This is a genomic window from Modestobacter sp. SYSU DS0511, assembly GCF_054050755.1.
In genome coordinates this window covers 114167-227340 of the sequence record NZ_JBJGZY010000001.1, presented here as the reverse complement: position 1 = coordinate 227340, position 113174 = coordinate 114167, and the positions used below count along the sequence as shown (strand labels likewise).

Annotated in this window: 106 protein-coding genes, 1 pseudogene and 1 riboswitch (2 of these 108 running past the window's edge); of the genes and pseudogenes, 50 read left to right on the top strand and 57 right to left on the bottom strand. The window is 74.4% G+C overall.

Annotation, left to right across the window (positions count from 1 at the left end; all coding sequences use genetic code 11):
* On the bottom strand, positions 1–709 hold the 5' portion of the coding sequence (locus ACI783_RS01065) for a pirin family protein (protein ID WP_457138721.1). 236 nt of this gene lie to the left of the window's left edge; the window shows 709 of its 945 coding nt (coding positions 1–709); the start codon lies at positions 707–709; its stop codon lies beyond the left edge, outside the window.
* Between the two features lie 222 nt (positions 710–931).
* Between ACI783_RS01065 and glsA the strand changes: the two genes are divergently transcribed.
* The 3 genes and pseudogenes from glsA to ACI783_RS01050 all read left to right on the top strand — a co-directional run bounded on the left by glsA (position 932) and on the right by ACI783_RS01050 (position 2217).
* Positions 932–1735, top strand: coding sequence for a glutaminase A (gene glsA / locus ACI783_RS01060; RefSeq protein ID WP_457138720.1), 804 nt, complete (start codon positions 932–934; stop codon positions 1733–1735).
* Positions 1735–1791 (top strand): annotated as a pseudogene (locus ACI783_RS01055) (hypothetical protein); the annotation flags it as partial. The gene glsA and the pseudogene ACI783_RS01055, both read left to right, overlap by 1 nt.
* Before the next feature lie 135 nt (positions 1792–1926).
* Entirely contained in the window at positions 1927–2217 is a 291-nt protein-coding gene (locus ACI783_RS01050) for an STAS domain-containing protein (RefSeq protein WP_457138761.1), read from the top strand.
* Between the two features lie 44 nt (positions 2218–2261).
* Here ACI783_RS01050 and ACI783_RS01045 read toward each other — a convergent pair whose 3' ends face one another.
* Complete coding sequence (locus ACI783_RS01045; RefSeq protein ID WP_457138719.1) at positions 2262–2570, bottom strand: hypothetical protein; 309 nt, start codon at positions 2568–2570, stop codon at positions 2262–2264.
* A gap of 205 nt (positions 2571–2775) precedes the next feature.
* Between ACI783_RS01045 and ACI783_RS01040 the strand changes: the two genes are divergently transcribed.
* Genes ACI783_RS01040 through ACI783_RS01030 form a run of 3 tightly spaced genes read left to right on the top strand, consistent with a single transcriptional unit; the run spans position 2776 to position 4965 of the window.
* Positions 2776–3447 carry an NADPH-dependent F420 reductase gene (locus ACI783_RS01040; protein ID WP_457138718.1) on the top strand — a complete coding sequence of 224 codons (672 nt, stop codon included), beginning with the start codon at positions 2776–2778 and terminating at the stop codon, positions 3445–3447.
* Positions 3448–3502: 55 nt separating this feature from the next.
* Complete coding sequence (locus ACI783_RS01035; protein WP_457138717.1) at positions 3503–4792, top strand: glycerophosphodiester phosphodiesterase; 1290 nt, start codon at positions 3503–3505, stop codon at positions 4790–4792.
* Positions 4789–4965, top strand: a complete 177-nt coding sequence (locus ACI783_RS01030) for a hypothetical protein (protein WP_457082931.1) — start codon at positions 4789–4791, stop codon at positions 4963–4965. The genes ACI783_RS01035 and ACI783_RS01030 overlap by 4 nt, the downstream gene beginning before the upstream one ends.
* A gap of 38 nt (positions 4966–5003) precedes the next feature.
* On the opposite strand, the gene ACI783_RS01025 is transcribed toward ACI783_RS01030, so the two are convergent.
* Complete coding sequence (locus tag ACI783_RS01025) at positions 5004–5207, bottom strand: hypothetical protein (protein WP_457138716.1); 204 nt, start codon at positions 5205–5207, stop codon at positions 5004–5006.
* A gap of 167 nt (positions 5208–5374) precedes the next feature.
* Between ACI783_RS01025 and ACI783_RS01020 the strand changes: the two genes are divergently transcribed.
* Positions 5375–5872, top strand: a complete 498-nt coding sequence (locus ACI783_RS01020; protein ID WP_457138715.1) for a hypothetical protein — start codon at positions 5375–5377, stop codon at positions 5870–5872.
* Between the two features lie 21 nt (positions 5873–5893).
* Positions 5894–6115, top strand: a complete 222-nt coding sequence (locus tag ACI783_RS01015; RefSeq protein ID WP_457138714.1) for a hypothetical protein — start codon at positions 5894–5896, stop codon at positions 6113–6115.
* A 152-nt stretch (positions 6116–6267) separates the two neighbouring features.
* On the opposite strand, the gene ACI783_RS01010 is transcribed toward ACI783_RS01015, so the two are convergent.
* The 6 genes from ACI783_RS01010 to ACI783_RS00985 form a co-directional block, all read right to left on the bottom strand.
* Positions 6268–6534 carry an MGMT family protein gene (locus tag ACI783_RS01010; RefSeq protein ID WP_457138713.1) on the bottom strand — a complete coding sequence of 89 codons (267 nt, stop codon included), beginning with the start codon at positions 6532–6534 and terminating at the stop codon, positions 6268–6270.
* 5 nt (positions 6535–6539) lie between these two features.
* The gene (locus ACI783_RS01005) at positions 6540–7664 is read right to left on the bottom strand and encodes a hypothetical protein (protein WP_457138712.1); all 1125 of its coding nucleotides are present in this window, start codon (positions 7662–7664) and stop codon (positions 6540–6542) included.
* 47 nt (positions 7665–7711) lie between these two features.
* Positions 7712–8497, bottom strand: a complete 786-nt coding sequence (locus ACI783_RS01000) for an SDR family oxidoreductase (RefSeq protein WP_457138711.1) — start codon at positions 8495–8497, stop codon at positions 7712–7714.
* Between the two features lie 137 nt (positions 8498–8634).
* Positions 8635–9285: a trimeric intracellular cation channel family protein gene (locus ACI783_RS00995; protein ID WP_457138710.1), complete on the bottom strand. Its 651-nt coding sequence runs from the start codon at positions 9283–9285 to the stop codon at positions 8635–8637.
* 104 nt (positions 9286–9389) lie between these two features.
* Positions 9390–9722 carry an alpha/beta fold hydrolase gene (locus ACI783_RS00990; RefSeq protein WP_457138709.1) on the bottom strand — a complete coding sequence of 111 codons (333 nt, stop codon included), beginning with the start codon at positions 9720–9722 and terminating at the stop codon, positions 9390–9392.
* Positions 9719–10138, bottom strand: a complete 420-nt coding sequence (locus tag ACI783_RS00985; RefSeq protein WP_457138708.1) for an alpha/beta fold hydrolase — start codon at positions 10136–10138, stop codon at positions 9719–9721. Before ACI783_RS00985 ends, ACI783_RS00990 begins: the two co-directional genes overlap by 4 nt.
* A 217-nt stretch (positions 10139–10355) precedes the next feature.
* Here ACI783_RS00985 and ACI783_RS00980 point away from each other — a divergent pair, with 217 nt between their 5' ends.
* Positions 10356–11036 (top strand): GntR family transcriptional regulator, encoded by a 681-nt coding sequence (locus tag ACI783_RS00980; RefSeq protein WP_457138707.1) that lies wholly within the window; start codon positions 10356–10358, stop codon positions 11034–11036.
* A gap of 87 nt (positions 11037–11123) precedes the next feature.
* Here the strand turns inward: ACI783_RS00980 and ACI783_RS00975 are convergent, their stop codons facing one another.
* The 3 genes from ACI783_RS00975 to ACI783_RS00965 all read right to left on the bottom strand — a co-directional run bounded on the left by ACI783_RS00975 (position 11124) and on the right by ACI783_RS00965 (position 14120).
* Positions 11124–12209, bottom strand: a complete 1086-nt coding sequence (locus ACI783_RS00975; protein WP_457138706.1) for a sensor histidine kinase — start codon at positions 12207–12209, stop codon at positions 11124–11126.
* Positions 12206–12907 (bottom strand): response regulator transcription factor, encoded by a 702-nt coding sequence (locus ACI783_RS00970; RefSeq protein WP_457138705.1) that lies wholly within the window; start codon positions 12905–12907, stop codon positions 12206–12208. Before ACI783_RS00970 ends, ACI783_RS00975 begins: the two co-directional genes overlap by 4 nt.
* Positions 12908–13058: 151 nt before the next feature.
* Positions 13059–14120, bottom strand: coding sequence for a VanZ family protein (locus tag ACI783_RS00965; RefSeq protein ID WP_457138704.1), 1062 nt, complete (start codon positions 14118–14120; stop codon positions 13059–13061).
* A gap of 235 nt (positions 14121–14355) precedes the next feature.
* Here ACI783_RS00965 and ACI783_RS00960 point away from each other — a divergent pair, with 235 nt between their 5' ends.
* The 4 genes from ACI783_RS00960 to ACI783_RS00945 all read left to right on the top strand — a co-directional run bounded on the left by ACI783_RS00960 (position 14356) and on the right by ACI783_RS00945 (position 17991).
* Complete coding sequence (locus tag ACI783_RS00960; RefSeq protein ID WP_457138703.1) at positions 14356–14862, top strand: hypothetical protein; 507 nt, start codon at positions 14356–14358, stop codon at positions 14860–14862.
* A 56-nt stretch (positions 14863–14918) separates the two neighbouring features.
* On the top strand, positions 14919–16061 hold the full coding sequence (locus ACI783_RS00955) for a peptidoglycan-binding domain-containing protein (RefSeq protein ID WP_457138702.1): 1143 nt from the start codon (positions 14919–14921) through the stop codon (positions 16059–16061).
* Positions 16058–16771 carry an ABC transporter ATP-binding protein gene (locus ACI783_RS00950; RefSeq protein WP_457138701.1) on the top strand — a complete coding sequence of 238 codons (714 nt, stop codon included), beginning with the start codon at positions 16058–16060 and terminating at the stop codon, positions 16769–16771. Before ACI783_RS00955 ends, ACI783_RS00950 begins: the two co-directional genes overlap by 4 nt.
* 62 nt (positions 16772–16833) lie before the next feature.
* Positions 16834–17991, top strand: coding sequence for an ABC transporter permease (locus ACI783_RS00945; protein ID WP_457138700.1), 1158 nt, complete (start codon positions 16834–16836; stop codon positions 17989–17991).
* 47 nt (positions 17992–18038) lie between these two features.
* Here the strand turns inward: ACI783_RS00945 and ACI783_RS00940 are convergent, their stop codons facing one another.
* A complete protein-coding gene (locus tag ACI783_RS00940; RefSeq protein WP_457138699.1) occupies positions 18039–20786 on the bottom strand; it encodes an ATP-binding protein in 2748 nt (915 codons plus the stop codon).
* Between the two features lie 249 nt (positions 20787–21035).
* Positions 21036–21224 carry a hypothetical protein gene (locus ACI783_RS00935; protein WP_457138698.1) on the bottom strand — a complete coding sequence of 63 codons (189 nt, stop codon included), beginning with the start codon at positions 21222–21224 and terminating at the stop codon, positions 21036–21038.
* Positions 21225–21518: 294 nt separating this feature from the next.
* Here ACI783_RS00935 and ACI783_RS00930 point away from each other — a divergent pair, with 294 nt between their 5' ends.
* Positions 21519–22343 (top strand): alpha/beta fold hydrolase, encoded by an 825-nt coding sequence (locus ACI783_RS00930; RefSeq protein WP_457138697.1) that lies wholly within the window; start codon positions 21519–21521, stop codon positions 22341–22343.
* A gap of 557 nt (positions 22344–22900) precedes the next feature.
* On the opposite strand, the gene ACI783_RS00925 is transcribed toward ACI783_RS00930, so the two are convergent.
* A complete protein-coding gene (locus ACI783_RS00925; protein WP_457138696.1) occupies positions 22901–23254 on the bottom strand; it encodes a nuclear transport factor 2 family protein in 354 nt (117 codons plus the stop codon).
* A 78-nt stretch (positions 23255–23332) separates the two neighbouring features.
* On the opposite strand from ACI783_RS00925, the gene ACI783_RS00920 reads away from it, so the two are divergent.
* On the top strand, positions 23333–24130 hold the full coding sequence (locus ACI783_RS00920) for a MerR family transcriptional regulator (protein WP_457138695.1): 798 nt from the start codon (positions 23333–23335) through the stop codon (positions 24128–24130).
* 88 nt (positions 24131–24218) lie between these two features.
* On the top strand, positions 24219–26786 hold the full coding sequence (locus ACI783_RS00915) for an ATP-binding protein (protein WP_457138694.1): 2568 nt from the start codon (positions 24219–24221) through the stop codon (positions 26784–26786).
* A gap of 65 nt (positions 26787–26851) precedes the next feature.
* On the opposite strand, the gene ACI783_RS00910 is transcribed toward ACI783_RS00915, so the two are convergent.
* The 5 genes from ACI783_RS00910 to ehuB all read right to left on the bottom strand — a co-directional run bounded on the left by ACI783_RS00910 (position 26852) and on the right by ehuB (position 31135).
* Positions 26852–27583 (bottom strand): hemerythrin domain-containing protein, encoded by a 732-nt coding sequence (locus ACI783_RS00910; protein WP_457138693.1) that lies wholly within the window; start codon positions 27581–27583, stop codon positions 26852–26854.
* Positions 27584–28101: 518 nt separating this feature from the next.
* Positions 28102–28866, bottom strand: coding sequence for an ectoine/hydroxyectoine ABC transporter ATP-binding protein EhuA (gene ehuA / locus ACI783_RS00905; protein WP_457138692.1), 765 nt, complete (start codon positions 28864–28866; stop codon positions 28102–28104).
* A 40-nt stretch (positions 28867–28906) separates the two neighbouring features.
* Positions 28907–29572: an ectoine/hydroxyectoine ABC transporter permease subunit EhuD gene (gene ehuD / locus ACI783_RS00900; RefSeq protein ID WP_457138691.1), complete on the bottom strand. Its 666-nt coding sequence runs from the start codon at positions 29570–29572 to the stop codon at positions 28907–28909.
* Entirely contained in the window at positions 29569–30270 is a 702-nt protein-coding gene (gene ehuC, locus ACI783_RS00895) for an ectoine/hydroxyectoine ABC transporter permease subunit EhuC (protein ID WP_457138690.1), read from the bottom strand. The genes ehuD and ehuC overlap by 4 nt, the downstream gene beginning before the upstream one ends.
* A gap of 4 nt (positions 30271–30274) precedes the next feature.
* Positions 30275–31135 (bottom strand): ectoine/hydroxyectoine ABC transporter substrate-binding protein EhuB, encoded by an 861-nt coding sequence (gene ehuB, locus ACI783_RS00890; RefSeq protein ID WP_457138689.1) that lies wholly within the window; start codon positions 31133–31135, stop codon positions 30275–30277.
* Between the two features lie 482 nt (positions 31136–31617).
* Between ehuB and ACI783_RS00885 the strand changes: the two genes are divergently transcribed.
* Positions 31618–32232, top strand: a complete 615-nt coding sequence (locus ACI783_RS00885) for a hypothetical protein (RefSeq protein ID WP_457138688.1) — start codon at positions 31618–31620, stop codon at positions 32230–32232.
* A 382-nt stretch (positions 32233–32614) separates the two neighbouring features.
* Here the strand turns inward: ACI783_RS00885 and ACI783_RS00880 are convergent, their stop codons facing one another.
* Complete coding sequence (locus ACI783_RS00880) at positions 32615–33406, bottom strand: hypothetical protein (protein WP_457138687.1); 792 nt, start codon at positions 33404–33406, stop codon at positions 32615–32617.
* A 735-nt stretch (positions 33407–34141) separates the two neighbouring features.
* Positions 34142–34996 (bottom strand): LysM peptidoglycan-binding domain-containing protein, encoded by an 855-nt coding sequence (locus tag ACI783_RS00875; protein WP_457138686.1) that lies wholly within the window; start codon positions 34994–34996, stop codon positions 34142–34144.
* 62 nt (positions 34997–35058) lie between these two features.
* A riboswitch (cyclic di-AMP (ydaO/yuaA leader) is annotated at positions 35059–35215 on the bottom strand.
* A gap of 685 nt (positions 35216–35900) precedes the next feature.
* Here ACI783_RS00875 and ACI783_RS00870 point away from each other — a divergent pair.
* Complete coding sequence (locus tag ACI783_RS00870; protein ID WP_457138685.1) at positions 35901–36275, top strand: ester cyclase; 375 nt, start codon at positions 35901–35903, stop codon at positions 36273–36275.
* Between the two features lie 42 nt (positions 36276–36317).
* On the opposite strand, the gene ACI783_RS00865 is transcribed toward ACI783_RS00870, so the two are convergent.
* Together ACI783_RS00865 and ACI783_RS00860 are read right to left on the bottom strand one after the other, a co-directional pair.
* Entirely contained in the window at positions 36318–37616 is a 1299-nt protein-coding gene (locus ACI783_RS00865) for an MFS transporter (RefSeq protein ID WP_457138684.1), read from the bottom strand.
* 298 nt (positions 37617–37914) lie between these two features.
* Positions 37915–39354: a sodium/glutamate symporter gene (locus ACI783_RS00860; protein WP_457138683.1), complete on the bottom strand. Its 1440-nt coding sequence runs from the start codon at positions 39352–39354 to the stop codon at positions 37915–37917.
* A 309-nt stretch (positions 39355–39663) separates the two neighbouring features.
* On the opposite strand from ACI783_RS00860, the gene ACI783_RS00855 reads away from it, so the two are divergent.
* Positions 39664–40383: a hypothetical protein gene (locus ACI783_RS00855; RefSeq protein WP_457138682.1), complete on the top strand. Its 720-nt coding sequence runs from the start codon at positions 39664–39666 to the stop codon at positions 40381–40383.
* 46 nt (positions 40384–40429) lie between these two features.
* Here ACI783_RS00855 and ACI783_RS00850 read toward each other — a convergent pair whose 3' ends face one another.
* Positions 40430–41350, bottom strand: a complete 921-nt coding sequence (locus ACI783_RS00850; protein ID WP_457138681.1) for a LysR family transcriptional regulator — start codon at positions 41348–41350, stop codon at positions 40430–40432.
* Between the two features lie 267 nt (positions 41351–41617).
* On the opposite strand from ACI783_RS00850, the gene ACI783_RS00845 reads away from it, so the two are divergent.
* From ACI783_RS00845 to ACI783_RS00795, 11 genes are all read left to right on the top strand, one after another.
* A complete protein-coding gene (locus ACI783_RS00845) occupies positions 41618–42607 on the top strand; it encodes a fumarylacetoacetate hydrolase family protein (protein ID WP_457138680.1) in 990 nt (329 codons plus the stop codon).
* 48 nt (positions 42608–42655) lie between these two features.
* The gene (locus tag ACI783_RS00840) at positions 42656–43594 is read left to right on the top strand and encodes a VOC family protein (RefSeq protein WP_457138679.1); all 939 of its coding nucleotides are present in this window, start codon (positions 42656–42658) and stop codon (positions 43592–43594) included.
* Positions 43595–43610: 16 nt separating this feature from the next.
* Positions 43611–44756: an FAD-dependent monooxygenase gene (locus ACI783_RS00835; RefSeq protein ID WP_457138678.1), complete on the top strand. Its 1146-nt coding sequence runs from the start codon at positions 43611–43613 to the stop codon at positions 44754–44756.
* Positions 44757–44790: 34 nt separating this feature from the next.
* Positions 44791–45828 carry an amidohydrolase family protein gene (locus ACI783_RS00830; RefSeq protein ID WP_457138677.1) on the top strand — a complete coding sequence of 346 codons (1038 nt, stop codon included), beginning with the start codon at positions 44791–44793 and terminating at the stop codon, positions 45826–45828.
* The gene (locus ACI783_RS00825) at positions 45825–46766 is read left to right on the top strand and encodes a fumarylacetoacetate hydrolase family protein (protein WP_457138676.1); all 942 of its coding nucleotides are present in this window, start codon (positions 45825–45827) and stop codon (positions 46764–46766) included. The genes ACI783_RS00830 and ACI783_RS00825 overlap by 4 nt, the downstream gene beginning before the upstream one ends.
* Positions 46763–47713, top strand: a complete 951-nt coding sequence (locus ACI783_RS00820) for an MBL fold metallo-hydrolase (protein WP_457138675.1) — start codon at positions 46763–46765, stop codon at positions 47711–47713. Before ACI783_RS00825 ends, ACI783_RS00820 begins: the two co-directional genes overlap by 4 nt.
* A 244-nt stretch (positions 47714–47957) precedes the next feature.
* On the top strand, positions 47958–49592 hold the full coding sequence (locus ACI783_RS00815) for a sugar ABC transporter ATP-binding protein (RefSeq protein WP_457138674.1): 1635 nt from the start codon (positions 47958–47960) through the stop codon (positions 49590–49592).
* Complete coding sequence (locus ACI783_RS00810) at positions 49589–50665, top strand: ABC transporter permease (RefSeq protein WP_457138673.1); 1077 nt, start codon at positions 49589–49591, stop codon at positions 50663–50665. The genes ACI783_RS00815 and ACI783_RS00810 overlap by 4 nt, the downstream gene beginning before the upstream one ends.
* Positions 50666–50710: 45 nt before the next feature.
* On the top strand, positions 50711–51892 hold the full coding sequence (locus tag ACI783_RS00805) for a sugar ABC transporter substrate-binding protein (protein ID WP_457138672.1): 1182 nt from the start codon (positions 50711–50713) through the stop codon (positions 51890–51892).
* Positions 51877–52902: a 2Fe-2S iron-sulfur cluster-binding protein gene (locus tag ACI783_RS00800; RefSeq protein ID WP_457138671.1), complete on the top strand. Its 1026-nt coding sequence runs from the start codon at positions 51877–51879 to the stop codon at positions 52900–52902. Before ACI783_RS00805 ends, ACI783_RS00800 begins: the two co-directional genes overlap by 16 nt.
* Before the next feature lie 123 nt (positions 52903–53025).
* Positions 53026–53814 (top strand): CmcJ/NvfI family oxidoreductase, encoded by a 789-nt coding sequence (locus ACI783_RS00795; protein WP_457138670.1) that lies wholly within the window; start codon positions 53026–53028, stop codon positions 53812–53814.
* A 19-nt stretch (positions 53815–53833) separates the two neighbouring features.
* Here the strand turns inward: ACI783_RS00795 and ACI783_RS00790 are convergent, their stop codons facing one another.
* Positions 53834–55306 (bottom strand): FAD-dependent oxidoreductase, encoded by a 1473-nt coding sequence (locus ACI783_RS00790; protein WP_457138669.1) that lies wholly within the window; start codon positions 55304–55306, stop codon positions 53834–53836.
* 248 nt (positions 55307–55554) lie between these two features.
* On the opposite strand from ACI783_RS00790, the gene ACI783_RS00785 reads away from it, so the two are divergent.
* Entirely contained in the window at positions 55555–56271 is a 717-nt protein-coding gene (locus ACI783_RS00785; RefSeq protein ID WP_457138668.1) for a spermidine synthase, read from the top strand.
* A 72-nt stretch (positions 56272–56343) separates the two neighbouring features.
* Here the strand turns inward: ACI783_RS00785 and ACI783_RS00780 are convergent, their stop codons facing one another.
* The 3 genes from ACI783_RS00780 to ACI783_RS00770 form a co-directional block, all read right to left on the bottom strand.
* Positions 56344–57930, bottom strand: coding sequence for a sodium:solute symporter family transporter (locus tag ACI783_RS00780; protein ID WP_457138667.1), 1587 nt, complete (start codon positions 57928–57930; stop codon positions 56344–56346).
* Between the two features lie 156 nt (positions 57931–58086).
* Positions 58087–59934, bottom strand: a complete 1848-nt coding sequence (gene ggt / locus ACI783_RS00775) for a gamma-glutamyltransferase (RefSeq protein ID WP_457138666.1) — start codon at positions 59932–59934, stop codon at positions 58087–58089.
* Positions 59935–60082: 148 nt separating this feature from the next.
* On the bottom strand, positions 60083–61642 hold the full coding sequence (locus ACI783_RS00770) for a phospholipase D-like domain-containing protein (RefSeq protein ID WP_457138665.1): 1560 nt from the start codon (positions 61640–61642) through the stop codon (positions 60083–60085).
* A gap of 219 nt (positions 61643–61861) precedes the next feature.
* Here ACI783_RS00770 and ACI783_RS00765 point away from each other — a divergent pair, with 219 nt between their 5' ends.
* Positions 61862–62476 carry a nitroreductase family protein gene (locus tag ACI783_RS00765; RefSeq protein ID WP_457138664.1) on the top strand — a complete coding sequence of 205 codons (615 nt, stop codon included), beginning with the start codon at positions 61862–61864 and terminating at the stop codon, positions 62474–62476.
* 1117 nt (positions 62477–63593) lie between these two features.
* Positions 63594–63797 (top strand): cold-shock protein, encoded by a 204-nt coding sequence (locus ACI783_RS00760; RefSeq protein ID WP_457076956.1) that lies wholly within the window; start codon positions 63594–63596, stop codon positions 63795–63797.
* A gap of 429 nt (positions 63798–64226) precedes the next feature.
* Here ACI783_RS00760 and ACI783_RS00755 read toward each other — a convergent pair whose 3' ends face one another.
* On the bottom strand, positions 64227–66320 hold the full coding sequence (locus ACI783_RS00755; RefSeq protein WP_457138663.1) for a DEAD/DEAH box helicase: 2094 nt from the start codon (positions 66318–66320) through the stop codon (positions 64227–64229).
* Between the two features lie 460 nt (positions 66321–66780).
* Positions 66781–67950 carry a Na/Pi symporter gene (locus tag ACI783_RS00750; RefSeq protein WP_457138662.1) on the bottom strand — a complete coding sequence of 390 codons (1170 nt, stop codon included), beginning with the start codon at positions 67948–67950 and terminating at the stop codon, positions 66781–66783.
* 177 nt (positions 67951–68127) lie between these two features.
* Here ACI783_RS00750 and ACI783_RS00745 point away from each other — a divergent pair, with 177 nt between their 5' ends.
* The 5 genes from ACI783_RS00745 to ligM all read left to right on the top strand — a co-directional run bounded on the left by ACI783_RS00745 (position 68128) and on the right by ligM (position 73358).
* Positions 68128–68835, top strand: coding sequence for a class I SAM-dependent methyltransferase (locus ACI783_RS00745; protein ID WP_457138661.1), 708 nt, complete (start codon positions 68128–68130; stop codon positions 68833–68835).
* Positions 68836–69029: 194 nt separating this feature from the next.
* Complete coding sequence (gene purU / locus ACI783_RS00740) at positions 69030–69938, top strand: formyltetrahydrofolate deformylase (RefSeq protein ID WP_457138660.1); 909 nt, start codon at positions 69030–69032, stop codon at positions 69936–69938.
* A complete protein-coding gene (folD, locus tag ACI783_RS00735; protein ID WP_457138659.1) occupies positions 69938–70795 on the top strand; it encodes a bifunctional methylenetetrahydrofolate dehydrogenase/methenyltetrahydrofolate cyclohydrolase FolD in 858 nt (285 codons plus the stop codon). The genes purU and folD overlap by 1 nt, the downstream gene beginning before the upstream one ends.
* Before the next feature lie 202 nt (positions 70796–70997).
* A complete protein-coding gene (locus ACI783_RS00730; RefSeq protein WP_457138658.1) occupies positions 70998–71861 on the top strand; it encodes a methylenetetrahydrofolate reductase in 864 nt (287 codons plus the stop codon).
* 99 nt (positions 71862–71960) lie between these two features.
* Positions 71961–73358: a vanillate/3-O-methylgallate O-demethylase gene (ligM, locus tag ACI783_RS00725; RefSeq protein WP_457081269.1), complete on the top strand. Its 1398-nt coding sequence runs from the start codon at positions 71961–71963 to the stop codon at positions 73356–73358.
* 198 nt (positions 73359–73556) lie between these two features.
* On the opposite strand, the gene folP is transcribed toward ligM, so the two are convergent.
* Positions 73557–74429, bottom strand: coding sequence for a dihydropteroate synthase (gene folP / locus ACI783_RS00720; RefSeq protein WP_457138657.1), 873 nt, complete (start codon positions 74427–74429; stop codon positions 73557–73559).
* A gap of 161 nt (positions 74430–74590) precedes the next feature.
* On the opposite strand from folP, the gene ACI783_RS00715 reads away from it, so the two are divergent.
* Genes ACI783_RS00715 through ACI783_RS00705 form a run of 3 tightly spaced genes read left to right on the top strand, consistent with a single transcriptional unit; the run spans position 74591 to position 77341 of the window.
* A complete protein-coding gene (locus ACI783_RS00715) occupies positions 74591–75265 on the top strand; it encodes a M23 family metallopeptidase (protein ID WP_457138656.1) in 675 nt (224 codons plus the stop codon).
* Positions 75266–75325: 60 nt separating this feature from the next.
* Complete coding sequence (locus ACI783_RS00710) at positions 75326–76255, top strand: DUF389 domain-containing protein (protein ID WP_457138655.1); 930 nt, start codon at positions 75326–75328, stop codon at positions 76253–76255.
* A 51-nt stretch (positions 76256–76306) separates the two neighbouring features.
* The gene (locus ACI783_RS00705) at positions 76307–77341 is read left to right on the top strand and encodes a 5-methyltetrahydropteroyltriglutamate--homocysteine methyltransferase (RefSeq protein WP_457138654.1); all 1035 of its coding nucleotides are present in this window, start codon (positions 76307–76309) and stop codon (positions 77339–77341) included.
* 10 nt (positions 77342–77351) lie between these two features.
* On the opposite strand, the gene ACI783_RS00700 is transcribed toward ACI783_RS00705, so the two are convergent.
* A complete protein-coding gene (locus ACI783_RS00700) occupies positions 77352–78809 on the bottom strand; it encodes a protein adenylyltransferase SelO (protein ID WP_457138653.1) in 1458 nt (485 codons plus the stop codon).
* Between the two features lie 38 nt (positions 78810–78847).
* A complete protein-coding gene (locus tag ACI783_RS00695; protein WP_457138652.1) occupies positions 78848–80638 on the bottom strand; it encodes a DUF2207 domain-containing protein in 1791 nt (596 codons plus the stop codon).
* 125 nt (positions 80639–80763) lie between these two features.
* On the opposite strand from ACI783_RS00695, the gene ACI783_RS00690 reads away from it, so the two are divergent.
* Positions 80764–81057, top strand: a complete 294-nt coding sequence (locus ACI783_RS00690; RefSeq protein ID WP_457081282.1) for a hypothetical protein — start codon at positions 80764–80766, stop codon at positions 81055–81057.
* A gap of 198 nt (positions 81058–81255) precedes the next feature.
* On the opposite strand, the gene ACI783_RS00685 is transcribed toward ACI783_RS00690, so the two are convergent.
* Positions 81256–82128 (bottom strand): hypothetical protein, encoded by an 873-nt coding sequence (locus ACI783_RS00685; protein ID WP_457138651.1) that lies wholly within the window; start codon positions 82126–82128, stop codon positions 81256–81258.
* Between the two features lie 345 nt (positions 82129–82473).
* Positions 82474–84021, bottom strand: a complete 1548-nt coding sequence (locus tag ACI783_RS00680) for an LLM class flavin-dependent oxidoreductase (protein WP_457138650.1) — start codon at positions 84019–84021, stop codon at positions 82474–82476.
* A gap of 159 nt (positions 84022–84180) precedes the next feature.
* On the opposite strand from ACI783_RS00680, the gene ACI783_RS00675 reads away from it, so the two are divergent.
* Entirely contained in the window at positions 84181–84786 is a 606-nt protein-coding gene (locus tag ACI783_RS00675) for a copper chaperone PCu(A)C (protein WP_457138649.1), read from the top strand.
* Between the two features lie 27 nt (positions 84787–84813).
* Here ACI783_RS00675 and ACI783_RS00670 read toward each other — a convergent pair whose 3' ends face one another.
* The 4 genes from ACI783_RS00670 to ACI783_RS00655 are packed head-to-tail and all read right to left on the bottom strand — an operon-like array spanning position 84814 to position 89831.
* Positions 84814–86169, bottom strand: a complete 1356-nt coding sequence (locus ACI783_RS00670) for a DUF2254 domain-containing protein (RefSeq protein WP_457138648.1) — start codon at positions 86167–86169, stop codon at positions 84814–84816.
* Between the two features lie 34 nt (positions 86170–86203).
* A complete protein-coding gene (locus ACI783_RS00665; RefSeq protein WP_457138647.1) occupies positions 86204–86887 on the bottom strand; it encodes a GPR1/FUN34/YaaH family transporter in 684 nt (227 codons plus the stop codon).
* Positions 86887–87369 (bottom strand): hypothetical protein, encoded by a 483-nt coding sequence (locus ACI783_RS00660; RefSeq protein WP_457138646.1) that lies wholly within the window; start codon positions 87367–87369, stop codon positions 86887–86889. The genes ACI783_RS00665 and ACI783_RS00660 overlap by 1 nt, the downstream gene beginning before the upstream one ends.
* A complete protein-coding gene (locus tag ACI783_RS00655) occupies positions 87366–89831 on the bottom strand; it encodes a molybdopterin oxidoreductase family protein (RefSeq protein WP_457138645.1) in 2466 nt (821 codons plus the stop codon). The genes ACI783_RS00660 and ACI783_RS00655 overlap by 4 nt, the downstream gene beginning before the upstream one ends.
* 183 nt (positions 89832–90014) lie before the next feature.
* Here ACI783_RS00655 and ACI783_RS00650 point away from each other — a divergent pair, with 183 nt between their 5' ends.
* Positions 90015–90995, top strand: a complete 981-nt coding sequence (locus ACI783_RS00650) for a patatin-like phospholipase family protein (protein ID WP_457138644.1) — start codon at positions 90015–90017, stop codon at positions 90993–90995.
* On the opposite strand, the gene ACI783_RS00645 is transcribed toward ACI783_RS00650, so the two are convergent.
* Both ACI783_RS00645 and ACI783_RS00640 read right to left on the bottom strand, forming a co-directional pair.
* Positions 90972–91700 carry a GDSL-type esterase/lipase family protein gene (locus ACI783_RS00645; RefSeq protein ID WP_457138643.1) on the bottom strand — a complete coding sequence of 243 codons (729 nt, stop codon included), beginning with the start codon at positions 91698–91700 and terminating at the stop codon, positions 90972–90974. The two genes, ACI783_RS00650 and ACI783_RS00645, sit on opposite strands and share 24 nt — an antisense overlap.
* Positions 91697–92800: a glycosyltransferase gene (locus ACI783_RS00640; protein ID WP_457138642.1), complete on the bottom strand. Its 1104-nt coding sequence runs from the start codon at positions 92798–92800 to the stop codon at positions 91697–91699. Before ACI783_RS00640 ends, ACI783_RS00645 begins: the two co-directional genes overlap by 4 nt.
* A 237-nt stretch (positions 92801–93037) precedes the next feature.
* Here ACI783_RS00640 and ACI783_RS00635 point away from each other — a divergent pair, with 237 nt between their 5' ends.
* On the top strand, positions 93038–93256 hold the full coding sequence (locus ACI783_RS00635) for a hypothetical protein (protein ID WP_457138641.1): 219 nt from the start codon (positions 93038–93040) through the stop codon (positions 93254–93256).
* Between the two features lie 91 nt (positions 93257–93347).
* On the opposite strand, the gene ACI783_RS00630 is transcribed toward ACI783_RS00635, so the two are convergent.
* Entirely contained in the window at positions 93348–94997 is a 1650-nt protein-coding gene (locus tag ACI783_RS00630) for a bifunctional 3'-5' exonuclease/DNA polymerase (protein ID WP_457138640.1), read from the bottom strand.
* Between the two features lie 75 nt (positions 94998–95072).
* Here ACI783_RS00630 and ACI783_RS00625 point away from each other — a divergent pair, with 75 nt between their 5' ends.
* Positions 95073–95225, top strand: coding sequence for a hypothetical protein (locus ACI783_RS00625; protein WP_457075582.1), 153 nt, complete (start codon positions 95073–95075; stop codon positions 95223–95225).
* Complete coding sequence (locus ACI783_RS00620) at positions 95222–95401, top strand: hypothetical protein (RefSeq protein ID WP_457138639.1); 180 nt, start codon at positions 95222–95224, stop codon at positions 95399–95401. Before ACI783_RS00625 ends, ACI783_RS00620 begins: the two co-directional genes overlap by 4 nt.
* Positions 95402–95426: 25 nt before the next feature.
* Here the strand turns inward: ACI783_RS00620 and ACI783_RS00615 are convergent, their stop codons facing one another.
* From ACI783_RS00615 to ACI783_RS00600, 4 genes are all read right to left on the bottom strand, one after another.
* Positions 95427–95804: a DUF4267 domain-containing protein gene (locus tag ACI783_RS00615; RefSeq protein ID WP_457138638.1), complete on the bottom strand. Its 378-nt coding sequence runs from the start codon at positions 95802–95804 to the stop codon at positions 95427–95429.
* Positions 95801–96376, bottom strand: coding sequence for a hypothetical protein (locus ACI783_RS00610; RefSeq protein WP_457138637.1), 576 nt, complete (start codon positions 96374–96376; stop codon positions 95801–95803). The genes ACI783_RS00615 and ACI783_RS00610 overlap by 4 nt, the downstream gene beginning before the upstream one ends.
* Positions 96373–96966: a class I SAM-dependent methyltransferase gene (locus ACI783_RS00605; protein ID WP_457138636.1), complete on the bottom strand. Its 594-nt coding sequence runs from the start codon at positions 96964–96966 to the stop codon at positions 96373–96375. Before ACI783_RS00605 ends, ACI783_RS00610 begins: the two co-directional genes overlap by 4 nt.
* 118 nt (positions 96967–97084) lie before the next feature.
* Positions 97085–97762, bottom strand: coding sequence for a DUF1028 domain-containing protein (locus ACI783_RS00600; RefSeq protein ID WP_457138635.1), 678 nt, complete (start codon positions 97760–97762; stop codon positions 97085–97087).
* A gap of 80 nt (positions 97763–97842) precedes the next feature.
* On the opposite strand from ACI783_RS00600, the gene ACI783_RS00595 reads away from it, so the two are divergent.
* Positions 97843–99387, top strand: a complete 1545-nt coding sequence (locus tag ACI783_RS00595; RefSeq protein ID WP_457138634.1) for an ATP-dependent DNA ligase — start codon at positions 97843–97845, stop codon at positions 99385–99387.
* A 61-nt stretch (positions 99388–99448) separates the two neighbouring features.
* Here ACI783_RS00595 and ACI783_RS00590 read toward each other — a convergent pair whose 3' ends face one another.
* The 3 genes from ACI783_RS00590 to ACI783_RS00580 form a co-directional block, all read right to left on the bottom strand.
* Positions 99449–100033: a hypothetical protein gene (locus ACI783_RS00590; protein WP_457138633.1), complete on the bottom strand. Its 585-nt coding sequence runs from the start codon at positions 100031–100033 to the stop codon at positions 99449–99451.
* 102 nt (positions 100034–100135) lie between these two features.
* Complete coding sequence (locus tag ACI783_RS00585) at positions 100136–101164, bottom strand: LLM class flavin-dependent oxidoreductase (RefSeq protein WP_457138632.1); 1029 nt, start codon at positions 101162–101164, stop codon at positions 100136–100138.
* 91 nt (positions 101165–101255) lie between these two features.
* Positions 101256–101420, bottom strand: a complete 165-nt coding sequence (locus tag ACI783_RS00580) for an SRPBCC domain-containing protein (protein ID WP_457138631.1) — start codon at positions 101418–101420, stop codon at positions 101256–101258.
* 180 nt (positions 101421–101600) lie between these two features.
* Here ACI783_RS00580 and ACI783_RS00575 point away from each other — a divergent pair, with 180 nt between their 5' ends.
* A complete protein-coding gene (locus tag ACI783_RS00575; RefSeq protein ID WP_457138630.1) occupies positions 101601–102863 on the top strand; it encodes an FAD-binding protein in 1263 nt (420 codons plus the stop codon).
* 30 nt (positions 102864–102893) lie between these two features.
* Here ACI783_RS00575 and ACI783_RS00570 read toward each other — a convergent pair whose 3' ends face one another.
* The 7 genes from ACI783_RS00570 to ACI783_RS00540 form a co-directional block, all read right to left on the bottom strand.
* On the bottom strand, positions 102894–103859 hold the full coding sequence (locus tag ACI783_RS00570) for a serine/threonine dehydratase (protein WP_457138629.1): 966 nt from the start codon (positions 103857–103859) through the stop codon (positions 102894–102896).
* Between the two features lie 57 nt (positions 103860–103916).
* Positions 103917–104924: a sugar phosphate isomerase/epimerase family protein gene (locus ACI783_RS00565; RefSeq protein ID WP_457138628.1), complete on the bottom strand. Its 1008-nt coding sequence runs from the start codon at positions 104922–104924 to the stop codon at positions 103917–103919.
* Positions 104924–106126 carry a Gfo/Idh/MocA family protein gene (locus ACI783_RS00560; protein ID WP_457138627.1) on the bottom strand — a complete coding sequence of 401 codons (1203 nt, stop codon included), beginning with the start codon at positions 106124–106126 and terminating at the stop codon, positions 104924–104926. Before ACI783_RS00560 ends, ACI783_RS00565 begins: the two co-directional genes overlap by 1 nt.
* 60 nt (positions 106127–106186) lie before the next feature.
* Positions 106187–107242 carry a substrate-binding domain-containing protein gene (locus ACI783_RS00555; protein ID WP_457138626.1) on the bottom strand — a complete coding sequence of 352 codons (1056 nt, stop codon included), beginning with the start codon at positions 107240–107242 and terminating at the stop codon, positions 106187–106189.
* A gap of 119 nt (positions 107243–107361) precedes the next feature.
* Complete coding sequence (locus tag ACI783_RS00550) at positions 107362–108528, bottom strand: ABC transporter permease (RefSeq protein ID WP_457138625.1); 1167 nt, start codon at positions 108526–108528, stop codon at positions 107362–107364.
* Entirely contained in the window at positions 108525–110093 is a 1569-nt protein-coding gene (locus ACI783_RS00545; protein WP_457138624.1) for a sugar ABC transporter ATP-binding protein, read from the bottom strand. The genes ACI783_RS00550 and ACI783_RS00545 overlap by 4 nt, the downstream gene beginning before the upstream one ends.
* Positions 110094–110394: 301 nt before the next feature.
* A complete protein-coding gene (locus ACI783_RS00540) occupies positions 110395–111624 on the bottom strand; it encodes an ROK family transcriptional regulator (protein ID WP_457138623.1) in 1230 nt (409 codons plus the stop codon).
* Between the two features lie 131 nt (positions 111625–111755).
* Here ACI783_RS00540 and pabB point away from each other — a divergent pair, with 131 nt between their 5' ends.
* Positions 111756–113174, top strand: partial view of an aminodeoxychorismate synthase component I gene (gene pabB / locus ACI783_RS00535; protein ID WP_457138622.1) — the 5' portion only. It continues 351 nt past the right edge of the window; 1419 of the gene's 1770 nt are visible here — the first part of the coding sequence; the start codon lies at positions 111756–111758; its stop codon lies beyond the right edge, outside the window.

The following is a 113174-nucleotide window of genomic DNA, read 5'->3' as shown; positions in this document are numbered from 1 at the left end:
GCATGACGCGGGCCGGCCGGTCGCCGGGATTGGTCAGATGCAGCCGTGCCGCGCCGGGCGCCACGTAGCCCAGCTCAGCGCGGGCCAGCTCGGCGCTTCGCAACACGACCGGCCCCTGGTCCACGAGCACACCGTGCTCGAACCCCGGGTCGACGTCGAGGTGCAGCTCCGTGCCCGGGTCGAGCACCAGCTCGGCGCCGAGCAGCGGGCTGTGCGTGGGCACCGGCGAAGTGTGCCCGGCGAGCGTGCCGACCAGCACCCGGGCGGTGGCGCCGCCCAGCGGCAACGGCTCGGGGACGTGGTGCACGAAGGACCGCGGCAGGTGCCGCGCCGACTCGGGCAACGCCGTCCACAGCTGGACACCGTGCAGCGTGCCGCACTCGGCGGTGGACACCTCCGAGTGGGCGACCCCGGAACCCCCGGTCATCAGGTTCAGCTCACCGGGCCGGACGACGGCGTGGACCCCGGTGGTGTCCCGGTGCTCGATCGCGCCGCTGAACAGCCAGCTCACCGTCTGCAGCCCGGTGTGCGGGTGCGGCGGCACGTCCATGCCACCGGTGCGGGACACGTCGTCGGGTCCGTAGTGGTCGGCGAAGCACCAGGCACCGATCAGGGACCGCGCCCGCTGCGGGAGGGTGCGGCGCACCGTCATCGCGCGCGGGCCGCCGAGCGGCACCTCCCGGCTGGTGATCACCTCGACGTCGCCCACGGCACGAGCCTGGCACACGAGCTCGCGCCCCGGGGACATGGCGGAGCGGGCCCGGGACCAGCGACCCGACGACCCGACGACCCGACGCCCCAGCGATCGAGCGGCCCGACTTCCCGAGGATCAGGCCAGACCGAGCTGGGCGAGGACGTCGGCCTGCGGTGGGGGCGGCCGGAGCCTCATCTGACATGGTCCTGATCTGCGCCGGCGATGAGAGGCGGCCCAGTGCACTCCCCAGTACCCGACTACCTGACGGAGATCTTGGAGGCCTGCGGCGACGACGCGGGCGCCTTGGCCGACTACATCCCCGAGCTGGCGTCGGCCGACCCGGACCGGCTCGCCGTGTGCCTCTCGACGATCGACGGGACGCTCTACCGTGCCGGCGACAGCAGCACCGAGTTCTCCATCCAGTCGATCTCGAAGCCGTTCGTCTACGCCCTGGCCCTCGCCGAGCGCGGGCTGGACGACGTCCTGGAGTGGATCGGCGTGGAACCCAGCGGCGAGGCGTTCAACGAGCTCTCCCTGGAACGGGAGTCGAGGCGGCCCCGGAATCCCATGATCGACGCCGGGGCGCTCACGGCACACGCCTTGATCGGCGACCCCGGGGACGACGTCGACACCCGGGTGGAGCGGGTCCGGCGGCTGATCTCGGACTTCGCCGGCCGTGAACTGCACGTGGACCGGACGATCTACGAGTCGGAGATGTCGCAGGCCTACCGCAATCTGGCCATCGCCAACATGCTCCGCAGCTACGGCGTGATCACCCAGGATCCGTGGGACGTGGTCCGCGGCTACACCCAGCAGTGCGCGATCTCGGTGACCACGGCTGATCTGGCGACCACGGCGGCCACGCTGGCTGCGGGTGGTGTGCAGCCGATCACCGGCAAGCAGGTCGTGCCGGTGGAGGTGGCCCGACAGGTGCTGAGCGTGATGATGAGCTGCGGCATGTACGACGCGGCCGGGGACTGGATGACCACGGTCGGGTTCCCGGCAAAAGAGCGGTGTCTCCGGAGGCATCCTGGGGGGTGATGCCCGGGCAGCTCGGGATGGCCACCTTCTCCCCGAGGCTGGACCCCCACGGCAACAGCACGCGGGGGGTCACGTTGTGCACCCGCATGTCGGCCGACATGGGCCTGCACATCATGCAGGCCCCGGAGCCGGCGCGGTCGACGGTGCGACGGGACCGAAGGCTCCGTGGGCCGGATGGCTCCCTCGCACGCGTGTGCAGCCTGCAGGGCTCGATGCAGTTCAGCAGCACGGAGAGGGTGCTGCGGACGGTGACCGACGGCGTCCCCGTGGCGGTGTTCGTCCTGGACCTCCGGCGGGTGTCGTCGGTGGACGACGTCGCTCGACGCATGCTCGCAGAGATGCTCCGCCGCCTGCAGCTGGACGGCGCCGAGGTGGCGCTGCTGGATCCGGACCGCTGTCTGGACCTGTCCGAGCAGGAGGTCGTGCAGCTCCCGGGACGGTGGAGCTCGCTGGCTCGACTGGAGGGCTACGAGCGGGTCTGACGTCGTCCGGCCCGGAGTCCGGGGCCGGGCGACGGGCGCCTGCGTCAGCCGAGCAGGCGGCGGGCCGTCACGAGCGGCTGCCGCACGCACCACCGGGCGACCCGGAGGCCGAGGTGCCAGAGGTCGGGCCACTCGGGCGGCCGGGTGGCCCCCACCGGGGATGACCGGGGCGTCGGCGCGACGGCCGCGTCCGCCCGGGACACCAGGATGTCGGCTGCGGACCGCTGTCGCGTGGCCCGCAGGGAGGCGAAGGACGGGATGGCCGGCGCGGACGACGACTCCTGGTCGTCCGAGGGGACCGACGGGCCGCGGCCGACCGACCCCGGTCCCGTTCCTCCCGCGTTCTCCGCCATGCCACGCGACGCTAGTCGCCGGGGAGCGCCCCGGCCTTCCGGGTGCCGCCACCCGGCCGGCTGGAACACCGGGAGCGTCGAGCCGTTGAGAAAAGATGAACGCTCAACTTCATGCCGCCAGGAAGAGGCTCACCATGACCACGCACACCGACCGGGGCGCGGACCGCCGTCCCCACTCCGCCGTCGCCACGCGCGGGGTGGGGGCATGACCACGCTGGGCATCCTCGGCGCCGGCAAGGTGGGCACCGTGCTGGCCCGCCTCGCGGTCGGGGCCGGGTACGACGTGCTGATCGCCGGCTCGGGCGACCCGGCGAGGATCGCCTTGACCGTCGAAGTGCTCGTGCCGGGAGCGACCGCCACGACGGCGGCTGCCGCCGCGCGCGAGGCCGATGTCGTCGTCCTCGCCCTGCCGCTGGGCAAGCACCGCACGCTGCCCGTCGATGCCCTGGACGGGAAGCTGGTCATCGACGCGATGAACTACTGGTGGGAGGTCGACGGAATCCGCGACGACCTCACCGATCCGCGGACCTCGACCAGTGAGGTCGTGCAGGCCTTCCTGCCGAAGGCCCGGGTGGTGAAGGGGTTCAACCACATGGGCTACCACGACCTCGAGGGCGGAGCTCTCCCCGCCGGCGCCCCCGGCCGGAAGGCGATCGCCATCGCCGGAGACGACGCGACCGACCTCAGCGTGGTTGCCCGGATCGTCTCCGACCTGGGCTTCGACCCGGTCGTCGCCGGCCCTCTCGCGCACGGCGTGCGCCTCGAGCCGGGTACCGAGCCCTTCGGCGCCGACGTCGACGCCGAGGAGCTGCGCGCGATGATCGACCGCTTCGCCACCTCCGACCGCGGCCGGGAGGTCATCGCCGCCCGGCGGTGACGGCCTCCTCCGAGCACGGCAGGGAGTCGGACGGCGGGTCCCGTTAGGGTCGCGCGTGTCCTTCGCCGAGCTCGACCGGCCGTTCGTCATCGCCCACCGCGGCGGCTCCCTGCAGGTGCCCGAGCACACGATGGAGGGCTACCGGTTCGCCGTGGCCCAGGGCTCGGCGGTCATCGAGCAGGACGTGTCGACACTCGCCGACGGCGCGCTCGGCGTCATGCACGACGGCACCGTGGACCGGATGACCACCTCCACCGGGAACGTCGCCGATCACATGTCGGCGTCGTGGAGGCAGCTCGAGATCGACGCCTCGGTCATCCTGGGCGGAGGCTGGCCCGACGGGCTGCGCCCTCCCCTGTTCGAGGAGGTGCTCACCGAGTTCGGCAACGTGGTCCTCCTCTGCGCGGAGGCCAAGAGCGGCGATGCGATGGGGCCGATGATCGACGCGCTCGACCGCCACGGGGTCAGCCCGGCGTCCGTGCTGCTCCAGTCGTTCGCCCTCGCCGACTGCCGGCTGGCGCGCTCGCGGGGGTGGGAGGTGATCTGGCTCGGCAGCACCGACGTCGCCCGGGCCGCCGCCGAGGGCATCGGCTGGATCGGTCCGCCGGCGGACCGCGTGACCCCGGCGGTCTGCACGGCGGCACATGCGGCGGGGATCGAAGTGGCCTGCTACACGGTGAACCGCCGACACCAGCGGGACGCCGTCCTCGCTGCCGGTGTGGACGCGATCTTCTCCGACGACCCCAGCTACCTCGCCGACGACGGGTGCCGTCGCACCTCGGACCTGTTCGCCGATCAGACCTGGCTGCCCGGGATGCTGCCGGACACCAGCCGCGGCCGGTTCTTCCCGGACGACCGGTCCTGGGGCTTCGACGTCTCCGACACCGTCCACTCGACGCTCATGGGCTTCCTCGCACCGCCGGACCCCGAGGCGTTCACGCTGGACCTCGACGTCCGGGTCGACCAGCTCGGGGCAGGCAGCCGCGGGAGCGGTGCGTTCGTCTTCCTGAGCACCGACGACCACCGGTACCGGCCGTCATCCGGCTCGTCGCCCGGCGCCAACGGCTACTGCTTCCTCGTGCGGGCAGACGGCACCCTGGACATCAGACGGGTCGTCGATGGTGTCGCCGCCACCCTGGCGTCCTCGACGCGGGGAACGGCCCCACAGCCGGGCAGCTACGTTCAGCTGCGGATCACCGTCACCGGCGCGGACCTCGCCGTCACGCGCACGGACACCGACGCCGAGGTGCTGACGGTGGCGGACACCACCTGCCGACCCGCGCCCGTCGTCCACCTCGGCAGCGCGTTCGCCGGGGTCCGTTTCAGGAACGTGGTGTTCACATGACCGACCCGCAGGAACGTCCGGGCCACGGCCCCGCCGACCCGGACGGCTACCTCATCGAGCTCGCCCCGGACGGCTACCGGTGGACCTGCCGCGCCGACGGCCGCACCGCAGGTCCGTTCGGCAGTCGCGAGGACGCCGTCGCCTCAGCCGAGGCGGATCAGACCGCCGGGTGATCCGCGGAGGTCCGGTGGGCGAGCGCCTGGCGGCGGCGTCACACAGCGTCCTGATCGGCCCGCGATGCGTCTACCCGCCGGCGGCGGACCTCGATCAGCACGCTGGCGAGGAGCACCACCGACACGACGACGGCCCAGCGGGCCAGCATGGGCAGGTCGAACGCGAGATCGAGGACGGCGATGCCGGCCAGGGCGACGAGCACGACCACGAGAGTGCGGAGTGCTCCCGGGAACCTGGTCATCGTCCGACCGTGTCGGTCGGCACCCGCCGACCACTGGGGACACCACCGGGGCACCAGGCGTCCACTGCGGGCATCGACCAGGGGCCCGGTGCCGTGATGACATCGTCATGCCGGAGGCGTGACAGCACGCACTCAGCCGGAGCTCCGCGGCCCGGTGGGATGGGTTCATGAACTCCGAGTTCGTCGAAGACCTCCTCACCCAGCTCACCGAGTTCGCCGCCGGACTGGAGCAGTGGCAACAGCTCGGCGCCCTCCTGCTCTTCGGCGTGATCCCGTTCGTCGAGTCCTACCTGGGCAGCTTCATCGGCACCGTCGTCGGCGTCGACCCGCTCTTCGCCGTGCCCGCCGCCGTCATCGGCAACATCGTGGCCACCTTCCTGACGATCGCCCTCGCCAGCGGTGTCCGAGACGCCGCCACTTGGGGTCGGCCGGGCAGGGACACGTCCCAGCGCAAGCAGAAGATCGCCAAGTACTTCGAGCGTCTGGGTGTTCCGGGTGTCTCACTGCTCGGTGCGACCCTCCTGCCCACGCAGATCACAGCGCCGACCCTGATCGCGCTCGGCGCGCGCAGAGGTGCCGTCTACGCGTGGATGGGCATCGCGATCACCGTGTGGGGCATCGCCTTCGGCTTCTTCGGGGACCGCGTCGTCGCCTGGTACGGCTGAACCCCCGATCCACCATCGCCCGTGGCCGACCTCGACCGCTCTGTCGTCACCGACGTTCCCGGCGGACGGCATCGACCACCGCGGCCGGAGGTGCAGCTGCGGCACGAGGCGCCGGGGCTGCGCACGAAGGACGAGCAGGACTTCGACGCCTGCCTGCCGCTGCTCGAGGGTGCGGACCAGGCATGGCTGGCGGACGCTCTTCGGCTCGCGCGTCCCGGCCGCCCCTGGCTCGACCGGCTCTGACCCACCGACGTCCGAGGGCCGCGGTGACCAGCTGTCCGGTGCACGCCTCGTGCCGGTGGTGACCACGACGGGTGCCGTCGGCCGGCGGTCGCGGCGCGCTCGCCGGGGTCAGGTCACGTGCCGTTCACGGCACCGTGGCTGCGCCACGATGCTCACGCGAGGTCCACCCGCACGTCGTCGCCCCGGTGCAGCAACGGGGTCGCTTCCGCGAGGAACCGTGCGCGTGCCTCGTGGGCCGCGGCCCTGACCGGCCGTCCCGTGGCGTCCACCACCCGCCACCACGGCACGTCGCGACCGTCCCTGCGCAGGACCTGACCGACGGCGCGCGCACCGGTGCCCGCCGCCTCCGCGACGTCGCCGTAGGTCATCACGCGCCCGCTGGGGATCGAGGACACGGTGCGCAGCACCCGCTCGGCCACGTCGTTCACGATGTTCCCCGCACTGCCGCGTCCGCGCTCTCCAGGACGAACCACTCGGGTGGAGAGAGGACCCCGTTCGCCTGCACGGTGACGGAGTGCGACCCCGGGTGGTACGTCCGGGTGGTGATCGGGCGGAAGGAATGGGTCTTCGTGACGACGGTGCTGCCGCCGGCGGCGATGCGCCGTGACCCGAGCTTGAAGGTCTTGGGGCTCACGGACCCGTTGGCGCGCTGGAACCCGAGGGAGTAGTCGATCGCCACCGTCGCGTCCGTCTCCCCGTCGTTGGTGACGACGGCGGTGAACGTGAGCTCCCCTCCCCAGGGGACGACGTCACCGGCGAGCCGCGGCCGGTCCACGTGCAGGTCGTTCCCGGTGAACCCCACGAGTGCCAGCGCGGTGCGGTCGGCTCGCTTGATCAGCGTCCTCAGGCCGTGCCGGAGCACCCCGGGTGTGTGGGCGTCCGGGTCGCCGGCCCACGCGGCGGCGATCTCCGTGACGACGGAGGGATCGACGCGACTGAGGTCGTTGAGGTGGTTCGCGACCGAGCGACGCACGTACCCGGCCGGGTCGCGGTAGGTGGCGTCCAGGATGCCCCGTGTTGCACGGGGATGGGCCAGCAGCCACGGAACCCGTCTTGCCCAGGGCAGGTACGCGCGCGAGCCCTCGGTGGCGAGTCGCCGCACGTGCTCGCTGTCGTGCCCCGTCCAGGTCTGCATGATGCGGAGGCCGCGCTGGGGTCGCGCGTTCAGCAGCTCGCGGACGGCGAACTCGCCCGTCAGCCCGACGGTGAGCCGGGCCAGGAGATCCATGGCGGCGTCGAAGTGCCGCGCAGACCCGGACTCGAGCGCTCTCGAGGCGAGGAACTCCGTGGTGGGCCAGATCATCCAGCCCTCGAAGCGCGGCTCGTCCAGCAGGTCGAGCACCACCCGCTCGGCGGTGGGGAACCCCGCCGGGACGTCGCTGAGGAGCGCATCGCGGACGACGTCCACCCGCTCCCGGAGGCGGACACCCGCCACGGCACCCTCCGCCCGGACCAGAGCGGGGAAGTCGCCGGTGGGCGCGACCGCCTCCAACGCAGCCCGCAGCCGGCCGACGACGACGGGGCTGATCAGCTCGTCCGTGGCGCCCACGGCGACTCCTCCTCTCCTGGAGCACGTCCCCTGCGTCCGGTCCGGTGCTAGACCGTCGGGACGGTCCCGCCGTCGATCACGTACTCCGCGCCGACGATCGCCGACGCCTGGTCGGACACCAGGAAGGCCACGAGATCGGCGATCTCCTCCGTCCTCGCGAAACGGCCGAGCGGCACTCCGCCGAGGTCGTCGAAGATCCTCTCCTTCGCCCCCTCCCGGCTCAGCCCGTTCCCCTCCGCGATCCGGTCCACGAACCTCTCGTAGGCCTCGGTCTCGATCCCACCCGGACTGATCGCGTTGACCCGCACACCCTGCGGCGCGAGTTCGTTGGCCAGGCCCTTGCTGTACGTGCGCAACGCGGCCTTCGCCGCCGCGTACGCGAGAGACGCGTCGTACTGCGGCAGCTGCCGCTGGATGGACGTGAAGTGGAGGACCACACCGTGCCCGGCCCGGATCATCGCGGGCAGCAGCGCTCGATCCAGCCGCACGGCGCCGAGGAAGTTGAGCTGCAGCTCGGTCATCCACTGCTCGTCCGTGATCACCGCGAACCCCCCGGACGGCGTGGACGCTCCTCCCACGACGTGCACGAGGACGTCGACACCACCTGCCTGCTCGATCCGCGACGCGACGAGCGCGGTGCCCTCGACGGTCGAGGTGTCGGCCGCGATGAAGCGGTCGGGGAACTCGTACCCGTCGGGCATCGTCCGGGCCGTCACGTGCACGTCCGCGCCGAGTGCGCGGAGCCGTTCAGCCACGGCGCCACCCGATCCCTTCGACCCGCCGGTGACGAGCGCTCGACGCCCGTCCAGCCGTCCGCGGTCCACGCTGCCCATCTCTGCTCCTTCGTCGTCGTCATCCACGCCCGGGCTCCGAGGACGCCTTCGTTGTGCGCGTGCCCCGCCGGTGCTCGCCGACGACCACCACGCCGTACCGCTCGCCCGGTGTCATGTCGCGCTGTTCGCTCGTTGCCTCAGGAAGGTGGCGGTCCGCCCACCGGCGACGGGCCGACCGGGGATCGCCGCCGGCGCGCCCGCGGACCGCGCCAGTGGCGCTGCAGGGCGAGCACCCGGACGACGAAGATCGCGGCGGCGACCCCCGCGCCCAGCGCCGGGCCGTCGGCGTCGAAGGTCGAGGCGACGCCGACGACGAGCGCCCCGGCCACCGCCGGCATCGCGTAGAGCTCGGAGTCCGGCCGGAACAGCGCCGGGGTCTCGCGGGCGAGGACGTCGCGGAGCACCCCGCCGCCCACGGCGCTCGTGACCCCGAGCAGGGCGGCCGCCACCGGCGCGAGCCCGTGATCGAGGGCCTTCTCGGTCCCGGCGACGCAGAAGAGCCCCAGGCCGGCCGCGTCGAAGACGAGCAGGGGCCTGCTCAGCCGCCCGAACCAGGGGTGGGCGACGGACGTGACCGCGGCCGCCGCCAGGGCCACGACCAGGTACTGCCACCCGGTGAACGCCGGAGGCGGCGTGTCGCCGAGCACCAGGTCCCGGACGATGCCGCCGCCCAGCGCGGTGACCACCGCCAGGATCGCGATCCCCACCACGTCGTAGTCGCGGCCGATCGCCATCAGGGCGCCGGAGATCGCGAAGGCGAAGATGCCGATCAGGTCGAGGACCTGCATGTCGTCACCGACCTCCAGGCGGCTGGGGAGCGGAGCCGTGCCCACCGTCCCGCCCCTCCGACAGCCCGGCTGCCGGAGGGGCGGGACGGTCGTGAGGCAGCGGCTCAGCCGGCCGTCGCGCGGGCGGCCTGGAGGATCAGGTCGGCGACCGCGCCGGGCCGGGACACCGCGACGGCGTGGGAGGCGTCGACCTCGACGACCGTGGACTGCGCGCGCTCGGCCATGAAGACCTGCGCCTCGGCCGGGACCGCGAGGTCCTGCCGCGTGACCAGGGTCCAGGACGGGATCGTCCGCCAGGCCGCCGCCGTCGCCTTCTCCTCCAGCGCCTCGCTGGTGATGGGCCGCTGCGTCGCGACCATCAGCTCGGCGACCTCCGGGGGCACGTCCGCGGCGAACACCTGCCGGAACTTCTCCGGCTGGATGTACAGGTCGGTCACCGTGCCGCCGTTCCCGTCGGGGACGGGAACGGGGTCCAGCGCGGACCCCAGTTCGTTGCCGGGGAACTTCCCGGCCAGCTCACCGGTGCTCTCGCCTTCCTCCAGCAGGAAGCTCCCACGTAGACGAGCGCCCGGACGCCGGGGTGCCCGTCGGCCGCCACGCTCATCACCGAGCCGCCGTAGGAGTGGCCGGCCAGCACGATCGGGCCGCGCACCTGGTCCAGGATGCTGCGCAGCTGGTCGGCGTCGTAGCGCAGGCCCCGGAGCGGGTTCGCCGCGGCGATGACCGGGTGGCCGTCGCTCCTGAGCTGCTCGATCACCCCGTTCCAGCTCGCGGACTCGGCGAAGGCGCCGTGCACGAGCACCACGGTGGGCTTCTCCCGGGCCGGCGGGCGCTCGTCGTTGGTGATGGTCATCGTCGTTCCTCTCGATCCGCAGCGACCGGAACGACCGGAGTGGCCGCCTCAGCGCTGATATATCGACCGTAGGAAGCGGCTCTCCCTGCTCGCGTACGTCAGATGACGGCCCATCCGACTACCCGTCGGCCAGGCAAGCGGCTCGGTGTCCGATCCCCACGCCCGGCTCTCGGCTGTGCGGCTTGCCGCGAGGTCACGGAGCGGCGCAATATATTGCGTGGCCACTCCCGCGACTGCCCCGAGCTTCGATCGCAGCCTGCTCCGCGACGACGTGTACCGCCGACTCCGCGATGCCATCGAGAACGGCACGTTCGAGCCCGGTGAGCAGCTCAAGGACAAGGAACTCGCCGCGTGGCTCGGCGTCAGCCGGACCCCCGTCCGCGAGGCACTGCTGCGCCTGGCGCAGAGCGGGCTCGTCCTGGCCCAGCCCGGCCGTTCGACCATCGTCAGCCCGCTCGACGTCCGGGAGGTCCGAGACGCCCGGGAGGTCGTCGCCGCGATGCACCAGGTGGCCGTCCGCGAGGCCGTCCCCTTCCTCACCGAGGCGGACGTGGCCACCATGCGCGACGCCAACCGCCGGTTCGCCGCCGCCGTCGAGAGCGGCGACGTCGAGGCCGCCGTGCGGGCCGACGACGAACTGCACGGCGTGCCCGTGGCCATCTGCGGCAACCGCGCGCTGGCCACGGTCCTCGAGCAGTTCACCCCCACGCTGCGCCGGGCGGAGCGGCTCCGGTTCGGCTCCACCCAGGGTCACGCATCCGTCGCGCAGCACGACGAGCTCATCCGGCTCTGCGCCGCCGGCGACGTGGCGGGCGCGGCCGCCGTCGCCTTCGGAACCTGGCACAGCCTGCAGACCGATGCGGGGTCGACCGCCGACTCCCCGGACGCGGACGGTTGACTGCCGGGCGACGGCCACCAGCCGCTGAGCATCGTCGTGCGTCGGGGAAGCGCCTGCTCCGGCGTACGGCGGTCCGGCCACCGACCGTCAGGTCCCCGGCGCGGGAAAGGACACCCGCACGGACAGGCCGCCCTCCGGCGGCGCGGAGAGCTCCAGCGCCGCCCCGTGGGCCTCTGCCACCCTCGCCACGATCGCCAGCCCGAGTCCGCTGCCGGGCGGGACGGGGCCGCCCCCACCGGCCGACGTCCGGCCTTCTCCCCGCACGAAGGGTTCGGTCAGCTCCGCCAGCAGGTGCGGTGGAACCACCGGGCCGGTGTTGAGCACGCGCAGCTCGGCCCGGCCCTCGGCGGTCGTGCCGGTCGTGACCTGGACGCACCCACCGGGGCCGGTGTTGTGGCGGATCCCGTTGAGCACCACGTTGGCCACCAGCTGCCGGACCAGGGGCGGGGCCCCGTCGAGGTCGCCCTCGCCCAGGTGCGCCTCGACGACGATCCCGGCCTCATCGGCGACCGAGGTCAGCTCCGAGACGACGCCGGCGGTGAGCTCGGCGAGGTCCACGGGGGTACGTGACGGGGTCCGGCCCTGGTCGAGGGCAGCCAGGGCCAGCAGCGCCTCCACCGTCTCGGTGCCCCGCCGGTTGGTCTCGTCCAGCCGGCGCAGCAGCCGTTCGACGTCCACGCCGGCCGGGTCGGCCAGCGCGACGTCGAGCATGGCGCGTTCGACGGCGTACGGGGTGCGCAGCTCGTGGGAGGCGTTGGCGGCGAACCGACGGTGCTCGTCGAGGGAGGCCTGGAGCCGGTCGAGCATGGTGTCGAAGGTGTCGGCGAGCTCCCGGAACTCGTCGCGAGTGCCCTGCAGGCGCACCCGGTGCTCCAGCGAGCCGGCCGCGACCTGCCGTGCGACGGCGTGGATCAGGTGCAGCGGACGGAGCATCCGACCGGCCAGGAACCAGCCGCCGATCAGACCGACGACCACCAGCACGCCGAGTCCTGCCGCGGCCCGCGGCCACAGCGCAGTCAGCAGGTCGTCCCGGTCCGGGATGAACCCGGCCGCGCCGGTGAGGTTGCCCTCGGGGACGAACCAGATGACCGAGACCAGCACCGCCACCAGGGCCAGTCCGGCGACGAGCAGGAAGCCTGCGTAGCTGAGGGTCAGGCGCAGCCGGGCACTCACCGTCGGTCGGCACCGCTCGTGCCGTCGACTCCGTCCGTCGGTGGTCCCACCCGATAGCCGCTGCCGGGAACGGTGTGGATGAGCCACGGGTCGCCGAGGCGCTTGCGCAGCGAAGAGATGGTGATGCGGACGGCGTTGGTGAACGGGTCCGCGTTCTCGTCCCATGCCTGCTCGAGCAGCGACTCCGCGCTGACCACACCGCCGCGGGCGGCCATGAGCACCTCGAGCACCGCGAACTGCTTGCGGGTCAGCCCCACGTACCGGCCGTCCCGGTAGACCTCCCGGCGGAAGGGGTCGAGGGTCAGGCCGGCGAACTCCACCACCGGGGGCGCGCCGTCCACCGGCCGGCGGCCGAGCGCGCGCAACCGCACCACCAGCTCCCGCATCGCGAACGGCTTGGTGAGGTAGTCGTCGGCGCCGAGCTCGAAGCCGGCGACCTTCTCCTCCAGCCGGTCGGCCGCGGTCAGCATGAGGATGCGGCTCGGTCGGCCGTCGGCGACCATCCGCCGGGCGACCTCGTCCCCGGATGTACCCGGCAGGTCGCGGTCGAGGACGACGACGTCGTAGCCGTTGACGGCCAGGTGCTCCAGCGCGCTGTCCCCGTCGTGGACCACGTCGGCGGCGATCGCCTCCAGGCGCAGGCCATCCCGGATGGCATCGGCCAGGTAGGGCTCGTCCTCGGCGATCAGCACCCGCATGGGACGAGGGTAGGGAGCCCGCTGTATCGGCGGCGTATCTGCGGGACGGGGCCGACCGGGGCGTGAGGCCCCCCAGCGACGCTCGTGGGCCTCGGCGGCCAGCTGCCGGGCCGCGACGACGCTGGCCGGTTCGCGGGCAGACGCCACGCGTTCAGCCGGTGCTGGGGTCGTCGGACGGCGCCGGACACTGGCCCCCGCGCTCGACGGCCAGCTCGAAGTGCCACATCTCGTTGCCGTAGGTCTGGCACAGGCCGTAGTCCGACCCGTGCTGAGCCAGCCAGCTCATCGCGTCCGTGGGACCGATGTCGACCGCATCGCCCGTGACGTGGGATGACTCGTCGGGACCGAGCACCCACTCCCGGGCTGCGGCGGGGCTGCCGTACTCGGCCACCGCGGCGTCGAAGAGCGCCTGCTGATAGGCGGCGCTGCGCCACCCGCTGGACACGTGGAGGTCCACCCCGTCGGCCGTCGCGTCCCGGGCCGCGTCCTGCACCGCCGTGCGCAGCGCGCCGTCCAGCCCGGTGATGGCCGGGACGTCGGCGAAGGGTGACAGCTCGTCGCCGTCGGCGACGTAGCCGTGCTCCACCGTCAGTGGTCCCTCGTCCGACGTGCGCGGTGCCGGCGCGTCGGCGACCCCCGCCGGTGCGGTCTGCGAGCACCCGGCCAGGGCCGCGATCAGGGCGGGGGTGGTGAGCAGGGCGACGCGCAGTCCGCGACGCCGACGGCGGCCGGCCCGGCGGGAGGCGGCCAGGTGCACGGTGACGAGCACGACGCCCACGGCCGCGCCGGCGGTGTTGGCGGCCACGTCGACCAGGTCGGGCACGCGGCCGGGGAGCACCCCCTGCGCCAGCTCGATCAGCACCGACGTCGCGGCTCCGAGCGCGAGCGGCAGCACCGGACCTGAGCGCCGGAGGACCAGGGCGGCAAGCGCACCCACCGGGACGAAGAGCAGCACGTTCGCCACCACCTCGACCGGACGCCGGGGCACGGTGCCCACCCACGGGGCGAGCAGGGCCTCGAGCCCGGCCGTCACGGTCCGGCGGGCGTCGGCGACGAGCTCGGCCGGGCCGAGCGTGATGGCGGCGACGGCGAGCACGACGGCGACCGCGGAGAGCACCGGCAGGCCCGGTCGCCACGGTGCCGGCCGGCCGGCGACGGACGCCCGGGCGGCCCGTCTCGCCGCGATGTCAGGTGGTCGGCGGGTGATCGTCATGGTGGAGCTCCTCCCCGCCGGACGGTGCCGGCGCGGACGTGCGTACTGGTGGACGGATCCAGTGGAGTCCGGCGGCGGTTGCCAGAGCGTCTCCGATTGCGCATACGCGCACGACATGTCTGCGCCCACCTGTCGTGGACGTATCCGTTTCCGCGAACGCACGCGCAACGGGCCGGCCGGTTGGGTCGATGGGGTCACCACCGCGGCAACCTGCCGCTGACCCAGGAGGACCACCGTGCTCGCTCTCCGTTCCACCCCGTTCCGTCGTCGGACGTCGGCGGCGTTGCTCGCCGCACCGGCGCTGGCCTTGGCGTTGGCCGCCTGCGGCACCACTGCCCCACCGACCGGCTCCCCCGCCGCATCGTCGGCATCGGCCGGGGGAGGCAGCGGATCGTCCACCGGCGGTGCGTCCGCCGAGCGGGATGCCTACGACCTGGAGCTGGCCCAGTGCCTGCGCAGCCGCGGGCTGGACGTGGCGGACCCGGCCCCGGGTGCCGGGATCCAGGAGAGCGGCCCGGAGGTCCAGGCCGCGGCTGCGGCCTGCATGGCCGAGATCGGCGAACCACCGACGCGCGACTTCAGCGACGAGGAGTTGCGCGCGATGCACGAGGGCGGGCTCGCCCTGGCCGAGTGCCTGCGCGAACTCGGCCACGACGTGTCCGATCCCGAGGTCGGGGCTCCGCTGGCCCTGGACGGCGTGCCCGACGCCGACTTCGCCGACTGCACGACGCCGGCCGAATGACGCCCCGGACAGCGGCGTGCCCGACGGGTGAGGCCGCGCAGTCAGCGTCCGGGGAGGTGCAACGGCCGGAGTCGGTCGAGCCCGCCGCGACGGCGCGCTCCGGAGCGGTGGCCGATCCGCCCGGCCCCGCGCGTCGGCGGTGGCGGGTGGTCGCGGCCGTCGGGCTGCTGGCCGCCGCGCTCGCCGGCGCCGGCGTCTGGGCCCAGCAGGGAGTGCGGGAGGACGCCGCGGTGGCGCCCTCCACCCGACCGGCGACCGTCCCGGTGACCGTCGGGACGATGGTGGCCGCGACCGACGTGCGCGGGACCCTGCGCTTCCCGGTCGGAGGGCCCGTCACCTCCGGGTCGCCCGGCGTGGTCACGATGCTCCCGGCCGTCGGCACGACGATCTCCGCCGGCGATCCGCTCTACACCGTCGACACCCGGCCGGTCGTCCTCCTCATCGGGCAGGTACCGGCCTGGCGGACCTTGCGGGTCGGCGTGACCGACGGCGAGGACGTTCGGCAACTGGAGCAGAACCTGGCGGCGTTCGGCCACTTCACCGGCGCACCCGACGCACGCTTCACCGATGCCACGGCCTCCGCGGTCCGGGCCTGGCAGAAGGCCCTGGGCGTGGAGCGCACCGGCGTCGTCGAGCGGTCGGCGGTGCTGGTCTCCGACGGGCCCGTCCGCGTCGCGGCGCTCACCAGTCGGCTCGGCGCGGAGGTGGCCCCCGGCACGGAGCTGTTCACCACGTCGGGCACCGACAAGGTCGTCGAGGCCGACCTCGGGCTGGACGACCAGCGCCTCGCCGTCGTCGGCGCCGCGGTCACGGTCGTGCTGCCCGACGGGACCGAGCTACCCGCCACCGTGCGCGGCGTGGGTGACGCCGTGGAGCGGCCCTCGACCGACGGGGCGAGCACGAGGATCGTGGTGCCGGTCGCCCTGGACCTGGAGGACCAGACCGGCGCGGCGGCCTTCTCCCTGGCGAGCGTGCTGGTCCGGTTCACCAGCACCCTCGGCGAGGACGTCCTGACCGTCCCGGTCGAGGCGCTCGTCGCCGTCGACGAGACCACCTCCGGCGTCGAGGTGCCCGGACGGCGGGCCGGTGACCCGACGACCGTCGTCCCGGTCACCGTCGGCGCATTCGCCTCCGGACGCGTCCAGATCTCCGGCGACGGCATCCGCGAGGGTCTCCACGTCGTGGTGCCGACCCGATGAGCGCCGTCCTCCGCCTCGACGACGTCACCCAGAGCTACGGAACACCCCCCGCACGGGCGCTGGCCGGGATCACCCTCGCCGTGGAGACGGGCGAGTTCGTCGCCGTGGTCGGCCCCAGCGGGTCGGGCAAGTCCACCCTGCTCAACGTCATGGGCACCCTCGACCACCCCACCTCCGGTCGGGTGTTCGTCGACGGCGTCGACGTCGGCGGGCTGTCCGACGCCGGCCTCTCGGCCCTGCGGGCCTTCCGGATCGGGTTCGTGTTCCAGCAGTTCCACCTCGCCGAGGGGGTGAGCGCCGTGGACGCCGTCGCGGACGGGCTGCTCTACACCGGCGTGCCCCGCCGCGTCCGCCGGGAGCGGGCCCGTGCCGCGCTGGCCGGAGTGGGGCTCGGGCACCGACTGGACCACCTGCCCTCCCAGCTGTCCGGAGGCGAGCGGCAGCGCGTCGCGATCGCTCGCGCCGTCGTCGGGAGGCCACCGCTGCTGCTGGCCGACGAGCCGACCGGGAACCTCGACTCCCGCTCCGGGGGCAGCATCGTGGAACTGCTGCACGAGCTGCACCGGACCGGGACGACGGTCGTCGTCATCACCCACGACCAGCGACTCGCGGCCCGCCTGCCCCGCCAGGTGTCCATCGCCGACGGCCGGGTCGTGGCCGACTCCGGGTCCCGGATCGCCGCCGGCGGCGACGGACGGGGAACCCGGTGACCCCCGCCGACGGTCGCAGGCGACCTGACTCTCCTGCTTCCCGGCTACGGGCCGGGGATCTCGTGCACCTGGGCTCGGCGGGCCTGCGTGCCCGGCCGGTGCGCGCCGTGCTCTCCGCGCTCGGCATCGCCATCGGGATCGGCGCCATGGTCGCCGTGGTGGGCTTGTCCGCCTCCAGCCAGGCACGCCTGGACCGGCAACTGGCGGCGCTGGGCACCGATCTGCTCACCGCCGGCGTGGCCGACTCCCCCGCCGGGATCGAGTTCCCGTCGCTCCCGGCCGACGCGGCAGCCCGGGTCGAGCGGATCGCCGGGGTCACTGCGGCCACGACCACCGCCGACCTCGGCGACGTCGCCGTCTACCGCAGCAAGGCGGTCGACGCCGGGCTGACCGGCGGCCTGACGGTCACCGCCACCGAGCTGGACCTGCTGGACGTCGTCGGGGGGCACGTGCGGACCGGTCGCTGGCTGGACGAGGCCTCCGCCCGCTTCCCCACGACGGTCCTGGGCGCCACGGCAGCGCGGCGGCTGGGGATCACCGAGGTGGGGCGGCAGGTGTGGCTGGGCGGCCGGAACACGACCGTGCTCGGCATCCTCGATCCGGTGCGGCTGGCCCCCGAGCTCGACGTCGCCGCCCTGGTCGGAATGCCGGTCGCGACCTCCGAACTCGGCCACACCGGGGCGCCGACCCGGTTGTACGAGCGCTCCACGGACGCAACGGTCGCCGCGGTCGCCCGTCTCATCCCCCCGTCCCTGCAACCCGCCCGGCCCGGCGCGGTCGCGGTCTCCCGCCCCTCGGACGCCCTCGCCGCGCGCGCTGCCGCCGACGAGGCGTTCACCGGGCTGCTGCTGGGCCTGGGCGCGATCGCGCTCGTCGTGGGCGGGATCGGGGTGGCCAACACGATGATCATCTCGGTCATCGAGCGGCGCCGGGAGATCGGTCTGCGCCGTGCGCTCGGCGCCACCCGGCGGCACATCGCTGCCCAGTTCCTCAGCGAGGCGCTCCTGCTGTCGGCGCTGGGCGACGTCGCCGGAGCGGGGATCGGGAGCGCGGTCACCGCGGTGGTGGCCGTGGCCAACGGATGGCTCCCCGTGGTGCCGCCCGGCGTCCCCGTCGTCGGCGTGGCCGCGACCCTGGGCATCGGCGCCGTCGCCGGGCTCTACCCGGCCCTGCGCGCTGCCCGCACACCACCGACGGTGGCGCTGTCCGCCGGGCCATGACGACCTGCGCCTCGGCCGGACCGCGAGGCCCACGGCCCTCGCGTACGTCAGATGCCCGTCGCGCCGACGGTGGATCGGGCCGGTGCCGGACCGATCGCGGCCCTCAGGGACACGCGGGAGGTGATGCCGAGCTTCGGGAAGATCCGGTGCAGGTGGGTGCCGACCGTCCGGTGCGACAGGTACAGCCGCGCGCCGATCTCCCTGTTGGTCAGGCCGTCGGCGGCCAGCTGCGCGATCAGCAGTTCCTGCGGACTCAGCTGCTCGCGCGCCTCCGGGGTGCGCGGCCTGCTCTGCTCCCCCGAGGCCCGCAGCTCGTGGCGCGCCCGATCGCCCCACGCCGCGGCACCCAGGGCGTCGAAGGTGTCCCGCGCGGCCCGCAGTGGAGCCCGGGCCTCCGCCGCCCGCCGGCGGCGGCGCAGCCAGGCCCCGTGGGACAGCTGCAGCCGGGCACGGGCGAAGGGCCAGGCACCGAGGTCGGCCGCCAGGGCCGCCGAGAAGAGCTCCTCGGCGTCGTCCTCGGAGGCCAGCAGCGCTCGGCCGTGGCGCAGCCCGATGTGCAGCAACGGCGCCGGCGTCCGCGTCGCGACCGCCTCGAGGTCCGCCACGATCGGCGCGACCTCCGCCCGGTGCCCGCTGTGGACGGCGGCCTCCACCAGGTCGCCGACGGCGAAGCTGTGCACCACGGGGTGGTGGGCAGGGTCGGCGGGGTCGGCGAGGCGGACCAGCTGGTCCCAGGCCGCCTGGTGCAATCCCAGGTCGAGCGCGACCATGCCGCGGGCGAACTGCACGACCGCCAGGACGGCGTTCGAGTCGACCTGCAGCCCCAGCCGGGCCGCCTCGGCGAGGCGCTCCTCCACGTCCTCGGCGCCGCGGACCGCGGAGACCACCGACTGGACCACCAGGGCGACGGCTCCCATCAGCGGCTGGGCGGAGTCGGCGGCGAGCCGGGCGGCCTCGTCGGCGGCCGTGGCGGCCAGGTCGAACCGCCCGGCGTTGAGCGCGCTCCAGGCCTGCACCGTCAGGACTCGGCCCAGGAGCCCGAGCCGGCCGTCGGCCCGGAGGCCCGCGAGCGCCGACGTCAGGAACTCCACGGCCAGCGGGAAGTCACCCACGACGCTCGCCGCGAAGCCGGCGGCCTGGGCCCGCGCCGGGTCGAGCGGACCGTCGGACAGGGCGCGCAGCCGCTCGTGGAGCACCGCCCCGCGGTCGAACGGCGCCACGTAGCCGAGCACCTCGACGGCGAGCACGTCGTCCCGGTCGAGTGCCTGCTCGACGACCTCGAGCAGGCGGGCGCGCGCCTCCGCGCCAGGGTCGGCCCACCAGCACCGCAGCGACGCGGCCTGGAGGAACCTCAGCGCCTGGTCGGCCCGGCCGTCGGCGGCGGCCGCGGCGGCGACCTCGGTCAGCATCCGGGTGCCCGCTCGGACGTCGTGGATGCCCTCGTCGAACCCCTCCCGGATCACCGTCATGCGGGTCCGCTCCCGAGCCGGCACGTCGAGGGTCGCGGTCTCGCGCAGGAGGCGGTCGACGACGTCGGGGCGCCCCCATTCGAAGGCCAGTTCGGCTGCTCGCAGGTAGCGCCGTGCTCGCTCCGCCGGGTCAGCGGTCAGTCGGGCGGCGCGCTCGAGCGCCGCCTGCGCCGCTGCCACGCCACCCCGGCGCTGGGCGCGCACCGCGGCGTCCTCCAGTTCGGCGGCGACCGCGTCGTCCGGCGCATCGGCGGCCGCCGCCCGATGCCAGATCTGCCGGTCGCTGCCGCGCAGCGTCCCGGCCAGCGCGATGTGCGCGCGCTGCCGCTGGGCCAGGGTGGCCCGCTGCCGGATCGCGTGGCGGACCAGCGGATGGCGGAAGGTCAGCTTCCCGCCGTCGGCGGCGACCAGCCCGACCTCGACGGCCGAGGTCAGTGCGTCCGCGGTGACCTCGGCGCCGCGGAGTGCGGACGCCGCGGCCAGCGCCTCCCCCAGGTCGCCCTCGTCCTCCAGCGCCGCGACGAGCAGCAGGTCCCGGGTCACCTCGGGCAGCCCGGGGAGCCGCGCCGCGAACGCGTGCTCCAGTCTCGCGGTCAGCGTCAGGGGCGCCCAGTCGTCCCCCGCGCCCTCCAGAGGCAGCTCCACCAGCGCGAGCGGGTTCCCCGCGGCCACGGCCAGCAGGCGCCCGCGGTCGGCCGGATCGAGCTGCGGCGCCCGGCGCGCCAGCACGTCCTCGGCGGAGCGACGGTCCAGGCGCTCCAGCCGGTGATCGTCCAGTGCGGGACCGGAGAGGACGGACGGGAAGCCGTCGCGCTGGGCCGCCACCATCACCACCGCCTCGGACTCCAGCCGCCGGGCGACGAAGCCGAGGACGTCCGCGCTGGGCCGGTCGAGCCAGTGCGCGTCGTCGATCACCAGCACCAGGGGCTGGTCCGCGGCGCTGTCGCTGATCAGCGTCAGGGCCGCCAGGCCGATCAGGAACAGCTCCGGTGCGGCGTCGTCGGTCATGCCGAACGCCGCCTTCAGCGCCCGCCGCTGCGGGGTGGGCAACGCGGGAAGGCGACCGAGCAGCGACCGGACCAACTGGTGGAGGCCGGCGAACGGGAGGGTCGTCTCGGACTCCACGCCGGTCGTGCGCAGCACCCGCAGCCCCCGCTCGGCCGCGGCCTCGCACACGTGGCGCAGGAGGGCGGACTTGCCGATCCCGGCCTCGCCACGGACGAGGACGGCGGCACCCCGGTGCCGCACGTCGCGGAGCAGCCGATCGAGCACGTCGATCTCCGCGTCCCGGCCCACCAGGCCGGCCGCCATCACGTCCGTGCCCATCAGCGCCCACCACCGTCCGGCTGCTGCGCGGATCCTGCCCGGGCGATCCGCGATGTCCTGGAGACGGGCGCAATATATCGGGGTCGGGACACCGGAGTAAAGGCTCGGCACGGGGTCTCCACCTACGAGACCGCGGAGCCCTCGCGGCCACGCTGACCGGTCCGGAGAAGCGCACGACCGGGCCGGGCGCCGCACGTCGTCCCAGCCCCTCCGTCCGGTGGAGTGCCGGTCGCTCCCCCAGCGCGTGGGTCACCGCCCGGCGTCGTCCCGCCCGAGCGCGTCCCGCCGTCGGGCGGCCCTGATCCGGGCGGCCGAGGGGAGGCGGTCGTCGCCGGCGCGGAACTGCCGTCGCTCCTCAGCCAGCTGGCGGACGGCGATCAGCGAGGCCGGTTCGCTGCTCGGCGACGTCGTGGACGGGTCGTCCTGGTCTGAGGTCATGTCGGGAACGCTCGCCGCGCGTCGAGGCACGCACATCCGTCAGATGACCGGTCGTCGACGCCTCGTCCGAGGACGACGGGGCTCTGCTGACACCCGCTCCGGTCGCCTGGCAGGCGTCCGCGGCAGGGCCACTCCTCCCGGTGCGTCTCGTCGTTCCCCGCGACCAGGGAAGGCACCGGCCTCGGTCACATGACGGATGCGGAGCTGCCCGCCGTCGTCGAGCGTCGTCCCCCTCACCTCGTCCGCCTGGGCCATCCCGTCCGGCGGACCCGACGCACCCGAGGAGCCTCCGCCATGGGCACGATCACCGCCGACGACGGCACCGAGATCTTCTACAAGGACTGGGGAAGCGGTCAGCCGATCGTGTTCAGCCACGGCTGGCCGCTGTCGGCCGACGACTGGGACGCCCAGCTGATGTTCTTCCTGCAGCACGGCTACCGGGTGATCGCCCACGACCGCCGGGGCCACGGCCGGTCGACCCAGACCGACGGCGGGCACGACATGGACCACTACGCCGACGACCTGGCCGCGCTCACCGCGCACCTGGACCTGCGCGACGCGGTGCACGTGGGCCACTCGACCGGCGGCGGGGAGGTCGTGCGGTACCTGGCCCGGCACGGGCAGGACCGGGTCGCGAAGGCGGCGCTCATCGCCGCCGTGCCGCCGCTCATGGTGCAGACCGACGCCCACCCCGGCGGTCTGCCCAGGAGCGTCTTCGACGACATCCAGACCCAGGTCGCCACCAACCGGGCGCAGTTCTACCGCGACCTGCCCGCCACCGCGTTCTACGGGTTCAACCGCCCGGGCGTGGAGCCGGTCGAGGGCCTGGTCCAGAACTGGTGGCGCCAGGGGATGATGGGCGGCATCAAGGCCCACCACGACGGCGTCGTCGCCTTCTCCCAGACCGACTTCACCGACGACCTCAAGAAGATCACCGTCCCGGTGCTGGTCATGCACGGCGACGACGATCAGGTCGTGCCCTACGCCGACTCCGCGCCGCTGTCGGCCGAGCTGCTGCCCAACGGCGTCCTGAAGACCTACGCCGGCTTCCCGCACGGCATGCCGACCACCCAGGCCGAGACGATCAACGCCGACCTGCTGGAGTTCATCCGCTCCTGACCCGCCGGAGCGGGGGCCGGAGGACTCCCGGGCTCCCTGCGACGAGGCGATCAGCAGCCCGGTGGACGCGTCGTCGGTCATGCCGAACGCCGCCTTCAGCGCCCGCCGCTGCGGGGCGGGCAACGCGGGAAGGCGACCGAGCAGCGACCGGACCAACTGGTGGAGGCCGGCGAACGGAGGGTCAGCTCGGACTCCACGCCGGTCGTGCCCAGCCCGCAGCCCCCGACGCAGCTGGCCGCACCGCCCGACCGGGAACCGCACCGAGCCCGGTCACATGACGGATGCGGAGCCGGTCCGACCGCGTCGGGGGTCGTCCCCCTCACCCCGTCCGACGGAGCGAGCCCGTCCGCGGACCCCGACGGAGACGAAGAGGCCCCGCCATGCGCACGACCACCACCCCCCTGGGGCGTCGAGCCCTGCCCCGAGGCCTGGTGCACCCGCCAGCGGATCGTGTCCAGTCACGGCCGGCGGTGGTCCACCGATCACGCTGGCGTGCGGACGGTGTCGCACCTGGCCCACGGCTGTCGGGTCGAGGGATGACTGCTGGACGCCGGTCGTCACGGCTCGATGACGAGCTCCGCGATGGAGTCGCCGTCCATCGCGAAGCGGTAGCGGAGGTCGACGACGCCACCGGGGAAGTCGCCCTCCAGGTGCTTGGTGGCGACCCAGTGCGCGTCGTCGGTGCGCTCCGCGGCGACGAGGGTGCTGGTGTAGGTGAACTCGGCTCCGGCCTGGGTCAGGAAGCCGCGGATCTCCTCGGTCCCGCGGTAGGTGATGCCCTCGTCGACCACCACGGCGGTGGGCGTGAAGGCGCGCAGCGCGGCATCCGCGTCGCGGGCGTCGTGCGCGGCGAGGTAGCCGCGGATCGGAGCCGGGAGCTGGTCGGGCTGGATGCTGGTCGGTGTGCTCATGGCCCGACCGTGCGACCTCCCGGACCGGGAGGGTCAAGCGCTGGACTCTCCCCCGGGGAGAGGGTGCAGAGTGCACGCGTGCTTGCGATCGGCGAGTTCTCCCGGCTGACCCACCTGAGCGTGCGCACGCTGCGCCGCTACCACGACGCAGGCCTGCTGGAGCCGGCGACGGTGGACCCCGCGAGCGGCTACCGGTACTACACCGCGGACCAGATCCCGACCGCCCAGGTCATCCACCGGCTGCGGGAACTCGACGTCCCACTGCCCGACGTGCAGCGCATCCTGCGCTCCCCCGATCCGCGCACCCGCGCCGGCCTGGTCGCCGACCACCTGCAGCGGCTCGAGTCCGAGCTGGAACGCACCCGCAGCGCGGTCGCGTCGCTGCGCCGGCTGCTGCGGCCGGAGCCACCACCGCTGGAGGTCGAACTGCGGGCGGTGCCGGCGACGACGGTGGCCGCGGTCGAGGACGACGTGGCGCACGAAGAGGTGCTCGCCTGGTACGCCGGCGCCATGGCCGAGCTGGACGCGGTGGTCCACGAGCCGACCGGCGTCCCGGGGGGCCTCTACGACAACGCGCTGTTCGAGGAGGGCCACGGTCACGTGCTCGTGTACCGGCCGGCGTCCGATCCCCCGCGCAGCGGCCGGGTGCACCCGGTGACCCTGCCGGCCGCCGAGCTGGCCGTCACCACCCACGCCGGGGAGCACGACGACATCGACGTCACCTACGGCGAACTGGGCGCCTGGGTGGTGGCCAATGCCCTGGCGGTGGCCGGTCCGGTGCGGGAGACCTACCTGGTCGGCCCACGCGACACGGCCGATCCGTCCGCGTGGCGGACGGAGATCGGCTGGCCCGTCTTCCGCGTGGCGCCGCGCTGATGGTCGCTGCCCGTCCCTGACCCACGCTCCACGAGAGGCCTGCCCCATGCCGGGCATCCGAACACCAGACCAGCGGCTCCGCGTCTTCGTGAGCTCGACCCTGCACGAGCTGGCGGCCGAGCGCCGCGCCGTCTCGCGCGCCGTCTCGGCGCTGCGGCTCACCGCCGTCATGTTCGAGGCGGGAGCGCGCCCGCATCTCCCCGGCGAGCTGTACCGGGCCTACCTCGCGCAGAGCGACGTCTTCGTCGGCGTGTACTGGCAGCGGTACGGCGAGCTCGTCCCCGGCCTGGACGTCTCCGGCCTGGAGGAGGAGTTCGAGCTGTCGCAGGGGATGCCGCGACTGCTGTACCTGAAGACACCCGCTCCCGACCGGGACCCGCGCCTGACGCAGCTGATCCGCCGGATCGGGCGGGAGGCGGCCTACCGCCCGTTCCGGACCCCCGCCGAGCTGGGCCGGCTGGTCCGCGACGATCTCGCCCAGCTGTTGAGCGAGCGGTTCACCGCCGCACCCACCGCGCCGGCGGCTCCGGCGGCCGCGGGTGCGACGGCGGCGCGTCCGGTCACCCGGTCCGTCCTCACGCTCGCGCCGCTCCCGGTGAGCACGACGTCGCTCGTCGGTCGGCAGCAGGCGGTCGCCGATGTGGCGGACCTGCTCTCGCGCTCCGGCCGACGGTGGGTCACCCTCACCGGACCGGGCGGGATCGGCAAGACCCGCCTGGCACTGGCCGCCGCCGAGCAGCTGCGCCCGCAGTTCGACGCCGGCACCGTCTTCGTCCCGCTCGCCGAGCTGACCGACCCAGCCGCCGTCGTGCCACGCATCGGCTGGGCCCTGGGGGCCGACCTCGCCGGCGCGACCACGCCGGTGCCCGCCCTCGCTGACCTCCTCGGGCGCGACCGGTGGCTGCTCGTCCTCGACAACCTCGAGCACCTGGTCGCGGCCGGCCCCGAGCTGGCCGAGCTGCTGACCCGGTGCCCCGGACTGGCGGTGCTCGCGACCAGCCGGACCGTCATGGGAGTGCAGGCCGAGCAGGCGTACCCGGTTCCCCCGCTGCCGGTCCCGGAGACGTCGGACCTGCCGGACGTCGCGGAGAACCCGGCGGTGCGGCTCTTCCTGGAGCGCGCCCGGGCGGTGCGCCCGGACTTCGCGCTGACCGCGGACGGCGCCCAGGCCGTCGTGGAGATCTGCCGCCGCCTGGAGGGCGTGCCGCTGGCCATCGAGCTGGCCGCCGCCCGCGTGCAGCTGCTCGGCCCGGGCACGGTGCTGAGCCGGCTCTCCCGTTCCCTCGACACGCTCGGTACGGGCGCGACCGATCTCCCGGAGCGGCAGCGCACCCTCCGCGCGGCGGTGGACTGGAGCATCGGCATGCTCGACGACGCGGAGCGGTCGCTGCTCGAGGTGCTGGCGGTGTTCGCCGACGGGTGGAGCCTCGCGGCCGCCGCCCACGTCGCCGGCCTCGACGAGGACCGGGTGCTGGACCTGACCGAGAGCCTGGCCCGCCACAGCCTCATCCACGTCGCGGTGCGGCCCACGGGGCCGCGACCCCGGAAGCTGCACCCGGTGCGCGCCTTCGTCGCCGAACGGCTGGCGGCGCGTCCCGACGTCGACGAGGTGCGTCGCCGCCACGCCGAGCACTACCGGGCGCTGGCCGAGAGCGCCGATCGGCCACTGCGCGGCTTCCGCCAGCGGGCGTGCGCCGAGGTCCTCGTCCGGGAGAGCGACAACATCGTGACCGCGGTGCGCTGGCACCTCGCCCACGACCCGGCGCCGCTCCCCCACCTGTTCCGGGTGCTGTCGCCGTTCCGGGTCCTCTGGCCGTTCCTGGGCCTCGGGGACGTGATCATCGGCGAGGCCCGCTCCTGGGTGGCCGAGCTGCTGCCGACCGAGGACGGCCTGCCGGCAGCCTCGCGCGCGGAACTGCTGAGCACGGCCCTGGTGTCCGCCCTGGAGGTCGGCGACGCGACGGCCGTCCGGGCGACCAGCGAGCGGCTGGCCGCGCTGATCGGCGAGGTCGAGGACCCCTACCTGGACGCCGTGTCGCGACTGCTCCTCGCCTGGGCCGCGGCGCTCGTCCGCGACCTGGACGGCGCCCGGCGGGGCTTGCGCACCGCCCTCGACCGGCTGCGCGGTCTCGACGAGCCGATGTGGACGGGGTTCGCGCTGGTGACCGCCGGATCCGTGGAGGCCGCCCTCGGCGATCCCGCCGACGCTCTGCGTCATGCCACCGGGGCGCACCACCTGGCGGGTCGCTTCGACACCCCCTGGCTGGCTGCCGTGTCGCGGGTGGTCCTGGCCGGGCTCGCAGTGGGCCGAGGCGATCTCGACGAGGCCCGCGCTCTCCTCGGCGAGGCGCTCGACCTCAGCGAGTCCGGGCACAGCACGCACTGCCTCTGCCTGGCACTTGCGGGTGTCTCGGCGATGTCCCTCGCCGAGGGGGACGCCGAGCGGGCCGGACTGCTCGCCGGTGCGACCGAGGGCCTGCGCCGTCGCGCCGGGCTCCGGGTGTACGCGTCGATGCGCGGGGACGGCGACCTGGCGGACGCAGTGCGCGCAGCGGCCGGATCCGCGCGGTTCGACGAGCTGTTCACCGCGGGCAGCCGACTGGCCCTGGCAGAGGTCCTGGACCTCGCCCACGACCACCTGCGTCGGGGCAGGTGACGATCAGCCAACGGGTTGGAGCCGGGGGATCGTCGAGTTCGCTCGTTGGCCGCAGTCAACTCGACTCACGGGGATCGCTCGTCCTCGATTCGTCCCGGTCGGGTGCTGGGGTCCTCCCCCCGTTGGAGCGCACGGACACGCTCCACTCGGCCGGCGGCGTGGGCCAGCACCCGGCTCGCGGTGCGGCTGGTGGAGGCGGCGCGTCCGGTGTGGTGGCGGGCGGTGCGGTCCAGCCGGTCACGGGACCGGTCGAGCACCGTGAGCAGCAGTCCGGAGAGGATGTTCCCCGGCGGACGGCGGGAGGTGGTCGGATGCGGTCGCGTCGGGGCGGTGCGCCGCACCCACTCCCAGGCCAGGCCGAGCCGGCGTAGCTGCCGGGGGGTCGCCGCTGCCTGGAGACGAGGGAGGACGACGTCCTCTTCCAGGCGGACATCGTTCCGCAGGTTCTTGATCACTTCGCTGATCAGGTGATCCCGCCGCGGATCCTCCTGGCCGGTCCGCTCCAGGGCGGCGGCCAGTTCGTTGAGCTCCTGCTCTCCCTGCTCGACCTCCCGGGTCACCTCGTGCCCATCGTCTGCGATCCTGCGGACGGCCGGCCACAGCACGAGCTCCTCGCCGTAGGCATGTGGGTTCACCAGCCGCCACAGGCGCATGAGGAGCTCGTCCTGCTCGTCGCCGGAGGTCTCGGGAAGCCGCTGCAGCATGTCCTCGAGGACCTCGTGCTCACGGCGGAGCCGGACCAACACACTGCCCGGGCCGCCGAGCTCATCGACGCTCTGCCCGGCGATCGACCTCACGTCAGTACCTCCTGTCGGCTGCCCGCAGTGGATGTGCCCGGGCGTCCACCGAGGGAAACGGTGCGACGATGGCCCCCCGGGGCAAAGCCCCCCTCCCTCGATGAGTGGGGCCGCTGGCGGGAGCCGGCGTCCGACCGGGGCGGCGCTGGTCAGGGGCGTGCCAGACGGCCTCCCGGTCCCCGAACCCGGGGTCCGCTACGTCCGACCGGCGGGGCCGGGGCTTCCTGTCCCGGTGCTGGGTCGTGAAGACCCGGGCCGGCGGCCCGGCTACTGGATGGCCGCCCGCCTGAACGGCCGCATCGACGGCAGGAGCAGCGGGGGCTTCGGCCGGCCGCGCTGTGCGAGTCAGCACCGCAGCGAATGCCCTTGGCTGCCCGCTGACGTCCCGGCTGCGCATCCCGGAGCACAGGGTCTGCTGGTTCTCGGCGCCGGTCAGCGCGACGGCGTCCCCCTCGGACACCGAGTCGGACCCCACGGTCCTTGCCCGAACGACCAGGACGTGCGGGTGCGGCGAGGGATCACCGCTCCTCGAGCACCGCCTTGAGGAAGGTCCGGGTGCGCTCGTGGTCGGGCTCGTTGAAGATCTTCTCCGGTGGCCCGTCCTCGACGATCACACCGTTGTCGAACATCATCACGCGGTGGGACACGTCCCTCGCGAACTGCATCTCGTGGGTGACGATCAACATCGTGATGTCGGTCGTTTCGGCGATGTCACGCAGCACGTTGAGGACGTCGACGACGAGCTCCGGGTCCAGCGCGGACGTCACCTCGTCGAGCAGCAGCACCTCCGGCTCCATCGCCAGTGCTCGGGCGATGGCGACCCGCTGCTGCTGGCCGCCGGACAGCTGGGTCGGGTGGGCGTCGGCGCGATCGGCGAGCCCCACCTTGCCCAGGAGTTCCTCGGCGTGGGCGCGCGCCTCCGCCTTGCCCTTGCCGAGGACCGAGACCGGCGCCTCCATGATGTTCTCGATGACCGTCATGTTCGGGAACAGGTTGAACTGCTGGAAGACCATCCCGATCCGCTGACGCGCCCTGCGCAGGTACCTGTCCGACGCGGGGACGAGCTTGTTCCCCCTCCGCTCGTGCGTCAGCGGCTCGCCCTTGACCCAGATGACCCCCTCGGTCACCTCCTCCAGGGTCATCAGCAACCGCAGGATGGTCGTCTTCCCGGAGCCCGACGGGCCGATGAGGGTGACCCGCTCCCCCGGCGCGACGGAGAAGTTCATCCCGTCGAGGACGGTGTTGTCCCCGAAGCGCTTGACGACGTCGTCGAAGCGGATCATCGCCTCCGCCCCCGGAGACGTCGTGGACGGTGCGGGTGTCTCAGTGGCCAAGGCGGGTCTCCAGCCTTCTCAGCAGGACCGATGTCGGATAGCTCGCCGCGAGGAAGATCAGCCCGGCGATGGTGATCGGTTCGATGTAGCGGTACTGGGCCGCCGCCAGCTGGTTGGCGACCGTGACCATCTCGGCCACCCCGATCACGATCAGGAACGGGGTCTCCTTGAACAGGGCGATGATCTGGTTGCCGGTGGAGGGCAGGACCCGGCGCACGACCTGCGGCAGGATCACCGCCCGCCACGTCCGTTGCGGCGAGAGCGACAACGCCACGCATGCCTCCCACTGCCCCTTCGGGACGGCGTCGATGCCCGCCCGGTACACCTCGGACATGTAGCAGGCGTAGTGGATGCCGAGGACGACGATGCCGGTCGTCAGAGCACTGATCCGGATACCGGCCGCCGGCAACGCGTAGTAGACGAAGAACAGCTGGATCGGGATCGGCGTGCTGCGCACGAACTCGACCACCCCATGGGTCGGCCAGGACACCACCGCCAGCTCGGAACGGCGGCCGAGGGCCAACGGCAACCCCAGGACAATCGCCAGCAGCGCCGCGGCAGCGGTGATCCCCAGGGTCAGCTGCAGGAAGGCGGTGACGAGTTCCGGGAGGACGTCGAGCGCGTAGTCCCAGTCCCAGAGCGAGCGCTCCTTCACGTGGTCGCCACCGCCTGCGGGTCGGTGGTCACCGTGACGGCCTTCGGGCCTCTGCCCACCGTGGCCGCCGCGCGGCTCTCCCAGAACCGCATGCCGGCCAGCAGCAGCTGGGCGACGATGAAGTACACGACCAGCGCGATGGCGAACGCCGGCAGACTGCCGAGTTCGTACCGCAGCTGGTTGACCTCGAAGGTGAGGTCGGTGATGCCCACGATGAACAGCAGCGACGAGCTCTTCAGGATCTGCACCAGCAGATTGCCGAACGGAGGGATCATCTCGGGCACTGCCTGGGGCAGGAGCACGCGCCGCATGCGTTGCACGCGCCCCATCCCCAGAGCGACGGTGGCCTCCCACTGCGCCCTCGGCACCGACGTGATCGCCCCGCGCACGATCTCGGAGCCGTAGGCCCCGAAGTTGAGCGCGAACGCCAACGTGGCAGCGGCCATGGCCTCGAACCTCAGCCCGAGCTGGGGCAGCACGAAGAAGATCCACAGCAGCTGCACGACCAGAGACGTGCCGCGGAAGAACTCCACGACCACCCGGATGACCCCGCGGACCACGACCGACCGGGACATGGCCAGCAGCCCGAAGGCGAACGCGATGACCAGGGCCGACACCGCGGCGAGCGTGGTGTACAGGACAGTGACGCCGACCCCTCGCAGGAACAGGGGGCCGGCGTCGATCAGCTCCTGCAGCAAGGGCTCAGCCCTGGCAGAGTTCTTCGGCGGTCAGGTCCGGATCGGGCCGCTCGGCCTCGGTGAAGCCGTAGGGCTCGACCAGCTCGAGCCACGTGTCGCTCTGGACCAGCTCCGCCAGCTCGGCGTTGAACGCCTCGCGCAGATCGTCGTCGCCCTGGCGGAACACAGCGGCCCCGGCACCGATGACCTCCTCGCCGTCGACCACGGGGACGAACGCCTCCGCGACCTCGACGCTCGCATCGTTCTCGGCCAGCGCGCGCAGCGAGATGGCGGTCAGCGCGAAGGCATCGGCACGGCCGGACTTGACGGCGTCCAGGCCGCCCTGCTGGTCGGGAACGATCTGCAGCCGGTCGTCGGGGATGGCGTTGGCGCGGGCCTGCTCGACCTCGACGGCGCCGTTCATGACGGCCAGCACGGCGTCGCTGTCGGCGACGGAGGCGTAGTCACTGAGGCCCATCGGGTTGCCGGCGGCGACCAGCAGCGCGGTCGTCGCGACGTAGACCGGGTTGCTGAACGCAGCCTGCTCGCAGCGCTCGGGCGTGATGAACATGCCGGCGGTGACGACGTCGACCCGCTCGGAGTTCAGCGCCTGGATCAGCGAGCCGAACTCGAAGAGGTTGGGCTCGAGCTCGATGTTGCCGATCTGGTCGAAGATGTACCCGTGGACGGCCGGGGACTGCCCCACCAGTTGGCCGTCCTCCCGGTAGGCGTAGGGCCGCTCGTTGGCGAACCCGACCTGGACGACGCCGTCCTCCTTGATCCGGTCCAGGGTGCTGCCACCCCCCGTCGCCGCTCCGCTCCCGGGTTCGGTGGAGGAGCAGGCGGTGAGCGCGCCGAGCGCCACCGCCATGCCCGCAGCACCCATCTTTCGTCGCAGCTTCCCCTGATCCGACCACTTGCTGGCGCCAGGACTCACGTCGCCCCCCTTGTCGTTGAGTCGAGGTTCGCGGCACGGCCATTTCATGCGCGATCGTCTGTTGCGCACCCGATGCGATCGTCAGCCGCCCGGTAGATCAAAAACGCTATGGAGCCGATCGTGAGCCTGTCAAACCGGACGGCACCTCGCTGGCTTCGCGTCCGGGTCGGTGCAACCAGGGTCAGAGACACCCCGAGGACGGCGACCAGCGGGCATCCCCCCACGCTGTCGGAGTGCAGGTCCTGCCGCTGCCGAGCCGTCCACGATGACGGCTCGCCCACCGTCGGGAGCAGCCGTCAGGCGCGTCGTGAGCGGGGCAGTCGTCGCGCATCGTCCCTTCGCTCCCCCGCGGCGTACGCGGCCCGGTCGCGGCACCGATCCGGCCACGACCTGTGGTTGACCCATCGAAAGTGATGAGTGACGGTAAGGACATGAACCGTTTCGAGAAGGCCGTGTACGAATGCATGAACCCGACGGCGCAGCTGCTCGAGCGGACGACCGATCCGCGGCACCGGGCCATCCTGCTGAACTACTGGCGCCACGTGCACCTGGAGGGTGCCGGCGACTTCGAGCGCATCGTGGCGGCGGACATGATGACCGACCACCCCGTCTACCGGGTCACCTGGGGCGACACCCCGGCGGTGATCGAGGGCAAGGACGGCGTCCTGGGCTTCTACCGCAGCGTCGGGGAGTCCGTGTTGTGGAACTCCGACGACCTGGTGGCCGTCGCCGACTGGGGGGTGGCGGACGAGCTCACCTTCCACCAGCTGGCCAAGGGCGCCGAGCTTCGGGCGGTCGGCTACGACGTCCCCAGCGATGACGGGCTCTACCACGTCTCCAGCCGGCAGGTCTTCCTGTGGCCCTACGACGAGCAGGCCCGCCTGGCCGGCGAGCACCTCTACGAGGACAAGACGAGCCTGCAGATCGAGGAGGTGGACCCGGCGGAGGCGATCACGCCGGCCCGGGTCCGGGAGATCCACCGCGAGCTGCTGAGCGAGCTCGAGTCCCAGCGCGGCGAGAACTTCTGGGTCCTCGGCCGCGCCTGATCGGATGGCGGAGGCTCCGCGACGACGTCTCGGCGCTGCCGGGTCGTGCGCTGGGAGCGTGCGAGCCGGTGCAGACCGACGCCTGCGCGCTGGGCACCACTCAGCTGCGTCAGGGCGGTCAGGCTCCGGCCAGGGACGGGCGCAGGGCGCTCCGCGACCTGCGGAGGGCCCGGCGTCGTTCTGTGCGGTGGGCGCTGAAGCGTGGGACGTCGTCACGTGCTGGAAGTGGGAGAACGCCGCCAGCGAGATGCCCGCGGCCCAGGACGGAGCGGCTGTCCGTCAGCACCCAGCGGCGCCGGGACGACGAGCCGGCCAACTCGCCGGGCCGCCACGTCCAGTGACCGGCTGAGCTGCTGCGCGAGCCAGGCCTCGGGCGGCCCGCTCAGCGTTCCACCGGGTGGGCTCGGTCCTCGTCCTCGGCGAGCTCCTGCGGCACCACTGCGGCCAGGCACCGCCGAATGCCCTCGACGATGCTGCTGGCGGTGAAGAGATCGTCCTCGGTCTCCCGCCGAGCCGCCCGGAGCTCGTCGACCAACCGGTGCAGGGCCTCGTAGCCCTTCCGGGTGTCCTCTGGGTCCGCGCTCGGACCGCTCATGCTGCGCAGCACCTCGCCCAGCTGGGCCAGAGCCGCAGCCGCCGGCCGGCGGAGGGAGGGGCCCAGCGCCACCCGGTCGTTCTCGGCGACCTCCGTGTCGGCGATCAGCTGGGTCAGGTCCTCGATCAGGAGGGCCAGGCCCTCCAGAGCACGCGCCTGCGCGTAGAGCCGGTCGGCGTCCGACTGGTACCTCCTCACCCGTCGGTTGCCGCGCCGGGCCTCGCCGGCCTGCTGGACCGCCGAGCGCATCTGGTCGAGGACCGGGTCGACCGCACGCATCCGGTCGCGCCACTCGTGCCGGCTCGGCGGGTGGTCCCGCTGCAGCCCGTCGGCGAGGTCGGCGAGCTGCCCCGCCAGCGTCTCCCGCAGCCGGTGCATCTCCGTCTGGGCCGGGCCGAGAGGGACGGGCGGGAAGGCCACGGTCACCCCCAGCCCCACCAGGGCGCCCAGCAGCACCAGACCGACGAGCGCGAGGACGTACCCGGTCGGGTCGTTCCCCCCGAAGACCAGCGCGAACAAGGCCGTGGTCGGGACCCAGCTGCCGGCGTTGCCCAGCCGCCGCCACGTCCCGAGCAGCATGCCGACCCTACCGCAACGGAGAGTGCGACCACGTCGGGCATCGGGAGCTCGGTCAGCACCATCCCGAGCACCCCGCCCACGACGAGCGCCAGCGTCACCTCCGCCGACTCGCGGACCGATCCGGCCAGCGTCACCGCGGACGTGACCACGGCTCCGAGGGGGGCGTAGAAGGGGTAGTCGGCGAGCGGCTCCGGGAGGGGGTGGCCAGCGCCCACGCGAGCGCGGCCGCCACGGCCGTCTTCAGCCCCAGCACCAGGCGCGGATGCCGGTCCCAGAAGCGCAGTGGCGCCGTGGGCCCGTCGGCAGGGCCGCCGCCTGCTCGTGTGCTCGGCATCGGGCCATCCTCGCCGATGCGCTCCCACCGACGTCCGGGACGCACATCGGGCGTCGGGACGGTGCGACCGCGGGTCTCGACCATCGTGCGCGAGGGCCACCCGCCGGGTGCGTCCACGCGCGCCGGGCGGCCTCCGGGCGCGGCGCGCCGGAGCGACGTCGTCGGCGGTCATCCCGGGGTGCTGAGCGGGCACGCGCTCTGCGGGGGCTGCTACGGCGCGGGCCGCAACCGGGTGCCGAGCCCGGGAGAGCGCCGGCCGGGTCCTCGCATCACCCGCGCAGCCGGTCCCACCGCGGGGACCGTCAGCCGGGCGCCGGGTCGGACGAACGCCCCTGCCCGGTCACAGCCGGGCAGGGGCGCCTCGTCGACGGTCCGGCCTCAGCGGGCCACCACGGCGGGTGTCAGCCGGGCAGGAACGACACGTGCGGGTGGTCCATGTGGTTGGCGGTGGGCGACCCCCGGTCCGCCATGCCCTGCCACGTGCCCGTACGGACCTGGTAGATCCGCTGCTGCCAGATCACGTACTCGACCCGGAACCGGGCGGCGTTGTCGATGACGTACTGGGTGACGGCGTCTCCCTTGGCCTGGTCCGTGTGGACCATGAAGTCGGCCGCGAGGTCCTGCGTCGGGCTGTGGCCGGGCCGGGTCACGACCGTCCCGACGCCGAACCGCTCGGCGACCTCCTGGACGACGGGGCGGACGTGCGGAGCCCACACGTCGTACGCGCCCGCACTCGCCGCCGGAGCCGCGGGAGCCGCGGGAGCGGCTGGGGCGGCACGGTCGGCACTCCGACTGGCCGGCCGCTCCGCGATACGAGGCGCCGCGGCAGCCACCGCGCCGCCGAACGCGAGTCGCTGACCGACCCGCAGGGTGTTCGGGTCCGCGCCGATGACCTCCCGGTTGAGCGCGTACGCCTGCTGCCAGGTGATTCCGTGGGCGGCCGCGATCCTGCCGAGCGTGTCGCCCGCCCGGACGACGTACTCCCCCGACGCGCTCTGCGGGGTCACGGCCGGAGCCGCGGGTGCCGCACCGGTGCCGCCGATGGTGAGCACCTGACCGACGCGCAGGCGGTTCGGGTCGGCGCCGACTCTGCCGGCGTTGTCCGCGTAGATGGTCTGCCACGTGGTGCCGTGGGCCGCGGCGAGGGTGCTGAGGGTGTCGCCAGGAGCGACCGTGTGCTCCGCGGCGTGCGCCGGGGCGGCCACCGCGAGGGGGACGGCCACTGCTGCCACGACCGTCAGGGCGGGACGGGTCACGGACGCCATGCTCGGGCGCCGGGTGGGACGGAGGTTCCGTCCCGGGTGTCGCTGTGCCATGGATGTGCGCCTCTCACCGCCTGCGGAGTTAGCTGTCGGGTTCGGGCGAGAGCTGCCCGGCCGCGGATGCGGCTTCACCCCAGGGCCCGGAGGCCCGGTGCTGCGAGGTGGGTCCCCCGCGCCTGCCCGTCGTGTCGTCTGGTCCGGTGACGGTGGGCAGGTTCGGCGGGCCGCCATCCGGGGTCCTCCGCATTCGGTGGACGAGCGCACGGTAGGCAGACGGCGATCGGCCACGGCAGTCCCCCGGTCGCCTCCACCGGGCTCTGGAACGGGGAGGGCCGCAAGGCCGCCGACGTACCTCCTCGGCGGCCGCCGGACGCGCCTGGCCTGCGCTTTCCGCCGCTCGCGACCTGCCCGCACGCCAGCGGTGGGCACCGGCGCGGCGCTGGCCGCTCACGGGTTTGGTTGCAGACTCGACCTACTTTCCGTCGGTATGTCGTGACCCACCGCAGTCACTCGGCGCGCGTGCCACGGCGACCTCGGCGGGCGTCGGCGGCGGTCGGTCCAGGTGCCCGGCCACCGGCGGGGAGACGGGAACGGCCCCGGCCGTCCTCCTCGGGAAGGAGGTCGGCCGGGGCCGTCCGGGCCGCTCGGCGGCGGGGCGCGGTCGCCGGATCGGCGATCAGGCCCGCCGACCGCCGGTGAAGCGGCTCAGCAGTCGCTTGAGCAGGTTGGCCTTGATGAGTCCGGAGATGAGGCCCATGTCCGTTTCCCCTCCAGTAGGTCGACGCTCTCCGGGCACTACCCGCCGCGGCCGCGGACATCAGGTCCGGGCCGAACGAGCGGGACGTCTCCGCCGGGAGCGACTGCGCCTTCCGCCGCGCGGCGGCCCTAGCATCGCCCCGTGGACCAGCAGGCACTGATGTCGATCGTCCAGCGCTACTGGGACGGGCTGTGGAACCGGCGCGACCTGACGGTGATCGACGAGCTCATCGCCGAGCCCTACGTGCGGCACTCCTCGGCCGGTACCCGGTCGCTGACCCGTGCCCAGTTCAAGCGCGAGGTGCGCGAGTCCTGGCAACTGCTGCACGACCCCGCGACCACCGTCGACGACCAGGTGACCGCCGAGGACCGGATCTGGACGCGGGCCACCACCACCGGCCTCAACCTGGACACCGGGCAGACGTCGGTGGTCACCTGGCTGGTGGTGCACCGGGTCGCCGACGGCCAGATCGCCGAGTCGTGGAGCGCCACCCTGCCCGGCGTCGACTGGCGCTGACCCCGCGCCCGGCGCGGACCGGGACTCCGGCGCGCCGGGAGCTCAGCCCAGGTCGCGCAGCCGGTTCGCGCCGGCCATCCGGCGCCGGCTGAGGACCGCGTACAGGGCGACGAAGGCGAGCACGCCGGCGCCCATCCCGATCAGCGTCCACCGCAGGCCGATGAGGTCGGCGAGCAGGCCCAGCGGGAGTGCGGCGATGCCGAACGCGCTGAAGCTGAGCATGATCAGCCCCTGCACCCGCCCGTGGTACTCCATGTCCGACAGGGCGATGAGCTGCGACTGGTTGGTGGTCTGGAAGCCGAGCATCGACGCGCCGACGGCGAGGAGCACGACCACTGCGACGTAGGCGTTGGGCGCGATCGCCAGCGCGCAGATGGCGAGGCCGAAGACGGCGCCGGACCCCACCAGGACCCGGGTCTGCCGCACCCACGAGGTGCGCCGGCCCAGCAGCAGGCCCGCCGCGACCCCGCCGACCGCGGACGTCGCTGCCAGCACGCCGTAGCCGACCGAGCCGAGGCCGAACAGGTCGCTGGAGATGGTCGGCATGAACGCCAGGTACGGCAGCCCCATCATGGCGACGCCGATGCCGCACCACACCAGGGCGCTGAGCTCGGGGTGCCGCCGGACGTAGCGCACCCCGTCGGCGAGCTCCCCGAGCGGGGAGCGTCCGGAGGCATCCCCCCGCCGCCGCCCGGCGGGGAGGGCGGTGGTGAGGAGAACCCCGACGGCCGCCAGCGCCGCGCTGAACAGGAAGATCGCCTCGATGCCCCAGGTGAACGCCCCGATGACCACGCCGGCCAGCGCTGGGCCGACCACCCGGTTCACCTCGGCGTTGACCAGGAGCAGCGAGACCGCCTGCGGCACCGACCCACGGGGCACCAGCTCGGTCAGAAACGCCATCCGGGCCGGGTTGAACAGCGCGAAGCCCACGGCCTGCAGCACGCCCGCGCCGAGCAGCATCCAGTAGGCGATGACGTCGAGGACGACGGCCAGCCCGATCCAGGCGCTCGACACCGCCAGCAGGAGCACCGAGATCTGCAGCACCAGTCGTTTGGGCAGCCGGTCGGCCGCCACGCCACCCCACGGCGTGGCCACCAGCAGCGCCACGCCGAACGCCAGCAGGACCCCGCCCAGGGCGGCGTTCGACCCGGTCAGCTCGAAGGCCAGCCAGCTGCGGGCGATCGCCTGCGCCATGACGCCCAGGAAGACCGCCGCGGCGTTGAGGTAGAGGACGAGGAAGCCGCCGATCCGCAGGATCGCCATCGCGCCGAGCACCGACGGGGGTTCCGGCGCCTCCGGGGGGACGGTCCCGCCGGGGACCGGGACCGCCGGTACCGGCACCTCGGCTCCCTGAGCCGGGCCGGACGCCGGTGGTGACGATCCCCGCCCGTCGCGCTGTGCGTCGACGTCCCGGATGGCTTCCCCGCTCATGGCTCCCCTCGCCCGGCGCCCGCACGGGGTACCCGACCGTCCAGCACCACCTCCCGCACGGACGGGGGCACACCCGACCCTGCCACACCGGGCGCAGGAAGCCACGGTGGTCGGACCGCAACGGAAGGCCGCCGCGCCGGTACCGGGCCCGATGCCCGCGGTCACCGCGGCACCCTCGGGTCGGGCGTGGACAGGCGTACCTGCGCGGTCAGCCGTCCGGGCTGCGCGCCTCCTCCTCGGCCGGCGTCCGCCGCCCGAACCAGAGGATGCCGACCCCCAGCGACACCACCAGCAGCACGGCCATGACGACCAGCAGCGGCACCGCCCCGAACTGCGCGATCAGCGGCAGCGACGCCGCGGTGACCAGGCCGCCGCCGAAGAAGGGTTCGAAGGCCAACTGCTTGTACCCGAAGGCCTCCATGGCCGGCGTGGCCGCGTTGGGGTCGGCGACCCGGATCAGGATCAGCCCGGTGGCCGTGACGCCCAGGGACTGCCCCAGGTCGCCGATCCCCCGCTCGAACCAGAACCGCGGGATCATCCGCCGCGCCAGGAAGACGAACACGCCGACGTTCCAGGACAGGCCGGCGACCGCCAGCACCAGGAACGTCACCCAGTTGTCCGCGATCGCCTGGATGGAGAGCGTGGCCAGGGCACTGATGATCAGCAGGTCGAGCGCGATCCCCTGGATGCGCAGCATCATCTGCCGGTCGACGATGCCGGTGCGGTCGAAGCGGTCGACCACCTTCTGCACCGCGACGCCGCCGATCATCGCCAGCGGGAACAGCGGCACGAACTCGAAGAGCTCGACGGTGTCGGCCCAGAGCGCGGCCTCCAGCGCCTGCAGCCCCTCGAGCAGCGCCAGCCCGACCAGGATCGCCACGGCGACGATCGCGAAGTGGATGGCCAGCGGCTCCACCGAGGCGGTGCGCACCGTCAGCATCGCGGCCGGCCTCTGCTCCTCCCGCTCGTAGAGCCCGCGCTGCTCGGCCAGCGACGTCTTCGCGTCGTCCTCGAGCACCTGGGCGCGGCCCGTGCGCACCCCCCAGTTGATCAGGGCGATGCCGACGACGACGCCGGAGACGACGCCCACCGTGGCCAGGCCCAGCGCCAGGTCCTGACCCTCCGGGAAGCCCAGGTCGGCGAACGTGCTGCCCAGCCCCGCGGCCGTGCCGTGACCGCCCTCGAACCCCACCTCGATCAGCGCGCCGACCATCGGGTCCTGGCCGAGGAAGGGCACGAGCAGCAGCACGGCGAGCAGCAGCCCGATCACGTACTGGCCGGACGCCATGGTCACGCCCAGGGCCAGCTGGGGGCCGGCCAGCTCGGCGGCCTCCTTGACCCTGGGGATCCGCTCGCCGAGGAAGAGCGTCGCGAACACCACCGAGATGAGCAGGCCGGGGAGCGAGGCCCAGACGTCGAGGAACTCGGCCGGCCACAGGCCCCCGGTCAGCGGTGCGTCCTCCCCGCCGATCGCCTCGGCCACCGAGCCGATCACCTCGGGGCCGATGACCAGGGCCAGGAAGCCGCCGATGATGGAGCTGGGCAGGAACAGCTTCTGCGCGATCCGTGAGCGGATCCGGATGAGCTTGGCGACCAGGAGCAGGACGCCCAGCACCAACAGGCTGAGTCCGATGACGTTGGCGGACACGGCGCCTCCCTCGGATGGGGCCGGATCGGGGCCGGTCGCGCAGGGTGGTCCCCGACGAGTTGGTCCACCCTGTCGGCTCCGGGACCGGACGACAACCCGGCGCCGGGCCGCCCGGTGCTCTCGACGTTCACCTGGTCTCCTGTCGACGGGGACCTCGGACGTCTCCGCCCGCCGACACCGTGCCGGATGCGGGCCGAGCCCGTCGGGCGGCGCCCGGGAACCGGCGGGCCGGCCGGGGGCGTTGTCGAGGAGCCGGCCCACGCCCTGGACCCCACCGCCGTCGACCTCACCGCCCCGACGAGGAGCACCATGACCACCCCGCTGCCCACCGGTCCCGCCGGCGCCCTGGACGTGCAGGCCGACGACGACGAGCTGTCGTGGCTGCTCTCGCTCGACCCCACGGTGGTCGCCGTCCTCGGCGGCGTCCTGCTCACCCTGCTGGTGGTCGCCGCGCTCGTCGGGTGGCTGGCCCTCCGCCGGGTCCGCCGCAGCCCGCTGGTGGCCCGGAGCCGGGAGCTCGCCGCGCGCGGCCGCGAACTGGGCGTGCAGGGCGCCACCGCCGTCGCGGCCCGCCGGCTGCCGCCGGGCGACCGGCGCTCCTGCGCAGAGCTCCAGTTCGAGGTCGCCCGCGCCCGGGACCGGCTGCGTCGCCACGTGGCCGGCGCGCAGGCCGCCGGCGCGCACCTCGGCGACGTGCCGGACCTGGTGCCCGCGCTGGAGGCCGAGGGCATCCGGCTCGAGCAGCGGCTGCGGCAGCGGGCACTGGTCCCCGACCCGACCGACGGGACCGACCTGGCGGCGGAGGCACGCGCCCACCTCGACACGATCGCCGACGTCTGCGACGCGGTGCTGCAGGCCGAGCGGGCGGCGTCCGCGGTGAGCCGGCCGACCACCGACGTCGCCGACGCGGTCAGCGCGCTGCGTGCGCACACCGCCGCCTACCGGGAGCTGACCGCCCAGCCGGCGGCTCCCCCGCTCCCCCCGCCCCGTTCGCCGGTGCCCCCGGTCCCGGAGGCACCGCGCGGCTGACCCCGGCAGCCGGCGCTCGGGCTGAGCGCACGCAGCCCGCGTGCGCTCAACCCGAGCGCGTGATGCCGGCCGCCACCCGTTGCAGCACGCCCAGCAGCCAGTGGTGGCCCGGGTCGAGCTGCCGACTGGGGTGGGACCACGCGGTCTCGACCACCGGGGGCAGCGCGACCGGGAGCTCGACCCGCCGCAGGCCCTGCGACGCGAGGTCGCCGGCGATCAGCTCGTGGGCCAGGACCAGGAGGTCGGTGCCGGCGACCAGACGGTGCAGCAGCGTCAGGTTCTGCACCTTCACCGCGCTGCGCCGGTCGATGCCCAGGGCGGCCAGGGCGGCGTCCACCGGTGAGTTCATCGGAGGGTCGCGGAAGGAGACGACCCAGCGCGCGTCGCTGATCTCCTGCGGGCTGAGGTGCTCCCCCACCGAGGTGTTGGCCACTGAGGTGACGCAGATCCAGTGATCCCGGTACAGCTCGACGGAGTTCAGCGTCGGTGCGGTGAACAGGCCCCGGGGCGCGATCATCACGTCGATGTCGCGCGCCGCGGTCAGCGGGTCGACGGCGAACCGGGGGTCGAGCGGCTGGAAGTCCAGGCGCACGTGCGGCGCCTCGGACATGACCTCGCGGACGATCCCCGGCCCGAGCAGCGTCTGCACCGAGTCGGAGCACTGGACCACCCACTGCCGCTCCGACGTCCCCGGGTCGAAGTCAGGCCGTGCGTTGAGCAGCAGCTCCAGCCGCTGGATGGTGTCGCTGACCTGGCTGCGCAGGGCGTGGGCCAGCGGCGTGAGCTCGTAGGTCGACCCGGTCCGCTCCAGCAGCGGGTCGTCGAAGTGCCGGCGCAACCGGGCCAGCGCCGCACTGGTGCCCGGCTGGCTCAGGCCCACCCGCTCGCCGGCCCGGGTCACGTTGCGCTCCTCGAGCAGCGCGTGCAGGACGATCACCAGGTTCACGTCCAGGCTGGGCAGCTCCATGCACTCTCCTCGGGCGATCGTCGCTGACCGGTGCCGCGGGAGCGTAGAGGCACCCCCGCACGCCGGTGACCCGCCTGCTCGCGAGGTCCCCCGTCCGGGCGGGTCAGCCTCCGGACGTGACCTGCGTCATCCGCGGCGCTGATGGCCGGCCATATCCAAGCGGCGTTTCCGCTGTGTGACCCCCGTCGCAGATGCTGGGCGCGCCCTACGGACGAGCTGGTCCGGCCGGGGCGTCCACCGTCGGACACACGTGAGGGGCCCAGTCAGATGCACAGCCAAGCCGGCGTCCCGGAGATCGACCACGCAGGGGCGTGGGCGCTGGCCCGGCTGCGGGACGACACCGGGCGGAACTTCCCCGCGCTCGTCGCCCGGGACCGCGTCCTGGACCTGTCCGGCCGCGCGGAGCTGGGCCCCGCCACCAGCACCCGGCCGCTGCTCGACCGCTGGGACGAGGTCCTGCCGCGGTTGCACGAGCTGGCGCTGACCACCGAGGGCTGGGCGCCGCTGACCGGGTCGACGGTGCTGAGCCCGGTCGAGCCCCGCCAGGTGTTCCAGGCCGGCGCCAACTACCGCACCCACGTCCTGGACCTGGTGGTCGCCCACCACGACGGCGCGGACGGCCGCACCCCGGAGCAGGTGCGCACGGACGCCGCGGCGCACATGGACGAGCGCCTGGCGCTCCCGCCGTTCGTGTTCCAGGGGCTGCCCAGCGCGATCTGCGGAGCCCACGACGACGTGGAGCTCCCCCGGGACGGGGAGCAGCCCGACTGGGAGCTGGAGCTGGCCGCCGTCATCGGCCGGCGCGCCCGGCGGGTGCCGGTCGAGGACGCGCTGGACGTCGTCGCCGGCTGGACGATCGTCAACGACGTGACCCTGCGGGACAAGCTGTTCCGCAAGGACTCGGCGGCGCTCGGCGCCGACTGGCTGGCCGCCAAGAACTCCCCGACGTTCCTGCCGACCGGGCCGGTGCTGGTGCCGCGGCAGTCGCTGCCCGACCCGGGCGACCTGCGCATCACGCTGCGCCTGAACGGCGACGTCATGCAGGACGAGTCGACGAAGGACATGGTCCACGACGTCGCCCGGCTCGTGTCCTGGTGCTCCGAGGTGGCGACCCTGCTGCCCGGTGACCTCGTCCTCACCGGCAGCCCCGCCGGCAACGGCCTGGCCCACGGCCGGCTGCTGCGCGCCGGCGACGTCATGGACTCCACCATCACCGGCCTCGGCGCGCAGTCCAACCGCTGCGTCGACGAGGCCTGACCACGCCCCGCTCCCGCACACCCCGACCGCACCCGAGAGAGGACAGCCGTGTCCGACCGGCTCATCACCCACCTGAGGCACGTCGACATCGCCGTGCCCGACTACGACCGGCAGCGCGCGTTCTACACCGACCTGTGGGGCCTGACCCCGGTCGCCGAGGACGGCGACCTGGTGTACCTGGCCGCCGAGGGCTCCCCCGAGCAGTACGTCGTCCGGCTGCGCAAGGACGCCGGCAAGCGGCTGGACCTGATCGCCTACGGCGCGGCCTCCCGCGCCGACGTCGACGCCATGGCCGCCCGGCTCGGGTCGGCTGGCGTGCAGCTGGTCAGCGAGCCCGACGCCGTGCAGACCCTCGGCGGCGGCTACGGCTTCCGGTTCTTCGACTGCGACGGCCGTACGGTCGAGATCTCCACCGAGGTGGAGAACCGCCGGCACCGCCGGATCGAGGAACGCGAGGCGATCCCGGTCCGCCTGTCGCACGTCGTCGTCAACTCCCCCGACACCGCGCGCACCGAGGCGTTCTACGCCGAGCACCTGGGCTTCGCCGTCTCCGACAAGCTCACCCACCCGTTCGTCGGCGACCTGATGACCTTCATGCGCTGCAACCCGCAGCACCACAGCTTCGCCGTGGCGAAGGCGCCGCACGCCTCGCTGCACCACATCTCCTTCGAGATGCGCGGCCTCGACGAGTACATGCGCGGCACCGGCCGGCTGCTGCGGGCCGGCACCCGGATGATCTGGGGTCCCGGGCGGCACCTGGCCGGCGACAACACGTTCAGCTACTTCATCGACCCGCACGGCAACACGATGGAGTACACGACCGAGCTCGAGCAGCTCGACGAGGACAGCTGGCACCCGAGCCTCTACGACGTCACCGACCTCGAGGTGCAGGACCAGTGGGGCACCGCCAACCCGTTCGACGAACTGGTCGGCAAGGAGAGCTTCAACGACCCCGACCGCGGCGTCTTCGTCGCGCCGCCGGTCTGAGCGGGGAGCGACGCAGATGAGCGCAGTGCAAAAGGTCCTGGTCATCGGCGGCGGGGCGGCCGGCCTGGCGGCCGCCACCCTGCTGGCCGACGCCGGCGTGCAGGTCGACCTGGTGGAGGTCAAGCCGGAGGTGTCCGCGCTGGGGTCGGGCATCACCCTGCAGGCCAACGCCCTGCGGGTGCTGCGGGAGGTGGGCATCCTCGACCAGTGCCTGGTCGAGGGCGCCGACTCGACGCAGCTGCGGCTGCGGGCACCCGACCCCGAGGCGACCGTGCTGGCGACCATGGGCGGGCCGCCGGAGGGGGCGCCGGCCGCGCCGTCCGACGGCCTGCCCAACGCCATCGGCATGTACCGGCCGGCCCTGGCGGCGCTGCTCGCCGACCGTGCCACCGACGCGGGGGTGACCTTCCGCTTCGCCACCACCGTGGTGGAGCTGGTGCAAGACGAGCACGGCGTGGACGTCGTCCTCAGCGATGGGACCGCCCACCGGTACGACCTGGTGGTCGCCGCGGACGGCGTGCGGTCGCCCACCCGCGCGCTGCTCGGCGTCGAGCTGGAGACGCGCTCGCTGGGCATGGGGATCTGGCGGGTGTTCGCGCCGCGACCGGCCGACGTGCCGACCGGCGAGCTCTACTACGGCGGCCGCTGCTACATCGCCGGCTACACCCCGACGTCGTCGGACATGCTCTACGCCTTCCTGGTCGAGGACGCGCAGGACCGCTCCACGGTCACCCCGGAAGAGAAGGTCGAGATCGTCCGCGAGCTGGCCGCGCACTACGGCGGGCCCTGGCGGGAGATCCGGGAGTCGGTGAAGGACCCCGACGCGATCCACTACACGCTGTTCGAGCAGCACCTGCTGCCCGCGCCGTGGAACCGCGGCCGCGTGGTGCTGATCGGCGACGCCGCGCACACCTGCCCGCCGACGTTCGCGCAGGGCGCGGCGATGGCGTTGGAGGACGCGCTGGTGCTCAGCGAGCTGCTCCTGGCGGCGCCGGTGGTCGACGAGGAGCTGTGGGCCCGGTTCCACGAGCGCCGGCTGGCGCGCGTGCAGACCGTGGTCGAGGGGTCGGTGACGTTGGCCCGCTGGCAGCTGGAGGGCGTGCGCGGCGACGTGCCCGGCCTCATGGGGCGGGTGCAGGCAGTGACCGCCCAGCCCGCCTGACCCACCAGCCGCCACCGCACCCCAGGAGAAGTCAGTGACGACGTCCCCACCCGCACCCACCATCGACGTGCACGCGCACGTCGCCCTCCCCGCGGCCGACGCCCTGCTCGACGGGCAGCCCGGCCTGGCCGACCAGCGGCGCACCGACGCCGCGACGCTGGGACCGGCGTCCCAGCAGTACAACATCGGCCAGCTGGCCGAGCTGATGCCCCGGCTGACCGGCCTGGACCTGCGGCTGGCCGCCATGGACGCCGCCCGGGTCGACCTGCAGGTCGTCAGCCCCATGCCGGCGCCGGCGCACTGGGCCGACCGCGAGCTGGCCGACCGGTTCGTCACCACGACGAACGAGGGGGTCCGGGCATACTGCGACCAGGCCCCCGACCGCCTGCTGCCGATCGGCACGGTCTCGCTGCACGAACCGGACCTCGCGGTCGAGCAGCTGCGCACCGCCGTGCGTGACCTGGACCTGCGGGGGGTGCAGATCTCCACCTCCGCCGGCCCAGGCCGGGAGCTGGACCACCCCTCGCTGGCGGAGTTCTGGGCCGCCGCCGAGGAGCTGGGCGCCGCGGTGCTGATCCACCCCTGGGGGTGCACGCTCGGCGAGCGACTGGACGCCTACTACCTGTTCAACACCGTCGGCAACCCCACGGAGACGGCGCTGGCGCTGTCCCGGATCGTCTTCTCCGGCCTGCTGGAACGCCACCCGCAGCTGCGGATCTGGTCCGCGCACGGCGGTGGTTACCTGGGCAGCTACGCCGTCCGGGCCGACCACGCCTGGCGGGCCCGCGGCGATGCCCGGACCACCTCGGTGCCGCCGAGCGAGCTGCTGCGCCGCACCTGGGTCGACTCCCTGGTCTACGACACCGAGCAGCTACGGCACCTGGTCGCGGTGATGGGCGCCGGTCAGGTGACCCTGGGCAGCGACTTCCCCTTCGACATGGGGGTCGAGGACCCGGTCGACCGGCTCGAGGCCGCCGGCCTGGACGCAGCCACATCCGCGGCCGTGCGCGGCGGCAACGCCGTGCGGCTGCTGGGGCTCGACGTCCGTGCACCGCAGGAGGCGACCCGATGAGGATCGCGCGGCACGCGACGGGCGGGCAGCCGCGGCTGGCCGTCGTCGACGGCGAGGAGCTGGTCGGCCTGGCCGCCGGGGTCGAGCTGGCCGAGCTGATCGGCACCACCGGCCGGCTGGCCGAGGCCGCCGACGCCGCGCTGCGGTCCCGGGCGGACGTCGTCGGGCTGCCGGGGACCGAGCTGCTCGCGCCGCTCGCGCCGCCGACCTTCCGCGACTTCTCCACCTTCTACGAGCACGCCAGCGGGATCTCCCGCAACGGCAACCCGGAGGGCGGGGTGGCCCCGGAGTTCTTCGAGATCCCCACCTTCTACTTCTCCAACCCCTACGCGATCACCGGCCCGTACGCCGACGTGCCGGTGCCGCCGGGCTGCGAGCTGTTCGACTTCGAGCTCGAGGTGGGTGCGGTCATCGGCGCGGCCGGCCGGGACATCCCCGTCGAGGACGCCGCCGAGCACATCGCCGGGTTCGTGGTGCTCAACGACTTCTCCGCCCGCGACGTGCAGTTCCACGAGATGCGCATGCGGCTGGGGCCGGCCAAGGGCAAGGACGGCAGCACCACTCTCGGGCAGTTCTTCGTCACCCCCGACGAGCTGGCGCCGCACCGGTCGGGGCCCTCCTACGACCTGCGCATGGAGGTGCGGGTCAACGACGAGCTCATCGGCCGGGACACCCTGGCCAACATGTCCTGGACCTTCGAGGCCCTGGTCGCCTACGCCTCGCGGGGCGCCGACGTCCGGCCGGGCGACCTGCTCGGCTCGGGCACCTGCCAGAACGGGTGCCTGGCCGAGCTGTGGGGACGGCACGGCCGCGACCACCTGCCACCGCTGCGCCCCGGCGACGTCGTCACGACCTCCGTCGAGGGCCTGGGCGGCACCCGCAACCGGATCGTCCCCGGCGCGAGCCGGCACCCGATCGAGCCCTGGAGGACGACGTGAGCACCCACCACGCGATCGACCGGCTGGCCCTCGGGCCCGGCCGCGCCGAGGAGGTCGCCGACGGCGTCTTCGCCTTCGTCCAGCCCGACGGCAGCTGGATGATCAACAACGCCGGGTTCCTCGTCGGCCGCGACGGGGTGAGCGTGATCGACGCCGCCTCGACCGAGCGGCGCACCCGTGACCTGCTGGCGGCGATCGCGCAGCGCAGCCCCGCGCCGGTGCGGACGCTGGTCAACACGCACAGCCATCCCGACCACACCGCCGGCAACTCGCTGTTCACCGGGGCCACGATCGTCGCCCACGAGGACGCCCGCCGGGAGGTGCTGGCGCTCGGGCAGGTCGGCAACGGCCCGATCTGGTCGCCGGTCGACTACGGCGACCTGTCGCTGGCGCCGCCGTTCCTGACCTTCCGTGACCGGGTCACCCTGTGGTCGGACGACCTGGAGTGCCAGGTCGTGCACAGCGGCGGGCCGGCGCACACCACCAACGACGTCGTGGTGTGGATCCCGGACCGCTCGGTGCTCTTCGCCGGCGACCTGCTGTTCAACGGGGGCACGCCGTTCCTGCTCTCCGGGTCGGTCCTGGGCGCCATCGACGTCCTGGAGCGCTTCGTCCGGCCGCTGGGGGCGCGCACGATCGTCCCCGGCCACGGCGCGGTCACCGGGCCCGAGGTGATCGACGACGTGCTGGCCTACCTGCGCTTCGTGGAGAGCCTGGCCCGGGAGGGGCTGGCGGCGGGTGTCACGCCGCTGGAGCTGGCCCGGGCCACCGACCTGGGCCGCTTCGCCGAGCTCAGCGACCCCGAGCGCATCGTGGGCAACCTGCACCGCGCCTACGCCGACCTCTCCGGTGGTCCCGGGGACCGGGGCCGGCCGCTGGACGTGATGGCCGCGCTGCAGGACATGGTCGCCTTCAACGGCGGCCGGCCGCTCACCTGCCTCGCCTGACCCGACCGGCCTGACCCCGCGCAGCCCGGCCGCGCCCTGCGAGCCGCAGCCACCCACCCGGCGTGGCTGCCGGCTCCCTGCGGGCTGCCCGCGGCCCGGCGGGTCATCCGCCGCGCTGATGGCCGGCCATATCCGAACGGCGTTTCCGGACGCCGCCCCACGGTCCCCATGCTGAGCCCCGGTGTAGCCCGGGTCACACCCCGGAACCGCCGCCCCTACCGAATGGAGGTCGCAGGTGCCCACGATGTCGTCCGCACCCGTCCACCGCAGCCCCGCGCCCGCCACGCCGGCGACCGAGCCGACGCTGGCACTGGTCTCGGTGTCCAAGCACTTCGGCCCGGCCCGGGTGCTCGACGACGTGAGCCTCACGCTGCACCCCGGCGAGGTGCACGGCCTGGTCGGCCAGAACGGCTCGGGCAAGTCGACGCTGATCAAGGTGCTCTCCGGGCTGCACCGGGCCGACGCCGGCTCCGTCGTCAGCGGCGGGGAGAGCCACCCGCTGCCACTGAGCGTGGCGCAGCTCGACGCCCTCGGCGTCGCCTTCGTGCACCAGGACCTGGGGTTGGTCGAGAGCCAGACCGTGCTGGACAACGTCCGGGTGGGCCGCTACCGGCGGGGCCGGTTCTCCCGGCGGGTGCGCCGCGACCTGGAGGCGCGGGCCGTCACCGCATCGCTGTCCCGGCTGCGCTCCGACATCGACCCGCACGCGCTGGTGTCCACGCTGCCGCCCGCCGACCGGGCCCTGGTGGCCATCGCCCGCGCGCTGCAGAACAGCGGCGACGGCGGTGTGCTGGTGTTCGACGAGGCCACCCAGTCCCTGCCCCGTGAGGTGCTCATCGGCTTCTACGCGACGGTCCGGGAGCTCGCGGCCGCCGGGTGCGCCGTCCTGCTGGTCAGCCACCAGCTCGACGAGGTCGTCGCCCTCACCGACCGGGTCACGGTGCTCAAGGACGGGCGGGTCGCGGCGGCCGGGATCCCGACCGCGCAGACCAGCCGCCGGGAGATCACCCGGCTGATGCTCGGCGCCGACGCCGACACGCAGGCCCTGCACGACACCGTCCCCACCCGCCCCGGTGCCCCGGTGCTGGAGCTGCGCAGCGTGACGTCGCCGACCCTGCACGGGCTGGACCTGATCGTGCACGCCGGCGAGGTCGTGGGGGTGACCGGCACGACCGGGGCCGGGCACGACGAGCTGCCCTACGTGCTGGCGGGGGTCAGCCCCGGCCGGGGAGCCGTCCGGGTGGGCGACGAGCAGGTCGACCTGGCCGGCGCCGGCCCCCGGGCGCTGCTCGACGCGGGGATGGCCCTGGTCCCGCAGGGCCGGGCGCAGCAGGGCCTCGCCGTGACGATGAGCGCGCAGGACAACCTGTGCCTGCCCCGGGTGCGGGCCCGCAGCGGGCCCTGGCGGGTGACCACCGACTGGCAGCGCGACGAGTTCGCCTGGGTGGTCGAGCGGCTGGGCATCACGCCGCCGCAGGGCGACCTCCCGGTCGCTGCGCTGAGCGGGGGCAACCAGCAGAAGCTGCTGCTCGGCAAGTGGCTGGTCGCCGGACCCAGCGTGCTGGTGCTGCACGAGCCCACGCAGGCCGTCGACGTCGGCGCCCGCCGGGACATCCTGCGCAGCATCCGCGAGGCCGCCGCCGCCGGCGCGGCGGTCCTCGTCTCCTCCATCGACAACGAGGACCTCACCACCGTCTGCGACCGCGTCCTCGTTCTGGACGGCGGGGCGGTGACCGGCGAGCTACGGGCACCGCTGACCGCCGACCAGGTCCTCGACGCCGTCTTCCGCGCCGAGTCCCCGAGTCCCGCGACGCCGACAGCCACGACCTCGACCTCGACCTCGACCTCCTCGATCATCACCGAAGGGCAGTCCGCATGAGCACGTCCGTCTCCGCAGCCGACCGTTCCGGCACCGACCGCCCCGGCGACGTGGCCACCGCGCTCCCCGGCTCGGCCCCCGGTGCCCCGGCCCCGGCCGGCCGGCCGGCACGGGCGGGGCGCCGGCTGTCCGGCGGTGACCTCCTCCGGCGCTGGGCCGTGGTGCTGCTGTGGGCCGCCATGGCCGCGGTATTCGCGCTGGTCAACCCCGACCTGTTCCTCCGTGAGGGCACGTTCAACATCATCTTCGGCGCGAACGGCCAGCTGGTCTTCCTCTGCATGGCCGTGCTCGCCCCGTTCTGCGTCGGGGAGTTCGACTTCTCCGTCGCCGGCGTGATGGGCATGACCGGCGTGACGGTGACCGTGATGTACGCCCAGCAGGGCTGGAGCCTGCCCGCCGCGGTGGCCTTCGCGCTGCTCCTGGGCGCCCTCGCCGGTGCGCTCAACGGCGTCATCGTCGTCGTCCTCGGCGTCGACCCGATCATCACCACGCTCGGCGTGGCCACCGCCCTGCAGGGCGTGGCGCTGTGGATCTCCGGCATGAGCACGGTCACCGGGCTCCCGGTGTCCTTCGGCGAGATCGTCACCAACCGGTTCCTGGGCATGCCGCTGTTCTTCTGGTACGGCGTGGCCCTCACCCTGGCCTTTGCCTACGTCCTGCACGTCACCCCGCTGGGCCGGCACATGGCCTTCGTCGGCGCCAACCGCGAGGTCGCCCGGCTGGCCGGCATCCGGGTCAACCGGATGCGGTTCGGGGCCTTCACCTTCTCCGGCACGGTCGCCGGGCTCGCCGGGGTGCTGCTGGCCGCCAACATCGGCGGCTTCGACCCGACCAGCTCCGGCATCCAGCTGCTCCCGGCGCTGGCCGCCACCTTCCTCGGCACGGCGATCCTCTTCCCCGGTCGGTTCAACCCGCTGGGCACCTGGATCGCGGTGTTCTTCCTGGCCACCGGGATCGTCGGGCTGCAGCTGCTCGGCCTCACCGGCTGGATCAGCGACGTGTTCTTCGGCGGCTCGCTCGTCGTCGCGGTGACCGTGTCGACGCTGCTGCGCCGACGCCGGTCCCGGTTCTGACGCTCCTCCCCACCTCCGTCCGCACCTCCTCCGAAAGGGACGTCCATGTCGACACCTCCTCGCCACAACGCCGTGGTCCGAGGCATCACCGCCCTAGCCTGCGCCGGGACGCTGCTGCTGGCGGCCGCCTGCTCGTCGTCGGACGAGTCGGCCGCCGCGCCGGCCGGTAACGACCCGGGCCGCGATGCCACCGCGGACGTGAACAGCGACGCCCTCGCGACGGTGGAGGCCAACCTCGCCGTCCCGGAGCCGTTCACCGCCCCAGGGCCCGCACTCGAGGGCGTCGACCAGGTGGCCGGCAAGAAGCTGCTCTACATCCCCATCTCCCTGCAGATCCCGGCGTTCCAGTCGGTCTTCGCGGCGGTGCAGGAGGCCACCGGCGAGGTCGGCATGGAGGCCAGCGCCTGCGACGGCAAGTTCAACCCGGCCGGCGTGGCGGCCTGCATCAACCAGGCCCTCGCCCAGGAGGTCGACGTCGTCGTGCTCGAGCAGGTCCCGATCGGTCTCGCCGCGCAGGGTGTCGCGCAGCTCCAGGAGGCCGGCATCTCGATCCTGGTCAGCGGGCAGGAAGCCGCTCCCGGGACCGCGGAGCTGGCCTACCTCGCCACCGGTGGGGACCAGATCATCACCGACATGGCCGACTGGGTGACCGTCGACTCCGGTGGCGAGGCCGACGTGCTCGTCGTCGCGCAGGTGGACAGCCCGCAGCAGCGGGCCTACATCGACGAGGGGCTCCTCCCCCGGTTCGAGGAGGTGTGCCCCGCCTGCACCACGACGGTGATCACCACGACGGCGTCCCAGCTGTCGCAGCTCGGCACCCAGGTCAGCACCGCCCTGCTGCAGGACCCCGACATCGACTACGTCGTCTCGGAGTTCGATGCCAACGTCAGCTACGTCCTGCAGGGCCTGCAGAACGCGCCCACCGGCGGTGACGTGAAGGTGGTGAGCGCCATCGGGGACATCGCGTCGCTGGAGCGGGTCGCCTCCGGGCAGCAGGCCTACGACGCCCTCGGCAGCGACCGCTGGGCGGGCTGGGCGGTCACCGACCAGGTGCTGCGGATGCTCACCGGCGCCGAGCCGCTGGAGAGCTCCACCGGCCCAAGCCGGGCGTTCGACTCCTCGAACATCGACTCGGTGGAGGTGAGCCAGGCGAGCTTCGACGACGAGTCGCTGTGGGGCGGGGACACCTACAGCGACGTGTACCGGCAGCTGTGGGGCCTCTCCTGATCTTCCACCCCCTGCCGGTCGCCCGCGTGGAGCGACTGGGGCCGGATGCGGCAGCCGTCACCTTCGAGGTGGCGGCTGCCGTCCGGGACCGGTTCACCTTCTCGGCCGGCCAGTGGGTCGCCGTGCGGACGAGGCTCGGTGGACAGGAGCTGCGCCGGGCCTACTCGGTGTGCGCGCCAGCCGGCGGGCCCCTCCGCATCGGGGTGCGGGAGCGCCCGGGCGGCGGGCGGGTCTCCTCCTGGCTGGTGCGCCGGGTGGCCGCGGGTGACCTGGTCGAGGTCAGCGAACCCGCCGGTGCCTTCGGCGCGGGAGCCCCGTCCGGCGAGGCGCTCCTCGTGGCCGCCGGGGCGGGCATCACGCCGGTCCTGTCGATCATCGCGACCCGCCTGCGCGACCCGCGGGCCAGGACCCGGCTGGTGCAGGTCGACCGCGGCCCGTCGAGCCGGATGTTCGGCGAGGAGGTCGACCGGCTGGCCGAGTCGAACCCCGGGCGCCTCTCCGTCACCAGGATCTGGACCCGGACGCCGGGCGCCACCCGCCCGTCGTCCGACGACTGGCGACGGCTGCTCGCGGCCGAGGGTCCGCTGTCCCGGATGACGGGGGTGTGGTTGTGCGGGCCCGAAGCGTTGGTCGGCACGCTGCGCCCGATCCTTGCCTCGCTCGGGGTGCCGCACCGGCGGGTGCACACCGAGCTGTTCGACGTCGCGCCGACCGCGGTGGCGCCCGTCGGCGGGACGAGCACGGTGCAGGTGCTGACCGGCGGCGCGGCGGTCAGCACGACCGTCCCGCGGTCCACCTGGCTGCTGGACGCGGCGCGCGGCACCGGCGCCGACGTGCCGTTCTCCTGCCTGGGCGGCATGTGCGGGATCTGCCGAGCGCGCGTCGTGGACGGCGAGGTCGAGATGGTGACCAACCACCACCTCAGCGCCACCGACGTGGCGGCCGGTGCCGTGCTCACCTGCCGGACCCGCCCGGTGAGCCGGTCGGTCACCGTGGACCTCGACGCGTGAGGCCCCGCCGTGGCTGTGGTCCGGCAGCCGGGCACCTCCGCTGGACCTGGTGGCACGACCAGTGGGTGCGCCACCTCGTGGCGTCGCTGGAGCGACGCCTGGAGAGGGAGGCGTGCGCGCACGATGGCCGCACCTCGTGCCCGGTCTGCCGGTTCGTCACCGGTTCGGCTTCCTCCCCGCCCCGCCGGCACCGGTCGACGGTGCCGGCTCCGGCTCCGGCTGACCCACCGGACACCGCGCTACGGTTCGACCAGGTGGCCGTTCGGAGGCCCCGGACGGAGGGTCGGGCCCGGTGACGGAGAGCTGGAATCCGTCTACGTCCCCGAGGTCTGCCGGTTCGTGCAGGAGCAGCTGGGCGCCGACCAGGTCCTCTCGCGGGGCTGGGAGCTGCGCCGCTCGGTCGCCCCGGCCGAGCACGGCGCGCAGCCGCCGGCCAGCGGGGTGCACGTCGACTACGCCCCCGACCACGTCCCGGGCATGGTCACCCGGGCCCATGCACGGCACTTCCCCGACGGTCCCGGGTTCCGGCGGGCGGTCGTCACCAGCACCTGGCGGGTGTTCAGCCCGCCACCCCAGGACTGGCCACTGGCGCTCTGCGACGTCCGCTCGGTCTCCGCGGACGACGGCGCGCCGGTCAGCACGTACTTCGTCGACGAGCTGCCCGACGACCCGTTCGGCCGGGTCGACCACCTGAAGCCGGTGGGCAGCAGCTGGAAGACCCGCCAGGACCCCGCGCAGGCGTGGTGGTACTTCCCCGGGATGACCCGGGACGAGGTGCTGCTGATCAAGCTGGGCGACACCGACCACGGCGTCGCCTGGGCGGCACCCCACTCCGCGTTCGCGGACCCCACCGTCCAGGGGGCCGCGCCCAGGCACAGCATCGAGCTCCGCACCTTCGCCTACTTCCGCTGAGCCCGGGGGCCGGCGGGGGTCACCCCGCCACGGCGGGCGAGGGAGCCGGCCGCAGGTGTGCACCCTGCCGAAGCAGCTCGCGCTGCACCAGGCCGACGTCGACCGCTGCGGCGGTCGTGCCCGATGCGACGGCCAGGCCGGCGGCGACGCCGGCGGCCTGCCCGGTCATCCAGCACTGCGGGATCTCCCGCATGAACGCCTGCGTGGCCGGGTCGCTCGCGACGTGGCGGCCGGCGGCGAGGACGTTGTCCAGGTCCCGGGCGACGAGCGCGCCGTAGGGCACCGAGATGTTGGCGTACTTCTGCGACGGCGACGGGGAGACGCCGACCTCGTCCGGGTGCACGACGCCGTCCATCCACTCCGCCCGGCTCATCCGGTGCAGCCCGACCAGCCGGCGGGTGTGCCGGATGCCGAGCTGCGGCGCGGACAGCATCAGCCAGGCGCGCTCGAAGCCCGGCGCGTGCGCCCGGAAGAACTCCAGGTGGGCCAGCATCCGCCGTCTCGACTCGAGCTCGACCGCGGTGAGGTCGGCGACCGCCAACCCGCTGTAGCCGGACAGCCGGGGCCCGAGGAACACCGCCACGTCGTCCCGCCAGCCGACGAAGGGACGCTCGACGTAGCCCAGCGTCTCGCGCGCCGAGGCCATCAGCGCGGTGTGCCCGCGGGGGTCGGTCCGGCGGAACTCGAGCCAGCGGCCGAAGTCGACGCCCGCCCACAGCCAGCTGGTGTTCAGGCAGTGCGCGACGGGGCTCTCGTCGCGGTCGACGTCGGACTCGAACGGCACCCCGGCGCCGGCGCAGACGTCCAGGTCGCCGGTGGCGTCGATGACGACCTTCGCGGTGATCGCGCGCCGGCCCTCCTTGCTCTCGAACAGCACGCCCCGGACGGTCCGGCCCTCGCGGATCGTCCCGACCACCCACGAGTGCAGCACCAGCGTGACGCCCTCGGTGTGCACCAGCTCGGCCGAGACCGCCTTCAGCCACTCGGGGTCGATCATCGGGGACCAGGTCACCGTCTGGCGGGCCGCGCCGAGCCGTTCCTGCCAGTGCGCCACGTGTTCCGGGTCGGTCGAGCCCCACAGCTCCCGCGGCGCCCCGGCGACCGCGTCGGCGGGGAGCCGGTCGAGGATCTCGGCGGCGAACCCGGAGATCACCGGGAAGCCCGTCCAGTCGGTCATCCGATCGATCCAGATCACCAGCCCACCGGTGGAGAGCCCGCCGAGGTGGTTGTACCGCTCGACCAGGGTGACCCGGGCCCCGGCCCGGCGAGCGGCGATCGCGGCGGAGCAGCCCGCGGGTCCGCCGCCGACGACGAGGACGTCGGTCTCGGCGTACACCGGGGTGTCCCGGGCCGACTCGTGCACCGTGCCCAGCCCCGCCTCGGCCGCTGGTTCCTCCGGGCGCAGCGCGCCGTCGGTCGAATAGCCCTCCGGCCGGCCGGGGTGGTACTCGCCCGCGTCGCCGTGCTCGTCCTGCGCACTGTCGACCGTCATGCGTCCTCGCCTCGTCGCTGAGCCACGGACCGCCCACCCTGGCCGACCCGAGCACCGGGCACCAGCCTTCTTCCGTCTCGTCCACGGGCCCGGTTCCGAGGGCCCCCGGCGACGGGCTCCCCGCCCGACCAGCCCGCCGGTGGGCCGGGAGGCGACACTGGGACCTCCGGACGACCACCCCCGGCCCGCCGCGGGAACGGCAGGAAGCGTGCGGGCCGAGGGACGAGCGGGCAGGAGACGTGGAGCGGATGAGCAAGCGCCTGGAGGAGCTGGCCTGGAGCACCACGCCGATCGGTGAGCTCAGCCTCCGGCGGCGGTGGGACCCGGTGACCGCGGCCGACGTGTTCGAGGTGAAGCTGGGCGACGAGTTCCTGATGTCCTCGCTGTTCACGGTCGCCGAGGTCGAGGTCGCCCGGCAGGCCCTGGCGCGGCTGGACGGCGACCGGCTCGAGGTGGCGGTCGGGGGGCTCGGGCTCGGCTACACCGCGGAGGCGGTGCTGGCCGATCCGCGCGTCCAGGACCTCGTGGTGGTCGATCTGCTGGAACCGGTGATCGACTGGCACCGGCAGGGGCTGCTGCCGGTCGGGCGCGTCGTCGCCGATGACCCCCGGTGCCGGTTGGTGCAGGGCGACTTCTTCGCGATGGTCGCCGGTGGCGGCCTGGACCCGGCCGCCCCCGGGCGGACCTTCGACGCCGTCGTCGTGGACATCGACCACTCCCCCGGGCACCTGCTCGACGAGGGCAACGCGCCCTTCTACCGCCCCGCCGGCACGGCGCGGCTCGCCGCGCTCCTGCGGCCCGGTGGCGTCTTCTCGCTGTGGTCGAACGACCCACCCGACGAGGCGTACCTGGCGGCGCTGTCCACGGTCTTCTCCGACGTCGACGCGCAGGTGATCAGCTTCCCCAACCCGCTGCAGGAACGGCCGGCCACCAACACGGTCTACCTGGCCACCGCCCGCGGCTGAACCCCGGCGGCGGCGCCGCGCTCGCACCGCCCCGCTGGTGCCCGTCCTCGGGTGAGGGCGGGAACGCGCGGCTCAGATGAACGGCACCACCACGGCCACGGTGAACACCCCCAGGCCCAGCGCGAGGTACCGGTAGTTGCGGTACCACGGCTTGTCCCGGAGCTCGGCGGACTCCTCCCGCCACGTGCTCCGGTCGAAGACCACCCCGGCGATCTCCTCGGCCGGCCGCGGCTCGGTGACCAGCGAGATGCCGACCAGGCTGACAACGCTGAGCAGGAACATGATCCCGGTCGCGTAGAGGAACTGGACGCCGTGCAGGTCGAAGATCTCCCCGGTCACGAAGCCGACCAGCCCGAGCGGGATGACGACCACGAAGGTCCAGAAGGCCGCCCGCGAGGTGGCGCGCTTCCAGAAGATCCCGCCGAGCAGCACCGCGACCAGCGGCATGGTCACGTAGCCGAGGAACGACTGGAAGTACTGGACGAGCGTGTCGAACGACAGGATCACCGGCGCCCACGCCACGGCGATGACCATCAGGATCCCGACCAGGATGCGGCTCATCCGGAGCAGCTGCTTCTCGCTGTACTCCTTGTCTCGGGTCTTGACGAAGTCGTTGATGACCAGGCTGGCGGCCCCGTTGAGCACCGAGTCCAGCGTGGACATCAGGGCGGCGAGCAACGCGGCGACGACGAGGCCGCGCAGGCCGATGGGGATGTACTCGAAGATCAGCGACGGCCAGGCGAGGTCGGGGTTCTCCAGGTCCGGGAAGACGTCCCGGGCGAGGATGCCGGGGAAGATCAGCAGCACCAGCAGCGGCAGCTGCATGAACCCGGCGAACAGGGCACCCCAGCGACCGTGGTCGAGGTTCTTCGCCGCGAGCACCCGCTGGACGACGACGTGGTTGGCGACCCAGACGTAGAAGCCCAGCCAGATCGCGCCGGTGAAGATGCCCGGCCAGGGCAGGAAGTCATCGTCGGGCGGTGGGGCGATGGTGAAGCCGTCCTCCGGCGCGAGCTCGGGGATCGCCGACCACCGGTAGTCGAACTCCCCGAAGACCAGCACGAAGATGACGCCGGCCGCCACGAAGAGCAGCACGCCCTGGATGGTGTCGGTGATCATCACCGCCCGGAGCCCACCCAGGATGACGTACACGCCACCGAGCAGGGCGATCGCGATGACGTGGACCATCAGCGGCACGTCGGGGAACAGCAGGTTGAGCACGAGCGCGCCGGCGAACATGCCGCCGGCGGAGTCGATGAGCATCCCGGTGAGCACCGTGAAGCCCGAGAAGGCGTACCGCGAGCGCCGGTCGTACCGCTTCTCCAGGAACTCGGGAACGGTGCTGATCTTGGACTGCAGGTAGATCGGCAGGATGAGCACGGCGAACACCAGCAGCACCAACGTGGCCATCCACTCGAAGTTCCACACCGCGATGCCGCTGTCGTAACCGGCGCCGGCCAGCCCGAGGAACTGGGTGCCGGAGAAGTTGGTGACGATCAGGGAGAAGCCGACCAGCGGCCACACCATGCCGCGTCCGGCGAGGAAGAAATCGTCGGAGTCCCCGGTCCGGCGGGCCACCCAGAACCCGATCGCGAGGATCATGACCACGTAGGCGCCGATCACCACGAGGTCGACGGTCGCCAGCTGGAACTCGGGCACGCCAGTTCCTCCTCACGCTCCGTTGCGCGCCCTCACGGTGGCGCAGCCGCCGCCACCTCGCGACTCGGAACGCCCCGTTCCGCTCCGCACCGGAACAGGTTCGGCTGTTGAGCGGACAGCCCCGATCGACACCGTCCCACGGGCCGACGCCGGGGCCTAGCGCTCCGCGCCCAGCTGCGGGGCCAGCGAGCCACCTGCCCCGGGGTGATCCGGCACGTCGTGCACCACGCCGGCGCTCCCGCCGCCCCGCCGCTCGGACTCCGCGGCCGCGAGCAGCAGCCCGCCGGGCAGGAACTCGATCCCGGTCGCCGCGCCGATCTCCGGGGTCTCGGTGAACGTGTGCCCGAGCGCCAGCAGGTGCTCCCCGTGGGCCGCGAGGAACGCCGGTTCGGCCACGACCGACTCCGTGTTGCGCTGGGTGGCGCGGGGGGCGGCGATCGCCTCGGCGAGGTCCATGTTCCGGTCGATCCGGTTGACCAGCGTCTGCAGCACCGTGGTGATGATCGTGCTGCCACCCGGCGAGCCCAGGGCCAGCACCGGCTGCCCGTCGTGCAGCACGATCGTCGGCGCCATGCTGCTGCGCGGGCGCTTGCCGGGCGCTGGCAGGTTCGGCTCGGGCACGGTCGGGTCGGCGGCGGCGAAGGTGAAGTCGGTGAGCTCGTTGTTCAGCAGGAAGCCCCGGCCGGGCACGGTGATCCCGCTGCCGCCGGTCTGCTCGATGGTCAGCGTGTAGCTGGCGATGTTGCCGGCCGCGTCACCGACGGTCAGGTGCGTGGTGCTCGGCCCCTCCTCCCCGCTCGCACCGGCGGCGGTGTCCTCGGCGGGGCACGGTCCGTACTCGCCGTCGGGGGCGCCGGCTGGGACGGGCTTGGTCGACGCCCGCCCAGGGTCGACGGCGCAGGCCCGCTCGGCGGCGAAGCCCGGGTCCAGCAGCCCGGCCAGCGGCACCTGGTTGTAGGCGGGGTCGCCGACGTAGGCGTTCCGGTCGGCGAAGGCCAGCGCGCTGGCCTCCAGGTAGGTGTGCAGCACCGGGGCGTCGGGCAGGGAGCCGAGCCGGAACAGGTCCAGGACGTTGAGCGCCTCCCCCACCGTCGACCCGCCGCTGGAGGGCGGCGCCATGCCGTACACCTCCAGGCCGCGGTAGTCGGTCCGGGTCGGCTCGCGCCGTGGGGCGTCGTACCGCGCCAGGTCCTCCTCGGCGAGCAGCCCGGCCCGCACCTCGGCGGCGCCGTCCGCCTCCGGCGGGTCCTGCGCGGTGCGCACGACCTCTCCTGCCAGCTCGCCGGTGTAGAACGCGTCCACGCCCTCGGTGGCCAGCAGCTCGTAGGTGCCCGCCAGCCCGGGGTTGCGGAACACCGAGCCGACCTCCGGGGGCGCACCGCCGGGGAGGAAGAGCTCGGCGGAGGCGGCGAACCGGGCGAACTTCTCCTGGTTCTCCGCGGTCTGCTGCCGGAAGGTCTCGTCGACGACGAAGCCCTCCCGGGCCAGCCTGGTGCCACCCGCCAGCGCCTCGCCCAGCGAGAGCGTGCCGAACTGCTCCAGCGCGCGAGCCCAGGTCAGCGGCGTACCGGGGGTCCCGACCGACAGCCCGCTCTGCACCGCCTCCGCGAAGGGCAGCGGCGCCCCCTCCTCATCGAGGAAGGCGCCGGCCCCCATCGCGAGCGGCGCGGTCTCCCGGCCGTCGATCGTGGAGACCGTGCGGCTGGCGGCGTCGTAGTAGACGAAGAACCCGCCGCCGCCGACCCCGGCCGAGTACGGCTCGGTCACCCCGAGTGCGGCTGCCGCGGCGACCGCGGCGTCGGCTGCGTTGCCGCCGTCGGCCAGCACCTCCAGGCCGACGCGGGTCGCGTCCGGGTCCACGGTGGCGACGGCGCCGCCGGTGCCGACCGCCAGCGGCTGCCGGTCCGGCACCGGGTCAGCAGCCGCCGGCCCGAGGGGGCCGCCGAGGACCAGCCCGGCGGTGAGCCCGGTGAGGGCCAGGAGGGTGGGCCGTCGTCGTGGCATGGGAGCTCCTCGGGTCGCCAGCGGGTGACCCCACTGGACACCCGCGGCCCGACCCGGGCAACCACGGAGGGGCGCGCCTCGGCGTGTCCGCGGCGACCCGCCACGAACCGAGCCCGCGGTTGCCTCGACCGTCGCCGGCCGGGCCGGGTCAGGCGCGCACGTGCGGCGTCCGGCGGCGGGCGAAGAAGCGTTCGACCCGGCGCCACCGGTTCGGCGTCTTCTCCGGGTCCAGCACCTGGGTCTCGGCGAGCGACCGGTCGGCCGGACCGAGCTCGGGTGGCTCGAAGGGCACCAGCGACCGGCCGGTCGGCCGGCGCAGCCGTTCGACGCCGCGCACCAGCGAGCCGGTGTCGGCGATCGCGGCCGCCACCTCGTCCGGGTGGCACCCCAGGTGCTCAGCGAGCAGCCGGTCCCGGAAACCGGTGATGGTGGCGGCCACCTCCTCGGCTCCCGGCTCACCCGCCACCGCCTCGATCGCCAGGTCGCACTCGGTGTCCAGCCCCATCGACCGGTTGTTCAGGTTGCTGGACCCCAGGCGCAACAACCGGTCGTCGACGACGGTCACCTTGGCGTGCACGTAGATGTCCTGGCGCTGCTCGGTGACCGGCGTGTAGAGCCGGAACCGGTCGTGCACGTCGGCGTCGTCCAGCAGCTGCAGGGCCCGGGCCCGCGCGGTCCCCATCGCCTTCTCCGAGAGCCAGCCATCGGCCACCCGGGGGTTGACCACCACGAACTCCGGGCCGTCGGGCTCCCGCAGCCGCGCCGCGATCGCCTCGGCGATCCGCAGGTTGGCGAAGTACTGGCTCTCCACGTAGACCGTCCGGCGTGCCGCGGCGATCGTCGCCAGCCACAGCAGCTCGATCTCGTGCACCAGCTCGGTGCCGCCGTGCTCCGGCCGGGTGCGGGAGACCGCGACGTCGACGTCGGTGAACAGCGGCTCGATCTCGGCGGGCCAGCAGTCCCGCTCCTCGGCCAGCGGCTCGAGCCGCTCCCCGGTACCGCTCCGCCACCGCTCGCGGGCGAGCTCGGCGACCGCCCGCGCGGCGGGCCCGGTCATCATGCTGGTCGCGTCGTGCCACGGCCCGGTCGGCCGGCCGTCGCCGCGACCGGGGGCCGGACGACGCCGGTGCGGGTTGACGTCCGCGTGGTCGGAGGTGTCCCAGCGGTCGGCGGTGACGTCGATGCCGCCGGCGAACGCCAGGCAGTCGTCGATCACCACGATCTTCTGGTGGTGCGCGCCCCCGACCGGGTGGTGGGTGTCGACGGCGAGGGTGAGCCGGTCGGGCGCGCGCCGGTCGAGGAGGACGATCGGCTGCAGCCCGCGGCCGAGCGCGCGCAGCATGCCCAGGTCCCACTGCAGGACCTTGATCTCCAGGTCGGGGTTGGCGCGCACCGCCCCCTCGAGGACGTCCCCGAGCCGGTCCTCCTCGGGCCGGCCGCCGTCGACCGGGTCGAGCCGGATGCGCGGGTCGAAGTCCCAGCCGATGAACAGGACCCGCCGCTCCGCGCGCAGCACCGCGTGCTTCAGGGTGGCGAAGTAGCCGGCCGCGTCGACGAAGACCGCGAACCGGGTGGCCCGGTCGATCCGCCAGCAGGTCTCGCCGGGGATCAGCATCGGGGCGCCCTGCTCCGTCGCGCCGTCGCCGTGCACCGCGGACTGCCCGGGACCGGTGCCGGGCTCGGTCGTGCTCTGGCCGGGGTCCGTCACCCCCGCAGTGTGCCCGCCGACGCGGCCGTCCCGATCACGGGACCGGATCGGCGCGTCGGACGCGCCCTCCGGCGGCCGGCTCGGGCGGGACTCACTCCGGGCGAGGGGAACTCCAGGGCCGGTGGTCGTCGGACGCCATCGCCCCCCCGCCAGCCCGCAGCGGGCGGGCGTGATCGAGGTGACGGAATGGCCGCGCCGGCGACCGACGCTGCGCGTGGCATGACCGTCAGCAAGAGCGCAGTGACCGCCGTTCCCCTGCACCCCCTCCTCGCCGAGCGGTGGAGCCCCCGCGGGCTGGACGCCGGCCACGAGCTCGGCGACGACCAGCTGGCCGCACTGCTGGAGGCCGCCCGCTGGGCGCCGAGCGCGAGCAACACCCAGCCGTGGCGGTTCGCGGTGACCCGCCGGGGCACCGCCGGTTTCGCGGCCGTGCGCGACGCCCTGGCCCCGGGCAACCAGCTGTGGGCGCACGCGGCGTCCGTGCTGGTCGTCGTGGCGGCCGAGACCGTCGGGACGGACGGCCGCCCCCGCCCGTGGGCGGCCTACGACACCGGCCAGGCGGTCGCGCACCTGAACGTGCAGGCCCAGCACGAGGGCCTCGTGGTCCACCAGCTCGGCGGCTTCGACCGCGACCGGGTCGCCGCGCTGCTCCAGCTGCCGGGCACCGTCGAGCCGCTCGTCGTCCTCACCGTCGGCCGCCGCGACGACGCGGCCGAACTGCCCGAGGCGCTCGCGGCCCGGGAGCGTGCCCCGCGGGAGCGGCTGCCGGTCGAGTCCTTGCTGCTGCCGCTCCCCGCGGAGCTGGCCGACGACATGGCCGACGACATGGCCTGAGGCCAGGAGCACCGGGGCATGGCGGCCGCCGGCCCGGGTTCCTCCGCGCGCGCCCGCCTCACCTCGACGCGCCGGTCCTCCAAGCGGACCGTTGCCTCCCGCTCCGGCGCCCCCGCGCCACCACCGTGGTGTACGAGGGCGGCGCACCCCGTCGGTGACACCCGGCCCCGGCCCCCGCTCGGCGTGCGCAGGCGGGTGACGGCTCATCGGGCCGGGTGCGGCTGCCCGACGTCGACGAGCCCCAAGAAGTCGAAACAGTAGGCCGCGTCTGCGGTCAGGAACAGGCCCACGAGGAAGACCACCGTCAGGACCAGGCCGCGACCGCCGTTGCGCAGCCGCTCGGCGTTGCGCTCGGTCCACTCCCGGAAGCGTGGCCCCCGGTGGCACCAGCACCGCGATGGCCAGCGGCGGCAGGACGACCACGACCCCGTACAGGACGAGCACCGGCACCCACGCGGACGCGGGCAGGCCGCTGCTCGAGATGAGGCCCACGGCCGCGAGGTAGGGCAGGGCCGTGGTCAGCTCGACCAGGGTGATCGCGACGCCCAGCAGGAACAGCCTCGCCGCCGAACGGTCGAGGGACCGCTCCTGGCCTCGCCTTGCGGGGGCGCGTCGGCGTGAGGACCCCGATGGCCAGGAGCACCGTCATCCGCCCGTCCTGGGCGCGGGGTGGTCGACGGGGGCAGCGTGGGGCCGGTGCACCGGTGCACCGGTGGCTCTGCGGCCTGCACCGGTCGGCACGCGGCTGATGGTGCGCCAGGTGGACGACCGCCCGCTCGACGGGGCCCTGGGGGGTTCCCGCCGGGTGCTGCCGCCACCACCCGCGATGGGTGGCCGACGCGCTCGCGACGGCCCACCGCCCACGGTGCGGGCGCCCGTATCCCGCCGGTCCTGCCGATGCCCCACCGGGGATGACGACCTCCTCGATCCGCGCCGCAGACCACGGTCGGCCGCAGAGGCCGTACAGTCCACGGTGATCGCCGTTGTGCCTCTGCTTCGTTCCCGGACGTCCGCAGTCGTCTCTGCCTGACGTTCCTTCTCGGTCCTGCCGGTCGGTACGGCGGTCCCGGTCCGACGACTGTCGCACCGGACAACCCCCCACCGGGACGAGGACGACATGACCCAGGGCACCGTGAAGTGGTTCAACAGCGAGAAGGGCTTCGGCTTCATCGAGCAGGACGGTGGCGGCCCCGACGTGTTCTGCCACTACTCGGCGATCAGCGGTAGCGGCTACAAGTCGCTGGACGAGGCGCAGCGCGTCGAGTTCGACGTCACGCAGGGCCAGAAGGGCCCGCAGGCGGAGAACGTCCGCCCGATCTGAGCGATGTGACGAGGCCCCGGCGTTCCGCGCCGGGGCCTCGTCCGTTCCCGGGCCCGGTGCACGTCCCGCCGGGCAGCGCTGGACCGGCCGACGCCGTCCAGCGGGCCCACCGAACGGATCGACCGAGCCCCGCCCACTCAGGAGGCACCTCATCGCCACTCCCCGGTCACGCTGCGCCGACGCCCACCTCGGGTGCACCTGCCGCGGCGACGCCGCCGTCCACGAGCAGCGCGCCCGCGAACGCGACGAGGCGCGCGCCCAGGCCGGCGACGTCGTCCCCTGCCCCGAGTGCGGCCGGCCCACCACGCCCTTCCAGCTGGTCACCTGGGGCAACTGCCGGGCCTGCCGCACCGCCCACTCACGATCGGTGGAGCCGCTGCGCTGGTGAGCACGCCCCACCGGCGGTGAGCGGCGCCCACCGCCGGTGGGTCAGTCCCCGGCGGGCTCCGGCAACGGCAGGGGCGCCACGGGCGCCGGCCGAGCCGCCAGCGCGTCGGTCAGCAGCGCGACCAGCGCCTCCAGCTGCACGTCCGCCGACGACTGCACCTCCTCGTCGGAGCCGTCGAGCGCCCGGGCGGCCAGCCCCGCCTTGCTGTCGATCAGCTCGGCGATCCGCGCGTCGATGGTCTGCGCGGCGATGATCCGCCAGGCGGTGACCGGCTCGGTCTGCCCGATGCGGTGGCTGCGGTCGATCGCCTGCGTCTGCTCGGCGTCGGTCCACGAGAGCTCCGCCAGCACCACGTTGGACGCCACCTGCAGGTTCAGCCCCACCCCGGCCGCGGTCAGCGAGCAGACGGCGACCGCGACGTCCGGGTCGTTGACGAAGGCGTCGACGTTGCGCTGCCGCACGCCGGGCGTCTGGTCCCCGCGGATGGAGGAGAACCGCACCCCCTGCTTGGTGAACACCTGCTCGGCGGCGTCCATCACGTCGACGTGCTTGGCGAAGAAGACCACCTTGCCGGCGCTGCGCGCGAGCTGTGCGGCGTAGTCGGCGGCGAGGTCGGCCTTGGCCTGGCCGATGCGGCGGAGCATGCCGAACACGTTGTCGCCGCTGCTGGAGGACGTCGCGTCCTTGAGCTCCCAGCGGGCCACCGTGCGGACCAGGTCGGCGTCGATGCCCTCGACTGGCTCACCGGAGCGCCGGTTGGCCAGCGCCGTCTCGTACCGGGCCACCATGCGGCGGGCGAGGTCGCGCTCGGCCGCCCGGATCGACCGGCCGGCCGCGCCGTCCAGCTCCACCGGCAGGTCGGCGATCCGGCGGGCCGGGATGTCGGCGGCGACCTCCACCTTGCGACGGCGGACGATGCCCATGTCGATCACGCAGCGGCGGGCCGCGGGGTAGAAGCCGGGGTCGGCCGGCGTCAGGCCCACCTCCTCGAGCGCGTTCATGAGCTCGCCCAGCGGCTTGGCGTCGTCGATCCAGCCGAGGAACTGCCAGATCGCCCGGAAGTCCTCGATGTCGTTGATCAGCGGTGTGCCGGTCAGCGCCATCAGCAGCGGCCGCACCGTGCGCGTGCGGAGCCGCTCGGAGAGCTCGAGCACGTGCTGGGAGCGCTGGGAGGTCTTGTTCTTGATGAAGTGCGCCTCGTCGACGACCATGCCGCGGAAGCCGAACTCCCCCAGCCAGCCCACGTGCCGGTCCAGGACCTCGTAGTTGACGACGACGATGTCGGCGAAGCCGTCGACGGTCTCCCCGTTGCCGTGGATGACCGTGGCCCGCCGGTGCGGCGTCCAGCGGGCGGCCTCGCGGGCCCAGTTGGTCTTGACCACGTTCGGCACGACCACCAGCAGCGGGTAGGCGTCGGCCGCGTCCGCGGCGAGCAGCGCCTGCGCCGTCTTGCCCAGGCCGGGCTCGTCGGCGAGCAGGAAGGTGCGGTGCCCGGCGGCCGCGGCGGCGACCAGCTGCGCCTGGTGCGGCATCAGCTCGGCGCCCCCGGACAGCGGCCGGGCGGACGGAGCGGGCAGCGGCATGCAGGCCGCGTCGCCGCCGCCGGCGCGCTCGAAGGAGTTGAGCAGCGGGCCGATCAGCTCCCAGCCGGCCAGCCGGCGCGGCCGGGCGACGGGCGGCGGTGCGGCCGAGAAGTCGGGAGCGAGGAAGGGGTTGGCCAGCTGCCGGGAGATGACCGACTGCGGCACCACCCGGTGCTCGGGAGCCGCGGCCGGCGTGGCGGCCGGCTCGGGCTCGGGCTCCGGCTCGGGCTCCGGCTCGATCCCCACCGACCGGAGCATCTCCTGCTGCAGCGACCGGGCGGCCCCGGTGACGACGGCGTCGTCGGCCAGCAGGGCGAGCAGGCCGGGGTCGCGCACCGCGGTCTTGGCCAGGATCGTGCCGATCCCGTCGATCCGCTTGAGCTGGTCGGACCGGGCGGCGGAGCTCAGCGTCTCGTCCGCCCGCACCCGGGCGTGCTCCTCGCGCACCATCAGCGCGACGACCTGGAACTTGGTGCGCACCGCGGGGGTGACGCGGCCCGCCTGGACGGCGGCCTCCACCGATCGGACGGTGCGGGACAGCAGCGTGACCACGTCCCCGGGGACGCGTCGCTGGTTCCGCGGGGCCGCACGTCGCTGGCCCGTCGAGCGCTGGCCTGATCGGCCCAAGACTCCTCCTCTGGGTGCCGCGGGCCGAGTGGCCCACGGCACGGTGCCGCGCACCGTCCCGCGACCGGACGACGGTCGTTCCCGGAGGCGGCCTCCGGTGACCATCCCGAGCCATGACCCGGCCCGGGGGGGGGGGATCCGGCGAGGGATCGACGCCGCGGCGCCTGACGCCCGGCCCTCGAAGGAGGACCCGGAGCCGCCCGTCGACGATCGGGCCGACATCCGCACGCAGGACGTCGTCGCGAGACACGCGGCACGTGCCGCGCGATCGGTGCTCCTCCGAGGCTACCGCCTGCCGGCTCGCGGGGCAGCGCGCGCCGGGCGGGCCGCGCTGACGGCCTGTCCACCCGGACCACGCCGGCCGGAGGAAGGGGCCGCGCCTGGATCAGCCGAGGGCCACCCCGGCGACCGGCAGGGCGATGAACACCCCGCCGGCATACGCCGGCATGGCCCACCGCTGGCGCGCAGCGAAGGCGCCGAAGGCCTCGGCCACCCGCACCGGGAGGTAGCGGATCTGCGGCACCGGGTAGACGAGGACGACCGCGGTGACGTTGAACAGCACGTGCACCAGCGCGATGACCAGGCCCTCTGGCTGACCGGTCGCCAGCGCGGCGAGCAGCGCGGTGGCCGTCGTGCCGAGGTTGGCGCCGATGGTGATCGGGTACGCGTTGCGGACCGTCAGCACGCCCGCGGCGACCAGGGGCAGCAGCGTGACGGTGACGATCGAGGAGCTCACGACGAGGATCGCCGCGACCGTGCCCACCCCGATGCCCACCAGGCCGCCGGCCTTGCCGACCGAGCGGTTGGCCTTCTCCTGCAGCGGCCCGCTGACCACCGAGCGCATGTTCTTGCTGATGTACCTGATCGTCACGTAGAGCGCCGCGATCCCCAGCACGAGCATGACGGTGCCGAGGAAGGCACCGGCCGGGACCATCGCGCCCAGGACCGTCTCCACCGCGGCGTTGGCCGGGTCCGTCGCGAGGGCGAGAGGGCTCTGCAACTCCACCCCGGAGACGCCGGCGTCACCGACCAGGCCACCGAGCCAGCGGGCCGTGGACGACAGGAAGCCGGTGAGCAGCTCCAGCGGCAGCAGCACCAGCACCGCCAGGATGTTGAACATGTCGTGCATGGTCGCGGCCGCGACGACCTGCCGGAACTCGCCCCGCCGCTGCATGCTCACCAGGGTGACCACGGTGTTGGTCACGGTGGTGCCGATGTTGGCGCCCATGACCATCGGGACGGCGAGCTCCACCGGGATGACGCCGGCGGCCACCATGCCCACGATCGCCGAGGTGGACACCGACGAGGACTGCACCAGGATGGTCGCCAGCACGCCGGCGAAGAGCCCGGACAGGGGATGGCCCACCCCCGCCAGCACCGCGTCGTTGAACCCCTCGCCCATCTGGGCGATCCCGTCCTCGACCACCCCCACCCCGACCAGGAACAGGTAGAGCAGGAGGAGTGCGAGGACCGCGCGGCCTGCCACCTGCCCCCGGCTCATCCGCTGCGTCGGTGCGGTGTCGTCCGTCGTCGCGTCGTCCTGCCGGTCGGTCACGGCGGCCCCCCTGGATCGGTGCTCGACGCCCCTGGGGTTACCGGCCCGGGCGACGCCGGCATGACGTCGGGACGAACTGCGGATGTCGACCCCCGGGCCGAACCCGCCGGGGGGTCGGCCCGGGACGCCCGGCTCCTTCGCCGGGCACGACCGTCCCCGGCGTGGGAGCCTGCGCTCGTGACGCCAGGCGCGCGGCAGACGATCCAGCGGACGGCCAGCACGCGGTCCTACCGCGGCCTGTCGGTGCACGCAGCGCCCGGCGTGCACGAGTACGCGGTGACGCTGGTCCGCGCGGCCCTCCCCGAGGGTGGCCGGATCCTCGAGGTGGGCGCCGGGTCCGGGGCGCTGGCCCTCCGGCTCCGCGACGCCGGCTTCGACGTGGTACCGACCGACCTGGACCCGCCGCACGAGTGGATCCACCGCCTGGACCTGGACCACCCGGAGTGGACCGAGGAGACCCGCGGCCCCTTCGACATGGTGGTCTGCGTGGAGACCCTGGAGCACGTGGAGAACCCGCGCCAGGTGCTCCGGTCGATCCGGTCCCTGCTGCGGGTCGGCGACCGGCTGCTGGTCAGCACCCCGAACGTGACGCACCCGCACTCACGGCTGAAGATGTTCCTCCGTGGCGCCCCGTACATCTTCGGCCCGAGGCACTACTACCAGCCCGGGCACATCACGATCCTGCCCGACTGGATGCTCACCGAGCACGTGCGCCAGGCCGGCTTCGACCGGATCGAGGTGACCACGGCCGGCAGCACCGAGTACCGCGGGCTCCGGCAGCTGGCCCACCGGGTCGAGATCGCCGCCCTCCGGGTCATCGGGCTCCGGCACCGCGCGGCCGACGGCGAGGGCGTCTGCACGTTCGTCACCGCGGTCGCGGCGTGACCGCCGCTCACCGACCACGTCGTCCACCGGCTACGTCACTTGTCTCGGGGCGCCCGCGACGAGTGCGCGCCCCGTTCCCGTCATCCGCGCGATCCGGAGTGACGCAGCTCATTCCTACCGTGCACTGAGAGAGGTGGCCGGTCGATCCCGGTCGCCCACCGCCGTCCCAGCGACCCCTGCCAGGAGCCTCCCCCATGAGTCAGATGGTCACCCTCGGCGCCCCGCGTGCGGCAGCGTCCCCGATGCCCGGAACCCGGGACGTCGGCCGCCTGCTGGTGCAGTGCCACGACCGCCCCGGCGTCGTCGCCGCGGTCTCGACCTTCCTGGCCGAGCACGGGGCCAACATCATCGAGCTCGGCCAGTACTCCACCGACCCGGAGGGCGGCCGGTTCTTCCAGCGCACCGTCTTCCACCTCGAGGGGCTGTCGGCGCAGCAGGAGCGCCTCGAGGCGGAGTTCGCCCAGGTCGCGGCCCAGTTCGAGCTGGACTGGTCGCTCACCCGGGCCGACGAGCCGAAGCGGGTGGGCATCATGGTCTCCCGCTACGACCACTGCCTGCTGGACCTGCTGTGGCGGGTGGGCCGGGGCGAGCTGGCGATGAACCCGATCATGGTGGTGAGCAACCACCCGGACCTCGCCGACGAGGTGCGCGCCTTCGGCGTCCCGTTCATCCACATCCCGGTCACCAAGGACACCAAGGCCGAGGCCGAGGCCCGCCAGCTGGACGTGCTGCGCGGCAACGTCGACCTGGTCGTGATGGCTCGGTACATGCAGATCCTGAGCAGCACCTTCCTCGAGAACGTCGGCTGCCCGGTGATCAACATCCACCACTCGTTCCTGCCGGCGTTCATGGGCGCCAACCCGTACGTGCAGGCGAAGTCCCGCGGCGTGAAGCTGATCGGCGCGACGGCGCACTACGCCACCCAGGACCTCGACGAGGGGCCGATCATCGAGCAGGACGTCACCCGGGTGTCGCACGCGCAGACCTCGGCGGAGCTGCAGCGCCGCGGCGCCGACGTCGAGCGCTCCGTGCTCGCCCGCGCCGTCGCCTGGCACGTCGAGGACCGGGTGTTCCGGCACGGCAACGCGACCGTGGTGCTCTGATGGCCGCCACCCTGATGGACGGGAAGGCACTGGCCGCGCGGGTGCGCGAGCGGACGGCGGCCGAGGTCGCCGAGTTCACCGCGCGCACCGGGCGCGCACCGGGCCTGGCCACGGTGCTGGTCGGCGAGGACCCGGCGTCGGCGGTCTACGTGGCCAGCAAGCGCAAGCAGTGCGTCGCGGCCGGGATGACCGACCACCACCGGCTCCTCCCGGCGACGGCGACCCAGGAGGAGGTGGCCGCGGTCCTCACCGAGCTGGCCGCCGACCCCGACGTCTCCGGCATCCTGCTCCAGCTGCCCCTCCCCCGCGGACTGGACGCCGGCCCGCTGATCCAGCTGATCCCCGCCGAGAAGGACGTCGACGGGCTGACCACGCTCAGCGCGGGCCTGCTGGCCCAGGGGCGTCCGGGCCTGCGCCCCTGCACGCCGTCCGGGGTGATCGAGCTGCTCGACGCCCACGACGTGCCGCTCGAGGGTGCCGAGGCCGTGGTCATCGGCCGCTCCGAGCTGGTGGGCAAGCCGGTCGCCCAGCTGCTGCTGCAGCGCAACGCCACGGTGACCGTCTGCCACTCGCGTACCCGTGACCTCGCCGAGGTCTGCCGCCGCGCCGACGTCATCGTCGCCGCCGCCGGCAAGGCCGGGCTGGTGCAGGGCGACTGGGTCAAGGACGGCGCCGTCGTGGTCGACGTCGGCATCCACCGGACCGACTCCGGCCTGGTCGGTGACGTGGACACCGAGGCCGCCGCGGCGCGAGCCTCGCTGATCACCCCGGTGCCCGGCGGCGTCGGCCCGATGACCATCGCGATGCTGCTGCAGAACACGCTGCTGGCCGCCCGCGCCCAGGTCGAGACCGGCTGAGCCCGGTCGTGCCCACCCGCGCGACATTTGACCCGTCCGCGGCTGCCGCACCCGGCCGCAGCGGTCCCGCCATTGCACTGTGCCGCCGGTCACAAGGTCGTCCCTATCGTGACGGTGGGACGAACGGCACCGGCCGGCCCGCCCAGACCCCGCCGCCCGCGCCCCGGCCCCGGGCGCGCACCACACGAGGAAGGGACACGGAGTGAACAGGTCGCTTCCGCGCAGCCCCGAGACCCGCGCTGCCCTGCGCCGGACGTTCGAGACCCTCGGCTACGAGGTCATCCCGTTCAAGAAGACCGGCGACGACGTGCAGGAGCACGTGCCCACCGACGTGCGCCTGACGGTCACCGCCTCCCCCGCCAAGGGCATGGGGGCCACCGTCGAGCTGGCCGTCCGGCTGACCAAGGCCGGTTACACCGTCGCCCCGCACCTGAGCGCCCAGCAGATCTCCGACCGAGCGCACCTGACCGACGTCATCGCCCAGGTGCGCGAGGCCGGCATCACCGAGGTGTTCGTGGTCGGGGGTGACCCCACCGACACCCCGACCGAGTTCAAGGACGCGCACGCGCTGCTGCTGGCGATGAAGGAGATCGGCCACCCGTTCACCGAGGTGGGCATCGGCGGTCACCCGGAGGGCCACCCGTCGGTCTCCGAGGACGTGCTCTACGGTGCGCTCGCCGACAAGGCGCCCTACGCCCAGCACATCACCACCCAGATCTGCTTCGACAGCAAGCGGATCCTCGGCTGGGCCCGTGAGCTACGCCGGCGCGACATCGACCTGCCCATCCACATCGGTATCCCGGGTGCGGTGACCCGGCAGAAGCTGCTGCGGGTCTCCAACGGGCTGGGCGTCGGCGAGTCGGCGAAGTTCCTCAAGAAGCAGCAGAACCTGCTGTGGCGCTTCTTCCTGCCCGGCGGCTACAGCCCCGACGGCATCATCCGCGGCCTGGCGCCGGAGATCGGCGCGCCCGACCAGCGGATCGAGAAGTTCCACGTCTTCACCTTCAACGACCTGGCGCCGACCGAGGCGTGGCGGCAGCAGATGCTCGCCCGCCTCGCCGAGTAGGCCGGCGCCACCGCACCGTCCCACCCGCACCGTCCCGCCCGCACAGCCCCGCCGCCCTCCTGGACGGCACCGGGAAAACTCAACGACGAACGGACCCAGATGAGCGCCAAGAACCTGCAGGAACTGCTGGACCAGAAGGGCAACACCGTCGAGCTGCTGCGCGACTCGCAGATCGGCGCCTACATCTACCCCGTGGTGCCCGCGGAGTTCACGAACTTCCGCCGCGAGGTCAAGTCCTGGCAGAACACCGCCGTGCTGTTCGACCAGTCGCACCACATGTTCAACACCTACGTCCGCGGCGCGGACGCCCTGAAGCTGCTGACCGACACCGGCGTGAACAGCACCGCGAACTTCCCGGTGAACAGCGCCAAGCAGTTCGTGCCGGTCTCGCCCGAGGGCGGCGTCATCGGTGACGGCATCCTCTTCCGGCTGGCCGAGGAGGAGTTCGTCTTCGTCGGTCGCGCCCCGGTGGCCAACTGGCTGATGTTCCACGGCAGCAAGGGCTACGACGTCGAGCTGGAGAACGACCCCCGCTCGCCCTCGCGCCCCTACGGCAAGCAGGTGACCCGCAGCGTCTGGCGTTTCCAGATCCAGGGCCCGCGCGCCTGGGACGTCATCGAGAAGCTCAACGGCGGCCCGGTCGAGCAGCTCAAGTTCTTCCGGATGAGCACCATGAACATCGCCGGCAACCAGGTGCGCACCCTGCGCCACGGCATGGCCGGTGCCCCGGGCCTGGAGATCTGGGGTCCGTACGAGACCTACGACCAGACCCGCGAGGCCATCCTCGAGGCGGGCCAGGAGTTCGGCATCGAGCCCTGCGGCTCGCGCGCCTACTCGAGCAACACGCTGGAGTCGGGCTGGATCCCCTCGCCGCTGCCCGCCGTCTACACCAGCGAGGGCCTGCGCGAGTACCGCGAGTGGCTGCCGGCCGACGGCTACGAGGCCACCAACGCCCTCGCCGGCAGCTACGTGTCCGACAACATCGAGGACTACTACCAGAACCCGTGGGAGCTGGGCTACGGCGGCTTCGTGAAGTTCGACCACGACTTCATCGGCCGTGACGCGCTGGAGGCGGTCGACAAGGAGAGCCAGCGCCGCAAGGTCACGCTCGAGTGGAACGCCGAGGACGTCGCCAAGCTGCTGGCCTCGCCGGTCGACAAGAACGGCCCCGGCTACCAGTTCTTCGACCTGCCGAACGCCAACTACGGCTCGTCGAGCTTCGACCGGGTCGAGGACGCCGACGGGAGCCTGCTGGGCCTGTCGATGTTCACCGGCTACAGCTCCAACGAGCGCGTCGCGCTGTCCCTGGCGACCGTCGACCCGAGCGTCCCCCACGGCGCCGAGGTGCGGGTCATCTGGGGCGAGCCGAACGGCGGCAGCAAGAAGACCACCGTCGAGCCGCACGAGCAGTTCAGCGTGCGCGCCATCGTGAGCCCGGCGCCGTACACCGCCATGGCCCGCGAGAGCTACCAGCCCGGCTGGCGCACCGGCGACTGACCTGACCGGTCGGTCACGCCAGGGGCCGGGGAACGCTGCAGCCGCAGCGTTCCCCGGCCCCTGGTCGTTTCCGGTGGCGGCGGCCTCACCGCCGCCCACTCGCCCGCATGATCACCTCGGGCCCAGCGGGGTCATCCCGGCTCCGAGGCCCCGCTGGACGCGAGGTGATCACCGCTCGGGGCGAGGCATCCGCCGTACTCAGCTCCCGGTGACGGCCGACAGGATGCGCAGGGCGTCGGCGGTGCCGGCCACCTCGTGCACCCGCACGCCCCAGGCGCCGGCCTGCGCGGCCAGCACCGAGGTGGCCAGGGTCGCCGGGTCACGCTGCTCCGCGGTCCGGGTGACCCCGCCCTGCTCGGTGAGCACGGCCTGCAGGAACCGCTTGCGCGAGGCGCCCACCAGCAGCGGCAGCCCCAGATCGACCAGCGCGTCGAGGTGCCGCAGCAGCGCCACGTCGTGCTCCGGGCGCTTGGCGAACCCCAGCCCGGGGTCGAGCACCAGCCGGCCGGCGTCCACGCCGGCGGCGACGGCGGCGTCGGCCCGCGCGGTCAGCTCGGCGCGCACCTCGGCGACGACGTCGCGGTAGCGGGCCGCGGCGTACATGTCCCGGCTGTGGCCGCGCCAGTGCATGAGCACCCAGGGCACCCCGGCGTCGGCGACCACGCGGGCCATCGCCGGGTCGGCCAGCCCACCGCTGACGTCGTTGACCAGCACCGCACCGGCGGAGATCGCCGCCTCGGCCACCGCCGCCCGGGTGGTGTCCACGCTGACCGCCACGCCGGCCGCGGTCAGCTCGGCGACCACCGGCACCACCCGGCGCAGCTCCTCGGCGACCGCCACCCGGTCGGCGCCGGGGCGGGTCGACTCGCCACCGACGTCCACGTAGTCCGCCCCGTCGGCGGCCATCGCCAGGCCGTGGGCCACGGCCGCGTCCGGGGTCGACCACAGCCCGCCGTCGGAGAACGAGTCCGGGGTGACGTTGAGGACGCCGAGCACGGCGCACCGGTCGGACCGACGGAGCAGCGGGTGGGCCAGCGGCGGCGCACTGGGCGGGTTCACGACGGTGGCCACGCGGTGCTCCCTGGGACGGGGCGGCGCCGGGCGGCCGCCGATCCGTCGACGCTACGGAGCCGGCGCCCCAGCCGGATCGGGCCGCTGCCCCACCCGGACCGCGACAGATGACCCGCTCCGGGTGGATGCTCCGGCTGCCCACCCCGGACCGGAGGAGCCGCATGCCCAGATCCGAGCCCGCCGTCCTGCGGCTGCCGTTCCGCGGCACCTGGCGTGCGGTGAACAGCCCGGCGCGACGGGTGCCCAGCCACGGCAGCCACCTGTTCGCCACCACCTACGCGATCGACTTCGTCGCCGTCGCCGGGCAGGACACCGCCCGCACCCGGGACTGGCGGACGGCGCTGGCCACCGAGCCGCCGGAGCGGTTCGTCGCCTTCGGGCAGCCGGTGCTCTCCCCCGCGGCCGGCCGGGTGGTGACCGTGCACGACGGCGAGCCGGACCACGCGGCGCGGCGGTCGGCGCCGGCCCGGATGTCGTACGCGCTCACCCAGGCATCGCGGGCCCGAGGCGGGGCGGGGGCGCTGGCGGGCAACCACGTGGTCCTGGCTGCCGGTGACGGTGCGTTCGTCGTCCTCGCGCACCTGCGCGCCGGGTCGGTCGGCGTGCGCGTGGGCCAGCACCTCGAACCCGGCGATCCGCTCGGCGCGTGCGGCAACTCGGGCAACTCCACCCAGCCGCACGTGCACCTGCAGGTGATGGACGACGCCGACCCGTTCCGCGCCCGCGGGGTGCCGATGGTCTTCACCGACCTGCGGGTGTCGCCGGCGGGCGGCGGGCCGCCGTTCGACCTGGCACGCGGCATGCCCGGCGAGCACGACGTGGTCGAACCGCGGTGACCCCCGCCCAGGACAGCGCAACGAGGGTTGCCCCGGTCCCCGACCGGGCAGACGCCCGTCATGCCGAGGACCGTGGAGATCACCTTGCCCCCCGACCGGGTGGAGGCCGCCGTGCAGCAACTGCGCGGGATGGAGCCCCTGTCGCTGAAGGTGTTCCGCGGAGCGTCACTGCAGCCCCCCGGCGACGTGGTCGCGGTCGAGGTGACCAACCGCCGGCTGGCCGAGGTGATGCGGCTGGCCGACCGGTGCGGGGCCGGCACGGACTCCGCCGTCTCGCTCTCGACGAGCCGACCGGCCAGCACCGTCTCGGCCGGCCGGCACGACGACGTGATGGAGGACATCACCAGTGGCACGGCCGAGGAGATCGAGCTCGAGATCGGCCGGGAGAGCACCATGACCGCCGGGAAGGTGGGGGTGATGGCGACCGCCGGGCTGATCGCGGGGTTCGGCCTGGCCAGCGGCAGCCTGCACCTGGTGATCGGTGCGATGGTCATCGCCCCCGGCTTCGAGCCGTTCAGCCGGGTCGCCCTCGGGCTCGTCGAGCGCAGCGCGGCCTGGCGGCGCGGCCTGGTCGCCGTGGCCAAGGGGTACGCCGCGCTGGCGGCCGGCGCGGCGGTGAGCGCACTGGCCGCGATCGTCTTCGGCGCTGACGCGCTGGACGCCGGGACCAGCAGTTACCTGTCGTCCGCGGCCCTGGTCAGCTACTTCTCGACCACGTCGTGGGTGAGCTGGGCGGTGGCCGTCGTCGGCGGGCTGGGGGGCGCACTGCTGCTGGTGATCAACCGCCGGGTGCTGACCGCCGGCGTGATGATCGCCCTCGGGCTCATCCCGTCGCTGAGCCTGGCGGCCATGGCCGTCGTGGCGGGCGACGGCGAGCTGGCCCTGCGCGCCCTCGGCAGGTGGGCCGTCGATGCAGCGGTGGTCACCGCGATGTCGGTGGGGGTCTTCGCCTGGCACCGCAGGCACGACGGCCGACCCGCGACCAGCTGACCGGCCGGCCCCGGGCACGCGCGCCCGCGGCCGGCCCGGCAGGATGGGCGGATGCCGCGCGAGCTCCCTCCCCTGCCCACGATGGTGGTCGGCAGCCTGCCGCAGCCCGACTGGTTGATCGACCGCGAGCGCCTGGGTCACCAGTTCCCGCCGCGGGTGCGGGCCGCCGAGCTGTGGCGCATCCCCCCCGAGCACCTCGCCGAGGCCCAGGACGACGCCACGCTGGCGGCGATCCGCTCCCAGGAGGAGGCCGGGCTGGACGTGGTCACCGACGGGGAGATCCGCCGGGAGTCCTACTCCAACCACTTCGCCACCGCGCTGGCCGGGCTCGACCTCGACGACCCCGGGCACGTGCGCAACCGGTCGGGCATCGACATCCCGGTGCCCCGGGTGACCGGCGAGCTGCGTCGCCCCGCCCCGGTGCAGGTCGCCGACGTGCGGTTCCTCCGCGCGCACACCGACCGGGCGGTGAAGATCACGGTGCCCGGGCCGTTCACCATGGCGCAGCAGGCGCAGAACGACCACTACCCCGACGACCGGGCCCTGGCGCTGGCCTACGCCGACGTGGTGCGCGAGGAGATCGCCGACCTGTTCGCCGCCGGCGCCGACATCGTGCAGGTCGACGAGCCGTGGCTGCAGGCCCGCCCGGAGATCGCCCGGCAGTACGGCGCCGAGGCGCTCACCCGCGCCGTCGAGGCCGCCCCCGGGCCGGTGCACGTGCACCTGTGCTTCGGCTACGCCGCGATGGTCGCCGAGCGACCGGCCGGCTACTCGTTCCTCCCCGAGCTCGCCGACGTCCCGGTCGCCGCCGTCTCGGTGGAGACCGCCCAGTCGCACCTGGACCCGGCGACGCTCCGGCCGCTGCGCGGGAAGGGCATCGCCCTGGGCGTGCTCGACCTGTCCACCCCGGAGGTGGAGACCCCGCAGGTGATCGCCGACCGGGTCCGCCGCGCGCTGGACTCCGTCGACGTCGACCGCCTGCTGCTGTCCAGCGACTGCGGGCTGAAGTACCTGCCGAGGGAGTCGGCGGCGGGCAAGATGCGCTCGCTCGCCGAGGCCGCCGCGGTGCTGCGCACGGAGCTGTAGCCGGAGCGGGTCAGGTGCCGCAGAAGGTGCGGTAGGGCCCGAACGTGTCCGGCGCGGGTGCGGCGTACCGCTCGAGGCCGGGCCGCTCGTCGAAGGGCCGCGTCACCACGGCGACCAGCTCCTGGACGGGGCCCAGGTCGCCGGCGGTGGCGGCGTCCAGGGCCTCCTCGACCAGGTGGTTGCGCGGCACGTAGACCGGGTTGGTGCGCTCCATCAGGTCGGCGTCCGGGGCGAGCGCCCGCCAGCGGTCGAGCCAGCCGTCGAACGCGGCCAGGTCGAGCACCAGCCGGCGGGCCGGCTCCGCGTCGCCGCGGGCGGCGGCACCGAGGGCGCGGAAGAACGACGTCCAGTCGGCCCGGCTCTCCTGCAGCAGCGGCAGCAGGTCCTCGACGACGGCGGCCGCCTCGTCGCCGCCCTCGCTCAGGCCGAGCTTGGCGCGCATGCCGGCGCCCCAGACGGCGTTGTACTCGGCGCGGAACCGCCCGAGCGCCTCGACCGCGATCGGCACGGCCTGCTCCTGCTCGTCGTGCAGCAGCGGCAGCAGCGCCTCGGCGAGCCGGGCGAGGTCCCACTCCGCGGCGAGCGGCTGGTTGCCGTACGCGTAGCGGCCACCGGTGTCGATCGAGCTGTACACGGTGGCCTGGTCGTAGCCGTCGAGGAACGCGCAGGGGCCGTAGTCGATCGTCTCGCCGGAGATCGTGACGTTGTCGGTGTTCATCACCCCGTGCACGAAGCCGACCAGCATCCACTGCGCCACCAGCGACGCCTGGGCGGCGACGACCGCCTCGAAGAGCGCCAGGTAGGGCTGCTCGGCGTCGGCTGCAGCGGGGTGGTGCCGGGCGATCGCGACGTCGGCCAGCCGGCGGAGCAGGTCGACGTCGCCGGTGGCGCGGGCGTACTGGAACGTGCCCACCCGCAGGTGGCTGCTGGCCACCCGGGCCAGCACCGCGCCGGGCAGCAGGGTCTCCCGGCGCACGTCCCGCCCGGTGGCGGTGACGGCGAGCGAGCGGGTGGTCGGGATGCCGAGTGCGTGCATCGCCTCGCTGACCACGTACTCGCGCAGCATCGGCCCGACCGCGGCCAGCCCGTCGCCGCCCCGGGCGAACGGCGTGCGGCCGGAACCCTTCAGGTGCAGGTCGCGCGGGCGGCCACCGTCGTCGACGAGCTCACCGAGCAGCAGCGCCCGCCCGTCGCCCAGCCGGGGTGAGTAGTTGCCGAACTGGTGGCCCGAGTAGGCCTGCGCCACCGGGTGCGCCCCCTCGGGCACGGCGTTGCCCACGAGGAAGCGCACGCCCTCGGGGCTGCGCAGCCAGTCGACGTCCAGGCCGAGCTCCCCGGCCAGCTGCTCGTCCAGGACCAGCAGCGTCGGGGCGGGCGCCTCCTCGGCCTGCCACGGGAGCGCCAGCTCGGGCAGCTCGCGGGCGAATCGGTCGTCGAGGCGGACGGTCGGTCCCGGGGCGATGCTCACCTCGTCCAGCGTACGAGCCTGCGCGGCTCCCGGCCGGGTCACCAGCTGCCGCCGCCACCTCCACCGGCCGCGCCGCCCACCGACGTCCCGCCGGCGCCGCTGCTCACCGGCGGGGAGAGCACCGGGTTGTCCGGGGAGGAGAACGCGACCATGGCCGGCCACATCCCGGCGTACCCGGCGCCGTGCGCGGGCACGTACCACTCCGGCGCCGGTGCCGGGCCGGCCGCCTCCAGCGTCCGGGCGAACTCCGTCGCGACGCCCAGCGCGACCGCGTGCGGCAGGTACCGGGCGCGCGGGTCGCCCGCGAGGTCGTCGACCCGGCCGGCGGCCACCCGCGCCAGCGCGTCCGACGCGGCCAGGGTCTCGCGGAACGCCACCACCTGCTGGTGCACCTCCGCGCCGGCCGCAGTCCGCTGCGGCATCCGCCCGGCGAGGGCGAGCACGACCAGCCCGGCCAGCACGACGCCCAGACCGGCCAGCGCCCAGGTGGTGGTCGCCGCGAGCACGACGGTCAGGACGACGCCGAGGCCGAGCAGCCCGGCGCCCCGGCCGTACCAGCGGCGGCGCACGGCCGCTGGGCTGGCGGTGAACCAGCCGAGCTCGACCACGTCGGCGTAGATCGCCGAACGCACCCGCCCGTCGAGCCCGCCGAACCGGGGCTGCAGGTCCGACAGGGTGAGGACGTCGCCCTCGGCGAAGACTCCGTCCAGCAGCAGCCGCTCGTAGGAGCGCAGGCCCCGCGGGTCGGCCGCCGTGCGCACCAGCCGCCAGTCCGCCGGCGCGTCGTCGGCGTCCTCCCGCTCGTCGTCGGCTGCGGCGCCGCCGGTCTCCTCGATCCGCAGGTGACCGCGGACGGCCAGGTCGAGCAGCGTGGCGGTCACCTCGTGCCGCTGGGCGTGCCCGTCGAGCACGGTGCCCAGCTGCGCGGGACGCCCGTCCTGCGGCGGGGTCAGCTGCGGCGGCAACGGGCCGGACGGCCCGCGGGGACGCCCGCGGCGGGCCAGCAGCAGGACCGGGCCGGCGAGGGCCAGCAGCGCGGCGAGGGAGAGGCCCACCGTGGCCGGGGTCGCCCGGAAGGCCTGCGCCGGGCTGAACGTGTCGTCCAGGACGGGCTCCGCGGCGGCGAAGGTGCCCGCCGGCCAGCGCCCGGCGACGGTGACGCCCTCCTCCGGCCCCAGCCCGGACGCCTGCGCGTGCAGCTCGCCGCCGGGCTCGACCGCGACGTCGCACGGGGTCCGCGACCCCTCACCGCCGACGACGCAGTCCGCCTCGACCGGCGCGGCGCCCGCCGGTCCGGTGACCCGGACGTCGACGTCGTCGATGGGCACCTGCCAGCCGGTGCCGACGGCGTTCCACCGCAGCTCGTCGACCCCGGAGCCGACCCCCGAGCCGGCGTCGGCGACGCCCGCGACCCGGTACTCGATCTCGTAGGTGTGCCGACCGCTGACCTCGGTGTCCTCATCGCCGACCCGGATGGTCAGCACGCCGTCCTCGCGGGTCAGCTCGGTGTCCGCCGGGGCTCCGGTGGGGCTGTCGACGCTGACGTCGCTGACCGGGTGCAGCCGGTCGCGGGTCTGCTCGTAGGGCAGCCGTTCGGGGATCAGCCGTTCGATCCCGTGCCGCTCCTCGTCGCCGAAGTCGTAGTCGATCACCTCGGTGACCTGCAGCGAGCCGTCGGCGGCCGCCTCGACCCGCACGTCGTAGGAGCGGATCGCCTCCGCCGGTCCGTCGCCGGTGCAGCCGGCCAGCAGCACCGCTCCGAGGACGATCAGCCCGCCCGTCGCGAGTGCCCGCGGTGTGCCCGTGCCGTCCATGTGCGCCCCGTCCATGCGTCCCTGTCGCCGTCGTGCCAGCTGCAGCCGACCGAGGATCGCCGCGCAGCGACGGCCGGTCAACGCGGCGGGCCGTGCAGCGGTGTGTGCGGGGCGCGCGGGCAGTGGGTAGGGCGGACCGCATGGGAACAGGGAGCGCGGCGGTCGCCGCCGCGGACCAGTGGACCGACCCCGACGGGATCCGCCGGCCGGCCGGTGAGGTGCACGCCTGGCAGTCCGGGCGCAACGAGACGGTCTGCGGCCTGTCGCTGAGCCGGTCGCGGCTGCGCCGGTTCCCGCACGTCAGCTGGGCCGACGCGCAGCCGGAGTCCGGCCGGCACGCCGACGCCGTCGTCGAGGTCTGCCGCCGCTGCCGGGCCGGCATGGGCGCCCGCCGGGACGAGCGCGGCTGGACGCGGACGAACCCGCGCCCCTGACCGCACCCGCCCGGCGTCAGGACGGCTCGTGCAGCGGCTCCTTCCGCCGCACCCGCTCGTGCCCGTCGGCCGGCGTCCACTGTCACTGCTGGATCTCCGGCAGGTCCTCCCCGTGGCGTGCGCACGTGCTGCCGGTGCTCGAGGGGCAGGGACGTTGGTCAGGCGGCGCCGGGCCGGACGGCCGGGCGCCCGGCGGGATCAGCCGCGGTAGTTCACGTGCACGTGGTCGAAGTGGTTCGCCGTGCCGCTGCCCCGGTCCGCCATGGCCTTCCAGGAACCCGACGGCGAGGAGAGCATCCGCTGCTCCCAGATCAGGTAGTCGACCCCCAGCTCGGCCCAATGCGCGCGGTGGTACTCCACGATGGCGTCCCCGAGTGCGGCGTTCGTCATCACCATGTAGTCCAGCGCGAGGCCGGAGGGGTGCCCGCCGGGGTCGGCCGCGCTGGCACGGGTGCCGCCGAGGGTGATGCTGCCGGCGCCGGGCACGGCGGAGACGACAGCGTCCGCCGCCGCCTGGACCACGGGCCGGACGCCGCCCGCGCTGTTGCTGATCCGGGCCACCGCGCTCGCGGCCGCCGCGGCGGCGGTCGTCGCGGCTGCGGCGGTGCCTCCCCGAGGCCGGGCTGCCGGTGCCGCCTCCCGCTGCGCGGCGGCCTCGGCGGCCGCCTCCTCGGCGGCGGCCTTCGCTGCCGCCTCCTCGGCGGCGACGCGCTCGGCCGCGGCCCTCGCCTCGGCCTCGGCGGCCAGGCGCTCGACCTCGGCCTGGTCGGCGGCGGCCTGCGCCTGCTGCGCCGCCACCTGGGCGTCCTCGCGGCTGCTGCGGCTGGCGGCCATCCGCTCCAGCGGCGCCAGGTCACGGGCCGGGTCGACCGGGCGGGCCCCGGCGGTCAGGCCGAGCGCCTCGGCCACGCTCACCGTCTCGGTGGGGGCCGCCTCCGCCTGGGCGACGGGCTCCGGCCCGGCGAGCACGTTCATCCCGACCGCGCCGGCGGCGGCGACGGCCAGGTAGAGCGAGGGGCGGCGCAGGCCGGTGGGCGGGGTACGGCGGGCAGCGGTGGTACGGGGGCGCATGAGCAGGAGGGCTCCGAGACGGCGGGCGGCGGGCCCTGGGAGGGGCGCCGCGGGCTGCGGTGGTCCACCGGGCGCCTTCCCCACGATGACGGGGCGGACGTCGGTGGCGTCCACTCGGACCTCGCCGCACAGGGGGCGGGACGGCCGACCGGACCCAGCCACCGTAGGTGCGTTGTGGAGTCATGACAATCCACCGTCGACGATTCGTCGAGTGACGCCCCTCGCGTCCCAGGCGCCCCACGCCGGACCGTCTGCTCGGTCCTCCCCCGCTCTCCGTGCGCATCCCCCGTGCTGCAGCGCAGGGAATGCGCACGGAGGGCGTGGGAGGCGGGAGCACCTCCGCGCTCAGTGCATGCCGAGCCGGGCCAGCGGCTCCACCAGCTCCCGCTCCTCGTAGGCCAGGTGCGACAGCAGGGTGTCGCTGAGCAGGTCGACCGCAGCGCGCAGCCCGGCCATCCCGTCCGGTGCCGAGACGAACTCGACCAGCGCCCGGTCGACGCCCTCGAGCACGTCGTGGATGGCGTGGTGCTCCTGCTCCAGCCGGTCGATGACCGGACCCAGCCGGGCGTCGCCGGCGCGCAGGTGGGGGAACATCGACTGGTCCTCGATGGTGTGGTGCGTGGTCACGATCCGGCAGTAGGCCTCGCAGTAGGTGCCCAGCGTCCACTTGTTCTGCCGCATGGTCAGCACGCTGATGTGCGACCGCGCCGTCCCGACGTCCATCGTGCCGGCGGCCACCTGGTCGACCAGCGACTGCACCTGGGCCAGCTCGGCGCGCAGGCCGTCGTGGATGGCGACCAGGTGCTGCCCCTGGGCCAGCTCGTCCGGCGTGTAGCCGCGGCCCGGGTCCGGTGCCGGCCCGGTCGGGCGCGTCGACTCGTCCCACACCCGCCGCTCGCTGCGCCGGGTCCCGTCGTCGGGCGTGGGGACGACGGGGAACGACGACACCCCGCCGGCCACCGCGGGCGCGGGTTCCGCCGCGGCGGGGACGGGGCCTGCGACGACCGCGCCCTCGGCGGCCACCAGCTCCCGGACCGCGGGGGCCACCTCGGCGGCGAAGCGGCGCAGGTCGTCGGGGTCGTCGCTGCCCAGGACGAACGTGCCGATCCGCTGTTCCAGGGCCAGCTCGGCGAGCTCCTCGGCCCACTGCTCGGCCGGCCCCTGCAACGGGCCGCGACCGTGGGCGGTGAAGGTGCCGGTGATGTTGAGCAGCCGGCGCACGTCGGCCGGGGACCGCCCGGCCGCGACCGCGGCCTCGTCGACGATCGCGTTGCCGCGGGCCAGGTCACCGGGCTGCAGGTAGCTCAGCGAGGGGAGCCAGCCGTCGGCCCGGCGGCCGGTCAGCGCGAGCATCCGCGGCTTGTAGGCGCCCAGCCAGATGCCGACGTCGTGCGCGGGCGCCGGCCCGCGCTTCGCACCGACCACCCGGTGGAACTCCCCCTCGACCCGGACGCCGCCGCGCGCGTCGGCGTCCCAGGCCTGGCGGACCACCTCGATCGCCTCCTCCAGCGCTTGCACCGCCTGCCCACCCGTCAGCCGGCGGCCGCCCATCGCCGCGATGGCGTCCCAGAAGGCGCCGGCGCCCAGGCCCAGTTCCACCCGCCCGCCGCTGAGCAGGTCGAGGCTGGCGACGCTGCGGGCGAGCACGGCCGGTGGCCGCAGCGGCAGGTTGGTGACGTTGGCGGCCAGGTGGACGGTGCCGGTGCGCGCGGCCACGTAGCTGAGCAGCGTCCAGGTGTCCAGGAAGCCGGGCTGGTAGGGGTGGTCCTGGAACGTGACCAGGTCCAGCCCCACCTGCTCGGCCAGGACCGCGAGGGCGACGGTCCGGTCGGGGTCGGCGTTGGCCGGGGTCAGGAAGGCACCGAAGGACAGCGGGTGGCCGGGGTCGCTCACACCCCGACTCTCGCACGCCGACTCGCCGGAACCGTGCGCATCACGGTTGCCTCACGGATCCGGGACCGGCGCTCGACCGGGTGCCGGTTCCGGGTAGTGGCCGGGGAGTCCCACGGCGGCCGGACCGGCCGTCACCGACCGGAGGAGGAAGACCAGACCGTGGACACCACCAACCGCACGCCCCGGCGACGCGTGCTCGCAGCAGCTGCCGGCGCCGTCGCCCTGCTGGGCGCCGCCGGATGCGGGAGCGACGACGACGCACCCCGGGAGACGGCCGCCCTGGAAGTGACCGGGGGCGCCGTCGGTCCCGACGAGGACGTGAGCGAGAACGTCAAGCTGCTGCAGGTGCAGCTGGAGTACCCCCTGGACGGCGTGTACGAGGCCGGCGAGGACGCCTCGCTGTTCCTGGGCATCGCCAACGACGGCACCGAGGCGGACACCCTCGTCGACGTGAGCGGTCCGGACTTCGCCGACGCCCGGATCGCCGGACCCGACGGCACCGCCGGCGGCGACGACATCTCCCTGGAGGTCGCCGCCAACGACAACGTCTACGTCGGGGCGGAGGGCATGCCGGCGATCACCCTGGTCGACCTGCAGAGCGAGCTGCGCTCGTCCGAGTCGATCCCGGTGACCTTCACCTTCGAGCGGGCCGGCGAGGTCACCATCGACGCGATGGTGTCGGCCGAGGACATGGACCCGCGGCCGACCTACGACTTCCCGGACCCGGACGAGGACCCGTCGGGCGAGACCCCGTCGGAGGGCTGACCCGGTACGGCCGGGAGCGCCCGCCGGTCAGCGTCGACCGGCGGGCCACTCCCCGGCCAGCGCCTGCGCCACCCGGTCGCGCCAGGCGCGGGTCTCCGTCTCCGGCACCTGGGTGGACCGCCGGGCGCTCTCGGCGACGGCGTCGGCGTAGTGGAGCACCAGGTCGTCGACGCCGCGGCCGCGGGCCCGCCAGGCGAACTCGCGCAGCAGGCCGGCCATCCGGCGCAGCACGGCGGGCTGGCCGTCGGCGACGTGCAGCGGCTCCTCGACCGCCAGCTGCAGCAGGGCCGGCAGGTCCCACGGGGGCACGACCACCCGCACCGTCCCCGCCTCGTCCCGGAACACCCGCTCGTCCGCCGGGTTGACCGCGAGCCGGCCGAGGAGCGCGGAGGCGTGGGACAGGGCGTGCACCGCCGTCGTCGGGTCGTTGATCCCCGGCGACAGCGCCCGCAACGCGATGTCGACCACCTTGCGCAGGCCGTAGGCGACGTCCCGGCCGGCCGAGCGCTCGAAGTGCAGCCGCAGCGCCCCGTCGAGCCGGTCGGTCAGTGCCCGGACGTCCGGGTCCGCGCCGGGTTGGAGCCAGGCCCGGGCGACCGGCGTGCCCTCGACGACGGAGTCACCCATCCGCACCCCGAGCTCCACGACGGCGCCGGCCTCGGCGGCGGCGGCCACCGCGGCCCGGGCATCGACCCCGACCAGGAAGCCGCTGGACCGGGCGGTCAGCAGCAGCTCCCGGCCGCGGGTGACGCCGGGTGCGCCCGGGTCCGGCCGGTGGTGGTCCTCCCGGGTGCCGAGCTCCCGGGCGATGGTGCCGCTGGACTCGTCGTGGACGTCGCGCAGCATCGTCTCGACCCGCAGCACCGAGGCGAGGTGGCCGAGGAAGAGCACCAGGGCCACCACGCTGCCCAGGGTCAGCAGGTAGGCGACGCTGATCGACAGCCGCGGGACGAAGGCCGACTCCCCCGTCGTCGCGTCCGCCGTCCGCACGGTGCGGAGCACGGTGAGGGCGTAGACGAAGGTGAGCACCAGCTGGGCGAGGGTCAGCTGCACGACCCGGTCGGTGACGAAGGTCTGCAGCAGTCGGGGTGAGTACTGGCTGCTGCTCAGCTGCAGCGCCAGCACGGTCAGCGAGAACACCAGACCGGTCACCGAGATCAGCGAGCCGGCGATCGCGTTGAGCAGGTCCCGCGCCGCGGCGGGCCCGCCGCCGAAGGCGAAGGTCAGCGGGTCGTCGCCGAAGTCGGTGAGCCGGTCGTCGACCGCGGGCAGCAGGATGCCCAGGCTGACCGCCAGCACGATGCCGATGACCGGGACCGGCCACAGCGAGCCTCGCACCTGGTCGGCCAGGGTCCCCAGCGGGCCCGCACGCAGCCGGCTCACCGCCGGCCTCCTCCGGGTGTGTCGGCGGTCGGGGTCACAGCTGCGGCCGGACGCCGGCCTCCGCGGCCAGCGCGGACGGGTCCAGCGAGCCCTGCCCGTCCATCGCCGACCGTCCGGGCCCGCGCCGGCCGACCGGCAGCACCGTCTTCTCCTGCGCGCCCTCCAGCTCGAGGGCCAGGGCGGTGTAGAACGCCACCGCCGCCAGCGCGATGCCCACCCACCCGGCGACCGCCTCCCAGTCCGAGGAGCCGGTCATCTCGTAGACCCCCGTGGTGCCGAACCGGACGGCGGCGACCGCCATCACGAGGGCCGGCAGCACCTTGCTGCTGACCGCCGTCGCCGCCGGGACGAGCATGGCCAGCCCGGCGGCGACCAGCAACACGCCCAGCCCCGAGCTGGTGCTGCCGGGCGGCAGCGTGAGCGTGGTGAACCCGGCCACCGCCCAGGTGCCGCTGAGAACGCCCATGCCGGTGGCGGCGACCGGGTCCCGGCTGAGGAAGCCGAACACCGAGGCCAGCAGCTGCAGCGGCACGGTCGCGGCCAGTGCGGTGATCGCGGCGATCCGGCCCTGGTCCGGGTCGACCCACCCCAGCTGCACGGCGCTGAACACCGTGGTCGCCAGCGCGAGGGCGAGGAAGCCCAGCGGGAGGGGGGTGGCCAGCGGGCGGAGGACGACCCGGGTGGCCGGCGGGGCCGGCTCCCGGTCCGGTCCGGGCATCAGCTGACCAGCGCCTGGGTCGCGGACTCCTTGAGCTTCGCGTTGGCCCAGCGCATCTGCCGCAGCGTCTCCGGGTGGCACCGCTCGGCCAGCTCCAGCAGCTCGGGCTCCCGCGCCCCCTGGGCGGCCTGGGCGAGCAGCTCCCAGTCCAGCGAGACCCCGGCGGCCTCCCGGTGGATGTGCCGCAGGTCGGCCAGCAGCAGCATCCCCGGCTCCGAACGGCGGCCCACCGCGTCCGACGCCTTCTGCCGCAGGGTGGCGAGCAGGCTGGGGTCGGTCTCAGGCTCGGGATCGAGCTGCACGCCGTAGTCCTGCCCGATCGCGGCGAGCGCCTGCACGTGGTCCTGCGACCACCGGGCGATGTCGCGGGCGACGTAGAAGACCTCGTGGTCGGCCTTGTGCCGGTCCGAGGCGGCCAGCAGCGCCCCCGCCAGGTGGTTCTCCGAGCGGTGGAGCTCCTCGATGGCCAAACCGAGCTTCATCGTGCACCTCCGGTGACGGTCGCGAGCTCCTCGGTGCTCTCCGCGGCGGGGCCGCCCACGGTCGGCGGGACGGCGCCCGTGACCGGCCGGGAGCCGGTGGTCGTCGGCGCGGCCGAGGGCCCGTCGCCGGTCGCGATCCGCTCGACCCGGGCGGCCGCGGCCTTGAACAGCGGCTGCTTGGAGACCGGGTCCCAGTCGGTGATGGTCAGCTCGTTCGCGGCGCGGCCGCGCTCGCCGTCGGGCTGGTGGCCGCCCGGTTCGTCCCAGTAGCCGTAGTGGAACGGCAGGAAGGCCACGCCGGGGCGGATGCCGCTGATCCGCAACCGGGCCTGCACCCGGCCGCGCGGTGTGCTGACCTCGAGCAGGTCGCCCTCGGCCCAGCCGCGGTCCGCGGCGTCGCTGACCGAGAGCTCCACCCAGACCTCCGGCGCCGCGCGTTGCAGCTGCGGCGCGCGGGCGGTCTTCGTCCGGGTGTGGAAGTGGTAGAGCGTCCGCCCGGTGATCAGCTGGAAGGGGAACTCCTGGCTGGGGATCTCGTGCGGCGGCACGTACTCCACGGCCTTGAGGATCGCCTTGCCGTGCGGGTTGAGCGCCTTGTACTCGGTCTGCGACAGGGGTGCGCCGGTGACCAGGTCCCGGCCGTAGCTCTCGCAGTGGTCCGGGGCGGCCCAGAACTGGCCGTCGACGTAGATGTGCTCGGTGCCGTCGGGGTGCTCGTCGTTGCACGGCCACTGGATGCCGCTGCCGCCGCGGAGCTTCGCGTAGCTCAGCCCGGTGTAGTCGCACGGCCGGCCGCGGGTGCACTCCTTCCAGCCCTCGAAGGCACCCTCCGGGTCGTCCCACTTCACCAGCGGCTGGCCGTCCTTGTCCTGCAGGCCCATCCGCCGGCTGAAGTCGATGAAGATGTCCAGGTCGGGCCGGGCCTCGCCGGGCGGCTCGACCGCCTTGTCCGAGAGGTGCACGGTGCGGTCGACGTTGGTGAACGTGCCGGTCTTCTCCCCCCAGGTGGCCGCGGGCAGGACGACGTCGGCCAGCTGCGCGGTCTCGGACAGGAAGATGTCCTGGACGACGAGGAACAGCCGCTCCTGCGCCAACACCTCCCGGATCCGGCCCAGCTCCGGCAGGGAGACCGCCGGGTTGGTGGCCTGCACCCACATGAACCGGATGGAGCCCTCCTCGGCGTACCGGAACATCTGCATGGCGTGCGTGGGCGGCGAGTAGTGCGGGATCTGCATCGGGTCGAGGTTCCAGACCCGCGCCAGGTCCTTCACGTGCTCCTCGTTCGACCAGTTGCGGAAGGCGGGCAGGTCGCCGTCGGCGCCGCACTCCCGGGTGTTCTGCGCCGTCGGCTGGCCGTTCATCTGGAGCAGCCCGCAGCCGGGCCTGCCGAGCATCCCCCGGATGATGTGCAGGTTGTTGACCTGCGTGGCCGCCGCGGACGCCTGGTGGGACTGGTAGAAGCCCTGCAGCACGCTGGACATCAGCCGCTCGGCGGTGCCCAGGACGCGGGCCGCCTCGCGGATCTGCTCCACCGGGACGTCGCAGATCTGGGCCGCGAGCTCCGGCGGGTAGTCGGCCACCCGCTTCTCCAGCTCCGCGAACCCGACGGCGTGCGCCTGCACGTAGTCGTCGTCCACCCAGCCGTTGGCGATCACCTCGTGCAGGAGGGCGTTCATCAGCATCACGTTGGTGCCCGGCCGGGGCGCCAGGTACACCGTCGCCGCGCGGGCGACCGGGGTCTCGCGCGGGTCGACGCAGATCACCCGCGGCGGGTTCGGGCCGGCCAGCCGGTCCAGGACGCGGGTCCACAGCACCGTCTGGGTCTCGGCCATGTTGTGCCCGAAGAGCGCGATGACGTCGGCGTGGTCGATGTCGGTGTAGGACCCCGGCTGCCCGTCGCTGCCGAAGGACTCCTTCAGCGCCGCCGCTGCGGTCGCGGTGCACAACCGGGTGTTGCCGTCGACGTGGTTGGTGCCGATGCCGCCGTGGGCGATCAGGCCGAGGGTGTAGTACTCCTCGAGGAACAGCTGGCCGGTGGTGTAGAAGCTGATGGCGCTGGGGCCCTGCTCGGCCAGCAGCTCCTGGGCTCGGCCGGCCACGGCGTCCATGGCGGTGTCCCAATCGGTCTCCACCAGCTCCCCGTTCCGCCGGATGAGCGGCGTGGTCAACCGGTCCGGGGAGTTGTTGGCCTGCCAGCCGAACAGGTCCTTGGGGCCGAGCCGGCCGTGGTTGACCCGGTCCTCCGCCCGGCCGCGGACGCCGACGATCTCGCCGTCCTTGACCGCGATGTCGAGCCCGTCGCCGTTGGAGTGCAGGATCGTCGCCGACTGCACCCACCGGTCGACCTCGGTCTCGTCCACCCCCTCGGCCAGGTGCGTGTCGACGCGCACGGGCCAGTGCTCCCCCGGCCCGTACGGGGTGCGCGTGCCCCACGGTTCGGCGATGCGGTCGGTCCGCTGCATCGGAGGTCTCCAGCTCGTTCGGCGTCGTCGTCGCTGCGGACGGTGCCCCGTCCCGGTGCCGGGCACACCCCCGGCGCGGTCGGCAGGTCGATGACACCCCCAGCGGCCGGTGGTGACGGGCCGGCGGACCGCGCGGCCGCGCGTAGCGTGGAGCGCTCACCCGGACCGGAGAGGAGGACCCGCGTGCCCCAACGCACCCACGTCGTGCTCGGCGGCGGCGCCGCACTGGGCGCCTTCCAGGCCGGCGCGCTGCAGGCGCTCCTCAGGGCCGGGGTCGAGGTCGACCACCTGCACGGCGCCTCCGTCGGCGCGATCAACGCCGCGTTCCTCGCCGTCCGCCCCGACGCCCGCCGCGCCGACGAGCTCGCCGGGCTGTGGCAGGACCCGGTCCTGACCGGTGTGCTGCGCCCCGGCTGGCGTTCCCGCACCGCCGGGCTGGCGCGCTCGCTGCGCCGCGGTGGGGCGCTGCTCGACGACCGGCCGCTGCGCCGGATGATCGCCACCCACGTGCCGGCGCACGACCTGGCCGAGCTGTCGGTGCCGATCACCGTCACCACCACCTGCCTGGACTGCGGAACGGCCGCCCGGCACGCCGCCGGAGCGGTGGCTGACGCGCTCGTGGCCAGCTCCGCACTGCCCGGGCTGTTCCGCCCGGTGCAGCTCCCCGACGGGCACCGGCACGTCGATGGCGGCATCGTCGACGGCGTCCCGGTGTCGGCCGCGCTGGAGGTCGCCGGCCCCGACGACCGGGTCCTGGTGCTCGACTGCGGCCTGGCGCCGGTGACCGGCCGGGTGGACGTCTGCGCAGCCGCCTCCGACGTCGTCCCGGCCCTGGCCTGCGGCGTCCCGGTGACCGAGGGGCGTGCCGCCTACGTGGCACCGGAGGAGAGCGGCCCGGGGGCGCTGGACACGGTGCTGCGGTCGTTCACCGTGGCCCGGGCCGCGGCGAACCGCGCCGCCGTCCGCGAGGCGCTCGACGACCCGCGGGTGGCGGTGCTGCCGCACGTCGCCGACGCCTGGGCCGCCGGGCTGCTGGAGACGCTGCCGGCCGGGCCACGGGACGTCCGCCGTACCACCGAGCTCCTGGAGGCCGGCCGGGCAACGGCCGGGCGCTGGCTCGCCGGTCGGCCGTGGGCCGCCTCAGCTGCGACGCAGGACCGCTGAGGCCACCGGCCCGCCCAGCTCACGGGCGTGGCCGACGGCGTACGGCAGCCCGTGCCGGAGTGCCCACCAGGCCTGCTCCCCCGTCGTCGGTCCCCGGCCCGGCGGTGGCCCGGTCACCGGCTCCGGGACCCAGCCGGCTGCCCGCAGCACCTCGGTCGCGGCGGCGGCCAGGCCGCGGTGACCGGCCCGGCTGGGGTGCACCCGGTCGGCCGCCCAGCCGGGTGCACCGGCCAGCGCGGGCACGGCTCCCAGGTCGACGACGTGCACCCCGGGCAGCTCCGCCGCGGCGTCGACCGCGGCGTTCACGACCGCGACGCGCTGCCGCACCGCGCGGGCGACCGGCCCGGGCAGGCGCAGCACCGCGGCCGGGTCGTGCAGCCGGCCGACCAGCACCTCGGCACGCCGCGCCCGCAGGGCCGTGACGACGTCGAGCAGCCCGCCGCCCACCGCGTCGGGGACGAACCCCGAGCGCGCCACGTCGTTGAGACCCACCAGCACGGTCGCCAGGTCCAACTCGCCGGGCACCCGGGGCAGCTGGCGGTCCCGGACGTCGGCCACGCGCGCGCCGGCGGTCGCCAGCGGCACCAACCGGGCCCCCGGCAGCGCGGCGGACACCAGCCCCACCCAGGTGCGCTCCGCCTCGATGCGCAGCCCGACGCCCTCACCGCAGGAGAGGCTGTCGCCCAGGGCCGCCACGAGCGTCACACCGCCACCTGCCGCGCGTCGGTGTGCACCGCGAGGAACCCCTGCACCGTCGCGCTCCAGGAGAACTCCTCGGCCCGCGCCCGGGCGGCCCGGCGCCGGACGCCTTCCGGGACGCCGACCAGGTCCTGCGCGGCGTCGGCGAAGGCCGCCCCGGTGCCCGCCGCGGCACGACCGGCCCGCGGGCCGAGGACCCCGGGCAGCGCGGAGCGGGACGCGGCGACCACCGGGGTGCCGCACGCCAGCGCTTCCAGGGCGGCCAGCCCGAACGTCTCGATGGGGCCGGGGGCCAGGGCGACGTCGGCGTCGGCCAGCACCTGGGCCAGCCGGTCCCTCCCCCGGACGAACCCCAGCCACTCGACCGGCAGCCCCCGGGTGACCGCCTGCAGCGGGCGACGCAGCGGTCCCTCGCCCGCGACGACCAGCCGGGCCGGCACGCCGCGGCGCCGGAGCTCGCGCAGCGCCGCCACGGCCAGGTCCGGGCGCTTCTCCCAGGACAGCCGGCTGGCCATCACCAGCCGCAGCTCGCCGGTGCTCTCGGGCCGCTCGACGGTGCGGGCGGCGAAGGTGCCGGCGTCCACGCCCAGCGGGACGACGGCCAGGTTCGGTGCGCCGATGCGGCGGAACTCCTCGGCGGCCCACTCGGTCGTGCAGACGACCGCGTCGAAGTCGCGGGTCAGGCGGGCGTTGGTGCGGTCGGCCAGCGCCGCCCCGGGCAGCCCGGTCCACTGCCGCACCCACCGGTCGAGCCGCTCGTGGCTCACCACCAGCGCCGGCACGCCCGCGCCACGCGCCCAGCGCCCCAGCCAGCGCAGGGTGGTCCGGTCGTGCACCTCCACCGTGTCCGGGGCCATCTGCTCGACCACCGACCGGACCCGCCGGCGGTCCAGCAGCGCGCGGTAGCCGGGGGCCACCACCAGGGCAGGGGCGCGCAGCACGACCCGGCGCCCCCAGCCGGTGCGGACCACCTCGTCCGCGGCTCCCGGGACGACCTGCACCACCTCGTGGCCCGCCGCCGCGTAGCCCGCGGCGAGGTGGTCGAGGGCGGTGCGGAGTCCCCCCGAGGTGGCCGAGACGAAGTTGGCCGCCTGCAGGACCCTCATCCCCCGGTCCACCCGCGTCGGGCCTCCGGGGTCGGTGCTCCGGGCATGCGCCCAGCCTGCCCGCCCCCGGGCGCGGCCGGCCCCACGTCCACCCCCGGGTGGGCTGAAGAGCCGGCGAACTCTCCGTGACCGGACGTCGACCTCGGGACCGGGCCGGTTGCGCGATCGGTGCGTGGTCCGCGGCGCCCCGGGTAGGAACCCGGACGCAGCTGACCGTATCCATCGGATGGAGGACACGTGAGCGAGCACGACATCGAGGAGACCGGCACGGGCGAGGCCGCCAAGCGGATCGGCCAGGCGCCCACCACCACCGACGTGACCGACCCGGAGCGCTCCTCGCGCAACACCGCGGCCGGCAGCGGTTCGCAGCCCGGTGAGGGACCCGTGCAGCCCGCTGCCGACGAGGGCGTCGACCCCTCGGCCAGCATCGAGCCGCACAACGAGGGCCTCGCCTGAGGCCGGTCCAGCACTCCGCACGGACGTGAGCGGGCCCCGCGGTCACCCGGCCGCGGGGCCCGTTGCGTGTCCGGCTCAGTCCGCGTCCGGCTCAGTCCGCGTCCGCCCAGGACCGGACCACGGCGACGTCGAGCGGGAAGTCGACCGGGAACTCCCCGAACAGCAGGCGCCCGGCCACCGCGGCCGAGTCCCGCACCGCGGCGGCGACGTCGTCGGCGTACCGCGCCGGGGTGTGCACCAGCACTTCGTCGTGCAGGAAGAAGACCAGGTGCGGGCGGTCGGTCAGCGCTCCCTCGCCCAGCTGCCACAGCCGGTTGCGCAGGTCGGCCAGCCAGCACAGCGCCCACTCGGCACCGGTGCCCTGGACGACGAAGTTGCGGGTGAACCTCCCCCACGCGCGGCGGCGCCGGTCGGCGTCCTCCCGCGATCCGGCCGGTTCCGGCGGCTCCCCCAGGTCGGTCGCCGGCTCCGCCCACGAGCCGGTGGGCAGCGGCGAGCCGCGGCCGAGCAGGGTGTGCACCACCTCGCCACGCTCCCCCGCCCGGGCGGCCTCCTCGACCAGCCCGATCGCCCGGGGGTAACGGCGGGTCAGCCGCGGCATCATCCGCCCGCTCTCCCCGCGGGTGCCGCCGTACATCGCCCCGAGCATGCCGACCTTCGCCTCGGCCCGGGTGGCCACCGTGCCGTCGGCGACCATGCCGGCGTACAGGTCGGCCGACCGCGCCGCCTGGGCCATCGCGGCGTCCCTGCTCATCCCGGCCAGCACCCGCGGCTCCAGCTGGGCGACGTCGGCGACGACGAACCGCCAGCCCTCGTCGGCGACCGCAGCCGGGCGGATCTGGGTCGGCACCGACAGGGCACCACCGCCGTTCGACGCCCAGCGCCCGGTGACCACCCCGCCGGGCACGAAGACCGACCGGAAGCGGTTGCCGCGGACCCACGTGTGCAGCCAGTTCCAGCCGTTCGCGGCCAGCAGCCGCGACAGCTTCTTGTACTCCAGCACGGCCGGGACGCACGCGTGGTCGAGCTGCTCGAGGGTCCAGGAGCGGGTGTCCTCGACCGGCAGTCCGGCGGTCTGCAGCGCCCGGAGCAGCCCGCCCGGGGAGTCGGGGTTGAGCTCCGGCGCCCGGAGAGCGCTGCGGATCTCCGCAGCCAGCCGCTCCAGCACCGCGGGGCGCTGGCCCGACGGGGGCCGGGGGCCGAGCAGGTCGGTGAGCAGCCGCTCGTGCAGGTCCGTCCGCCAGGGCAGGCCGGCGTGCGTCATCTCCGCGGCGACGAGCGCGCCGGAGGACTCCGCGGCCAGCAGCAGCGCCAGCCGGCCGCGCTGGGCAGCGGCCGCCAGCGCGGCCTGCTGCCGCCGGTCCTCGGCCGCCGGGTCGAGCGCGTCGGCCGGGTCGGCGAGGGGGAAGAGCGCGGGGTCGGCGGCGACGAGGGGCTGGAGCGCGTCCCAGCCCGCGGTGTCCGGGCCGGCCAGCAGTGCCTGGTCGACGAACGGGGAGCGGCGCAGCAGCGCGTGGCAGAGCCGCAGGTCGGTGCAGCGCCCGACCCGAACCCCGGCGTCCAGCAACGCCGGGTACCAGCGGGTGGTGTCGTCCCAGATCCAGCGGACCGCCGGCGCTTCCCGCGCCGCCACGAAGCCGGGCAGCTCCGCGGCCGGCAGCCGGGTCACCTCCACCTCGCCGCCGGCGTGCGCCCGCACCTCGACGTTCCCGCCCCGCCGCACCAGCAGGAGCCGCTCCACCCGCCCAGTCTCGCCGAGGGGGCCGACAACGGCGCCACCGTGCGTCAGGGCGCGTCGCCCGGGTAGGGCAGGCGGATGACCGAGATCGACCCGAGGGACCCCGACACCCTGTACGCCGAGGGCCCGGTGGCCACCGAGCCGCCGGACGACGACCTGCCCGAGACCTCCCCGCTGCGTGACTCCGGCGGCACGGGTCCCGGCCCCGACGACCTGGACCGGCTGCTGTGACCGCCGACCCGGAGTACCCGCCGCTGGACCCGAACGCGCCGATGCCGGACGACCCCGGTCCGCTGCTGCCGGACACCCCGGACGACCTGCCCCCGGCCCCACCCGAGCCGGACCTGCCGGTCGAGCCCACCGTCGACCCGGAGGGACCGGACGACCCGGACGGCGTCCCCGCCTAGTCCGGCTGGGCCCGGCCCGCGGCGGTCAGCGCCGGTGCCAGCGCACCGCGCCGGCCGCCGCGAGCGACAGCACGAGCAGCGACAGCCCGGCGCTGCGGTCCGCGACGTCCCGTCCGCGACGGGCCACCAGCACTGCGGCCGCGTCCAGCGCGGTGAGCAGCAGGGTCACCTCCGTCGTCCGGCGGGCCTGCGGCGCGGGGGTGACCAGCAGGGCGGCGCCCATCGCGATGTTCCGGGCGGCGACGAGGCGCACCAGCAGCGGCAGTGCGACGTCGCCCCGCGCCGCCTGGTCGCGGACGCCGAGCACGCCGGCGATCGCCCGCGGCGCGAACAGCGCGCCGGTGCCCAGCCACACCGACAGCGAGCCGATGGTCTTGCGCGTGACGTCCCAGTCCCGAGTCATGACCGGCTGGTGCCCGGTCGCGGGCCCGGCCAACCGGCACCCAGCAGCACGAGCACGAGGGCCAGGAAGGGCAGGGTGGCGGTGCTGGCCACCCAGTCGCTGACCGTGGCGACGGCGAACGGCACGACGCCCGGGGAGTCCAGCGGCCCGATCACCCGGTCCAGGCCGAGTGCGGCCACCGAGGGCGGCATGGTGAGCAGCGCCGAGACCGCTCCGCCGGCGACGACGCCGGCCAGCACCGCGCCCGGCGCCCGGCGGACGGCGCGCAGCGCGATCGCCAACCCCCGGCGCAGCGCACCGGCCGGCCGCAGCGAGCCGCCGTCCGGCAGCCCGGCCACCGCCCCGGTGACCCACAGCTGGGCGACCAGCCCCGTGGCGAAGCCGACGACGTCGACGGCGAGGGCGGCGGCGTAGCGCGGGTCGTCCCAGACGAGCACCTGCCGCAGCACGTCGGGGACGGCGTTCACCGACGCCGCGATGAGTGCAGCCAGGTAGGCGGCCCGCCACCGCCGGCCGAGCAGCCGCAGCGCGGCAGCCAGCGTGGCGGCGGGGCGGACCTCCGGGGTGGTCACGAGCGGGCCGCGACCAGCCCGGTCCAGCAGCCGGCCAGCTTCGTCTCCTGCGCGACAACGGTGAGGCCGGCGTCCCGGCAGGCGCTCGCGACCCCCTCCGGGGTGGGGCGGTCGCCGTCGGCGGGGTGCCGGGAGACGGCGCGCAGCGGCCGGCTGTCGATGAACCGGGCGGTCATCTCGCAGGAGTAGAAGCGCCCGCCCGGGCGCAGCACCCGGGCCGCCTCCCGGACGACGTCGCGCCACGGGCCGACGTGGTGCAGCACGTGGTAGCCGAACACCGCGTCGACGGAGGCGTCGTCGAGGGTCAGCGCGGTGGCGTCGCCCTGCTGCACGGTCACCCGGTCGCCGAGGTCGCGGGTCGCCGTGCGGGCGGCCTGCACCGAGGCCGGGAAGAGCTCGATGCCGGTGACGTGCTCGGCGCCGAAGCGCTCCAGCGCCAGCCGCAGGCCGGTGCCGCGCCGGCCGGTGCCCAGCTCCAGGGCCCGGCCACCGGGCGCGTCCCCGCCCAGCCGGTGGAGGATCGCGGCCTCCGCGCGGCGCTGCACGAGGGCGCGCAGCCGGGCGTCGACCCAGAGCCGGGTGCCGTCCACGAGCGTCGGCGGCACCCCGCGGGTGCGGGGTCCGTCAGAGGTGGGTCCGTCGGAGGCGGGGGTCCCGGTCACGGAGGGCTGGTGCCCGGTCGCCCGCGGCCGGAAACGGTCCGGCGCGTCAGCCCTGCAGCTGACGCACCATCTCGCCCAGCGGGTCGTCCCGGGTGGGCAGCTGCCGGATCGCCGGCAGCAGCGACTCCCCCAGGTCGTCGTGCAGCCGGCGCAGCTCGGCGGCCGGGGCATCGGTGTGGTCGGCCCGCAGGTCCCACAGCGGGTACGCCTCCGCGCCGTACACCTGGACGGTGCCCGAGAGCGCGCCCTCGATGTCCGCCCCGGTCGACTCCCCTGCTTCCAGCGCCCGGACGATGCGCTCGGCCAGGTCCTGCCCGGGCTCGGCGGCGAACGCCTCCGCGGTCGCCACCAGCGTCTCCCGGCCGACCAGCCGGTTGCCCTGCACGGCGAAGCCGTCGCCGAGCAGGTCCCCGCACCAGGCGGGGGTCTCCTCGCCGGTGTGGGCGGCGACCCGGCCCTCGCGGTCGACGATGCCGACCTGGCGGTGGCCGGCACCGGGGTCGACGGCCAGCACCATGTCCAGCACCTCCTGCGCCGGCCGCCCCGCCGCCAGGAGCCGGAGTCCGTCGTAGGCCAGGTAGGGGTTCATGGCGGCCTGGCTGCTGACCGCCCCGACACCTGCCTCGGCGTGGCAGGCGATCTTGCCCACACCGGCCATCGCCGTCAGGGCACCGACACCGAGCTGGCCGGTGCGCGGGCAGCACGCCACGATGGAGAAGGTCACGGTCAGGTGCCTTCCCCACCGCGGGGCCCGCCATGCCACCGCGGGGTGCGGACACGCCAGGCGCTGGCACCCTGGCCGGCGTGCTGCTCGCCGACGTCGTCGCCGCCTCCGCCGCCGTCGCGGCCACCCGGTCGCGCACCGCCAAGGCCAGCGCGATCGCCGACCTGCTGCGGCGGGCGGACGCCGGCGAGGTCGGCGCGGTCACCGCGTGGCTGGCCGGCGAGCCCCGCCAGGGCCGGCTCGGCGTGGGCTGGCGGACGCTCTCCCGGCTGGCCCGGAGCCCGGCGGGCGCACCGTCCCTCGGCGTCCTCGACGTGGACGCCGCGCTGGAGCTGCTGGCCACCACGACCGGGGCCGGTTCGGCGGCCCGGCGGGACGCGGGCCTCTCCGCCCTGCTGGGTGCGGCGACCGCGGAGGAGCAGCAGTTCCTGGTCCGGCTCCTCACCGGCGAGCTGCGGCAGGGCGCGCTGGAGGGCGTCGTGCTCGACGCCATCGCCGGCGCGGCCGACGTCCCGGCCGCGAGCGTGCGCCGGGCGTTCATGCTGTCGGGCAGCCTGCCGGGCACGGCGGCCGCGGCGCTGACCGGCGGGGTGGCGGCGCTGGACGCCGAGCGGCTGCGGGTCGGCCGCCCGGTGCGGCCGATGCTGGCCGCCCCCGGCTCGTCGCTGGACGCGGCGCTGGCCGACCTCGGCAGCGACGTCACCGTGGAGTTCAAGCTCGACGGCGCGCGCATCCAGGTGCACCGCGACGGCGACGACGTCCGGGTGTGGACCCGCACGCTCCGCGAGGTCACCGACGGGGTGCCCGAGCTGGTCGAGCGGGTGCGCGCGCTGCCCTGCCGGGCCTGCGTGCTCGACGGAGAGACCCTCGCGCTGGACGACGACGGCCGGCCGCGCGCCTTCCAGGACACGATGAGCCGGTTCGGCAGCGAGGGGCCGGGTGGGGAAGGCAGAGCCGACGTCCTGCTCAGCCCGTTCTTCTTCGACCTGCTGCACCTGGACGGCCGGGACCTCCTCGACGAGCCGCTGGCGGCGCGGCTGGACGCGCTGGCCGGGCTGCTGGCGCACGACGCCCACGCGGCGCTGCGCATGCCCGGGGTGCGGCGGCCGACCCCGGCGCAGGCGGCGGCGGTGCTCGGCGACGCGCTGGCCCACGGGCACGAGGGCGTGGTGGTCAAGGCCCTGGACGCGCCCTATGCGGCAGGCCGCCGGGGCCGCGCCTGGCAGAAGGTGAAGCCGGTGCACACCCTGGACCTGGTGGTGCTCGGCGCCGAGTGGGGCTACGGGCGGCGCACCGGAACGCTGTCCAACCTCCACCTCGGCGCCCGCGACCCCGACGGCGGCGAGCCGGTGATGGTCGGCAAGACGTTCAAGGGCATGACCGACGAGCTGCTGGCCTGGCAGACCCGCACCTTCCCCGACGCCGCCGTGGAGCAGGCCGACTGGGGTGTGCGGCTGCGCCCGGAGCTGGTGGTGGAGATCGCCGTCGACGGGGCGCAGCGCAGCACCCGCTACCCCGGCGGCGTGGCGCTGCGGTTCGCCCGGGTGGTGCGGTACCGCCCGGACAAGACGCCGGCCGAGGCGGACACCCTCGACGCGGTCCGCGCCCTGCTCGCCGGAGCGTGAGCCGCGCCGCCGTCCGTCCGGCCGCGGCACAGCGGACGGCAGGCCGGCTCACCCCGGGCGGTCAGTTCGGCAGCAGCCGCCGGGCCACGCCCTTGAGAGTCGCGCCGGCCCGGTACGACTGCACCAGCCAGGAGTTGCAGACGATGTTCGCCCCGGCCAGCACCGGCACCGCGAACTGGGTGATCCGCTGCCGGCGCTGCCAGGTGGCGATCTCCGTCGGGGTGCCGGCCGCCGGGATGGTGGCGTCCTTGACCTCGACGGAGCCCGTCTGGCGCTCCGCCTCCTCGGCCAGCCGGCCGATCCGGGCTCCGCTGTAGGCGGCGAAGGCGGTGGCGCCCGCGCCGGCCACGGCGAGGCCGGCCTTGACCGCGCCGACCGTGCCGAAGCCCTGCTGCAGCGCCACCCGGCGCCCGCCCACCTGGGTCAGCCGCAGCCCCGCGACCAGGGTGGCGCCGATTCCGGCCCACTGCGCCGGCGCGAACCGGCCCCACGCGGCGCTGGCCACCCGCACCCGGTCGATGCCCTGCTCCAGGTCGGCGCCGGACTTGTTGACGCCGGCGACGCCCATCACCGTGCCCCCGAACCAGAGCGCGGAGCCCAGGTCGTGGACGGCTTGCGCGAGGACGTGGTTGTCGCTGGTGCTCATGCGTGCGGCCTCCTCTGTCGGCCGGGTGTCCGTGGGCTCAGACCTCCGTCGACTACCCGCACCCGGCCGCGCACACACCGCGACCAGTCAGGCCGCGACCGGTCAGGCCGTGGCCACCCTCGGCGCGACCTCGGTGCCCAGCAGCTCGATGCCGCGCAGCAGGTCGGCGTGCGCCAGCCGCGGGTTGGTCATCTGCAGCGAGATCCGCTGCACCCCACCCAGCTGCTCGGAGACCCGGACCAGCTTGTCGGCCACCGTGTCGGGATCGCCCATGAAGAAGGCGCCGTTCGGGCCGCTGGTGGCGTCGAACTGGGCGCGGGTCGGCGGGGCGAAGCCGCGCTCGCGGGAGACCGAGGTGAACATCTGGTGCCAGCCGGGGTAGATGGTGTCCGCGGCCGCCTGGGTGCTCTCGGCAACGTACCCGAACACGTGCAGCCCCACCTGCAGGGTCTCGGGGGCGTGCCCGGCCTGGGCGCCGGCCCGCCGGTAGAGGTCGACCAGCGGCGCGAACTGACGGGGTTCCCCGCCGATGATCGCCACCATCAGCGGCAACCCCAGCAGCCCGGCCCGGACGAAGGACTCCGGCGTCCCGCCGACGCCGACCCAGATGGGCAGCGGGTCCTGCAGCGGGCGGGGGTAGACGCCCTGCCCGGTGAGCGCGGGGCGGTGCCGGCCGGACCAGGTGACGTGCTCGGAGTCGCGGATCCGCAGCAGCAGGTCCAGCTTCTCCTCGAACAGCTCGTCGTAGTCGGCCAGGCTGAGCCCGAACAGCGGGAACGCTTCGGTGAACGACCCGCGCCCGACCACCAGGTCGATCCGCCCCTTGGCGATCAGGTCGAGCGTGGCGAACTGCTGGAACACCCGCACCGGGTCGGCGGCGCTGAGCACGGCGACCGCGCTGCCCAGCCGGATCCGCGAGGTGCGGGCCGCGGCCGCGGCGAGGATGACCGGGGGCGCGGAGTCGTAGTACTCGGCCCGGTGGTGCTCACCGATGCCGAAGGAGTACAGCCCCACCTGGTCGGCGAGGGCGATCTCCTCCAGCAGGTGCTCCATCCGCTCCTCGGGGCCGATGAGGCGCTCGGTCGAGGGGTCGGTGACGGCCGAGACGAAGCTGTCGACGCCGAGGTGCACGGGTCCTCCAGGTGGGTGGGGCAGCGGACCGGACCGATCAGGTTCAACGTTCAACCACAGTGAACCAGACCGCACGTTCCGCGGCCGGGCGTCAGCCTCCCGGACACTCCCCCTCGGCCGCCACCACCTCCTCGCCCGCGCCCCGGAGGACGCCACCGGGCCGGAGGTCCCCGGTCACCTCGATGTACCAGTGGCGCAGCCGCTCCGGGTCGGTGATCGCGCGCCACACGTCGGTGACCGCGCGTCGTACCGGCACCGCAGGACGACGGCGACCCCCGCGCTCCCGCGGTGCAGCACCGCGCGCTGGACGCCGACGAACTCCTCGACCAGGTCCCGCACCATGACTCCCCGGTGTCGGCCGCGACGGTGTCGAAGGGGGTGCACGTCGCTCGACCGGTTCCCGGGCGGCCGGCCCGGGGCTGCGGGACACTGGGGCGTGACCGACACGGCGGAACTGACCGCGGCCCGCAACTGGGCCGGCAACTACACCTACCGCGCCACCCGCCTGCACCGCCCGTCGAGCGTCGAAGAGGTGCAGGAGATCCTGGCCGCCGCACCCCGGGTGCGGGTGCTGGGCTCGCGGCACTCCTTCACCGACGTCGCCGACTCCGCCGAGCTGCTCTCCCTGGAGGCGGTGACCGGCACCGCCGTCGTCTCGCCCGACCGGCGCACGATCACCGTCGACGGCGGCGTCCGCTACGGCCAGCTGACCGAGGTGCTGCGCGAGCAGGGCCTGGCGCTGCACAACCTGGCCTCGCTCCCCCACATCTCGGTGGCCGGCGCGGTGGCCACCGCCACGCACGGGTCGGGCGTCGCCAACCGCAACCTCGCCGCGGCGGTGGCCGGGCTGGAGCTGGTCACCTCCACCGGCGAGGTGGTGCAGGCAGCGCGGGGTGACGCCGACTTCGCCGGCATGGTCGTCGGCCTCGGCGCGCTGGGCGCGGTCACCCGCGTCACGCTCGACGTCGAGCCCGCCTTCGAGGTGCGGCAGCGGGTGTTCGAGGGGCTGCCCTGGACGACCCTGGCCGAGCGGTTCGACGAGGTGATGTCGGCCGGGTACAGCGTCAGCCTCTTCACCCTCTTCGGCGACGCGGTGGACATGGCCTGGGTGAAGTCCCGCACCGACGCCGGCGAGGGCCCCGCGGGCGAGCTGTTCGGTGCAGTGGAGGCCGACGGGGAGCGGCACCCGATCCCCGGACTGCCGTCCGGCCCGGCGACCCTGCAGCAGGGGGTGCCCGGGCCGTGGTCGGACCGGCTGCCGCACTTCCGGATGGGCTTCACCCCGAGCAACGGCGACGAGATCCAGTCCGAGTACCTGGTGCCGCACCGGCACGCGGTGGCGGCGATCGACGCGGTGCGCTCGCTCGGCGACCGGATCCGCCCGCTGCTGCAGACCTGCGAGATCCGCACCATCGCCGCCGACGACCTCTGGATGAGCACCGCCCACGACGAGCCCAGCGTCGGCCTCCACTTCACGTGGCTGCCCCACCAGGCCGCCGTCGAGGAGCTGCTGGTGCACCTGGAAGCGGCCTTGGAGCCGTTCGGCCCCCGACCGCACTGGGGCAAGCTCTTCCTCGCCGACGCCGCGACGATCGCCGCCCGCTATCCGCGGCACGGCGACTTCGTGTCGCTCGTCGAGCGGCTGGACCCCCGCGGCGCCTTCCGCAACGACTGGTTCGAGCGGTACGTCGCCGGCTGAGCCGGCCGGGAGCAGGTCGCGCGGAGCGGCTCAGGCGCCGGTGCCCAGGTCGGCCGGGTCGGCGTTGGCGCCGCAGACGACGACGCCGACCCGCTCCCCCGCCGCCGGCACGTAGGCACCGGCGAGCAGCGCCGCCAGCGCGGTGGCACCGCCGGGCTCGGCGGCGACGTGCAGGTCCTGCCAGAGCAGGTGCCGGGCGGCCCGGACGGCGTCGGGGTCGACCAGCACCGACTGCACCCCGGTGGCCAGCGCGGTGCTGAACCCGTGCCCGCCGATCCGCCGGGCGCCCAGGGAGTCCGCGGCCAGCCCGGAGACCTCGACGTCGACCGGGCGCCCGGCGGCCAGCGCGGCCGACATGGTCGGGGTCCCGCGCGTCTCGACCGACAGGACCCGGACCGACCCGGCGTAGTACGCCGCGATGCCGCCGATCAGCCCACCGCCGCCGGTCGCCACCAGCACGGTGTCCAGGTCGGGTGCCTGCCCGGCCAGCTCCCTGGCGACGGTGCCCTGCCCGGCGACGACGTCCCGGTCGTCGTAGGCGTGCACGTACAGCGCGCCCGGTGCCGACGCCCGGGCGCTGCTCGCCGCGGCCGCCTCGGCGTAGGAGGAGCCGGCGAGCACCGCGGTCGCGCCACGCTGCCGGATGCCGGCGATCTTCACCGGCGGTGCGGTCTCGGGCACGTAGACCTCGGCCGGGACGCCGAGCTCGCGAGCGGCGTGCGCGACCGCCAGGCCGTGGTTGCCACCCGACGCGGTCACCACCAGCTCCGGCAGCTCGGGAACGGCCAGGAGCCGGTGGAACGCGCCGCGGGCCTTGAACGACCCGGTGTGCTGCAGCTGCTCCAGCTTGAGCACCACCGGCAGCCGGCGGCCGGCCAGCGGCACCTCCCAGACGATGGTCGGGGTGCGCCGGACCCACCCGCCGAGCCGGACGCCGGCCGCCTCGACCTCCGCCCGGGTGACCGGTGCGGGCAGGGTGATCTCCTCGGCTGTCACGCCGACGAGGCTAGATCCGTGTCCCCGGCCCTCGCGGGGACCGGGGACACGGACGGCTCAGTTCCCGCTGGCGAACGCCGAGTCGAAGGCGGCGGCGGGCGGGTCGAAGGCGAGCCGGCGGACGAACGCCAGCGCCTCCGGCGCCCCGACCAGCCGGTCCATCCCGGCGTCCTCCCACTCCACCGAGATCGGCCCGGCGTAGCCGATGGTGTTCAGCATCCGGAAGCAGGCCTCCCACGGGACGTCGCCGTGGCCGGTGGAGACGAAATCCCAGCCGCGCCGCGGATCGGCCCACGGCAGGTGCGAGCCCATCCGGCCGTTGCGCCCGTTGCCGACCTGCTTCTTCGCGTCCTTGCAGTCGACGTGGTAGATGCGGTCCTTGAAGTCCCAGAGGAAGCCGACCGGGTCGAGGTCCTGCCAGACGAAGTGGCTGGGGTCCCAGTTCAGGCCGAACGCCTCCCGGTGGCCGATCGCCTCCAGCGTGCGCACCGTCGTCCAGTAGTCGTAGGCGATCTCCGAGGGGTGGACCTCGTGGGCGAACCGCACCCCGACCTCGTCGAAGACGTCCAGGACCGGGTTCCAGCGGGCGGCGAAGTCGGCGTAGCCGTCCTCGATCATCGACTCGGGCACCGGCGGGAACATCGCCACCGTCTTCCAGATCTTCGACCCGGTGAACCCGACGACGACGTCGACGCCCAGCGCCCGGGCCGCCCGGGCGGTCGCCTTCATCTCCTCCGCTGCCCGCTGCCGCACCCCTTCCGGGTCGCCGTCGCCCCAGACCCGCGGGTGGACCATGCCGCGGTGCCGCTCGTCGATCGGGTCGTCGCAGACCGCCTGGCCGTTGAGGTGGTTGGAGATGGCGAAGACCCGCAGGCCGTGGCGCTCCAGCAGGTCCAGCCGGTTCCGCACGTAGGAGTCGTCCTCGGCGGCCCGGACGACGTCGAGGTGGTCGCCCCAGCAGGCGATCTCCAGGCCGTCGTACCCCCACCCGGACGCGAGGCGGCACACCTCCTCGAACGGCAGGTCGGCCCACTGGCCGGTGAACAGGGTGACGGGACGGGGCATCAGTTCTCTCCCTGAGCGTGCTCGGTGGGGATCTCGGTCCAGGTGGAGCGGTCGGCGGCGCTGCGGGCCACGGCGTCGAGCACCCGCTGGACCTGCAGTCCGTCGGCGAACGACGGGGTGGGCTGCTCGCCGGCGGCCAGTGCGGTGACGAGGTCGACGACCTGGTGGGTGAAGCCGTGCTCGTAGCCCAGCCCGTGCCCGGCCGGCCACCAGGCGCCCACGTAGGGGTGCTCGGGCTCGGTGACCACGATCCGGCGGAAGCCCGCGGTCGCCGCCGGGTCGGCACCGTCGAAGAAGTGCAGGACGTTCATGTCCTCGAAGTCGAAGGCCAGGCTGCCGGCCGAGCCGTTGACCTCGATCCGGATGGCGTTCTTGCGGCCCAGCGCGAAGCGGGTGGCCTCGAACGTGGCCAGCGCACCCCCGGCGAACCGGCCGAGGAACACCGCGGCGTCGTCCACGGTGACCTCGCCCGTGCCCTCTCCCCCGACCCCGCCCAGCTTCCCGCTGCTGGCCGGCAGCGGGCGCTTTTTGACGAACGTCTCCAGCACGGCGCTGACGCCGGTGAGCCGCTCGCCGGTGATGAACTGGGTGAGGTCGACGATGTGCGCGCCGATGTCGCCCAGCGCGCCGGAGCCGGCCTTCTCCTTCTGCAGCCGCCAGGACATCGGGGCGGCCGGGTCGGCGATCCAGTCCTGCAGGTACTGGGCGCGCACGTGCCGGATCTCCCCCAGCCGGCCGTCGGCGACCAGCCTGCGGGCGAAGGCGATCGCGGGCACCCGGCGGTAGGTGAACCCGACCATCGCGCGGACGCCGGAGGCGGCGGCCCGCTCGGCCGCGGCGGCCATCGCCTCCGCCTCGGCCACCGTGTTGGCCAGCGGCTTCTCGCACAGCACGTGCTTGCCGGCCGCCAGCGCGGCGATCGCCATCTCGGCGTGGGTGTCGCCGGGGGTGCAGATGTCCACCAGGTCGACGTCGTCGCGCTCGAGCAGTCGGTGCCAGTCGGTCTCGGTGCCCGCCCAGCCCAGCCGGTCGGCGGCGGCGGCCAGGGCGACGGGGTCGCGGCCGGCGAGCACGGTGAGCTCCGGGGTGAGCGGCAGGTCGAAGAAGCGGGGCGCGGTGCGCCACGCGTGGGAGTGGGCGGCGCCCATGAAGGCGTAGCCGATGAGGCCGACGCGCAGCGCCGGACGGGCAGCAGAGGTCATGCGGGGCTCCAGGGAGAGGACCGGGGCGCCGGCGAGCAGGTCACCGGCGCCCCGGGGCGATCAGGACTCGAACGCGGTGTCGAGGTACTCCTCCACGTTGTCCGCGGTGACGACCGGGGCGTTGAGCACGATCTGCCGCGGCACCTCGTGCGAGACCAGGTCGGACAGGCTCTTGTCCTGGGCGATCAGCCGAGCCAGTGAGATGCCGTCGGCCGCCTGGGTCGCCGGGTAGATGACGGTCGCCTCCAGCACCGAGTCGCCGGACTGGATCTCCCGCATCGCGTTGGCCGAGCCGGCGCCACCGACCATGAAGAACTCGTCCCGGCCGGCGTTGTTGATCGCGGCCAGCACGCCGACGCCCTGGTCGTCGTCGTGGTTCCAGAGGGCATCGATCTGCGGCGCGGCCTGCAGCAGGTTCGCCGCCGCCTCCTCCCCGGTCTCGACGGTGAACTCCGCGGCCACCCGGTTGTCGACGTCCAGGCCGCAGTCGGCCAGCGCGTCGGCGAAGCCCTGGCTGCGCTCCTGGGTCAGCGGCAGCGAGTCGATGCCGGCGATCTCGGCCACGACGGCGTCGGGCTGGTCGCCCAGCCGGGAGCAGATGTAGGTGCCGGCGGAGACGCCCATGCCGTAGTTGTCGCCCAGCACGGTGGCCCGGGCGGCGAAGGGGCTGTCGAACTCGCGGTCGACGTTGATCACCGGGATGCCGGCCTCCATCGCCCGCAGGGCGACCGGCGTCAGCGCGGCACCGTCGAAGGGCAGCAGCACGATGGCGTCGACGTCGTCGTTGATGAAGGTCTCCACCTGGCTGATCTGGGTGCTCACGTCGTTGGTGCCCTCGGCGACGACCAGCTCGACGTCGGAGTACCCGTCCGCCTCGGCGCGGGCGGCCTCGGTGATGCCGGCCATCCAGCCGTGGTCGGCGGCGGGGGCGGAGAAGCCGATGGTCACCGTCTCCCCGGCCTCGTCGTTGGCGCTGGCCGCGTTGTTGCCGCCGCTGCCGGAGGAGGACTCCTCCGGGGTGTTGCTGGTGCAGCCGGCCACCAGCACGCCGGCGCCGACGAGGCCGACGGTGGTGGTCATCAGGCGCCGGAACGGGCGCTGCCGCGTTGCAGACATCGTTCTCTCCTTCGGTGGGGCCGGTTGGTTGTCGTGCCGGGTACGGGACCCGGCCGGGCGTCCGGCCGGGGTGGTGCTGGTCGGCGCCATGCCGTGGATCAGGTCAGGCGCGGACCAGGTCAGGGGGTGCGGCCGGCGCCCGGGCGCTCCCCGGCGGGGCCCCCGGCGGTGGCCGAGCCGCCGGGCACGGCGCCGGCCGGGCTGCCGGTGGCGGCGCCGCCGGGTGGGGTCATCGACCGGGGTGCGCGCATCCGGAACGAGCCGGTGGCCAGCCGCTGCTGCAGGAGCACGGCGACCACGATGATCACGCCGCGGGCCACCGCCTGGGCGGAGCTGGACAGGTTGTTCAGCGTGAAGACGTTGCCCAGCGTGGTGAAGATCAGCACGCCCAGCACGGTGCCGACGATGGTGCCGCGCCCGCCGACCAGCAGCGTGCCACCGATGACGACGGCGGCGATCGCGTCCAGCTCGTAGAGCGTGCCGTGGGTGGAACTGCCGGTCGTCGTCCGGGCCATCAGCATCACCGCGGCGATGCCGCAGCAGAACCCGGAGAGCACGTACAGCTTGACGGTGTGCCGCTGCACGCGGATGCCGGCCAGCCGGGCGGCCTCCGCGTTGCCGCCGACGGCGAAGGTGCGCCGCCCGAACGTGGTCCGGTTCAGCAGCACCCAGCCGGCGACGGCGACCAGCGCGAAGATGACCACCAGGGTGGGGATGCCGAGGACGTCGCCGGAGAAGAAGGCGATGAAGTCCCGGTCCTGCACGATCTGGGTGCGCCGGTTGGCGATGATCTCGGCCAGACCGCGGGCGGCGGCCAGCATCGCCAGCGTCGCGATGAAGGCGACCAGCTTGCCGTAGGCGATCACCACCCCGTTGACCAGGCCCGCCACCGACCCCACCACCAGCGCGGTGAACACCATGACGATCCAGTGGAGGTCCTCGGCCATCTGCTGGGTGGCCAGGGTGGTCGCCCAGATCGAGGAGAGCGCGACCAGCGCGCCCACCGACAGGTCGATGCCGCCGCCGATGATCACGAAGGTCATGCCCACGCTGACCACGCCGATCACCGCGGCCAGCCGCAGGATGGTCAGCACGTTGTCCACGTCGGCGAACCGGTCGCCGGCGGTGGCCACCCCGCTCGCGCAGAGCAGCACCAGGGCCACCACCAGGCCGAGGTTGCGCCCCAGCGGGCCGGCCAGCAGCCCGCCTCCCCCGCCCCGGGCCTGCCGTCCGCCGTCCGTGCTCGCGGAGGCGCCGGTCACCGGCGTCGTCGTCGTGCCGCTCATGCCACAGCTCCCTGTCCGGCGGCGCCTGCCGCTCCGTGCATGACGAGGTCGAGCACCCGGTGCTCGTCCAGTTCCTCCGCGGGCCCGCTGGAGACGACCGCGCCGTCGGCGACGACGAGCACGCGGTCGGCCAGGCCGAGCACCTCCGGGATCTCGCTGGAGACCACGACCACGGCCACCCCGTGGTCGGCCAGGTCGCGGACCAGCGCGTAGATCTCCGACCGGGCGCCGACATCGACCCCGCGGGTGGGCTCGTCCAGCAGCAGGACCCGGCAGTCGCGCAGCAGCCAGCGGGCCAGCACGACCTTCTGCTGGTTGCCGCCGGACAGCGTGCGGACCTCCCGGTCGACGTCGACCGGCCGCAGGTCCAGCGCCTCGGCCTGGTCCCGGGCGGCCTGCTTCTCCGCGCCGCCGGACAGGAACCCGCCGCGGGCGTAGCGGGCCAGGCTGGACAGCGTGATGTTGCGGTAGATCGGCTCGCCCAGCAGCAGGCCCTGGCTCTTGCGCTCCTCGGGGGCGAGGCCGACGCCCGCGCCGACCGCGGCGGCCACGTCGCCCGGGCGCAGCCGCTGCCCGCCCACGCGCACCGTGCCGGTGGTGGCGCGGCGGGCGCCGTAGACCGTCTCCAGGATCTCCGACCGGCCGGAGCCGACCAGCCCGGCGAGACCGAGCACCTCACCGGGGCGGACGGCGAAGGAGACGCGCTCGAAGCTGCCGGCCAGGGACAGGTCCTCGACGGCCAGCAGCGGCTCGGCGCCGGGATCGACCGGCTCGCGACGCGGCGGGAAGACGTACTCGATCGTCCGGCCGGTCATCAAGGTGATGACCTCCCGGGTCGGGGTGTCCTGCACCGGCAGCCCGGTGGCCACGGTGCGGCCGTCCTTGAGCACGGTGATCCGGTCGCCGACCTCACGGATCTCCTCCAGCCGGTGGGAGATGTAGACGACGGCGACCCCGTCGGCGGTGAGGTCGCGGATGACCTGGAACAGGTGCTCGACCTCCTCGCCGTCCAGCACCGCGGAGGGCTCGTCCATGACGATCAGCCGGGCGTCCTGGGACAGCGCGCGGGCCATGCTGACCATCTGCTGCGCCGCCGCCGGCAGGGAACCGACCTCGGCGGTCGGGCGGATCTCCGGGTGCCCGAGCCGGGCGAGGAGCTCCCCCGCCGCACGGTTGGCCGCCGCCGGCCGGGTCAGCCCGAAGCGGGCGGTCTCCCGGCCGAGGAACACGTTGTCGGCGACGGTCAGGCCGGCGACCAGGTCCAGCTCCTGGTAGATCGTCGCGATCCCCCGGCGCATCGCCGCCTGCGGGTCGCCGAGCGTGACCGGCTCCCCCGCCCACCGGATCTCGCCCTCGTCGGGCTGGTGGGCACCGGCGAGCACCTTGATCAAGGTCGACTTGCCGGCGCCGTTCTGGCCGAGCAGGCAGTGCACCTCACCGGCGCGGACGTCGAGGTCGACGCCGTCCAGCGCCCGCACGCCGGGGAACTGCTTGACGATGCCGCGCATCTCCAGCAGCGGTTCCTCGCGGAGCGGCGTCCGCGGTGGTGCGGCGGGCGCGTTCACGCGGGCGTCCCCGGAACGGGGAACCGGACGACGGCCATCGGGGGTCTCCTGACTTTTGCTCAACGGTGAACAGAAGTACGCGCAACAGGAGACTATGGTCGGGGTCACACGGGGGTCAAGGCCGCGGTCGCGCGTTACCGAACCGCAACCACTCAGCGGTGGGCCGGCGCCCGCGAGGCGCAGCACCGGGCGCCCGGCGCCCTTCCTGGCGGGAAGCGGGCACGCGGCGCACAGCGCCCGACTGCTCGCCCGCAGCGGGTGGCGCGCGGGCGGGCGTCAGGGGCGGCTCAGGGGGCGGGGCTCAACCGGCGGTCGGGGTGCCGGCTGCCGGCACCGGGGCGACCGGGAGGCCGGCCACCGGGATGTCGCTGCGGGCCGACTCGTAGACGGACTCCTCGTCCAGGAAGCCCTCGATCGCCATCAGCGCGGCACCCAGCCGGCCGGAGAGGTCCGGCGCGTCGCTCACGGTGATCTCGAGCGTGCGGGCGGCCAGCGGCAGCGACCGGCCGTAGACCGCCTCCCGGATCCCGGCCAGCAGCGGCGGCCCGGCCTGGGCCACCCCACCGGTCATCACGATCCGGTGCGGGTTGAAGAAGTTGACCAGGCTGGCCAGCACGGTGCCGATCGTCCGCCCCGCGTTGCGCACCAGTTCCAGCGCGGGCCCGTCGCCGTGGGCCGCCAGCTGCACCAGCTCCCGGGTCGTGGTGGCCGGCAGGCCGGCCGCGATCGCGTCGCGCAGCAGCGCCCCGCCGCCGGCGATCGCCTCCAGGCAGTTCTCGTTGCCACAGCGGCAGACCACCGGGCGCCCGCCGGGTGGGGGCACCGAGATGTGCCCGATGTCCCCGGCGCTGCCCTGCGCCCCGCGGTAGACCTGGCCGTCGACGACGATGCCGCAGCCGATGCCGGTGCCGACCTTGACGACCAGCACGTCCTCGTCGGACCCGGCGATGCCCATCTCGCCCAGCGCCATGACGTTGACGTCGTTGTCGGCGAAGACCGGGCAGTCGTAGCGGGCGAAGGCACCGGGGATGGAGAAGTCGTGCCAGCCGGGCATGATCGGCGGGTGCACCGGCCGGCCGGTGGAGAACTCGACCGGGCCGGGCACCCCGATGCCGATCGCGCAGACGTCCTCGGCCGACAGCCCGGCCTCGGCGAGCACCTGCTGCGCCAGCCGGTCGACCTCGGCCAGCACCGGGCCGGGCCCCTCACCGATGTCGATCGGGTGCCCGACGGTGGCCAGGATCTGCGCGGACAGGTCGGTGACCGCGACGTCGACGCTGGTGACCCCGAGGTCGACGGCGAGCACGCAGCCCGCGCGGCTGTTGAAGCGCAGCAGGGTGGGCGGCCGGCCGCCGGTGGACCAGCCGCGGCCGCCCTCCTCCAGCAGGTTGGCGGCGATCAGCTGGTCGACGCGCGCGCTCACCGTGTTGCGGGCCGCCCCGGTGAGCGCGACCAGCTCAGCCCGGCTCCGCGCCCGGCCGGCGCGCACGTGCCGCAGCAGTGCGCCGGCCGAGGCAGAGGGGTGCGCCACGGCCGCCATGGTCGCACGCTGGAGCCGCGTCCGACGCCTTCGAGCGACCGGTTCGGCACACCCGCTCCCGGCCACGGGAGCCGGTGGGCGAAGATCACCGGGACACCGACGTCGTCTCCAGGAGGGCAGCCGTGACCGCGACCGCGCCGGGCGCCCGGTTCGACGACCTGGTCGCCGGCACCGCGCTGCGCTGCCCGGCCCCGGACCGGGTGCTGGTCGCCGAGCGCACCGACCAGGTGCCCGGCGTGCTGGCCGAGGTGGAGCGCGCCACGGCGGCCGGGAGGTGGGCGTTCGGCTACCTGGCCTACGAGGCGGCCGCCGGGCTGGACCCCGCGCTGCCCGTGGCCCCGCCCACCGGCGGCGGCCTGCCGCTGGCCTGGTTCGGCCTCTGCGGCGCACCCGAGGAGGTGCCGCCGGTCGCACCGTCGCCCGGGGAGCGGCCGCCCGTGCACTGGGCGCCGGACTGGACCGACGACGAGCACGCCGCCGCGGTGGCCGCCGTCCGCGAGCACATCGCCGCCGGCGAGACCTACCAGTGCAACCTCACCGACCGGCTCCGCGCCCGCGACGTCGGCGACCCCGAGCGCCTCTACGCCGACCTGGCACTGGCCCAGCGGGGCGCCTACAACGGCTACCTGGACACCGGCCGGTTCGTGGTCGCCAGCGCCAGCCCGGAGCTGTTCCTCGAGTGGGACGGGGAGCGGCTGCGCACCCGGCCGATGAAGGGCACCGCCGCGCGCGGCCGGAACACCGCCGAGGACGCCGGCCGGGCCGCCGCGCTGCGGGCCAGCGCCAAGGAGCAGGCGGAGAACCTGATGATCGTCGACCTGCTGCGCAACGACGTCGCCCAGGTCGCCGAGGTGGGCAGCGTCGCGGTGCCGGAGCTCTTCGCCCTGGAGCGCTACCCCACGGTCTGGCAGCTGACCTCGGAGGTCACCGGGCGCACCCGGGCCGACGTCGGGCTGGTCGACGTGCTGCGGGCGCTGTTCCCCTGCGGCTCGATCACCGGCGCGCCCAAGCGGCGCACCATGCAGCTGATCGCCGAGCTGGAACCGGGCCCGCGCGGGGTCTACTGCGGCGCGGTCGGCCTGGTGGCTCCGCCCGGCGCCCCGTTCCGGGCCCGGTTCAACGTGGCGATCCGCACGGTGGTGGTCGACCGGAGCACCGGCGCGGCCGTCTACGGCGTGGGCGGCGGGATCACCTGGGGCTCGGACCCGGCCGCCGAGCGCGCCGAGGTGCGGGCCAAGGCCGCGGTGCTGACCGAGCCGGTCAGCGAGCACCACCTCATCGAGACGATGGCCTTCGACGGGAACACCGTGCGGAACCTGCCCCGTCACCTGGCCCGGCTGACCGACTCGGCCGCCTTCCTCGGGTTCGCCGGCGACCCGGACCGGGTGCGCGCCGCGGTGGCCGACGCCGTGGCCGGCCGGACCGCGGACGCCCGGGTCCGGCTGCTGCTGGACCGGGCCGGCGCGGTCACCGTGGAGCTCGCCGACCTGCCGCCGGCGCCGTCCGGACCGGTGCGGCTGGTGGTCGACCCCGAGCCGGTC

Bases quoted from the DNA above. Each gene is read 5' to 3' on its own strand.
- ACI783_RS01045 (WP_457138719.1), bottom strand. From the start codon at position 2,570: ATGGCGGAGAACGCGGGAGGAACGGGACCGGGGTCGGTCGGCCGCGGC.
- ACI783_RS01040 (WP_457138718.1), top strand. From the start codon at position 2,776: ATGACCACGCTGGGCATCCTCGGCGCCGGCAAGGTGGGCACCGTGCTG.
- ACI783_RS01030 (WP_457082931.1), top strand. From the start codon at position 4,789: ATGACCGACCCGCAGGAACGTCCGGGCCACGGCCCCGCCGACCCGGAC.
- ACI783_RS01025 (WP_457138716.1), bottom strand. From the start codon at position 5,207: ATGACCAGGTTCCCGGGAGCACTCCGCACTCTCGTGGTCGTGCTCGTC.
- ACI783_RS01020 (WP_457138715.1), top strand. From the start codon at position 5,375: ATGAACTCCGAGTTCGTCGAAGACCTCCTCACCCAGCTCACCGAGTTC.
- ACI783_RS01000 (WP_457138711.1), bottom strand. From the start codon at position 8,497: ATGGGCAGCGTGGACCGCGGACGGCTGGACGGGCGTCGAGCGCTCGTC.
- ACI783_RS00995 (WP_457138710.1), bottom strand. From the start codon at position 9,285: ATGCAGGTCCTCGACCTGATCGGCATCTTCGCCTTCGCGATCTCCGGC.
- ACI783_RS00985 (WP_457138708.1), bottom strand. From the start codon at position 10,138: ATGACCATCACCAACGACGAGCGCCCGCCGGCCCGGGAGAAGCCCACC.
- ACI783_RS00970 (WP_457138705.1), bottom strand. From the start codon at position 12,907: ATGCGGGTGCTGATCGCCGAGGACGAGCCCTACCTGGCCGATGCCATC.
- ACI783_RS00965 (WP_457138704.1), bottom strand. From the start codon at position 14,120: ATGACGATCACCCGCCGACCACCTGACATCGCGGCGAGACGGGCCGCC.
- ACI783_RS00950 (WP_457138701.1), top strand. From the start codon at position 16,058: ATGAGCGCCGTCCTCCGCCTCGACGACGTCACCCAGAGCTACGGAACA.
- ACI783_RS00940 (WP_457138699.1), bottom strand. From the start codon at position 20,786: ATGGGCACGGACGTGATGGCGGCCGGCCTGGTGGGCCGGGACGCGGAG.
- ACI783_RS00935 (WP_457138698.1), bottom strand. From the start codon at position 21,224: ATGACCTCAGACCAGGACGACCCGTCCACGACGTCGCCGAGCAGCGAA.
- ACI783_RS00930 (WP_457138697.1), top strand. From the start codon at position 21,519: ATGGGCACGATCACCGCCGACGACGGCACCGAGATCTTCTACAAGGAC.
- ACI783_RS00925 (WP_457138696.1), bottom strand. From the start codon at position 23,254: ATGAGCACACCGACCAGCATCCAGCCCGACCAGCTCCCGGCTCCGATC.
- ehuA (WP_457138692.1), bottom strand. From the start codon at position 28,866: ATGATCCGCTTCGACGACGTCGTCAAGCGCTTCGGGGACAACACCGTC.
- ehuB (WP_457138689.1), bottom strand. From the start codon at position 31,135: ATGGGTGCTGCGGGCATGGCGGTGGCGCTCGGCGCGCTCACCGCCTGC.
- ACI783_RS00885 (WP_457138688.1), top strand. From the start codon at position 31,618: ATGAACCGTTTCGAGAAGGCCGTGTACGAATGCATGAACCCGACGGCG.
- ACI783_RS00880 (WP_457138687.1), bottom strand. From the start codon at position 33,406: ATGCTGCTCGGGACGTGGCGGCGGCTGGGCAACGCCGGCAGCTGGGTC.
- ACI783_RS00855 (WP_457138682.1), top strand. From the start codon at position 39,664: ATGACCACCCCGCTGCCCACCGGTCCCGCCGGCGCCCTGGACGTGCAG.
- ACI783_RS00850 (WP_457138681.1), bottom strand. From the start codon at position 41,350: ATGGAGCTGCCCAGCCTGGACGTGAACCTGGTGATCGTCCTGCACGCG.
- ACI783_RS00845 (WP_457138680.1), top strand. From the start codon at position 41,618: ATGCACAGCCAAGCCGGCGTCCCGGAGATCGACCACGCAGGGGCGTGG.
- ACI783_RS00835 (WP_457138678.1), top strand. From the start codon at position 43,611: ATGAGCGCAGTGCAAAAGGTCCTGGTCATCGGCGGCGGGGCGGCCGGC.
- ACI783_RS00825 (WP_457138676.1), top strand. From the start codon at position 45,825: ATGAGGATCGCGCGGCACGCGACGGGCGGGCAGCCGCGGCTGGCCGTC.
- ACI783_RS00815 (WP_457138674.1), top strand. From the start codon at position 47,958: ATGTCGTCCGCACCCGTCCACCGCAGCCCCGCGCCCGCCACGCCGGCG.
- ACI783_RS00810 (WP_457138673.1), top strand. From the start codon at position 49,589: ATGAGCACGTCCGTCTCCGCAGCCGACCGTTCCGGCACCGACCGCCCC.
- ACI783_RS00805 (WP_457138672.1), top strand. From the start codon at position 50,711: ATGTCGACACCTCCTCGCCACAACGCCGTGGTCCGAGGCATCACCGCC.
- ACI783_RS00795 (WP_457138670.1), top strand. From the start codon at position 53,026: ATGGCCGCACCTCGTGCCCGGTCTGCCGGTTCGTCACCGGTTCGGCTT.
- ACI783_RS00790 (WP_457138669.1), bottom strand. From the start codon at position 55,306: ATGACGGTCGACAGTGCGCAGGACGAGCACGGCGACGCGGGCGAGTAC.
- ACI783_RS00785 (WP_457138668.1), top strand. From the start codon at position 55,555: ATGAGCAAGCGCCTGGAGGAGCTGGCCTGGAGCACCACGCCGATCGGT.
- ggt (WP_457138666.1), bottom strand. From the start codon at position 59,934: ATGCCACGACGACGGCCCACCCTCCTGGCCCTCACCGGGCTCACCGCC.
- ACI783_RS00765 (WP_457138664.1), top strand. From the start codon at position 61,862: ATGACCGTCAGCAAGAGCGCAGTGACCGCCGTTCCCCTGCACCCCCTC.
- ACI783_RS00760 (WP_457076956.1), top strand. From the start codon at position 63,594: ATGACCCAGGGCACCGTGAAGTGGTTCAACAGCGAGAAGGGCTTCGGC.
- purU (WP_457138660.1), top strand. From the start codon at position 69,030: ATGAGTCAGATGGTCACCCTCGGCGCCCCGCGTGCGGCAGCGTCCCCG.
- folD (WP_457138659.1), top strand. From the start codon at position 69,938: ATGGCCGCCACCCTGATGGACGGGAAGGCACTGGCCGCGCGGGTGCGC.
- ligM (WP_457081269.1), top strand. From the start codon at position 71,961: ATGAGCGCCAAGAACCTGCAGGAACTGCTGGACCAGAAGGGCAACACC.
- ACI783_RS00715 (WP_457138656.1), top strand. From the start codon at position 74,591: ATGCCCAGATCCGAGCCCGCCGTCCTGCGGCTGCCGTTCCGCGGCACC.
- ACI783_RS00710 (WP_457138655.1), top strand. From the start codon at position 75,326: ATGCCGAGGACCGTGGAGATCACCTTGCCCCCCGACCGGGTGGAGGCC.
- ACI783_RS00705 (WP_457138654.1), top strand. From the start codon at position 76,307: ATGCCGCGCGAGCTCCCTCCCCTGCCCACGATGGTGGTCGGCAGCCTG.
- ACI783_RS00695 (WP_457138652.1), bottom strand. From the start codon at position 80,638: ATGGACGGGGCGCACATGGACGGCACGGGCACACCGCGGGCACTCGCG.
- ACI783_RS00690 (WP_457081282.1), top strand. From the start codon at position 80,764: ATGGGAACAGGGAGCGCGGCGGTCGCCGCCGCGGACCAGTGGACCGAC.
- ACI783_RS00685 (WP_457138651.1), bottom strand. From the start codon at position 82,128: ATGCGCCCCCGTACCACCGCTGCCCGCCGTACCCCGCCCACCGGCCTG.
- ACI783_RS00665 (WP_457138647.1), bottom strand. From the start codon at position 86,887: ATGCCCGGACCGGACCGGGAGCCGGCCCCGCCGGCCACCCGGGTCGTC.
- ACI783_RS00660 (WP_457138646.1), bottom strand. From the start codon at position 87,369: ATGAAGCTCGGTTTGGCCATCGAGGAGCTCCACCGCTCGGAGAACCAC.
- ACI783_RS00655 (WP_457138645.1), bottom strand. From the start codon at position 89,831: ATGCAGCGGACCGACCGCATCGCCGAACCGTGGGGCACGCGCACCCCG.
- ACI783_RS00640 (WP_457138642.1), bottom strand. From the start codon at position 92,800: ATGAGGGTCCTGCAGGCGGCCAACTTCGTCTCGGCCACCTCGGGGGGA.
- ACI783_RS00625 (WP_457075582.1), top strand. From the start codon at position 95,073: ATGACCGAGATCGACCCGAGGGACCCCGACACCCTGTACGCCGAGGGC.
- ACI783_RS00615 (WP_457138638.1), bottom strand. From the start codon at position 95,804: ATGACTCGGGACTGGGACGTCACGCGCAAGACCATCGGCTCGCTGTCG.
- ACI783_RS00590 (WP_457138633.1), bottom strand. From the start codon at position 100,033: ATGAGCACCAGCGACAACCACGTCCTCGCGCAAGCCGTCCACGACCTG.
- ACI783_RS00565 (WP_457138628.1), bottom strand. From the start codon at position 104,924: ATGCCCCGTCCCGTCACCCTGTTCACCGGCCAGTGGGCCGACCTGCCG.
- ACI783_RS00560 (WP_457138627.1), bottom strand. From the start codon at position 106,126: ATGACCTCTGCTGCCCGTCCGGCGCTGCGCGTCGGCCTCATCGGCTAC.
- ACI783_RS00555 (WP_457138626.1), bottom strand. From the start codon at position 107,242: ATGTCTGCAACGCGGCAGCGCCCGTTCCGGCGCCTGATGACCACCACC.
- ACI783_RS00550 (WP_457138625.1), bottom strand. From the start codon at position 108,528: ATGAGCGGCACGACGACGACGCCGGTGACCGGCGCCTCCGCGAGCACG.